The sequence below is a fragment of the Paenibacillus sp. J22FR21 genome, assembly GCF_056269135.1.
Window position 1 is genome coordinate 230,687 of record NZ_JBWDNJ010000007.1, and the last position, 115,343, is coordinate 346,029.

The 115,343-nt window shown below is 52.0% G+C and carries 98 protein-coding genes and 1 pseudogene (1 of these 99 cut by a window edge); 80 read left to right on the forward strand and 19 right to left on the reverse strand.

Translation table 11 applies throughout. From position 1 onward, the window contains the following. Positions 1 to 792, reverse strand: partial view of an NAD-dependent epimerase/dehydratase family protein gene (locus AC0YNS_RS24205; RefSeq protein ID WP_475783505.1) — the 5' portion only. It extends 210 nt beyond the left edge of the window; the window shows 792 of its 1,002 coding nt (coding positions 1-792); its start codon is at positions 790 to 792; its stop codon lies off the left edge, out of view. A 121-nt stretch (positions 793 to 913) separates the two neighbouring features. Next, a complete protein-coding gene (locus AC0YNS_RS24210) occupies positions 914 to 2,092 on the reverse strand; it encodes a ParB/RepB/Spo0J family partition protein (protein ID WP_475783506.1) in 1,179 nt (392 codons plus the stop codon). Positions 2,093 to 2,392: 300 nt separating this feature from the next. Between AC0YNS_RS24210 and AC0YNS_RS24215 the strand changes: the two genes are divergently transcribed. The 5 genes from AC0YNS_RS24215 (at position 2,393) to AC0YNS_RS24235 (ending at position 9,440) form a co-directional block, all read left to right on the forward strand. After that, positions 2,393 to 3,220, forward strand: coding sequence for a sugar phosphate isomerase/epimerase family protein (locus AC0YNS_RS24215; RefSeq protein WP_475783507.1), 828 nt, complete (start codon positions 2,393 to 2,395; stop codon positions 3,218 to 3,220). Positions 3,221 to 3,236: 16 nt separating this feature from the next. After that, positions 3,237 to 4,112 carry a VOC family protein gene (locus tag AC0YNS_RS24220; RefSeq protein WP_475783508.1) on the forward strand — a complete coding sequence of 292 codons (876 nt, stop codon included), beginning with the start codon at positions 3,237 to 3,239 and terminating at the stop codon, positions 4,110 to 4,112. Between the two features lie 201 nt (positions 4,113 to 4,313). Next, positions 4,314 to 6,062, forward strand: a complete 1,749-nt coding sequence (locus AC0YNS_RS24225; RefSeq protein ID WP_475783509.1) for an ABC transporter ATP-binding protein — start codon at positions 4,314 to 4,316, stop codon at positions 6,060 to 6,062. Further along, positions 6,055 to 7,944: an ABC transporter ATP-binding protein gene (locus tag AC0YNS_RS24230; RefSeq protein WP_475783510.1), complete on the forward strand. Its 1,890-nt coding sequence runs from the start codon at positions 6,055 to 6,057 to the stop codon at positions 7,942 to 7,944. The genes AC0YNS_RS24225 and AC0YNS_RS24230 overlap by 8 nt, the downstream gene beginning before the upstream one ends. Before the next feature lie 824 nt (positions 7,945 to 8,768). Further along, positions 8,769 to 9,440 carry a TerC family protein gene (locus AC0YNS_RS24235; RefSeq protein ID WP_475783511.1) on the forward strand — a complete coding sequence of 224 codons (672 nt, stop codon included), beginning with the start codon at positions 8,769 to 8,771 and terminating at the stop codon, positions 9,438 to 9,440. A 72-nt stretch (positions 9,441 to 9,512) separates the two neighbouring features. Here the strand turns inward: AC0YNS_RS24235 and AC0YNS_RS24240 are convergent, their stop codons facing one another. Next, positions 9,513 to 11,585, reverse strand: coding sequence for a beta-galactosidase (locus AC0YNS_RS24240; RefSeq protein ID WP_475783512.1), 2,073 nt, complete (start codon positions 11,583 to 11,585; stop codon positions 9,513 to 9,515). 156 nt (positions 11,586 to 11,741) lie between these two features. On the opposite strand from AC0YNS_RS24240, the gene AC0YNS_RS24245 reads away from it, so the two are divergent. The 4 genes from AC0YNS_RS24245 to AC0YNS_RS24260 all read left to right on the forward strand — a co-directional run bounded on the left by AC0YNS_RS24245 (position 11,742) and on the right by AC0YNS_RS24260 (position 15,575). Beyond that, positions 11,742 to 12,629, forward strand: coding sequence for an AraC family transcriptional regulator (locus tag AC0YNS_RS24245; protein ID WP_475783513.1), 888 nt, complete (start codon positions 11,742 to 11,744; stop codon positions 12,627 to 12,629). Between the two features lie 132 nt (positions 12,630 to 12,761). Next, the gene (locus tag AC0YNS_RS24250) at positions 12,762 to 13,790 is read left to right on the forward strand and encodes an ABC transporter substrate-binding protein (RefSeq protein WP_475783514.1); all 1,029 of its coding nucleotides are present in this window, start codon (positions 12,762 to 12,764) and stop codon (positions 13,788 to 13,790) included. Positions 13,791 to 13,855: 65 nt separating this feature from the next. After that, positions 13,856 to 14,779 carry an ABC transporter permease gene (locus AC0YNS_RS24255; RefSeq protein WP_475783515.1) on the forward strand — a complete coding sequence of 308 codons (924 nt, stop codon included), beginning with the start codon at positions 13,856 to 13,858 and terminating at the stop codon, positions 14,777 to 14,779. 1 nt (position 14,780) lies between these two features. Beyond that, complete coding sequence (locus tag AC0YNS_RS24260) at positions 14,781 to 15,575, forward strand: ABC transporter ATP-binding protein (RefSeq protein WP_475783516.1); 795 nt, start codon at positions 14,781 to 14,783, stop codon at positions 15,573 to 15,575. 251 nt (positions 15,576 to 15,826) lie between these two features. On the opposite strand, the gene AC0YNS_RS24265 is transcribed toward AC0YNS_RS24260, so the two are convergent. Then, entirely contained in the window at positions 15,827 to 16,672 is an 846-nt protein-coding gene (locus AC0YNS_RS24265; protein ID WP_475783517.1) for a lysophospholipase, read from the reverse strand. Positions 16,673 to 16,900: 228 nt separating this feature from the next. On the opposite strand from AC0YNS_RS24265, the gene AC0YNS_RS24270 reads away from it, so the two are divergent. The 6 genes from AC0YNS_RS24270 to AC0YNS_RS24295 all read left to right on the forward strand — a co-directional run bounded on the left by AC0YNS_RS24270 (position 16,901) and on the right by AC0YNS_RS24295 (position 22,242). Further along, positions 16,901 to 18,013: a Gfo/Idh/MocA family protein gene (locus tag AC0YNS_RS24270; RefSeq protein WP_475783518.1), complete on the forward strand. Its 1,113-nt coding sequence runs from the start codon at positions 16,901 to 16,903 to the stop codon at positions 18,011 to 18,013. 32 nt (positions 18,014 to 18,045) lie between these two features. Beyond that, entirely contained in the window at positions 18,046 to 19,101 is a 1,056-nt protein-coding gene (locus AC0YNS_RS24275) for an oxidoreductase (RefSeq protein WP_475783519.1), read from the forward strand. A gap of 38 nt (positions 19,102 to 19,139) precedes the next feature. Beyond that, entirely contained in the window at positions 19,140 to 19,970 is an 831-nt protein-coding gene (locus tag AC0YNS_RS24280; protein ID WP_475783520.1) for a sugar phosphate isomerase/epimerase family protein, read from the forward strand. Positions 19,971 to 20,110: 140 nt separating this feature from the next. Further along, complete coding sequence (locus AC0YNS_RS24285) at positions 20,111 to 20,869, forward strand: hydroxypyruvate isomerase family protein (RefSeq protein WP_475783521.1); 759 nt, start codon at positions 20,111 to 20,113, stop codon at positions 20,867 to 20,869. A 219-nt stretch (positions 20,870 to 21,088) separates the two neighbouring features. Then, on the forward strand, positions 21,089 to 21,904 hold the full coding sequence (locus AC0YNS_RS24290) for a phytanoyl-CoA dioxygenase family protein (protein ID WP_475783522.1): 816 nt from the start codon (positions 21,089 to 21,091) through the stop codon (positions 21,902 to 21,904). A 110-nt stretch (positions 21,905 to 22,014) separates the two neighbouring features. Beyond that, a complete protein-coding gene (locus AC0YNS_RS24295) occupies positions 22,015 to 22,242 on the forward strand; it encodes a hypothetical protein (protein ID WP_475783523.1) in 228 nt (75 codons plus the stop codon). 170 nt (positions 22,243 to 22,412) lie between these two features. Here AC0YNS_RS24295 and AC0YNS_RS24300 read toward each other — a convergent pair whose 3' ends face one another. After that, positions 22,413 to 23,072, reverse strand: a complete 660-nt coding sequence (locus AC0YNS_RS24300; RefSeq protein ID WP_475783524.1) for a GntR family transcriptional regulator — start codon at positions 23,070 to 23,072, stop codon at positions 22,413 to 22,415. Positions 23,073 to 23,385: 313 nt separating this feature from the next. Between AC0YNS_RS24300 and AC0YNS_RS24305 the strand changes: the two genes are divergently transcribed. The 33 genes from AC0YNS_RS24305 to uvrA all read left to right on the forward strand — a co-directional run bounded on the left by AC0YNS_RS24305 (position 23,386) and on the right by uvrA (position 69,050). Continuing rightward, complete coding sequence (locus AC0YNS_RS24305) at positions 23,386 to 24,504, forward strand: mandelate racemase/muconate lactonizing enzyme family protein (protein ID WP_475783525.1); 1,119 nt, start codon at positions 23,386 to 23,388, stop codon at positions 24,502 to 24,504. Positions 24,505 to 24,519: 15 nt separating this feature from the next. Beyond that, positions 24,520 to 25,305 carry an SDR family NAD(P)-dependent oxidoreductase gene (locus AC0YNS_RS24310; RefSeq protein WP_475783526.1) on the forward strand — a complete coding sequence of 262 codons (786 nt, stop codon included), beginning with the start codon at positions 24,520 to 24,522 and terminating at the stop codon, positions 25,303 to 25,305. A 66-nt stretch (positions 25,306 to 25,371) separates the two neighbouring features. Beyond that, on the forward strand, positions 25,372 to 26,409 hold the full coding sequence (locus tag AC0YNS_RS24315; RefSeq protein ID WP_475783527.1) for a zinc-dependent alcohol dehydrogenase: 1,038 nt from the start codon (positions 25,372 to 25,374) through the stop codon (positions 26,407 to 26,409). Then, positions 26,409 to 26,735, forward strand: a complete 327-nt coding sequence (locus AC0YNS_RS24320) for a cupin domain-containing protein (RefSeq protein ID WP_475783528.1) — start codon at positions 26,409 to 26,411, stop codon at positions 26,733 to 26,735. Before AC0YNS_RS24315 ends, AC0YNS_RS24320 begins: the two co-directional genes overlap by 1 nt. Positions 26,736 to 26,875: 140 nt before the next feature. Continuing rightward, complete coding sequence (locus AC0YNS_RS24325; RefSeq protein ID WP_475783529.1) at positions 26,876 to 27,880, forward strand: DUF4432 family protein; 1,005 nt, start codon at positions 26,876 to 26,878, stop codon at positions 27,878 to 27,880. A 333-nt stretch (positions 27,881 to 28,213) separates the two neighbouring features. Beyond that, entirely contained in the window at positions 28,214 to 29,923 is a 1,710-nt protein-coding gene (locus AC0YNS_RS24330) for a stalk domain-containing protein (protein WP_475783530.1), read from the forward strand. A 27-nt stretch (positions 29,924 to 29,950) separates the two neighbouring features. Next, positions 29,951 to 30,661, forward strand: coding sequence for a hypothetical protein (locus AC0YNS_RS24335; protein ID WP_475783531.1), 711 nt, complete (start codon positions 29,951 to 29,953; stop codon positions 30,659 to 30,661). A 136-nt stretch (positions 30,662 to 30,797) separates the two neighbouring features. Further along, on the forward strand, positions 30,798 to 31,856 hold the full coding sequence (locus AC0YNS_RS24340) for a zinc-dependent alcohol dehydrogenase (RefSeq protein WP_475783532.1): 1,059 nt from the start codon (positions 30,798 to 30,800) through the stop codon (positions 31,854 to 31,856). Between the two features lie 243 nt (positions 31,857 to 32,099). Beyond that, a complete protein-coding gene (locus AC0YNS_RS24345; RefSeq protein ID WP_475783533.1) occupies positions 32,100 to 32,951 on the forward strand; it encodes a helix-turn-helix transcriptional regulator in 852 nt (283 codons plus the stop codon). A 21-nt stretch (positions 32,952 to 32,972) separates the two neighbouring features. Beyond that, the gene (locus tag AC0YNS_RS24350) at positions 32,973 to 33,980 is read left to right on the forward strand and encodes a Gfo/Idh/MocA family protein (RefSeq protein ID WP_475783534.1); all 1,008 of its coding nucleotides are present in this window, start codon (positions 32,973 to 32,975) and stop codon (positions 33,978 to 33,980) included. A 37-nt stretch (positions 33,981 to 34,017) separates the two neighbouring features. Then, the gene (locus tag AC0YNS_RS24355; protein ID WP_475783535.1) at positions 34,018 to 36,810 is read left to right on the forward strand and encodes an alpha-L-rhamnosidase-related protein; all 2,793 of its coding nucleotides are present in this window, start codon (positions 34,018 to 34,020) and stop codon (positions 36,808 to 36,810) included. Between the two features lie 638 nt (positions 36,811 to 37,448). Further along, positions 37,449 to 39,104: a sensor histidine kinase gene (locus AC0YNS_RS24360; RefSeq protein ID WP_475783536.1), complete on the forward strand. Its 1,656-nt coding sequence runs from the start codon at positions 37,449 to 37,451 to the stop codon at positions 39,102 to 39,104. A gap of 3 nt (positions 39,105 to 39,107) precedes the next feature. Further along, positions 39,108 to 40,484 carry a response regulator transcription factor gene (locus AC0YNS_RS24365; protein WP_475783537.1) on the forward strand — a complete coding sequence of 459 codons (1,377 nt, stop codon included), beginning with the start codon at positions 39,108 to 39,110 and terminating at the stop codon, positions 40,482 to 40,484. A gap of 168 nt (positions 40,485 to 40,652) precedes the next feature. Then, a complete protein-coding gene (locus AC0YNS_RS24370) occupies positions 40,653 to 42,407 on the forward strand; it encodes an extracellular solute-binding protein (protein ID WP_475783538.1) in 1,755 nt (584 codons plus the stop codon). Positions 42,408 to 42,519: 112 nt separating this feature from the next. Continuing rightward, positions 42,520 to 43,413, forward strand: coding sequence for an ABC transporter permease (locus AC0YNS_RS24375; protein WP_475783539.1), 894 nt, complete (start codon positions 42,520 to 42,522; stop codon positions 43,411 to 43,413). 19 nt (positions 43,414 to 43,432) lie between these two features. Further along, positions 43,433 to 44,317, forward strand: a complete 885-nt coding sequence (locus AC0YNS_RS24380; RefSeq protein WP_475783638.1) for a carbohydrate ABC transporter permease — start codon at positions 43,433 to 43,435, stop codon at positions 44,315 to 44,317. 27 nt (positions 44,318 to 44,344) lie between these two features. Beyond that, positions 44,345 to 45,778, forward strand: coding sequence for an alpha-amylase family glycosyl hydrolase (locus AC0YNS_RS24385; protein WP_475783540.1), 1,434 nt, complete (start codon positions 44,345 to 44,347; stop codon positions 45,776 to 45,778). A 171-nt stretch (positions 45,779 to 45,949) separates the two neighbouring features. After that, positions 45,950 to 49,162: a CARDB domain-containing protein gene (locus tag AC0YNS_RS24390; protein ID WP_475783541.1), complete on the forward strand. Its 3,213-nt coding sequence runs from the start codon at positions 45,950 to 45,952 to the stop codon at positions 49,160 to 49,162. Positions 49,163 to 49,358: 196 nt separating this feature from the next. Beyond that, positions 49,359 to 52,217 carry an S-layer homology domain-containing protein gene (locus AC0YNS_RS24395; RefSeq protein ID WP_475783542.1) on the forward strand — a complete coding sequence of 953 codons (2,859 nt, stop codon included), beginning with the start codon at positions 49,359 to 49,361 and terminating at the stop codon, positions 52,215 to 52,217. A 240-nt stretch (positions 52,218 to 52,457) separates the two neighbouring features. After that, on the forward strand, positions 52,458 to 53,375 hold the full coding sequence (locus tag AC0YNS_RS24400; protein WP_475783543.1) for a sugar phosphate isomerase/epimerase family protein: 918 nt from the start codon (positions 52,458 to 52,460) through the stop codon (positions 53,373 to 53,375). Next, positions 53,372 to 54,448: a Gfo/Idh/MocA family protein gene (locus tag AC0YNS_RS24405; protein ID WP_475783544.1), complete on the forward strand. Its 1,077-nt coding sequence runs from the start codon at positions 53,372 to 53,374 to the stop codon at positions 54,446 to 54,448. Before AC0YNS_RS24400 ends, AC0YNS_RS24405 begins: the two co-directional genes overlap by 4 nt. Continuing rightward, on the forward strand, positions 54,445 to 55,269 hold the full coding sequence (locus tag AC0YNS_RS24410) for a sugar phosphate isomerase/epimerase family protein (protein ID WP_475783545.1): 825 nt from the start codon (positions 54,445 to 54,447) through the stop codon (positions 55,267 to 55,269). Before AC0YNS_RS24405 ends, AC0YNS_RS24410 begins: the two co-directional genes overlap by 4 nt. An 88-nt stretch (positions 55,270 to 55,357) precedes the next feature. Further along, complete coding sequence (locus AC0YNS_RS24415) at positions 55,358 to 55,570, forward strand: serine hydrolase (RefSeq protein ID WP_475783546.1); 213 nt, start codon at positions 55,358 to 55,360, stop codon at positions 55,568 to 55,570. A gap of 9 nt (positions 55,571 to 55,579) precedes the next feature. After that, a complete protein-coding gene (locus AC0YNS_RS24420; protein WP_475783547.1) occupies positions 55,580 to 56,035 on the forward strand; it encodes a serine hydrolase domain-containing protein in 456 nt (151 codons plus the stop codon). 49 nt (positions 56,036 to 56,084) lie between these two features. Further along, complete coding sequence (coaW, locus tag AC0YNS_RS24425; protein ID WP_475783548.1) at positions 56,085 to 56,915, forward strand: type II pantothenate kinase; 831 nt, start codon at positions 56,085 to 56,087, stop codon at positions 56,913 to 56,915. 442 nt (positions 56,916 to 57,357) lie between these two features. Continuing rightward, on the forward strand, positions 57,358 to 59,079 hold the full coding sequence (locus AC0YNS_RS24430) for a sensor histidine kinase (protein WP_475783549.1): 1,722 nt from the start codon (positions 57,358 to 57,360) through the stop codon (positions 59,077 to 59,079). Next, the gene (locus AC0YNS_RS24435) at positions 59,076 to 60,497 is read left to right on the forward strand and encodes a response regulator transcription factor (RefSeq protein WP_475783550.1); all 1,422 of its coding nucleotides are present in this window, start codon (positions 59,076 to 59,078) and stop codon (positions 60,495 to 60,497) included. Before AC0YNS_RS24430 ends, AC0YNS_RS24435 begins: the two co-directional genes overlap by 4 nt. A 177-nt stretch (positions 60,498 to 60,674) precedes the next feature. Beyond that, positions 60,675 to 62,417, forward strand: a complete 1,743-nt coding sequence (locus AC0YNS_RS24440) for a type 2 periplasmic-binding domain-containing protein (protein WP_475783551.1) — start codon at positions 60,675 to 60,677, stop codon at positions 62,415 to 62,417. An 81-nt stretch (positions 62,418 to 62,498) separates the two neighbouring features. Continuing rightward, positions 62,499 to 63,398: an ABC transporter permease gene (locus tag AC0YNS_RS24445; RefSeq protein WP_475783552.1), complete on the forward strand. Its 900-nt coding sequence runs from the start codon at positions 62,499 to 62,501 to the stop codon at positions 63,396 to 63,398. A gap of 18 nt (positions 63,399 to 63,416) precedes the next feature. Continuing rightward, on the forward strand, positions 63,417 to 64,304 hold the full coding sequence (locus AC0YNS_RS24450; protein WP_475783553.1) for a carbohydrate ABC transporter permease: 888 nt from the start codon (positions 63,417 to 63,419) through the stop codon (positions 64,302 to 64,304). Positions 64,305 to 64,342: 38 nt separating this feature from the next. Then, positions 64,343 to 65,011 carry a helix-turn-helix transcriptional regulator gene (locus AC0YNS_RS24455; protein WP_475783554.1) on the forward strand — a complete coding sequence of 223 codons (669 nt, stop codon included), beginning with the start codon at positions 64,343 to 64,345 and terminating at the stop codon, positions 65,009 to 65,011. Between the two features lie 176 nt (positions 65,012 to 65,187). Further along, positions 65,188 to 66,147, forward strand: coding sequence for a hypothetical protein (locus AC0YNS_RS24460; RefSeq protein WP_475783555.1), 960 nt, complete (start codon positions 65,188 to 65,190; stop codon positions 66,145 to 66,147). A gap of 5 nt (positions 66,148 to 66,152) precedes the next feature. Continuing rightward, positions 66,153 to 69,050 (forward strand): excinuclease ABC subunit UvrA, encoded by a 2,898-nt coding sequence (gene uvrA / locus AC0YNS_RS24465; RefSeq protein WP_475783556.1) that lies wholly within the window; start codon positions 66,153 to 66,155, stop codon positions 69,048 to 69,050. A 519-nt stretch (positions 69,051 to 69,569) separates the two neighbouring features. On the opposite strand, the gene AC0YNS_RS24470 is transcribed toward uvrA, so the two are convergent. From AC0YNS_RS24470 to AC0YNS_RS24480, 3 genes are all read right to left on the reverse strand, one after another. Then, entirely contained in the window at positions 69,570 to 69,887 is a 318-nt protein-coding gene (locus AC0YNS_RS24470) for a thioredoxin family protein (protein ID WP_475783557.1), read from the reverse strand. A 5-nt stretch (positions 69,888 to 69,892) separates the two neighbouring features. Next, entirely contained in the window at positions 69,893 to 70,267 is a 375-nt protein-coding gene (locus AC0YNS_RS24475) for a MerR family transcriptional regulator (RefSeq protein WP_475783558.1), read from the reverse strand. A gap of 92 nt (positions 70,268 to 70,359) precedes the next feature. Next, positions 70,360 to 71,010 (reverse strand): HAD family hydrolase, encoded by a 651-nt coding sequence (locus AC0YNS_RS24480; RefSeq protein ID WP_475783559.1) that lies wholly within the window; start codon positions 71,008 to 71,010, stop codon positions 70,360 to 70,362. Between the two features lie 180 nt (positions 71,011 to 71,190). Between AC0YNS_RS24480 and AC0YNS_RS24485 the strand changes: the two are divergent. The 13 genes and pseudogenes from AC0YNS_RS24485 to AC0YNS_RS24545 all read left to right on the forward strand — a co-directional run bounded on the left by AC0YNS_RS24485 (position 71,191) and on the right by AC0YNS_RS24545 (position 89,786). Then, a pseudogene (locus AC0YNS_RS24485) lies at positions 71,191 to 71,813 on the forward strand (UTP--glucose-1-phosphate uridylyltransferase). An 83-nt stretch (positions 71,814 to 71,896) separates the two neighbouring features. Next, a complete protein-coding gene (locus AC0YNS_RS24490) occupies positions 71,897 to 72,688 on the forward strand; it encodes a phytanoyl-CoA dioxygenase family protein (protein ID WP_475783560.1) in 792 nt (263 codons plus the stop codon). A 310-nt stretch (positions 72,689 to 72,998) separates the two neighbouring features. Beyond that, positions 72,999 to 73,934 carry an ArsR/SmtB family transcription factor gene (locus tag AC0YNS_RS24495; protein WP_475783561.1) on the forward strand — a complete coding sequence of 312 codons (936 nt, stop codon included), beginning with the start codon at positions 72,999 to 73,001 and terminating at the stop codon, positions 73,932 to 73,934. A 291-nt stretch (positions 73,935 to 74,225) separates the two neighbouring features. After that, entirely contained in the window at positions 74,226 to 75,242 is a 1,017-nt protein-coding gene (locus tag AC0YNS_RS24500; RefSeq protein ID WP_475783562.1) for a glycoside hydrolase family 43 protein, read from the forward strand. Beyond that, positions 75,235 to 77,013 carry a glycoside hydrolase family 2 protein gene (locus AC0YNS_RS24505; protein WP_475783563.1) on the forward strand — a complete coding sequence of 593 codons (1,779 nt, stop codon included), beginning with the start codon at positions 75,235 to 75,237 and terminating at the stop codon, positions 77,011 to 77,013. The genes AC0YNS_RS24500 and AC0YNS_RS24505 overlap by 8 nt, the downstream gene beginning before the upstream one ends. After that, the gene (locus AC0YNS_RS24510) at positions 77,010 to 78,773 is read left to right on the forward strand and encodes a glycoside hydrolase family 2 protein (protein WP_475783564.1); all 1,764 of its coding nucleotides are present in this window, start codon (positions 77,010 to 77,012) and stop codon (positions 78,771 to 78,773) included. The genes AC0YNS_RS24505 and AC0YNS_RS24510 overlap by 4 nt, the downstream gene beginning before the upstream one ends. 11 nt (positions 78,774 to 78,784) lie before the next feature. Beyond that, positions 78,785 to 80,194 (forward strand): glycoside hydrolase family 32 protein, encoded by a 1,410-nt coding sequence (locus AC0YNS_RS24515; protein WP_475783565.1) that lies wholly within the window; start codon positions 78,785 to 78,787, stop codon positions 80,192 to 80,194. Then, a complete protein-coding gene (locus AC0YNS_RS24520) occupies positions 80,191 to 83,058 on the forward strand; it encodes a hypothetical protein (protein ID WP_475783566.1) in 2,868 nt (955 codons plus the stop codon). Before AC0YNS_RS24515 ends, AC0YNS_RS24520 begins: the two co-directional genes overlap by 4 nt. Before the next feature lie 36 nt (positions 83,059 to 83,094). After that, entirely contained in the window at positions 83,095 to 84,885 is a 1,791-nt protein-coding gene (locus AC0YNS_RS24525; protein WP_475783567.1) for a sensor histidine kinase, read from the forward strand. After that, on the forward strand, positions 84,882 to 86,471 hold the full coding sequence (locus AC0YNS_RS24530) for a response regulator transcription factor (RefSeq protein ID WP_475783568.1): 1,590 nt from the start codon (positions 84,882 to 84,884) through the stop codon (positions 86,469 to 86,471). The genes AC0YNS_RS24525 and AC0YNS_RS24530 overlap by 4 nt, the downstream gene beginning before the upstream one ends. A gap of 149 nt (positions 86,472 to 86,620) precedes the next feature. Next, positions 86,621 to 88,012 carry an ABC transporter substrate-binding protein gene (locus tag AC0YNS_RS24535; protein ID WP_475783569.1) on the forward strand — a complete coding sequence of 464 codons (1,392 nt, stop codon included), beginning with the start codon at positions 86,621 to 86,623 and terminating at the stop codon, positions 88,010 to 88,012. An 88-nt stretch (positions 88,013 to 88,100) separates the two neighbouring features. Next, entirely contained in the window at positions 88,101 to 88,979 is an 879-nt protein-coding gene (locus AC0YNS_RS24540; protein ID WP_090984288.1) for a carbohydrate ABC transporter permease, read from the forward strand. Between the two features lie 15 nt (positions 88,980 to 88,994). Continuing rightward, positions 88,995 to 89,786 carry a carbohydrate ABC transporter permease gene (locus AC0YNS_RS24545; RefSeq protein WP_090984287.1) on the forward strand — a complete coding sequence of 264 codons (792 nt, stop codon included), beginning with the start codon at positions 88,995 to 88,997 and terminating at the stop codon, positions 89,784 to 89,786. A gap of 83 nt (positions 89,787 to 89,869) precedes the next feature. On the opposite strand, the gene AC0YNS_RS24550 is transcribed toward AC0YNS_RS24545, so the two are convergent. Beyond that, positions 89,870 to 90,091 carry an H-type small acid-soluble spore protein gene (locus AC0YNS_RS24550; protein WP_475783570.1) on the reverse strand — a complete coding sequence of 74 codons (222 nt, stop codon included), beginning with the start codon at positions 90,089 to 90,091 and terminating at the stop codon, positions 89,870 to 89,872. A gap of 62 nt (positions 90,092 to 90,153) precedes the next feature. Further along, entirely contained in the window at positions 90,154 to 91,035 is an 882-nt protein-coding gene (locus AC0YNS_RS24555) for a LysR family transcriptional regulator (protein WP_475783571.1), read from the reverse strand. A gap of 160 nt (positions 91,036 to 91,195) precedes the next feature. On the opposite strand from AC0YNS_RS24555, the gene AC0YNS_RS24560 reads away from it, so the two are divergent. Then, positions 91,196 to 92,146 (forward strand): NADP-dependent oxidoreductase, encoded by a 951-nt coding sequence (locus AC0YNS_RS24560; RefSeq protein ID WP_475783572.1) that lies wholly within the window; start codon positions 91,196 to 91,198, stop codon positions 92,144 to 92,146. Between the two features lie 278 nt (positions 92,147 to 92,424). On the opposite strand, the gene AC0YNS_RS24565 is transcribed toward AC0YNS_RS24560, so the two are convergent. Both AC0YNS_RS24565 and AC0YNS_RS24570 read right to left on the reverse strand, forming a co-directional pair. Further along, entirely contained in the window at positions 92,425 to 93,348 is a 924-nt protein-coding gene (locus AC0YNS_RS24565) for a GH25 family lysozyme (RefSeq protein WP_475783573.1), read from the reverse strand. Between the two features lie 142 nt (positions 93,349 to 93,490). After that, positions 93,491 to 94,063, reverse strand: coding sequence for a chromate transporter (locus tag AC0YNS_RS24570; protein ID WP_475783574.1), 573 nt, complete (start codon positions 94,061 to 94,063; stop codon positions 93,491 to 93,493). A gap of 187 nt (positions 94,064 to 94,250) precedes the next feature. On the opposite strand from AC0YNS_RS24570, the gene AC0YNS_RS24575 reads away from it, so the two are divergent. Continuing rightward, positions 94,251 to 95,183 carry a 5'-nucleotidase gene (locus AC0YNS_RS24575; RefSeq protein ID WP_475783575.1) on the forward strand — a complete coding sequence of 311 codons (933 nt, stop codon included), beginning with the start codon at positions 94,251 to 94,253 and terminating at the stop codon, positions 95,181 to 95,183. A gap of 15 nt (positions 95,184 to 95,198) precedes the next feature. Beyond that, positions 95,199 to 96,068 (forward strand): aminoglycoside 6-adenylyltransferase, encoded by an 870-nt coding sequence (locus AC0YNS_RS24580; RefSeq protein WP_475783576.1) that lies wholly within the window; start codon positions 95,199 to 95,201, stop codon positions 96,066 to 96,068. A gap of 24 nt (positions 96,069 to 96,092) precedes the next feature. Here AC0YNS_RS24580 and AC0YNS_RS24585 read toward each other — a convergent pair whose 3' ends face one another. Further along, a complete protein-coding gene (locus tag AC0YNS_RS24585; RefSeq protein WP_475783577.1) occupies positions 96,093 to 96,941 on the reverse strand; it encodes an EamA family transporter in 849 nt (282 codons plus the stop codon). Positions 96,942 to 97,071: 130 nt separating this feature from the next. Here AC0YNS_RS24585 and AC0YNS_RS24590 point away from each other — a divergent pair, with 130 nt between their 5' ends. The 10 genes from AC0YNS_RS24590 to AC0YNS_RS24635 all read left to right on the forward strand — a co-directional run bounded on the left by AC0YNS_RS24590 (position 97,072) and on the right by AC0YNS_RS24635 (position 105,419). After that, entirely contained in the window at positions 97,072 to 97,551 is a 480-nt protein-coding gene (locus AC0YNS_RS24590) for a DinB family protein (protein ID WP_475783578.1), read from the forward strand. Positions 97,552 to 97,692: 141 nt separating this feature from the next. Continuing rightward, entirely contained in the window at positions 97,693 to 98,793 is a 1,101-nt protein-coding gene (locus AC0YNS_RS24595) for an ABC transporter ATP-binding protein (protein ID WP_475783579.1), read from the forward strand. Further along, complete coding sequence (locus tag AC0YNS_RS24600; RefSeq protein WP_475783580.1) at positions 98,790 to 99,635, forward strand: ABC transporter permease; 846 nt, start codon at positions 98,790 to 98,792, stop codon at positions 99,633 to 99,635. The genes AC0YNS_RS24595 and AC0YNS_RS24600 overlap by 4 nt, the downstream gene beginning before the upstream one ends. Positions 99,636 to 99,643: 8 nt before the next feature. Further along, complete coding sequence (locus tag AC0YNS_RS24605) at positions 99,644 to 100,468, forward strand: ABC transporter permease (protein WP_475783581.1); 825 nt, start codon at positions 99,644 to 99,646, stop codon at positions 100,466 to 100,468. Further along, complete coding sequence (locus tag AC0YNS_RS24610) at positions 100,465 to 101,538, forward strand: ABC transporter substrate-binding protein (protein WP_475783582.1); 1,074 nt, start codon at positions 100,465 to 100,467, stop codon at positions 101,536 to 101,538. Before AC0YNS_RS24605 ends, AC0YNS_RS24610 begins: the two co-directional genes overlap by 4 nt. 87 nt (positions 101,539 to 101,625) lie before the next feature. Continuing rightward, entirely contained in the window at positions 101,626 to 102,105 is a 480-nt protein-coding gene (locus tag AC0YNS_RS24615; RefSeq protein WP_475783583.1) for a hypothetical protein, read from the forward strand. A gap of 61 nt (positions 102,106 to 102,166) precedes the next feature. Further along, positions 102,167 to 102,715, forward strand: coding sequence for a GNAT family N-acetyltransferase (locus AC0YNS_RS24620; protein ID WP_475783584.1), 549 nt, complete (start codon positions 102,167 to 102,169; stop codon positions 102,713 to 102,715). A 128-nt stretch (positions 102,716 to 102,843) separates the two neighbouring features. Then, entirely contained in the window at positions 102,844 to 103,821 is a 978-nt protein-coding gene (locus tag AC0YNS_RS24625) for an ABC transporter ATP-binding protein (RefSeq protein WP_475783585.1), read from the forward strand. Beyond that, positions 103,818 to 104,627, forward strand: a complete 810-nt coding sequence (locus AC0YNS_RS24630; RefSeq protein ID WP_475783586.1) for an ABC transporter permease — start codon at positions 103,818 to 103,820, stop codon at positions 104,625 to 104,627. Before AC0YNS_RS24625 ends, AC0YNS_RS24630 begins: the two co-directional genes overlap by 4 nt. Positions 104,628 to 104,636: 9 nt before the next feature. After that, positions 104,637 to 105,419: an ABC transporter permease gene (locus AC0YNS_RS24635; protein ID WP_475783587.1), complete on the forward strand. Its 783-nt coding sequence runs from the start codon at positions 104,637 to 104,639 to the stop codon at positions 105,417 to 105,419. 200 nt (positions 105,420 to 105,619) lie between these two features. On the opposite strand, the gene AC0YNS_RS24640 is transcribed toward AC0YNS_RS24635, so the two are convergent. The 3 genes from AC0YNS_RS24640 to AC0YNS_RS24650 all read right to left on the reverse strand — a co-directional run bounded on the left by AC0YNS_RS24640 (position 105,620) and on the right by AC0YNS_RS24650 (position 107,306). Further along, the gene (locus AC0YNS_RS24640) at positions 105,620 to 106,354 is read right to left on the reverse strand and encodes an MOSC domain-containing protein (protein ID WP_475783588.1); all 735 of its coding nucleotides are present in this window, start codon (positions 106,352 to 106,354) and stop codon (positions 105,620 to 105,622) included. Between the two features lie 170 nt (positions 106,355 to 106,524). After that, entirely contained in the window at positions 106,525 to 106,881 is a 357-nt protein-coding gene (locus tag AC0YNS_RS24645) for a YmaF family protein (protein WP_475783589.1), read from the reverse strand. A 101-nt stretch (positions 106,882 to 106,982) separates the two neighbouring features. Further along, the gene (locus tag AC0YNS_RS24650) at positions 106,983 to 107,306 is read right to left on the reverse strand and encodes a hypothetical protein (protein WP_475783590.1); all 324 of its coding nucleotides are present in this window, start codon (positions 107,304 to 107,306) and stop codon (positions 106,983 to 106,985) included. A gap of 99 nt (positions 107,307 to 107,405) precedes the next feature. Here AC0YNS_RS24650 and AC0YNS_RS24655 point away from each other — a divergent pair, with 99 nt between their 5' ends. The 4 genes from AC0YNS_RS24655 (at position 107,406) to AC0YNS_RS24670 (ending at position 111,271) form a co-directional block, all read left to right on the forward strand. Beyond that, on the forward strand, positions 107,406 to 108,317 hold the full coding sequence (locus AC0YNS_RS24655; RefSeq protein ID WP_475783591.1) for an apurinic/apyrimidinic endonuclease family protein: 912 nt from the start codon (positions 107,406 to 107,408) through the stop codon (positions 108,315 to 108,317). A gap of 150 nt (positions 108,318 to 108,467) precedes the next feature. Then, positions 108,468 to 109,964, forward strand: a complete 1,497-nt coding sequence (locus AC0YNS_RS24660) for an alpha-N-arabinofuranosidase (RefSeq protein ID WP_475783592.1) — start codon at positions 108,468 to 108,470, stop codon at positions 109,962 to 109,964. Between the two features lie 5 nt (positions 109,965 to 109,969). Further along, positions 109,970 to 110,242 (forward strand): DUF6171 family protein, encoded by a 273-nt coding sequence (locus tag AC0YNS_RS24665; protein WP_475783593.1) that lies wholly within the window; start codon positions 109,970 to 109,972, stop codon positions 110,240 to 110,242. A gap of 174 nt (positions 110,243 to 110,416) precedes the next feature. Next, positions 110,417 to 111,271, forward strand: coding sequence for a protein phosphatase 2C domain-containing protein (locus tag AC0YNS_RS24670; RefSeq protein WP_475783594.1), 855 nt, complete (start codon positions 110,417 to 110,419; stop codon positions 111,269 to 111,271). 27 nt (positions 111,272 to 111,298) lie between these two features. On the opposite strand, the gene AC0YNS_RS24675 is transcribed toward AC0YNS_RS24670, so the two are convergent. Continuing rightward, complete coding sequence (locus AC0YNS_RS24675; protein ID WP_475783595.1) at positions 111,299 to 112,171, reverse strand: SDR family oxidoreductase; 873 nt, start codon at positions 112,169 to 112,171, stop codon at positions 111,299 to 111,301. A 118-nt stretch (positions 112,172 to 112,289) separates the two neighbouring features. Between AC0YNS_RS24675 and AC0YNS_RS24680 the strand changes: the two genes are divergently transcribed. Together AC0YNS_RS24680 and AC0YNS_RS24685 are read left to right on the forward strand one after the other, a co-directional pair. Beyond that, a complete protein-coding gene (locus tag AC0YNS_RS24680) occupies positions 112,290 to 112,904 on the forward strand; it encodes a phosphatase PAP2 family protein (RefSeq protein WP_475783596.1) in 615 nt (204 codons plus the stop codon). A gap of 107 nt (positions 112,905 to 113,011) precedes the next feature. Continuing rightward, a complete protein-coding gene (locus AC0YNS_RS24685; protein WP_475783597.1) occupies positions 113,012 to 114,220 on the forward strand; it encodes a copper amine oxidase N-terminal domain-containing protein in 1,209 nt (402 codons plus the stop codon). Positions 114,221 to 114,251: 31 nt separating this feature from the next. Here the strand turns inward: AC0YNS_RS24685 and AC0YNS_RS24690 are convergent, their stop codons facing one another. Both AC0YNS_RS24690 and AC0YNS_RS24695 read right to left on the reverse strand, forming a co-directional pair. Next, complete coding sequence (locus tag AC0YNS_RS24690) at positions 114,252 to 114,539, reverse strand: hypothetical protein (protein ID WP_475783598.1); 288 nt, start codon at positions 114,537 to 114,539, stop codon at positions 114,252 to 114,254. An 80-nt stretch (positions 114,540 to 114,619) separates the two neighbouring features. Beyond that, positions 114,620 to 115,315: a Dph6-related ATP pyrophosphatase gene (locus AC0YNS_RS24695; protein WP_475783599.1), complete on the reverse strand. Its 696-nt coding sequence runs from the start codon at positions 115,313 to 115,315 to the stop codon at positions 114,620 to 114,622. Positions 115,316 to 115,343 lie beyond the last annotated feature (28 nt).

Genomic DNA, 115,343 nt, shown 5'->3' on the forward strand with positions numbered 1-115,343 from the left:
AATCTCTTCGCAAATGCCGAAACGGCCGGCATCGAAGGATTTGAGTGTTTGCAGCGGTACGCCTACCAGCTCAACTTCCTTGCCAAGGACCTTCATAGCAAGCTTATGCTGCTGCTCCCAAGTCGTAAAGCCGCGCGGTACCACGTTATACGTTTGGCCCAGACAGTGCTTCTTGCCGAGTACGCCTGCGAATGCTTTGGCAGCATCGTCGACATGCAGGAAGGAGTGAGGTGCTTTGCCGTCGCCGCAAATGAGAATCGGTTTGCCTTTGAGAATACGATCAATCCAAGAGAAGTCCCATGCCACTTGGCGAAGAACGCCGCTTTGCGGACCATAAGTAGTCGACGGCTTCAGAATCGTAACCGGGAAACCTTCGCGGTAGTAAGCTTCCATCAGCGCCGTATCGGCATCCACTTTACCTTGGCCGTAGCCGCTGATCGGACGCAGCTGGTGATCCTCGGTAACAGGCATCCACTCATACTCCACGCCATACGTACATACCGTCGAGCATTGAACAAATTGCTGCACGCCGCGGAAGGCACGAATGCTGCTCTCCGCGTCTTCACGATTAAAGCTGATCATATCGATTGCGGCATCGAACTTCTCCTGCTGCATCGTTTGCTCGAATTTCTCGCGCTCTTGACGATCTCCGTTGATGACGCGTACGCCGGCAGGCAGGTCGACGCTGCTTTGGCCGCGGTTATAACAAGTTACTTCGTGGCCTTGCGCGACCAGAAGACGAACAATGCTTGTACTGATATTGCCGGTACCGCCTAGGATAACAACTCTCATGTGGAAACATCCTCACTCTCTCGTCTTTAATCCTGTGAAGCAAAACCTCCTGCTAATAGTACCACAGGAGGCTGCTCGAATGGCAATCCTAATCTGGCCAAAGATTACTGAAATGACAGCGCTACCGTCCCCGAACAGCGGCGACCGCAAGCTCGCGAAGCGACTGCCAGGCTGCTGCGCGCTGAGCCAGAGCGGCCATAACTCCGTCGATGTCCGCGATCAAAGCTTGCAGCTCCTCGCCGGAGGCGGCCTCATCCGCCAAGCCGCTCGGCAATGGCAGCGCGGATAGAAGAAGCCGCGCTTCTTCGCGAGCCGCTGCTATTGCTGCAGCCGTGCCGCCCGCTGCCGTGCCGCCCGCTGCCGTGCCGCCCGCTGCCGTGGCAGCTTCGGCCGCCGCCGCAGCGAACAAATCGCCGCCGCCGAGCAGAGCTGCCGTCGGCATCGCCCCGCTCGCGGCTAGCGTCACCGCCGCAGCGGCCAGCGCTTCCGCTTCGGCCGCAGCCTCCGCCGCGCGCCGTGCTCGCTCGGCTTTCGCCTCGGCGGCGAGCTCGGCCTTCTCCGCCGCAAGCTCAGCTGCGCGTTCGCGCTCCGCCTTGTTCTGCTGCACAGTGGACCACGTCTGCAGCAGCTCATGTCCGTTCTTGTAGAGCAGCTTGTCCTTCGTGCCGGACGAAATTTCTTTGTCCTTGAACAGTTTAGCGATCTTCTTCACATCGCTGACAGGCAGCGCGTCACGGGCGATAATGAGTGCAAGCGGATCGCGATGCTCAATCGGAAGATCCTTGATCGGCAGCAACTGGTCTTCGGTCAGCTTGCCCTCCCGAATTTCCGTGCCGCTGACAATCAGCTTCCGCACGGAGTTGCCGAACTTCAGCAGCTCGCATTTGTTCTTGATATAGCTCTCGGGTTTGCCGAGTTTGCCGGCGAGGTACTTGATCGAGCTGTTGAATTTGGACTCGTTCATCAGCTTATGGAACGCTTCGGCTTCCTCGATCGGCGAGAAGCCCTCCCGCGTCAAATTCTCCGCGATTTGCTCCAAATAAATTTCCATTTCATCGGTCACATTCGAAACGATGCAGGGGATGGTTTCCTTGCCGAGCATCTTGCTGGCTTTGTAGCGTCTGTTGCCATAGATGATTTTGTAACGTCCGCCTGGGGTGGTACGCACTTTAATCGGGGAGAGCAGGCCGATCTCCTCGATGCTCTTCATTAGCTCCTGAAGCGCTTCTTCATCGAACTGATAGCGCGGCTGGTCGGTATCCTCATCGATTAGATGAGTCGCAATTTGAATGATATCCATATAATTTCTCCTATCTTCACAGTAAGAGTCCCCCGTATTATATACCAGGAACCATTCTGTGAAAAAGAGTTCACGCGGATTCGTGAGAAATCCAGTTGGGAATTCCGCGAATCGCTTAGCATGAAACGGAAATCGTTTGTCTATGTTCATGGCTATGATGAAAACAACTTCTTAGCCTGTTTTTTGCGTCCATAGTGCTGCTTTACACCATTTCCCTAAATTGGTTAATGATCTGGGATGTGATACGATGTAGACATTCTTTGTTTATTGTTGAATGGAGCTAAGAGGAGGTTATTCAAGTTGTCTTATTTATCGATTAGCACGTGGAGTTTGCATCGGCTGCTGGGGCCGCTTCGGTTTACGACGTGGAATGCGAAGGCCGGGCAGCATGAGCAAAGTGTTCAGGAACAGCCGCAAGCGTTGACCCTGCTGGAGCTCCCAGCCGAACTGGCGAGAAGAGGGTATCAAGCAGCAGAAGTATGTCACTTTCATTTTCCATCAACAGACCCTGATTATTTAGCACAGCTGCGGGAAGCATTCAGCGCTGCAGCATTGTCCTTCGATACGCTGCTGCTTGATTATGGCGACCTCACCTCCGAAGACGAAGAGAAGCGTGCAGCAGACATTCGTTTCATGCGGGAGTGGATTGATATCGCATCGCTGGCAGGCGCGAAGCAGATTCGCATCATTGCCGGAGAAGCGCAGCCGGATCAGGAAGAAGCGATCCGCAAGTCAGCTGATGGCCTTATCGAGCTTGGTCGTTATGCCTCTGAGAAAGGTGTGCGTGTTGTATCCGAGAACTTTAAGGCGCTCACTTCAACGGGCACATCGAGCGTGAAATTATTAGAGAGCATCGGCGACGCGGCTGATTTCATTACAGACTTCGGCAATTTCGCGTTTCCAACCAAATATGCAGAGTTTGCTATGACCTTGCATCGCAGCGTATCCGTTCATGCCAAAGCGCAGTATGACGGCGACGGATACCCTGATCGAGAAGAATTTCTCAAATGCTTAGAAACCGTGCGTGCGGCTGAGTTTAACGGCGCAATCGTACTTATTTATGATGGTCCCGGCGACATGTGGGCAGGGCTTGATCGGATTAAAGAGATTGTAGCGGAATATTTATAGAGAAGAGGTGATTGAAATGTCCTTTGTCATTGATGCCGCAACCCGAATCGGAAAGGTCCATTTGCGAGTTAGCCATTTGGAGCGTTCGCTTGCGTTCTACCGTGAAGTTGTAGGGCTGCAGGTTCTCTCTCAAGGAGAAGGCACAGCGGAGCTGGGTGCACAGGACAGCTCTGCACCTCTGCTGCATCTGCGAGAAATCCCGAATGCCGTGCCGCGTCCGCGCCGATCAGGAGCGGGTCTGTATCACTATGCTTTGCTGGTGCCGGACCGTAAGTCACTCGGCCTTGCGCTGCGCAACCTCGTTGCAAGCGGCATCCACATTGGGCAGGCTGATCACTTCGTGAGCGAAGCGTTATATATTGCAGATCCCGACAACAACGGGATCGAAATCTACCGAGACCGCCCTCGCGAAGAGTGGGAACGCGATGAGAAGGGGCAGTATGTGATGGGCCTCGATCCGATCGACTGGGAGGGCTTGTTGGCGGAAGCCGGCGATGCACCGTGGAGCGGACTGCCTGCAGGCACGACAGTGGGACACATTCATCTTCATGTCTCTGAACTGCCGACTACGGAACATTTCTACCATGATGTGCTCGGCTTCGCGCTTGTCGCTCAAATGGCGGATTCTGCGCTCTTCATCTCAGCAGGCGGTTATCACCACCACATCGGACTCAATGTGTGGGCAGGCATCGGCGCAGCGTTAACACCGGAGAACGCGCCGGGACTCGATTATTATGAAATCATACTTCCAAACGAATCCGCGCAAATGGCGCTCTTCGCACGTTTGCAGGCTGCAAGTGTACCTCTGCAAACCGACCGCGGAACGGTCATCGTACGCGACCCGTCCGGCATCGAGATTCGGCTTATCGTCCGATCGCAAGCGCCGCGCTAATAGAATGGTTATGACGCAAAGCCTCTATTATCCATCGACCTGGAAGAGGCTTTTTTGCTGAGTAAAATGTGTGATAATTGCAAATTCGGATGGACGCTACTATCATTGATTTGCTTGATTTATCTAGACGTACACCGCTTCATTGTGTAAACAATTTTGTGTGGAGATATGCAATTACTGGTAAGAGGGAGGAGCTGCTTCATGGCAAGTCAGCGAGGGTTGCTGGTAACGTATATTCGCAACAATTGGTATATCTACGCATCCGGCATTTCGTTTTCCATTGCGGCGAATGTATTTCAGGCTTATTTTCCGAAAGTGCTCGGCAGTTTCACGGATCAACTCCAGCAAGGTGGGCTTACCAAAGACGCAGTCTGGGATTCCAGCATGATCTTACTCTTAATTGGCGTTGCCTATGGCGTACTTGGCGGTATCGGACAGTTTCATATTATGTATGTGGGCCGCAAATTTGAATGGTATACGCGCAGGCGATTGTTTAGCCATTTCACCACGCTTGGCGAGCAGTACTATTCGAAGAACGGCGTCGGCAAACTGCTCAGTTATGTCATGAATGATGTAACGACTGTACGGGAGTCAATTGCGATGGGCGTCAATCAGACGGCGAACGCTGTGATGCTCATTATATCCGTTATCGTCATGATGATTCTGAGCGATATTCCGATTTATCTGATTCTGGTTTGTATTTCGCCGTTGCTGCTCATCCCATGGGTAGTCGTGCGAGTCGGACCTAACATTCGTAAGCGCTCTCTTGCTGTCCAGGAGTCGCTTGGCGCGATGACGGAATCTGCGGAAGAACAGTTCGGCGGCATTCGCGTGACGAAGAAATTTGCGGTAGAAGACATTATGAACGAGAAATTCGGCAAATCCGTTGACCGGATCAGGGATAATCAGCTGAAGCTGGTGCGCATCTCGTCTTATTTTCAAGCACTCATTCCTTTTCTCGGGGCACTATCCCTCATCATTACACTGGCTTATGGCGGGTATTTGGCACTTGGCGGCACGATTACGCTCGGTAACTTCGTTGCCCTTACGCTCTATGTTCGCATGATGGTCAACCCGCTGCAGGCGATCGGGAATGTGATCAATACGATTCAACGTTCTCGCGCGTCTGTCGAGCGATTGAATGATCTGCTGAACAAGCAGCCGGAAATTAAAGAAGAGCCTTCTGCGGTGGAGGTCGATTGGGAGCGCGAGACGCTGTCGATCAACGACTTGTCCTTCACGTATCCGGATTCGCCGGAAGAGGCGCTTAAGCATATTTCGCTTCAGGTAGCACCGGGTAAGACGATTGGCATCGTAGGGAAGACAGGTTCGGGCAAAACAACCCTCACCAAGCTGCTCCTTCGCGTTTACGATCCTCCACTCGGGGCAGTAACAGTCGGCGATAAGGATCTGCGCAGCTTGAAGCTTGAGAATTTGCGCGGTGGAATTGCTTATGTTCCGCAGGATGGGTTCCTGTTCAGCTCGACGATTCGGGATAATATTTCGTTCTACAAACGCGGTGCAGACCTTGCCCTAGTGGAGAAAGCAGCGCGGCATGCCAAGATTCACGAGAGTATCATGTCGTTTCCCGATGGCTTCGAGACGAAGCTAGGCGAGCGGGGCGTTACCCTCTCCGGCGGTCAGCGTCAGCGGACTGCGCTTGCACGCGGCATGATGATGGATGCGCCGATTCTCATTCTGGATGACAGCGTCAGCGCCGTCGATGCCGTTACGGAGACCGCTATTATTGATACGATTCGTAAGAAACGTCAGAACAAAACAACGATTATTATCGCTCATCGGATCAGCGCGCTCAAACATGCCGATGAAATCATCGTGCTGGACGAGGGCCGGATTGTGCAGCGGGGAACGCATGGATCACTGCTTGCGCAGGGCGGCATCTATGCCATGCTCCATGCCATTCAGGAGGAGGGAAGCGGCGTTGGCTAAAATCATCAACAACGGGCAGGTGGACGCGAGATTAGATAGTCCGGTTGCTCCCAGCAAAGAGAGTAATAAGGAGGCTTACAAGGGGCTTATCGCATATGCGAAGCCGTATCGATTGACCTTTCTGGCCGTGTTTGGCTGTATTATCGTTGCGATCGCCGCAGATTTGCTGCAGCCCTATCTGGTTAAGATTGCGATCGATGATCATTTGATGAAGGGCGATCGCAGCCCGAATACGCTTTTTCTCATTGCAGGCCTTTATCTTCTACTTTCAGTCGCAGGATTTGTATTTACGTTCTTGCAAAATAATCTGCTTCAGAAGGCCGCCCAAGGTATCGTTGCTGCGATTCGCAAGAAGCTGTTCCGCCATATCTCGAAGCAGTCGATGTCGTACTTCGACCGTGTGCCAAGCGGCAGTCTCATCACGCATGTGTCGAGCGATACGGAGTCGCTCAATCAGTTCTTCTCGCAAGTGCTGCTAAGCGTGCTGCGTGACGGCCTGACACTGGTGTTCATTATCGCGTTAATGTTTCAGCTTGATGTGAGGATGACGCTCTACTGCCTTATTTTGCTGCCGATCATTGCACTGAATGCTTTCGCATTCCGTTCCTATATGCACACGACCTACCAGATGGCGAGAACCAATTTGTCGAGAATGGTTGCTTTTGTTGCAGAGAATTTGGCCGGCATGCGCATCATTCAAGTGTTCCATCAAGAGAGAGAACAGCAGAAGCAGTTCGATGAGAAGAATCGCCTCTACTTCCGCTCCAATTTGCGGGAGATTCGGACGAACGTGCTGTTTAACCGCTCTTTTGAAATTATGGGCAACTTGTCCGTTGCATTCGTCACGTGGCTTGGCGGCAATGCGGTGCTGGGCGAAAGTCTTCCGTTTGGCGTACTCTTCGCGTTTATTACGTACATTCGTCAATTCTTCCAGCCAATCAATAATATCTCGCAGCAGTGGAATACCCTTCAATCCGCAACGGTATCGTTGAACCGGATTTGGGGAATATTCGGTACGGTGCCGGAAGTGCGGGATGCCGAGAATGTACGAAGCTTGGATGCTGCGGCTGTGAAAGGGAAGATTGATTTTGACGGCGTGAAATTCGGCTACAAGGATGGCTTGCCGGTTATTCATCATCTGGATCTGCATGTGAAGCCTGGCGAAATGATCGGAATCGTCGGGACAACCGGCGCAGGCAAAAGCTCACTCATCAGTCTGCTCTGCCGATTCTACGATGTGCAGGAAGGCCGCGTCACGATTGATGGCACCGATGTTCGCGATCTGCCGCAGGAGACGCTTCATCGGTTGATCGGCTTGGTGCAGCAGGAGCCCTACCTCTACTCCGGCAGCATCATCGATAACGTCCGATTGTTTGACGAGACGATTACGAGAGAGCAAGTCATGGAGGCGTGCAGACTGGTAGGCGTGGATACGCTCATCGGACGGATGAAGGACGGCTACGATACACGCTTGTCTGAGCGGGGGAGCGGGCTGTCTGCCGGCGAGCGTCAGTTGATTTCATTCGCGAGAATCATCGTGTTCAAGCCGAAGATCCTTATTCTCGATGAAGCGACAGCTAACTTGGATTCGCATTCCGAACAGCTCATTCAAGAGGCGCTGACGGTCGTCTCCCAAGGGCGGACGACGCTGGTTATCGCGCATCGGTTGTCCACCATTATGGGAGCGGACCGGATCCTCGTCATGAAACAAGGCGAGATCGTTGAGGAAGGCAACCATAGGGAGCTGCTCGCGCGCGGCGGATATTATGAGGAGCTGTACCGGCATTCGCAAGGGCGGAAAGCACAGCAGCTTGCCGCGGGAGCGGCTGGAGCAGCGACTGCAACAGCTGTTGGTGTGAAGAAGAGTTGCGGAGTGGGGTAGCGGGGATAGCGGGGATAGAGCGGGTGAACGGGGCATAAATGGGGATAACTATGGAAGTTATCCCCGGAAATTTGGTCAAATGTGGATGGTTTGTGAGTAAATCTGTGGATAGAGTGGTGAAACTCGCCTCGGTGCCGGGATTGTTAGTCCAAAGCGGACTATCCGCTCTCGGTTGCTCTCGAAGTAACTTGCTCTCGTTCGCTCGAAGCTACCTGTTTTCGTTCGCTCGAAGTAACTTGCTCTCGTTCGCTTGAAGCTGCCTGCTTTCGTTCGCTCGAAGTAACTTGCTCTCGGTCGCTCGAATTACCTACTCTCGTTTGCTCGAAGTAACTTGTTCTCGGTCTCTCAAACTGACCTACTCTTGGTCGCACGAAGTAATCTGCTCTCGGTCGATCTAATCTACACTAGGTCTCTCGCGTCAAAAATAGTGACTATTAGACAACATTTTTCTAATCTGGCTCACTAGACCAGCAAAATGTTGCGCTGTATGCAACATTCAAGATAAATCCGGGCCTTTTATCGTGATAATCAATGATAATGTTGCCTTTGCCGCAACATTATTGAAGCAGAGGGCAGATTTTCGGCGCAAATGTTGCCGAATGCGCAACATTTGCACTGTAGAGCAGATGCATCGGCCATGCAGCTGCTCTCGCGAGCGGCAAGAAGCGTACCAGGAAGTCTACATGGGAGCAAACGCGGCGAAATGAGTGGAAGAAGCGTACCAGGAGGTCTACATGAGAGCGAACGTCAATAGACAATTTGAAATGATCTGTGAGATAATCGACTACTAGATGATACTCAGTCTGACGTAAGGAGCTTGAGGAATGGAATACCTAGTATTGCTTGCAGAAATAATGCTGGTCAATCTCGTACTTAGCGGCGACAATGCTGTTGTTATCGCGCTCGCGAGCCGTAATTTGCCTTTGCAGCACCGGAAGAAAGCGGTTTGGTGGGGAGCGATGGCTGCTGTAGGGCTGCGGATTATTTTGACTGCGGTTGCCGTATATTTGCTCAAAATCCCGTTCATCCAAGTGGCCGGCGCATTGCTGCTGTTCTGGGTAGCGATACAGCTGCTTAAGGATGATGGTGACGGCAAGGACATCGAAGGTGCGCAATCTCTCGTGAAAGCGATCCGGATCATCGTGATGGCCGACTTTATTATGAGCTTGGACAATGTACTGGCGATTGCGGCCATTGCCAACAATAATATTTGGCTGATGTCGCTCGGGGTCGCGCTAAGCATCCCAATTATCGTATGGGGCAGTCAGTTGATCATGTCGCTGTTGCACAAATTCCCGATTTTTATTTATCTCGGTGCCGGCATTCTAGGTTACACGGCCGGTGAAATGCTGGAAGAGAGCGAAACCGTGAAATCGGGGCTGCACAAAGTTTCCGAGTATGCGGACAATATCTTCCCGTTCATCTGCGGACTGCTTGTCATCGCTATTGGTTACCTCTTACAGAAACGTGGGCGTTCCGAAGTACAGGGAGCTTAACATCCATCTTTGAATGTGATCAAAAGGCGAGCCGCAAGGGATTCAGAATCCCAAGCAGCCCGCCTTTTCTATTTACCCCCGTGATTTTCTCTTCAACAATGCAACCCCGTTCGCTTCAAGCTGAACAGACGAGCCAACCGCAGCTCCGCTCTCAAGCTCCTCGTAAGCACATTCATCCAGTGCAACGCTTTGCGCGGCACCGCTGAAATTCATCAAGAAGATATAATCATGCTCCCCATCTGAGCGCAGCTGCGCAGTCACGCCATCCGGCAGCTCCGTGTCCATCGTGCGGTTAACGCCTGTCTCTTCCACAATACGAGCGTAGAAGTCACGCAGAAAATCTCCCTTAAGCCGCGTCGCCATATGATAGGCGCGACCTGTACCAAGTCGATTCACGGTCAGCGCCGGCTGCCCCGCATAGAAGTCACTCTCATATACGCCGAGCACCTCCGCGCCTTCCGCATGGATGATCTCACAAATTTCGTGCGACTCATAGGTTCCGCTGAGCCCAAGGCGATTGCCCTCTGATAAAACCAATCCGTTGCGATCATGGTCATACAAGCCTTCGATTTCCTCCGCCCAGATCCCAAGCGTCTTACGCAGCGGCCCCGGGAAACCACCGAGATGGCAGAGATCGGTTGCGCCGACAATGCCTGACCAGTACGTGGTTACGAGCGTGCCGCCGTTCTCCACAAACTTCTCCAGCCGGCGTCCTGTCTCTTCGGTGCATAGGTACAGCATCGGAGCGACGATTAGGTTGTAGCAGGACCAGTCCTCCTCGGAACCGACCACATCAACGGGAACACCGAGATCCCAGAAGGCTTTATGATGCGCAATGACCGTTTCCTCATAACGCAGCCCGATGTTCCGCGGTCCTTGCGAGTCTTTGATCGCCCAGCGATTATCCCAATCGAAGAGTAGTGCTGATTGCGAAGGCGTCGAACTGCCCAGCACCTCTGTTAAACCGGATAATGTCTTTCCAAGCGAAGCAACATCCCGGAACACGCGTGTATGCTCCGTTCCGTCATGATCGACGACAGCGCCGTGAAACTTCTCGCTGGAGCCGCGGCTTTTGCGCCACTGGAAGTACTGTACCGAATCGGAGCCATGCGCCACCGCTTGCAGGGAAGAAAGGCGGTGCATGCCCGGACGCTTCAGCTTGCTGACAGGCTGCCAGTTCGTTAAGCTCGGTGTGCTTTCCATAAGCAGAAAAGGTTTCCGCTTCAAGGAACGGTACAAATCGTGGTAAAAGGCAAAGAAAGCAGCCTGCCCGATATCGTCGGCGGCAGAATGCCAGGTCGGATAAGCATCCCACGAAATGACATCGATTTCTTGGGCAAGCTTGCGGTAATCCAGCCCTTCGATCATATGCATATTGGTTGTAATCGGAAGCTGTGGGTTGAACGGTCGAACCGAAGCAACCTCATGTCTGCAGAAGTCCGCCGTTTGATCGCTGACAAAACGACGCCAATCCAAATTATGGGCATGCACCAGAAATTCACCGTGGAAAGCCGGAGACTCAATTTGCTCCCAATTCGTATAGGTATGTGCCCAGAACGTCGTCCACCATGCTGTGTTGAGCGCATCAAGTGAACCGTACTTCGCTTTCAGCCACTCGCGAAATGCATCCTGACAATAATCGCAATGACATTCGCCGTTATATTCATTTGAGATATGCCAACCTAGGACGGCAGGGTGATTGCCATACCGCTCGGCCAGCTTCGCATTCATAATGGCGGTTTTCTCGCGGTAAACAGGCGATGTAAAGCAGTGATTATGGCGCATGCCGAACAGGTTACGTACACGGTTGGCTTCTACGCGAAGCACTTCGGGATATTGCTGTCCCATCCATGCCGGACGCGCACCGCTTGGTGTAGCGAGCCAAGCGAAGATCCCATTGGCTGCGAATGTATCCAGCAAGCGGTCCATCCATTCGAAGGTGAACACGCCTTCCTCCGGCTCCAGTGCAGCCCATGCGAAGATCCCTACTGCCATCGTATTGCAGCCTGCGAGCTTCATCAGTCGAATATCTTCGGCAAGGACCTCCGGATATTGCTGCCACTGATCCGGATTGTAGTCGGCGCCGTGCATGAAAGCTGGGAGCTTGTCGCTGATCGGGGGAAACTTTTGGAGCTTTATCGTCATGGTTTGAAATCCTCCTCATTATTATCGTACAATTCTCGCATTGCGATTTATGATTTGCAGTCTATATGAACTCCATAATAGAATATTATTGCAGGATTCGCATCGAACGAAACGAATAATAAATCGGATAATTTGAACATAAAAGGAGAAGAGAGAATGCTCCCGTTTGTACTGGCAGAATTGCCCCAACGTCATAAACCTCTGCCGCTATCTATTTATTGCATAGGCAGCCATGAGCAGAAGCATTTGATAAGACCCGAGGGGTTTCCCACGCATCAGCTGTTTCTGACTCGGCAAGGGACAGGCCAATTCGTCATCAATGGCAGCGAGAATATTGTGCTCAAGCCCGGAAGCGCATTGCTGCTGAAGGAGCATGTGAGCCATGAATATTATCCTCACGATATGGACGATGGACAGTGGGAGCTTGGTTTTGTTGCGTTTCGAGGTGCAGCGGCAGAAACGATGCTGGATATGATCATGCGATCATCCGAAGCGGCAGCAGTGACAGCGACAGCGATGGCTGAGCAGAATATACACTATCTTTTCGAACCGACTAACTTCGATGAACTATGGGAGAAGCTCGAACTGCTGTGGCATATGATCAGCGTGAGTGGTGAAGACGGCTATTGGGAGGCCTCGCTGGGCGCCTATGATTTGCTATTGACTGTTATTAGGGGCTCAAGCGGGACGGAGCTGAAGCAATCCGTTACCCCGGGAGGCGACGGCAATGCCGCGCTGAAAGCAGGTGTTCAGCTAATGCATGACCATTATAATGAGCGATTGCTCCTTACGAATGTAGCCCGAGCGTCCGGCTACTCGGTGCAGCATTTTCATCGGTTGTTCGTCGGCAGCTATGGGATGACACCGAATCAGTATATAAATCGCATCCGAATGAAGCGGGCGGTGCAGCTGTTGGAGGAGCTTGGGCATGCGAGCGGCAGTGTCGAGAAGGTAGCCATGCAGCTTGGAATGGAGACGAGTTATTTTATCCGATTGTTCAAGAAAACGTACGGAACGACCCCCAAACAATGGAAAACCAATTAATTTGTTTAAAAAATTGACGAAATTGTGTACTCGCCGTTAAAATAAGGATTAACACTTTGGCACTTTTCCGAGTCAAAGCATATGTGCGTTAACGGGGTACTAGACAAACATTGATGAAAAGGGGTAATAATTGTGAAGAAAAAGATGATTGCTTCTCTCTTAATCTCAGCGGCTGCACTTGTGGCGGTAACTGGCTGCGGGGCCAAAAATGACAACACGTCAGGTTCCGGCAACAACGCGGACTCCAAAACGTATTCAATCGCGATCTCGCAGTATGTCGAGCATCCGTCGCTTGACGCAACACGCGAAGGTTTCCTGGCTGCACTTAAGGATGCCGGTATTACAGAAGGCGACAACCTGAAGGTTGATATGAATAACGCGCAAGCGGATGCCAGCAATAATCTATCTATCGCACAGAAGATTGCTTCCAAGGATTATGATCTCATTCTAGGTATCGCAACACCGTCGGCACTTGCTGTTGTGCAAGAAGAGAAAGAAAATCCGGTCTTGTTCGCGGCTGTAACAGACCCGCTGGCAGCGAAGATCGTCAGCAACCTGGATAAGCCGGGCGGTAACGTTTCAGGTGCATCGGATACGAATCCTGCAGCGATTACGCAGCTAATGGAATTTATCGCAAGCAAATTTACAAACGTGAAGACAGTGGGTATGGTCATCAACGAAGGCGAGCCGAATGCGGTTATTATGGCAGACCTGGCGGAGAAAGCACTTGGCGAGCACAACATCAAACTGCTTAAAGCGCCTGTAACGGCAACTTCCGAAGTAAGCCAAGCGGCTGAATCGCTGGTTGGTCGTGCGGATGCCCTGTACATCGCACTCGATAACACGGTTGTAAGCAGCGTTGACTCTATCATTAAAGTAGCTAACGATAACAAAATCCCGTTCTTCTCGAGCGATCGCGATACCGTTGAGAAGGGTGCTTTTGCAACGGTAGGCTTCAAATATTACGACCACGGCTACCAAGTCGGTCAAATGGCTGTTGAAATCCTGAAGGACGGCAAGAAACCGGCTGACATGAAAGTGACTGTGCCGGAGAAGCTGGATCTTATTCTTAACCTGAAAGCCGCTGAAGCGCAAGGCATCACGGTTACAGACGAGATGAAGAGCGAAGTGAAAGATCAAGACAACAACATCATTAAGTAGGGCAAATCGGAGTGGGCGGTTCCTGTCGCTCGCTCCTTTTTTATTTTATTAAGGAGGCTATTACGATGCTAGGATCAATGATCGGAGCGGTAGAGCTGGGTCTGCTGTATGCATTAATGGCGATCGGCGTCTACATCACGTTCCGCATACTCGATTTTCCCGATTTGACTGTTGACGGCAGTTACACGACAGGCGGCGCTGTTGCGGCGATCATGATTACGCATGGCTATGAGCCGTGGATTTCAACCATTTGTGCATTTATCTGCGGGTTGGCTGCGGGTGCGATTACAGGCCTGCTTCATACAAAAGGCAAAATCAACGGACTTCTCGCCGGTATTCTCATGATGATCGCGCTCTACTCCATTAATCTGCGGATTATGGGTAAGCCGAATATTTCGCTTGTGAATACAGACACGTTGTTCTCCGCTATTTCGGATAATAGCTGGGTGTACATCCCGGTTCTTGCCGTTCTTGTGCTGCTCGTTAAGTTGCTGCTGGATGGGTTTCTTCACACGGATGTGGGGCTTGCGCTTCGTGCGACCGGCGATAATGCCCGCATGATTCGCAGCCTTGGTGCCAACACGGATACGACCAAAATCATCGGCGTGAGTCTATCGAACGGACTCGTTGCGTTATCCGGTGCGTTAATCGCGCAGGAGTCGGGTTTTGCGGACATGTCCATGGGCGTCGGCACGATCGTTCTGGGACTCGCTTCGGTTATCATCGGGGAAGCGATCTTCGGCTTCCGCACTGTGTTTCAAGCGACATTGGCGGCCGTTCTCGGCTCCATCGTGTACCGGATTATCTACGCGCTTGCGCTGCGCGTCGAATTCTTCGATGCATCTGATTTGAAAATGATTACGGCGCTAATTGTAGTCGCTGCCCTGGTCATCCCGACCGTTCGGCGCTCGATGAAGCAGAAGGCTTTGGCCCGTAAACGAACCCAGGAGCTGCTCGTTGCGGCCGGCAGTAAGGGAGGTCGAGCTTAACATGCTGGAAATTGCGCAAGTATCTAAGCTATTTAATCCCGGAACGCCGGATGAGAAAATCGCGCTGATGAACATTCAGCTGAAGCTGAATCCCGGCGACTTCGTTACCGTTATCGGCAGCAACGGTGCGGGTAAATCAACGCTGATGAATATCATCTCCGGCGTCATGAAGCCGGATATCGGCGAGGTTCGCATTGATGGCAAAGTGATCCACCATCTGCCGGAACATGAACGCAGCCGCTGGATCGGGCGCGTCTTCCAAGACCCGATGGCAGGTACCGCTCCTACGATGTCGATCGAGGAGAACCTGTCGATGGCCTATATGCGCGGCAAGAAGCGGGGCCTCAGCTGGGGAGCGAGCAAGGCCAAGCGCAAGCTGTTCCACGAGCAGCTGCAGCGCTTAGGCATTCGGCTCGAGGAACGGATGAGCGCGAAGGTCGGCCTGCTGTCCGGCGGCGAGCGCCAGGCGCTGAGCCTGCTGATGGCGACGTTCACGAAGCCGCAAATTTTGCTGCTGGATGAACATACGGCAGCGCTTGACCCGGCTCGCGCGGAGCTCATCACGGTGCTGACCGAAGAGATCGTCCGCGAGATGAAGCTGACGACGCTCATGGTCACGCACAATATGGAGCAGGCGATTCGCCTCGGCAATCGCTTGATCATGATGGATAAAGGTCGCATCATTCTGGACATTCCGGAATCACGCAAACGCGACCTGACCGTTCCGCAGCTGCTCGGCGAATTCGAGCAGATCAGCGGCCGTCAGCTGGCGGACGATCGAATCGTCCTAGGATAGAGAGAAAGTCGAGAACAGGCTGCGCGGAGCGGCAGGTTCTCGACTTTTTTGTTGTTGTGCAGTACGCGAGGAGCGTGGTGAGCAGCGGCCAAACGGGAGCCGACGTTCTCCACCGCCACTCCCCGGCCAACCCAGCCTCCCGTGCATGATCTCCACCACCGAAAGAAGCCTGTTCGTTCTTCATGCTCACTAACCGACCAACCCAGCCGCCCGCGCATGATCGCGCCAAGCGCCACCGTCGCCCGCGCCAGCTACTCCCCAAGCTGCTTCGTCAGCCATTCCTTCACCGTGTCGAATACGTCATCGCGGTCGAGCTCGTTGTGGAGCTCGTGCTTGAGGCTGGGCCACTCGATGAAGGTGCATGGCGCACCGGCCAAGTCGGCGAACTGCCGGCTAGCTTTAATAGAGGTTACTTTGTCGCTCCCACCATGCATGAGCAGCAGCGGCAATCGCCACTCGGCAGCATGTTTTAATGCCCACACCCCTGCGGTTTGCACGCTGAGGAAGAAGCGAGCGGTGATGGAGCCATGGCCAAGCGGATCCTCCTGGTACCGTTTGATCATAATCGGATCAGAAGTCAAATGATCGCCGTTCATAGGTCTATTATTGGAATAGGACGGGAATAATCGATTCACCACCCGCGCGACCATAACTTGGAGCGGGGGCGGGTTGAAGGCAAGCATCAGCCATGGCCCCGTGACGATAACCCCGTTAACCTCCGGTTTCCGCCGGAGTACGTAGTTCAGCGTAACGTTGCCGCCCATGCTATGCCCGTATAGGAAAACCGGCGTATCCGGAAAGCTCTCTTGTGCCGCAATCAGCATCGAATCGACGCCGTCCAGCAGCGCATCATACGTTGGTGTGTGTCCGCGTTTGCCCTCGTTCTTCCCATGTCCTACCTGATCGAAGCCGAAGACCGCATACCCGGCTGCCGTAAACATTTCAGCAACATGCCGGTAACGACCGATATGCTCACCCATTCCGTGGATAAGACATACAACGGCTCGAATGAGCTGCCGATTCTCGGGCCTCCATTCACAAGCATGGCGAACGGTGCCATCCTCGCATTGCAGCTGAAAACTACGCTCAATCATCATTCTGCCTCCCGTAGGCGTTCATTCCGCCAGATGCGATTTTTCCGAATTGTTCTCTACATTGCTAATTCAAACTTTACCATAGTAGAACAGGGAAAATAAATGTGAACGCGAATCCCCTAAATTTTAGACTGGCAAGAAAGCAGGAGTTACGGCATTATAGAGAGAAGTTCAACGGTAGCAAGTTTATTCTAATAAACCCAATGGTGTTGTATCAGGAAAGGTGGACGTATGCGTAAAACGAAAGTAGGTATTATTGGCTGTGGCGCAATCAGCAGCATTTATCTGGAGAACTGCACAGGCAGCTTCAGCGGTGTACTTGAAGTTGTAGCCATCGCGGATCTGTTCGTAGAGTCAGCGCAGAAGCGAGCGGAAGAGTTCAACATTCCCAAGGCGTGCTCGGTTGCAGAACTGCTGGCAATGCCCGAGGTCGAAATCGTCATTAACTTAACATCCCCGACTGTTCATACGGAAGTAAACTTGCAAATCCTGCATGCCGGCAAGCATGTATACGCAGAGAAACCATTCGCGCTAACACGTGAAGATGCAGACCGTGTCCTTGACCTAGCTCGTGAAAAAGGTCTTCGTGTCGGCATCGCGCCGGATACATTCCTTGGTGCAGGCCTTCAAACCGCTCGCAAGCTGATCGAAGATGGCTGGATCGGTACGCCTTATGCGGCAAGCGGCTTGATTATTATGGGTAACGCTTACGATGCCATGCATCCACAGTTCCAAAACTTCCTGCAAACCGGCTGGGATCCGCTTTTTGATATGGCACCTTACTACTTGACGGCTTTCGTTAATTTGCTGGGTCCGGTTCGTAAAGTGTCCGGTTCCGTAGGTAACGTGAATCGTGAATTTACGGTGACGAATCCGAAATCGCCTCGTTTTGGCGAAACGGTGCCTGTTACAGCGCCTATGCATGTTTCGGCCTTGCTGGAGTTTGATAACGGGGTATCCGCAACGCTGCAAGTCGGCAAAGAGAGCTTCGGCTACACGCCGCGCCTGGAGATTTACGGTACGGAAGGCAATCTGGTAGTAAACGATCCGAACATGTTTGATGGGGCGATTACGCTGCAGCAAGCAAACGGTACAGTGAAAGAGTTCCCGTATTCCCACGGTTTCTCGAAGAACAGCCGCGGCATCGGCGTAGCCGACATGGCGTATGCGATTCAATCCGGCAGAGCACATCGTGCAAGCGGAGAGCTGTCCCGTCACGTGCTCGATATTACAATTGGCATACTCGACAGCGCTGAGAGCGGCAAACATATTGCGGTCACAGCACCATGCGAAGTTCCGGCTCCACTGCCACTTGGCTTGAAATACAATCAACTAGACGCATAGCACATTTGAAATAAGATGGGGGTCTTCATATCATGAGTGACAAAATTCGAGTTGGACTGATCGGTTACGGTTTTGCCGGCCGTATTTTTCATGCGCCTTTTGTAGATGCTGTTGAAGGATTGGAGCTGGCTGCCGTTGTTGAGCGCAGAACCGCCCATTCGAAGGAGAAATACCCTGGCGTGAAAGTCGTCAACGATGTCCGTTATTTGTACGAGGATCCAAGCATCGACCTCATTATCGTAACGACGCCAAGCACGGATCATTACGCATTCGTCAAAGAAGCGCTGCTCGCCGGCAAGCATGTGGTTGTAGAGAAGCCGTTCACGCCGACTTCCGCAGAAGCGGACGAGCTTATTGCCCTGGCCAAAGAGCAGGGCAAAGTACTGAGCGTCTATCATAACCGCAGATATGACGGCGATTACTTGACCATTCAGGAACTGCTTCGTCAAGGGATGATCGGCGAAGTGAGGGACTGCACGTTCTCGTGGGACGGCTTCGACCCCGTCATGAATTCCACGAACTGGCGTGAAGGAGCGCTGCCGGGTACAGGTGTTTTCTACGATCTAGGCGTTCATTTCTTCGACCAGGCGCTGACGCTCTTCGGCATACCGGATGCAATCAACGGCGATGTGCGTGTGCAGCGAGAAGGAGCAGAGGCTCATGATTTCTTTGATGTGACGCTGTTCTATGGTAATCAGCAGAAGGTGCGAGTGAAGTCCTCGAAGTTTGTACGTGAAGCCAGCCCGCGTTATGTACTGCATGGCACGGAAGGCTCTTTCGTCAAATACGGAACCGACCCGCAGGAGGAAGCCCTGATTGGCGGCGCGATGCCGAACGATCGTGGATTCGGTATTGAACCGAGAGAAAATTGGGGAAAGCTCAATTCTTCGATCGGCAGCATGCATTTTGAAGGCGTTGTTGAAACGTTTCACTCGTCTTACAAGGGATATTATGACAATATTTACAAACATATCATCGGACAAGCAGAACTGAATGTGAAGCCGGAAGAAGCGAGAAATGCGATCCGTTTGATCGAGCTGGCGCTTCAAAGCAGTGAGGAAGGCAGAACGCTGCCGGTTAAGCTGTAGGCTGAATCGCTCGTCTGCAAAATAGGAGGAACGAAGCTATGTTTCCATTCCAAGCGTCATTGAACGCGTCGACATTATTTCCTTTTAAGCTGAATGTGCTGGAGCAGATTAAGGTTGCTGCCGAAGCAGGTTATGAAGGTATTGAGCTGTGGGTTTCGGACATTGAAGCTTTTCTCGCAAGCGGCGGTACTGCTGAGCAAATCAGAGCGTGCCTGAGCGAGAATAACGTTGTATTCGCTAACGCGATTGCGTTCTTTAAATGGGCGGATGCGGATGCAGCTGTTCGCGCAGAGGGTTTTGCCCAAGCGGGGCGGGAACTGCGCATGCTGGCTGAGCTTGGCTGCCGCGCTGCGGCTGCGCCACCTTTTGGCGATGTGGCGAGCGTTTCGCTCAGCGACATGGGACAGTATTATGCGGAACTGACGGCGCTTGGCCGCGAGATCGGCATTGATGTTTATTTGGAGTTCTGGGGCAAGGCGAGCAAGCTTTCGACCGTTAACGAAGCGAAGGAAGTCGTTCTGGCTTCCGGGATCGAGCAAGCACAGGTACTGTTGGACCCGTTCCATATGTACACTGGCGGCAGTAGTGTTGAGGATTTGAAGCAGCTGCAAGGCCGTCAGATCGGCATCGTGCATGCCAATGACTATCCGGCTGCTCCTTCAAGAGAAGTCATTACGGATGCTGAGCGGGTATTTCCCGGCGAAGGCGTTGCTCCACTCAAAGAGATTGCCGAAGTGTTGTACGCTTCCGGCTACCGTGGTTTTCTATCGGTGGAATTGTTCATCGAAGACTTCGGCACCCTTACGGCTCTGGAAGTTGCGAGCAAAGGGATTACGACATTGAAGCAAGCTTTTCAGGTGGAAGGTTAAAACTTGAGTTACGTTAAGGGCTGGGCATTCGGATCAAATCCGGTGCGCAGCCCTTTTCCAATATCTTCTTTACAGCTAGCCGCTTGCAGGCCTATAATCGACTCGGGTAGCGCCAATTTAGGTTCTAAGGGGATGCTGTAATGAAACTGTCCGTATGTTTGGATGCTTTGTATCACGGGAAGGATTTTTTCGCCAGCCTAGAGGAAGTTCGCGCCATTGGGTATGACACGGTCGAGTTCTGGTCGTGGTGGGATAAGGATGTGGAACGTCTTGCACAACTTGCAAGCGATTACAACATGACGATTGCGTCCATGTGTGTGAAATCGGCGAACTTGGTTGATGAGTCATTGCGTGAGGCTTATCTGGATGGACTGCGAGAGTCCATTGCCGCTGCCAAGCAGCTGAACTGCCCCACATTGATACTAACGGTTGGGCAGGAATTAGCCGATGTATCGCGCGAGGTACAGCAGCAATCCATCATTGACGGGCTTCGTGCGAGCGCGCCGCTGGTAGAGGAAGCTGGCATCACCATTGTACTGGAACCGCTAAACACACTTGTTGATCATAAAGGCTATTATTTATCTTCATCGGAACAAGCTTTTGATATTATCCGTCAGGTTGGAAGTCCGAACGTGAAGCTGGTCTTCGACATCTATCATCAGCAAATTATGGAGGGCAATCTGCTTGCGAACATCCTTCCGAATTTGGAGCTGATTGGCCACTTCCATGCAGCGGGCAATCCGGGTCGTCATGAGCTGAGCTCGGGGGAGCTGCATTACGGACGGATTTTTGACGCAATTGATGCGGCTGGTTACGAGGGCTATATGGGGCTGGAATATTTCCCGATTGCCGCGCCGGAGGTTGGGCTCAAGGAACTGCTTGCTGAAGTGAAGGTTTAGAAAAGGTAGTAGGAGCAGTAGTGGTTGCAGGAGTAGAGCAGTAGCAAGAACAGTAGCAGGAACAGCAACAGTAGCAGGAATAGTAGCAAGAACAGTAGCGAGAACAGGCGCAGGCAGGCGGTAACAACAACAGCAACAACAACAACAACAGCAACAACAACAGCAGTTCTGCAGCTTAGGATAGAGTGTTGTGCATGAAAGACAATGGGAGGAGCATGAATGATGAAGTTGACGGATGAGCAGCTTGCGTTCTTTGACACCTATGGCTTTATTAAGTTTGCCGGACTCTTGAAGGCGGAGAACAGTTGGATTACGGAGGAATTCGAAGCGGTTTTTCCAATGCTTGAGGAGAAACATGACGGCTCTAAGCGTACGATGATCGTGCCATTCGCCGACCAGCGCGAGCGGTTGTGCTCGCTGATCGATGACCCGCGAATTGCCGGAATCGCGAAATCGCTGCTAGGTGAGGATTTCAATTACATGGGCAGTGACGGGAACTATTACACCGGCGACACGCCTTGGCACCGGGATGGAGAGAACCGTGCGCGTCGGCATATTAAGATGGCGCTGTACCTCGATGAGCTGGATGGTTCAAGCGGTGCGCTTCGTGTGATGCCGGGCACGCATCGGTTGGATGATCAGTACGGTCAGGATGCGGCAAAAGTTTGCCGGTCCATTGGCCAGCTTGGCATTCATGGCGCAGACCTGCCCGCACAAATACTCGATGTCGTGCCAGGCGATGTGCTGGTGTTCGACCACAATCTGTTTCACGCTTCCTTCGGAGGAAGTTCACAGCGCAGAATGTTCACCTTGAACTTGTGCCAGCGCTTCAAGGATGAAGAAATCGACGAGCTGCGCAGCTACATCCTGATGCATGCGCATTTCCGCCGCGACCACTATTATGGTCAAGCGATGCTAAGCAGCGCCACAGAAGAGCGCCGCGTCCACTTGGAGCAAGTCGACTCCCTCTGCGGCGACTACGCCAAACGGACCGAGCATCTCCCGCGCCTGCCGATGCGGATCGGAATGCCCTAATATGCTAAGCCCCACTGGGGAACGGTTTTCCGTTCTTTTGGTGGGGCTTTTATTGTTGTTGGTGAGGGAGAGCCGAGCTCACGGCGAAAGAAGTGAATGAGGGAGTCTACATGGGAGCAAATTCGGCGGAATGGACGAAAGAAGCGTACCAGGGAGTCTACATGGGAGCAAATTCGGCGGAATGGACGAAAGAAGCGTACCAGGGAGTCTACATGGGAGCGAATTCGGCGGAATGGGCGAAAGAAGCGTACCAGGGAGTCTACATGGGAGCAAATTCGGCGAAATGGGCGAAAGAAGGGTACCAGGGGATCTACATGGGAGCGGATTCAGCGGAATGAGCAGAAGCTGTGGTTCATTAAAGGTGGGCTTGATCATTATCCATCTAAACTATTAAAGAATTTTGGGGTAAGGCGGGGGAAAAGGATTAGGTTTTTGTTAGTTCTGTTAGAGCATGAGGAAGAAATTAAAAAAACGAGACCATAGCGGCCTCGTTTGATGAGATTAATCATTATTTGGTAAAGCAAAGCAGATTGTCGTCGCTGTGAAGATGGTTTAATATCGCTTGCTGGATCAGCTCCAGATCCTTGGTTCGAAACGCATTGAGCAAATCCTGATGATCCTTCTCCATGTGGTCCAAGTCGTAGAACGGCAGGTTTTTGGAGAAATGCAGGCGAATCTGGTTGACGATGCTTTGCCACGTGAGCATGACCGTGCGTTCAGCAGCCATCTCCAGAATGGATTGGTGAAACAGAATATCGAGGTCAACAAGGCGGCTCTTCGCCCCGCTCGTTACAGCTTCTCTCATCTCATCAATAATGCCCTGCTGCTTGCTGAAGAAGTGGTCATCCAGCTTGTCTAGATAGCGCTTCACAACGAACCATTCGATATGGAAACGGATCGGCATGAGAATGTTCTGCACTTCATCGGCATCCAGATCCGCGACGACGGTTTCTTTATAGGGAACGGAAAGCAGCAGACCTTCGCGTTCGAGCTGGCGGATCGCCTCACGAATGGGGCCGCGGCTGACTCCCATTTGCTCCGCAATTTCCATCTCTTTAATGCGCGCGCCGGGCTGCAGATGTCCGTGTAGGATAGCTTCTCGTAAATCATGCGTCACTTTCTCGCGAAGTGACGTATTGGCTTGCTGCTTGAATGTGAATTCAGCCATATCAGAATTGCTCCCTTATAAGAGTAAGACTCACAGAATGGTCCTAGGTAATCAGATAAATCTTAGTATACGTTGTAAATGTAGAAAATGCACTTTGTTTGTATTTTGTTAACAATCTACAATATACAATTAAGGCAAATATTGTTGACAATAATTCGAGCCCAGAACTACAATAAGCTTAATTAAATGTAAGCGCTATACTTATTTGAGGTAATATATCGCAGTCAGGATGCGCTATTTGAAGAATAGCAGTTCTGAATACGATGAACATTTTACGGCATGAAGATACTACACGAGCAAAGGGGAACCGGCTATGAGAATTACGGAAGTGGAATCGATTTATCTGCGTATTCCGGATTTGGATGCTGAGCGGTGTGATGGCACGCAGGATACGCTTATGATCCGCATTCATACGGATGAAGGGATTACAGGTTATGGTGAGGTTGACTCTGTTCCGCTCGTGGCGAAGGCAGCTATCGATGCACCGCCTTCCCATTCGATTGCTACGGGACTTCGCTCGCTTCTGATTGGCGAGAATCCGCTTGAAATCGACCGTCTGTGGGACAAAATGTACCGGGGCACGATCTACTTTGGCCGCGGCGGTCCGGTGATGCATGCGATGAGCGGCATCGATATGGCGCTGTGGGATATTGCCGGTAAGAAAGCAGGCCGTCCGGTGTCCGAGATGCTCGGCGGCACATACCGTTCCAAGCTCAAAGCCTATGCAAGCTCGCTTATGCCGGGCACGATTGAAGAAGCGGTTCGCCTGGCAGGGCAGTTCGCATCGGAAGGTTACAAGGCGATGAAGTTCGGCTGGGGGCCGATCGGCCGCGATCCGAAATTCGATGAGCAGCAAATTCGCGCGATTCGCGAAACCGTTGGCGAAGACATAGATGTGATGATCGACGGCGGTCTGGCCTGGGACCTGAAAGGCGCTCTCCGCATGGCGGAAGTGTATGAGAAATACGGTGTCTTCTGGCTCGAGGAGCCGCTTCATCCGGAGGATCTGATCGGCTATCAGGAGCTGTCGAGACGGACGACGCTTCGCATAGCAGGCGGAGAGCAGGAGAGCGGCGTGACCGCGTTCCGCCGGTTGATTGAGGATGGCGGACATGATATTGTCCAGCCGGATTTGGGCCGCTGCGGCGGACTGACCGAAGGGAAGCGCATCGCGTACATGGCGCATGAGCGTCATAAGCTTGTTGTCCCGCATGCGTTCAAGACCGGGATTCTGGTTGCGGCGAGCACGCATTTTGCTGCGGCAATCCCGAACGGATTCATGATCGAGCATACCGCTTCCACGTCGCCGCTTGCACGCGAATTGGTTTCGGAGGCGATTGAGTTTAAAGACGGCTACGTGCACGTACCGGATCGTCCGGGCCTTGGCGTTACGGTTGATGAAGCAGTTGTGGAACGATATCGCGTCAAATAGGAGGATTTATCTCACATGGCGAAAGCGGGCAGGTTTGACGGCAAGGTGGCGCTGATTACAGGCGGGGCAACAGGAGTCGGCTATGCAACGGCATGCCGCTTGGCCTCGGAAGGCGCAACGGTTGTTATTACGGGCCGCCGTGCGGATGTCGGAGCAGAGGCTGCTGCTGCGCTAATTGAGCAAGGCTATCGCGCTCAGTTCATTGCTTGCGACGTGTCGGACGAAGCAGCGGTTGCCGCAATGTTCGCGCAAGTGGAGAGCGTCTACGGGCAGCTGGATATTCTCGTGAACAATGCGGCGATGTTCGAGCCGATGCGATTTCTCGGTGCGGAGATGAAGAACTGGCGCAAGGTGTTCGATATAATCGTCGACGGTACCTTCCACTGCACGCAAGCCGCTGCGCGAATGATGACGGCCAAGGGTACTCGCGGTTCGATTATTAATGTGTCCTCGATTAACGGCAGCCGCGCGCTGGATGAATCATCGAGCTACAATGCGGCGAAAGGCGCGATGGACCAATTGACGCGCAATACGGCGCTGGAGCTGATCGACGTCGGTATCCGTGTTAACTCCGTCGCGCTCGGTTTTATCGAGACGCCGATGTCGGTGGTGGATGGCGTGAAGGAGCATGAGACGGAGTGGTTTCGAGATATATACGTCGCCCGCGGCAAAATCGCCCAAAGGCGTCAAGGCCAGCCGGAGGAAGTGGCCGGCGTCATTGCTTTCCTGGCATCGGAGGATGCCTCTTATATGTGCGGTGCAGTCATTCCGGTTGATGGTGGATTGTCGATGACCTTTTGATAAACGAGAGAGGTGCGGGAGAAAGGGCTCCTTGCACCTCTTCATCCTGAGAGGAGATTAGATGCTATGCAAGCACTTATCTATGAAGGTCCGAAGGAAATGAATGTAAGGGAAGTCGATGCGCCGGTTGCAGGGGAAGATGAAGTTGTTATTCAGGTGGCATACAGCGGGATTTGCGGTTCGGAGCTAAGCGGTTTTCTAGGCAAAAACTCGCTCCGCAAGCCTCCGATGATCTTCGGCCACGAGTTCTCCGGTATCATTGCGTCCATGGGCAGCCGGGTTGAAGCGTCCGGCGCTTGGTCGCTTGGGCAGCGCGTCACGGCGAATCCGCTTGTGACCTGCGGTCATTGCGACAAATGCGCGAGCGGCAGGCAGCAGCTATGCGTCTCGCGAAAGCTGCTTTCCGCGGCGCTGCCCGGCAGCAACGCGGAATATGTGAAGATTCCGGCAGCCTTCGTCTATGCGGTGCCGGATGGGATGACGCTGCAGACGGCAGCGTTGGCGGAGCCGACTGCGTGCGCAGTGCGTGTAGCCGAGCTCGCCGCTGCGAAGCCGACGGACAAGGTGCTCATTCTCGGCATGGGGCCGATTGGATTGCTGGCTCTGCAAGCCGTGCTGCAGTATGGTGTTAGTGATGTCATTGCCGTGGACATGAATGAGGATCGCCTAGCGATTGCGCGTCGTCTTGGCGCGAAGCATGTTATCTGTCCGGCAGGCGTGGATACGCTGGAGGAAGTGAAACGGCTAACCGGCGGCAGCGGCGTGAACATTGCCATTGATGCCGTTGGCGCAGGCTTGACGCGCAAGCAGTGCGTGCTGGCCTGTGGGACCGGCGGTCGTGTTGTTTTTACAGGGCTGCATGAGGAAGAGTCGGCCTTGCCGATTAATATTGCGATCCGCAGCGAGATTACGATGACGGGCTCTTTTGCCTATTCGGCTATGAATTTCCGGACTGCGCTTCAGTGGCTGGAAGAAGGCCGCATCGGACTTGATGAGGGCGTTGTAGAGGCGCCGCTTAGCGAAGGCGCGAAGTGGTTCGAGACGTTGCTCGGGTCACCGGGCAACGTGTCCAAAGTATTGCTGATTCCGGGAGGTGCATCGTAATGCCGCGATTTGAAGAATGGCATTCCCCGATTGCGGGCATCAGCCGCAAGATTTTCCGTCCCGGCCAATCGATTATGAGCATGATGCTTACGCTCGACTCGGGCTCCATTGGGCCGGCTCACTCACACCCGCATGAGCAGCTTACGTTTGTCATCAGCGGCCAAATCGCCATGACGATGAACGGCGAAACGACAATTGTCAGCGCAGGTGAGCAAATTCACGTGCCCGGCGATGCGGTGCATGAGGTGAAAGCGCTGGAGGATACGGTTATGATCGAGAACTTTACGCCGCTGCGCGAGGATTTGCTGGCCACGATTACGGAGTAGGGTGGCGCGAGGCAAGAGCTGAGGCAGGATGAAGAGATCGGATGGCGAGAACGGAATTCGAGATCGTATGACGAGAACAGAATTCGAGATCGTAGTGGAGATCCTCGCAGTAATCTGTGAGGCGAAGGGTGGTCGTTCTTGTGACAGTTACGGTGGATACCAATTGGACGTACAACGACATTCGAACGGTGCTTCTGGAGAATGAGCAGCTTCGTGTCATTATCATGCCGGACCTAGGCGCGAAAATATGGCAGATCACGTTCAAGCCGCGCGGTAAGGATCTGCTGTGGCATCATCCTCGCATGAAACCGCGGAAGCTTGCGCTGCATTCCGTCTATGACGATCATTTCTTCGGTGGCTGGGATGAGCTGTATCCGAATGATATCGCGGAGACGATCGATGGCGAGCCGTTCCCGGATCACGGGGAGATCTGGACGCTGCCGTGGCAGTATGCGCTGGAGCGGGTACACCCTGAAGAAGTCACGCTTCACATGTGGGTGGAAACGCCCATCAGCGCAACGCGACTGAGCAAGCGGGTTACGCTGCGCGCCGGTGAATCGAAGCTGCGTTTCGCGCACACGATTACCAATCTCGGCCGCAAACCGCAGCCGTATTTGTGGAAGCTGCATGCGGCAATGGCAGCCGATGAGCATTCGCGGATCGATTTGCCTGCCCGCAACATGGAGATGGAGGGCTTCGGCTCGCCGCGTACCGGCAAAACCTCGTACAGCTACCAGTGGCCCTATTCTCAGGATGACGCGGGTGAAGTACATGATATGCACTGGGGACTGCCGCATTCGTCAGGCGTCAGCGAATTCCAATATGCCACAGATATGCAGGCTGGATGGTGCGCTTTGACGCATACGCGAGAAGGCATCGGGTTTGGCCTGAGCTATGATAACCGTGTGCTGCCGACTTGCTGGCTGTTCGCTTCCTATGGCGGTTGGCGAGAGCTGCAAACCGTTGTACTGGAGCCATGTTCCGGCTATCCGGTCGGGCTGCAGGACGGACTGGATCGCGGAACGCACCAAGCCCTGCAGCCCGGGGAGACGGTGTCTTGTACCGTCATCGCTACGGTGTTTGAAGGATTGACAGCGGTGGATCACATTGATGCTGACGGTGAAGTGACGGGCACGGCAAGGTGAGCAACTGTTGAAGGAACAAATACCCGAGCGTCGTTCTGTGACGATGCTCGGGTATTTCTGTTGAAGTAGCCCGCCAGAGGCGGTGGAAGGCTGAGAGTAGGATTGTCGACTTCTCAGCGGCAGGCCCACGCGAGAAAGGAGCAAATTTGGAGCGATGAAGACACTATAAGCGGAATAGTCGCTTAAAGCGCAGAACCACATGAGAAGGGAGCGAATGCAGAGCGTTCGTGATAGTGCTGGCGAAACAGCCGCTGGAATGACATGTAACTTTTGCCTATGAGCGTCGTCTATAGAGATGAGTCGCAAACGAGAGTCGAGAGGAGCATGTCGCAAATGAAGTCATGGAAACATACCACGCTTGCGGTGGTAGCGGCCGGAATGTTATTGTCCGGTACCGCTGAAGCTAAAGCCTCTGCACAAACGAACCCGGATCCGAATAAGAGCTACGATGGCCAAACCATGCCGGCTGTGTCGAATAAGGTCCCTTTTGCTAAGCCGATTTGGACGATAGAACTGGACAAACCTACGATAGAGAACAGCTACCAAGCCCCGATTGTGATCGAGAACAGCGCATTTTTCACCATCAAAGGTGGCGTGCTGCAAGCGCGAGCGATACAAACCGGCAAGCTGCTCTGGTCCTACGGCACCAAACTGCAGGCAGGAGCCGTTCAACTACTAAACGGCAGCCTATACGTAAGCGGACAGGACGGCGCTGTCTATCAAGTGGCTGCCCAGACGGGTACAGCCAAGCGAATATATCAGGCGAACAAGAAGTCTACATTCAGCCAATTTAAGGTGGATGGGAATACGCTTTATTTTGCCTCCTCGCTGGGGCTCGTCTCGGTCAATCTCGCAACGGGTCATGAGAAATGGCGCAACACGGACGTGAACAGCATTCCTGAGAAAGTCGGCGGCAAGCTGCTCGTGCTGGCGATGGAATCCGGCGCGATCACGGTGACGACAACGTATGCCATCGACGAAGCTACCGGTAAAACCATGTGGCGGCTGGCCGGCAGCCACTCGCATGTGCTGAAGGTTGACGGAGAGAAGCTGTATTTTGAAAATGATTGGCCGAAGAGCGATACCACCAAATTTCTCGTCGATCTGGATGTCGTCGATCTGCAGACGGGCAGCGTCATCGAAACCAAATCTTTTGTCCCCGTCAAGCAAGGGGAAGACCCGATGTATCAGTACGCATCCAAGCTTGTGATAGAAGGTAACGATGTCTATGTATCCACCAAGGATCGTCAGCTCTACCACTATAACTTGAATGCCGATCCATCGGTTGTGAAACCGGAGATCATCCAAGATGACGGCACATGGATCGCTGGACCCTACAACGGCAAGCTGATTTATAAGAATGGAGACAACATCGGTCTGCACGCACGCAAAATAGTCGATCATACGCCGGTTTTCTATCAGGGGCTGGACAATCCGGTTAGCCGAGTAGATCTAATCGATTCGGGTCTGTACGTCGGGCAGACCGATGGAGAGGTGTATGCGCTGAATGTCGCGACAGGCAAAGCCCTTTCGCGCTTTCAAACTTCCGCTCGGAGCTATGGTCCATTCCAAGTGGCGGGAGATAAGCTGCTTGTGCAGGCAGAGGGTAAGCTCTATGCTTTTACGCTTCCGGCGGAATTGCGCAAGCCGATCAGCGGTAATGGACTGGCAACCGGTGCTTATGCGAAAACGGATGCCCGCCTCTCCATCGACGGCCAGCTCAAGAAATTCGAGCCGAGTATGATGACGACCGGTAATCGGATGCTTGTTCCGCTTCGTTTTCTCGTGAGCGAAATCGGGGCCAAAACCAGCTACAATACACAAACCAAACAAACCACCGTCACGCGCGGCGACCGCTCGATTATTTTGGCGGAGGGAACTCCTTTCGCAACCTTGGGAAGCGGGCAGACCCCGTTGTCTTTTGCGCCTGTTGTGCTCAGCGGCAGCCTATACATCCCAGTCAGCGATATCGGCAAGCTGCTCGGAGTCGAGGTGAAGTGGAACGGGGGAACGAGAACGGTTGAAGTAAACACGAAGGGTTAGCGATGCAATTATGCTGGAGATGATGATATGAAGAAAATGATATTTTCGCTCCTGCTGCTTGTTTGCCTGTCTGGGTGCAAGAACGAAGAGACTTCCATTTCGCTGGCTGATGTCAAAGAAATCGCTGGCCATTATGGGATCCCCCTCGTGCCGATGCAGGACGGTAATCCGGGGGCTGTATTTTCCAGGAAGTACAATGGCGTCACTCCGAGCCGTTTCGTGGTGGATGCGAAGCAGTCGATTAGTATCTATATTTACCCCTCCAAGGGGGAGGCTGTTAAGGGGATAAAGGATTTCGAAGATAAGACGGCGATTGCCGATGTGACTCCGCATACCCGCTATCAGATCAACAATGTCGTGCTCTATGACATCACGGATTTCAAGTCGAACAGGGATCGTATAGCGAAGGTGGTTCAGGGTTTACGTGGTTATGCTGCTGTGCCCGATCAACTGTTGGAACTGACGGAAGCGAGCAAAGCGAAGTATCGTGAAATCGCTTGGGCAACGGTTGAAGAGGGGCAGCGCAAGCATGTGACGGGACGCAGCACAGATGCCGTAGTGACAACGATCATTTTGAACAATCAGTGGATTGTGCCGAATAAGGATCGTACGAAGCTCCACTTCCATAGGCTTGTTACCGTGACGTTCAATACCGATCAAGACGGGCTGCTCGGTCCTATTGTTGTGGTTATTAATCCTGCTAATGATGAGGTGGAAGGTTATTACCCAAGGTTGTAATTGTCGCTTATAAACTCTTCTTAACGACCTGTAAAAATGACAAAAACCGCTGGCGTTCGGAGATGGAGCGTTCAAACGGTGAATGCTACGATAGCTTCAGGTTCAGGTTCGACTGGTGAAAGTTGAGGAGAGAGGGATGACAATCATGACGGCACAACGTTTGGACTTCATTGCTCCGAAGGAAGTTGCTTTTGTAGAGGTTGAGAATAGTCAGCTGGGAGCGAAGGAAGTCAGACTTACGACGCTGTACTCCGGCATTAGCGCCGGAACGCAATTGACGGCCTATCGCGGTATTAATCCTTTTGTGAAGAAACAGTTCAATCAAGAGCAGCGGATCTTCACGGAACGAGTCGAGGAAGAATCATCCTTGTATCCGGTGCGGGGATGCTGGGGATATGAAGAAGTCGGCGTCGTATCGGAAATCGGCTCGGCCGTTAGCGGCATTAAAGAAGGCGATGTCGTCTATGGCACATGGGGACATAAGAGTTCGCATGTTGTGAGTGAGGACTTCGCGCGCGATCATCTGCTGCCGCAAGGACTTGATCCATTGGCAGGCATTTATTCGCAAATGGGTGCAATTGCGCTGAATGCGATTCTGGACGCGGATATTCACGTCGGGGAAACGGTGGTCGTGTTCGGACAAGGCGTGCCCGGACAGCTTGTTGCTCAGCTGGCAAGGCTGAACGGAGCGGAAGTGATCGCGATCGATCTCGACGATTATCGGCTGGGGTTCTCCGAGCAATTCGGAGCCGCGCATACGATTAATTCGCGGAATTGCAGTGACGTTGCCAGCCGAGTTAAGGAGCTGACAGGCAGCAGAGGAGCAGATATCGCGATTGAAATTTCCGGCGCTTCCGGTGCGCTGCATGAAGCGATTCGCTCGGTCGTCTACAACGGCCGAGTGGTGACTGCCGGCTTCTATCAAGGCGGAGCGAAGGATCTCTACCTCGGAGAGGAGTTCCATCATAACCGCGTGCAGCTCATTGGCTCGCAGATCAGCGGCATCAACCTGCAGCTGACGAATCGCTGGGATCGGCTGCGGATGGAACGGACGATTATGGAGCTGGCATTATCCGGCCGCTTGAAGCTGGCGGAGCTTGTCACCCACCAAGTTCCGTTCGAACAAGCAGCAGATGCTTACCGAATGCTCGATGCCAACACGGAGAAGTCCTTGCAGGTGGTACTGAAGTTTTAAGGTTGTACTGAGAGAACTCCGGCGAGGTTGCCGGAGTTTTTGTTTAGGTGGGTGCTGGAGGGGGAGCTCTTGGTACCGATTCAAAACCAAACCCCCGGAAAAAACTCCCGTGGTTTTGAATCACCAGTGGACGGAAATCCCCCCGCAGCAGACAGTTTTCCCTCACGAGGTTAAGCCAGCTGTTTGTATAATAGAAGGACAACAGCCCATGCCTCATCCGGTGGGGCAGTGAGGAGTCTGACTATGAAGAACAATCATCCGTGGCTTCCGCTTATTGAGAAAGCATCGCTTCATATGCTGGAGCATGATTTGCACAGACGAACCGAGCTGCGGCAAGTGAACCGCAAGCTCCCTTTCTATATTGCTTCGTACATTAAAGAAGGCTCATGCAGGCTTCATATTGCGGGCCGCGATTATTTTGCCGGCCCCGGGGATGTCGTGCTGATTCCCCCATACGAGCTGCATGATCATGTGAAAGACACGAACGAGGAAACGGAATTTCTCTGGTGGCATTTTACGCTCCAGGTTGCGGGCTGCATCGATGCTTTGCAGGCTTTCCGTTTTCCGGTTATTTTTCGATTGCCGAAGCCGGAGCAGTTTGAATCCGTGTTCCACGAATACAGCCGAATCGCGGACGGGATGAGCTCGCTGTCAGGCAGTCTAATGAAGAAGGCCAAAGCGCTCGAGCTTGTCGCCATCCTAATCGACGCGGCCATTCATCATCCGGAAGTGCTGCTGAAAGCGGAGCATTCCGATCCGTTCATGAGCATGATGACGGAGCTGCTCGACAATCCGGAGCGCCGTATCGATCTTGCGGAGCTTGGCAAGCGTTACTATATGCATCCCACCTACATCGCGGAACGCTTCAAGAAGCTGTTCGGCATAACGCCGACAAGGCTTCAGCTGCAGCTCCGACTTCGCAGAGCGAAGCAGCTCCTGGAAACCGAGAGCCGTCCGATCACAGAAATCGCGAGGCTGACCGGTTATGAGGACATTGACGACTTCTCGCGCTTTTTCAAGAGCAAAACAGGCCTCTCCCCGCTCAAATACCGGACAAGCCGACTAGCGGGAGGGGCAGGCAGCCAATTCAACTAATTCATTGGAGGAATTATTAATATGCTTAAATCAATTCGAGTCGGTATTGCAGGCCTTGGCATGATGGGACAGAAGCACGCGATAAATTTGCTCAACATCCCCGGTGTTGAAGTGACCGCGGTTTGCGGAACAACGCTTGAGAAAGCGGAAGCTTTCGGGGAAGCACACACAGGTGGTGTGGCTAACGCGTATGCGGATTTCAACACCATGCTGGAGAAGGAACAGCTCGATGCTGTATATATCTGCCTCCCGCCTTATGCGCATCAGGGTCAAGTGGAAGCGGCGGCGAGCAAAGGCATCGCCGTATTCCTTGAGAAGCCCATTGCGCTTAATACTGAAATTGCCGAGCGAATGACTGCGGCTGTCGAGGGAGCAGGCGTCGTGTCACAGGTTGGCTACCACAACCGCTTCGGCGCTGCAGTTAAAGAACTGAAACGATTGATCGAAGACGGTACAGCCGGCATCCCAACGCTTTTCGATGGCCGTTACGATTGCAACTCACTGCACTCGTCTTGGTGGAGTGATCGTAATCTCTCGGGTGGACAGGTTTTCGAGCAGGTGATTCATACGTATGATTTGGCCATGTATTTCTTGGGTACGCCCGATAAAATCAGCGGTTTTACCGCGAATTTAAACCATCGCGAAGCTGAAGGTTATACGGTTGAGGATACGAGCGCTGCCGTTATTCGATTCCGCTCCGGAGCAATGGCATCCATAACGGCTTCCAATTGTGCCGTGCCGGGAGAATGGAACTGCAGCTTTACGGTCATTTGCAGCAACTTGACCGCTTATTTCACAAGCGCGAACGATGCGGAGTTTGTGTTTACCGGCGAATCAGAAATCTCGCGCCAAACCTTCGCTTCCGAGCTCGACGTTTATGAGGAGGAGACGGTTGCTTTCATAGCAGCGCTGCGCGGCGAAGGACCAGAGGTTTGTCCGATCCGAGAAGGGCTGCGAAGCTTACGACTCGTTGAGAATGTCATGCAGTCGGCCGATGATGACGGCAGACAAATCGCATACGTCGAATAAGAACGAATAATTAAGGGAAAAAGGTGTGTGTACACTCATGCAGGCAAAAGCGATTTGGTACGATGAGTCCGGACAAGGACGCAATCTCTATGCAAGGTTCAGACTGACACTGGATTTGAAAAGCAAACCGGAGAACGCGATTCTTCATTTATTCGCCGATACGACTTACCAGCTGTACATTAATGGTAAGTATGTCCGTTTGGGTTCGCTGCGATTCGATCCTCAGCATCCGGTGTACGATTCCCATGACTTAAGCAGCTTGCTTCATGAAGGTCGCAATGTGATTGCGGTCCAGGTCAATTATGTGGGGCACAAAACATTCATCACGATGCTGTCGCAAGCCGGTCTCACAGCTTGGGGTGAAGTTACCGTTGCAGGCGGCGAACGAATTGATCTTGCTACAGGAAGCGCAGCATGGCGAGCGTCCTCGGCTCCGGCTTATCGGTACGCGGCTAAATCGAGCCTGTTCTTGAAGGCCGGCGATCTCTACGATCAGCGTCTGGAGGAAGCAGGCGAGTGGAGCGGGATCGAATTCGACGACAGCAGCTGGCTGAGCGGCGTAGAGCTTGCGAATCAACAAGCTTGGGGAGAGCCCGAGGCACGGGGAATCCCGTATATGTCCGGAGAGCCGGTTCCGGTAGAACGCGTGCTGCATCTGATGCCGCTTGAGCCGCAGGAATTGCTCTGTTCGTTCAGCGTGCCGATGCCGCATGTGAATGAAATTCATGAGCCGGAGTTGACCAGCCGATTTATGGCGGTGAGGACGTGGATTTATTCGCCGGAGGACGTCTTCATTACGATGGGACTGTTCTATCAGAACAGCTGGATCAATGGGGAGGCGATTGCCAAAGGACTGTATGCCGATGACAAAAGCATGCGTCTGAATCACCGCGTAAGTCTGCGCAAAGGATGGAATGCTTATTTTGCCAAATGCGATTCGCTTCAAGATATGTATCACCATTACCTCGCGCTGCCCGAAGGCTTCGGGCTAGTCGTATCAGCGGATCGCGATCCGGAAGGTACGGTGCAGTTCCACCGTTCGCCGGTTGTCTCGCACGACCTGTACGCGTCTGCGTTGAGCGTCCGCGAGCTGCCTTTTGCGGCCAATGATGAGCTCACGGATGTTGGTGGCTGGATTGAAGTCACGGTACATGAGCATGGCGAAAGTCCGACGATGTCCACTGGATGGGACATTTACGGCAATGCTTTCGAATCGATCGAAGTCGACCAGTTGACCGATCGTGTCTTCTCCTTGGCTGACTACCCGAACGGCTTCTCTCTGCTGCTCGACTTAGGTCTGACTCGTCTTGTTCTTCCACGTGTTGTGCTTGAAGGCGCAGGAGGTGCGACGATAGACTTGACCTATGGCGAGCACTTGAACGCGGACGGTAAGCATCTGCGTCATTATCATTGGTATGGGCTTGGGGACAGGGCTTATGGGGATAAACGCTGCGCGCAATTGGATTGGCGGTTAACGCAGCCGCGGGGCTTCCGCTATGTGCAATTGACGGTGCGGAGTCCGAAGCAAGATGTGCTGCTGCGAGGTTTGGAGCTTGCTTCTGCCAGCTATCCGGTAGATACCAAAGGGACTTTCCGCTGCTCCGACCCGCTGCTTGAGCAGATCTGGGAGATGGGTGTTCGGACAGAAGCGGTTAATATGGAGGATGCTTATACAGACTGCGTGACGCGTGAGCGTGGGCAGTACATCCGCGATACGATTATCCAGTACCACAACAATTTAGCTGTTTTCGGTGATCATGCGCTTATGCGGCGCAGCCTTCAGCTTATGGGACAATCGCCCGATGCTACGGGCAAATTCAGAGCGGTTTACCCGAATACGGGCGACTATACGATTTCGGATTTTGCACTTAATGCACTGGAAGGTTTCTGGGCGTACTATGAGCAAACCGGCGATGGGGAGCTAGTAGAGACGTACTGGGCTGCCATTCAGCATAACTTGGCGTGGTTCCATGAGCTGGCCGATGAGCGTGAAGATCTGCTGCTCGATTCGGAGTGGGATGTGAAGCGCGGCATTAATGCGCATTACGGCGGCTTCCATGGCGACCTTGCTATTGTGAAAGGATACATGGAAATCACCGGTATTCACTGCGTGTTCAGCTGTACGTATTTGATCGCGCTGCGCGCCGCGGCGAAACTGGCCGGAGCTATTGGTCGCCAGGCGGAAGTAGGAGAACTGGAGCGCAGAATTGCGGTTGTAGAGCGAGCAATCCGCGATACATTCTGGGACGAGGAACGCGGCTGCTTCAGCGATAACGAGCAGAAGCTGTCTCATTCGGCGCATGCAAGCTTGTTCGCTGCACGGGCCGGCGTGCTGACGGCTGAGCAGCTGGAGCCGGTGCGAGCGCATGTACGCCGCGATCTCAAATCGCTGTTCGTGAACGGATATGGACCGGAGGATGGCGTGTATGTATCGCCGAGCTTCTCTTTTTATATTTTCGAAGGGCTGTATTTGATTGGTCTGACGGATACGGCGGAACGGATGATGCGTCAAGGTTGGGGCTGGTTCCTGCAGAAGGGGCTGAAGCAGACGCCGGAGTATTACGATCTGGGCCAAAGTCTATGCCACGCATGGTCGGCATGCCCAACTTACTTCATGTCCACGCATGTGCTGGGTGTTCATCTGCCGACGATCGAGAAGCCGAATGAGGTTGTCATTCATGTGCAGACTTCAGAGGTAACGGCAGCAGAAGGCGCTGTACCTCACGCGCTCGGACTGATAGAAGTAAAGTGGCATACCGACGAGCATGGAGCGCGCGTCTTCGACTATGTTCGTGTTCCGGAAGGTTTGCGAGCTACGATTGTGGAGTAGCGCGTTGAATATGTGATTGAGCGTATCTAACCGCATCTCAATTCATCTCATTTCACCTCAGCCGGGGACGGCTGGGGTGTTTTTGCGTACGAATCAGCTCGAACAAAAATGAAATGCTGCTCAAACTGCAACATTTGCCCAGCAAATCACACTCGGAAGCGGAGAATGTTGCTTGAAATGCAGCATTTTGCCGTCAAAGTGGCTCTTGGTGCCCAATATGAGTGGAATGTTGCATATTCAGCAGCATTTTGCCAGAAGTCTCGCACGCAAGCCGAAAATGTTGCATGAAACGCAGCATTTTGGCCGTCCACCGCCCTGCGGTTCGTTAGATTTTAAGGTGGGGAATCAGCCCCAATTGACCCCTACGGTTTGTTAGATTTTTAACGCCCCGCCGGTTCGTTAGCACATCTACCGTTACTCGCCGCCGATCTCCACTAAAATTTCTCCCCCTGTTTCAAGCGAAATGTCTCATACACATTTTGTCGTTTCAGGGTATGATAATAAGTTGGGAAGCAATTTTCCCATCAACGGGCTACACAGAGGCGAGAGAGGGATGATGGCTTACGAAGACGGACTTCTTACGACTTAGAAACGTAACGTTCAAGAACAGAATTATTATCATCTTCCTAATTAGCAGCTTGACCCCTTTTATTTGCTTGGGGTTTATTTCCTTCTACACGATAGATTCCATTATCAGCAATAAGGTAGAGAGTGCGCTTCAAAGCAATTTGAAGCAGGACTTGATGACGCTGGAGAATGCGATCAACAACTTAAACCATGTCTCTCAGCAGCTGGCATACGGCGGGGGCACGAACAGGCTTATTGAACAGCTCGCTGTCGAGAAAGAGCCATACGAACGGCTGAAGCTGATGAATGATATTAAGACGGAGCTGAATGTCATCTCCTTCTCCAATCCGAATGTCGGGTTAATGATGTTTTACGATCCCAAGAAGGACACGCATGATTTTGAAAATTTCAGAGTTCGCGGAACCTTCGCGCCGAAGCAGCTCCCGGTATTAGCCGAATTCCCGGAGATTACCTACTACGGGCCTTACAAAAGCTACAATGGCTCTATTAATCAATATGTGTTCAGTATCATGAGAAAAGTCAATTTGCTGGATCAGAACCTTTACTTATACATAGAGACAGGCCGGAGTGCCATCGAGTCGTTATTCGCCCCTCAGAATCGCAAAGAAAGCTCGCGCCGCCTGCTCATTCTCGATGATCAGCGCCGGATTGCATTCAGCGAGGTGCAGAACGCTTTTCCGGAGAATACGGTGTTTCCGGCGACGAATTCGGAGAAAATATCGGGATATCACGGTGATTATTTCTGGAATCGGGAGATCAGCAATCAAGGCTGGAGCATCGTCTCGGTTACACCGAGGAGTGAGCTGACGCAGGAGCGGAACCGGTGGTTGGTTCAGATTACAGGTATTTTCCTAGCCTTCTTTGTGGGTGCGGTCTTCTTCTCCTGGCTGCTCTGGAAGATGGTCTACCGACCGCTGGATAAGTTTAATATGGAGATTAAGTCCTTGATCCACTCCAATGTGAAGGAGCATACGGAGGTCACGCATATCCCGGAATTCGATTATTTGCTCTATCAGACGCGAAGCATGAAGGGGAAGATATGGGCCTTATATGAAGAAATCGAAGTGAAGGAGAAGCGGAGGGCGGATTTGGAGGTAGAGAAGCTGCTGTACCAGATCAATCCTCATTTTCTCATGAATACGCTGGATACCGTGCACTGGCTGGCCTTAATGAACGGACAGCATGAAATCGACAAGCTGGTGCTTTCCTTAAATAAATTGCTCTATTATAATCTTGGCAAAATGGGCGAGGTTTCCACGATCGGCGATGAGATTGACGCGCTGAAGGAATATTTGCAGCTGCAGCAAATTCGGTACGACTTCCAATTCGACGTCGATCTGGACGTGGACGAGAAGGCGCTGACGATTCCTTGCCCTCGGTTTCTCATGCAGCCATTAGTCGAGAATGCGCTCTATCATGGCGTAAGCGACGACGGTTATATCTATGTAGGCGTGGAATGGAATGAGCAAGCGCTGCAAATTACGATTCAAGATAATGGAGCGGGCATGCCGCAGGAAACGATCGATCGGCTGCTTGATGATGAGGCCAAAGACAGCCATAAGGTCGGCATGGGCATCGGCATGAGATATGTGAAGCGAATTCTGCAAGCCACTTACGGCGAGACGGCAGTGCTGGAAATCAGAAGCGAGATTGGGAAAGGGACGATTGTATCGCTTCGCCTCCCCATCTTAAGGAGTGGAATATAACGGATGATTCGCGTGTTGATCGTAGATGATGACAAGCTGGTACGCAAAGGTCTTGCTTCGGCCATGCCCTGGAAGGAGTTCGGGATGGAGGTCATAGGCGAGGCGAATAACGGTGAGAATGCGCTCAAAGTCATGGAAGAGAGCAAGGTCGATCTTCTGATTACGGACTTGTCTATGCCTGTCATGTCCGGCATCGAGCTGATGAGAATCGTTCGGCAGCAATATCCGCAAGTTCAGATTGTGGTGCTGACGCTTCATCAGGATTTCGAATATGTGCAGGAGGCCTTAAGGCTCGGAGCCATTGATTATATCGCGAAGGTGCAGCTGGAGAGAGAGCAGTTCGAGGAAGTATTGGGCAGAATCAAATCACTTATGGAGCAAAAGGAAGTCTCAAAGGCGGCAGCTGTACCGGATGAGGAAGCGGAACAAGCCGATGAATGGTTCGTGCTGTACTCGCTGCATCCGATGAACGATGATTCCAAGTCGGCGGCGGCGACTTATATCCTTCCTGATCAGGCGGTGGAAGCGGAGGCCGGCATCTGGTATTGGACCGGTAATCCGCCGGTGTCCTATCCGCCCGATCCCAATGCTGCACTGGTATGCTTTCAGAACTTAGCAGGCATCGACAAGAAGACGGTGCTGCAGCTCATTCGAGGGTATAGGAAGAGCGATTTGTTCTATGATTTTGACCCCACCGAATCTGTTCAGTTCGTGAACGCTGCCGAACTGTTGCATCGGGAGAAAGCGGACAGAAGCTTCGGTGTCGATCAGATTAAAGGAAAATGGTTATCTGCGGACTGGATCTATGAAGCAAGCGTATTTGAGTCGATGATTCAAGAGCTGAAGGGCTGCAAGATGCCGCCAATTCGGCTGGCCCGCATCTTCTTCTCGCTGTCTGACGAGTGGAACAGGCTGTATCAGCAGATTCTGTCTGAACCGATCTTGATCGAGGATTTCTTCTCCAGCTGGTTCCGGTTCGAGGAGTGGCTCACGGAAGTACGAGAACGGATTAGTGCCGCTAATACGAAGCCGCTGTTCTCCAAGGAGATCCAGAACAGCATCGTGAAAGCGATGAATTTGGCGCAGATGAACATCAGCGAGCCGATTGCGGCCGCTGATATTGCCGGGCAAGTTAACATGAGCAGCAGTTATTTCAGCCAATGCTTCAAGCAATACGTCGGTCAGACTTATTCGGACTATGTGCGTGATATCCGAATGGAGCGGGCTAAGGAGTATTTGCGCAACACGACCAAGACAATTCAGTGGGTCGCGGAGCAAATCGGCTATAACGACGAGAAATATTTCAGCCGGTTATTCCGGGAGCAGGTGGGGGTTCTGCCAAGCGAGTTCAGGCAGCTCTCGGAAGGCCGCACCAAATAGGGTAGAATGCGTACGAAAGATGGGTAGACATTTTTCGCACGCATTCTTTATTTTGCGAAGAATCGTCTACCTACTCGGGAATAGACCTCTAACTCAGGGAATGAAAGACCCATGCTATAGTGAATTTGTCAGAAACAAACAAATGAAATGTCCATGAGGGGGAGCAATATGAGAAAGGGTATCTTATCGACCATGGCTGTTCTGCTTGTAACGGCAAGTCTGGCCGCTTGCGGCAGCAACAACGATGGCAGCAACAATGATGCGCAGAGCAATAACAAGGCGCAGAACAACAAAGAAACGACAAACGCCAGCAACAACACACAAGCCAGCAATAATGCAGCCGCCAACACGGCAACCGACGAAGTGATCGATCCGTTCGCGAAATTCGCGGAGCCTACCGAGGTATCCATTGGCAGAGCCATTGACCCGAATTATAAGTTCGACGGCACGGATACAGCAGAAGACAATGTGTACACGCGCTGGCTGAAAGATAAATTCAACATCGTAACCAAGCATGCATGGGAAGCGGCTCAAGGCCCTGACTATCAGCAGAAGGTGAGTCTGGCGATCTCGAGTAATGACTTGCCGGATGCGATGGTCGTCAACGAAACGCAGCTGAGACAAATGGTTAAAGCCGGTCAGCTGGCAGATTTGAACGAAGTCTATGACAAATACGCAAGTCCGGAATTGAAGGCGGTTTACGATTCCAACCCGGGTCTGCTCGATGGCGTTACTTTTGACGGTAAGCTGTATGCCCTTCCGGAAACGACGCTTCCTTCCGCACCGCTGACTTGGATTCGCAAAGATTGGCTCGACAAGCTGGGACTGCAGCCGCCAAAATCATTGCAGGATCTGGAGACTATCGCCAAAGCGTTCATCGATAACAAGATGGGCGGAGACAAGACAGTTGGGATCGTAGGTACGCAGCAAGGCGGCACGCTTTACTCCACATTCCTGAATTCCACGGATCACTGGTATAACTTCTCTTCCTTATTCTTCGCTAACGATGCTTATCCGGGCATTTGGGTGAAAGACAAGGACGGCAATGCGGTATATGGTTCCACTACACCGGAGACGAAGCAAGCACTTGCCATGATGAAAGACTGGTACGCGAAGGGAATTCTGGACAAGGAATTAGGCGTTCGCAAGAGCACAGCCGAAGTTGTTGCAGCCGGACAAACGGGTATTTTCTTCGGACCATGGTGGTCTGCGTATAACAACATTCCGGACAACATTAAGAACGATCCGAAAGCAAACTGGAGACCGTATGCGGCGCCGCTTGATGCTGCAGGCAAATTCAACTCCAACCAGGCTACAGGAAGCAGCTATATCGTAATAAGCAAGAACGCAAAACACCCGGAAGCCATCGTGAAGATGACTTCGATTCACAAATGGGGCAAGGACGAGGAATTCAACAAGCTGACAGCAGGCAAGCAAATGACATCGCAAGAGGTACCTTTGTTCCTGATTCTTGGTGCCGGTGACCAGCTTGAGTATGCGGTAAACTCCCTGCGCAAACATTTGAAGGGTGAAATGAAGCTGGAAGATTTCGATCAAGTCAACTACGGCTGGGCTTATGAAATGGCGAAGCATGTGGATGCCATCAAGAAAGAACCATTCGACAGCTATGACATCGGCACATTCGACCAAGCAGCGGATCCTGGATTCTTCACTCATATCTATGCCCATCTGAACGGCGGTTCTACTTTCGTTGATGCGGATATCAACTGGGTACGAAGCATTGCTACGGCTCAAACGAAAACAATGGAATCGAGATGGACGAACCTCAAGAAAATGGAAGACGAAACCTTCCTCAAAATCATCATGGGCAGCGAAGAATTGGATGCCTTCGATACGTTCGTGACCAAATGGAAGGATCAAGGCGGCGACAAAATTACTGAAGAGGTTAACGAACTTAAATAGTTCGGAAGAAACGGCTGGCGCCGATCTGAATGGCGCAGTAAGTCTCTTTCAGAAAAAGGTCAAGACGGGTACTCGCTACTCGTCTTGACTTCCTAATAAGGGGAAATCAAGGATGCAGACCAACAAAGGATTCGCGAAACATTATTATCTCATGCTACTGCCCGGACTGGTTTGGTTGTTCTTCTATAATCTGTTTCCTATGTACGGCATCATGACGGCTTTCAAAGATTTCAATCCGGGTATGGGCATCTTAAAGTCTCCCTGGATCGGTTTAGAGAATTTTCAATATATGTTCGAGCTTGATGACAGCAAGATTATTTTCCGGAATACGATCTTCATTGCACTAGCCAAAATGGTAGGAAATCTCGTTGTTCCGCTGGCATTTGCGCTGATGCTGAATGAAGTAAAGAATAGAGTGTTTACCCGTGCGGTGCAAACGGTTGTGTATTTGCCGCATTTTCTGTCCTGGGTTATTGTTGCGGGCATGATGCTGGATATTTTCTCCTATTCGGGTCCCGTGAATCAGGTTTTAGCCAGCTTTGGGCTGGAAAAGGGGTTGTTTTTCGCAGATGCGCAGATTTTCCCGGTTCTCATTGTCGGAAGTGATGTGTGGAAGGAATTCGGCTTCAATGCCATTATTTTCTTCGCGGCGTTAACATCCATTAACCCCGAGATGTACGAGGCTGCTGCAATTGACGGAGCGTCCCAGTGGAAACGATTGACACGCATCACCCTTCCGAGCATTATACCGGTTGCTGTGCTTCTCGCAACGCTGAGCATGGGAAACATTCTAAATGCAGGCTTCGATCAAATCTTTAACTTATATAATCCAACGGTCTATTCATCCGGCGACATTATCGATACTTGGGTGTACCGGGCAGGACTCATTGATATGCAGTATGGCTTAGCAACGGCGGTGGGGCTATTGAAATCGGTTGTCGGATTCGTCTTAATTGCGGCTTCATACAGCTTGGCTTACCGGTTTGCCAACTACCGAATTTTCTAAGGTAAAGGATGAAAGCATGATGATTACCGAACGTTCAGCGGTTTCCAGACTTTTCAACGGATTGAATATCATACTCCTCTTGGCGATTATGCTCTTGTGCTTGTTGCCGGTCTGGTATACCTTATCCATTTCATTAAGCGATAAAGCTGCGGCGTCGGCTGGGCAAGTGTTCTTGTGGCCGAAAGGCTTCACGTTTGGTTCTTATGAGACGATCATGCAGGACGACCAATTTTTCAAATCGTTCTTTATTTCCGTGCAGCGCGTCCTCTACGGATCTGCCATCTCCTTCTTCGTTGTTCTCTTAATGGCCTATCCGCTTTCGAAGAACGGGAAGGAATTTAAATCCAGAAACGTGATCATGTGGCTTCTGGTCTTCGCGATGCTCTTCAACGGCGGCTTGGTGCCGTGGTATCTGACGATGAAATCGCTCGGCATGATCAACAGCATCTGGGGGTTGGTGCTTGGCGGGGGATTGCCGGTATTTAACGTCATTCTCGTCATGAACTACTTCCGGAACATGCCGAAGGAAGTGGAAGAATCCGCTTTAATGGACGGAGCGGGACCGTGGCGAATCCTGTTCAGCATCTTCTTGCCGCTCGCTATGCCGGTGCTTGCAACGGTGCTCGTTTTTACGATCGTGTACCATTGGAACGAGTTCTTCCAAGCGCTCGTGCTGATGAATAAATCGGTTCACTATCCGCTGCAATCCTACATCCGGCAGGTCGCGGTTGTAATCGATCCGACCAAGATGGATGAGGAATCGGTCAAACGAATGTCGGAGTTATCGAACCAGACGCTCAATGCGGCCAAAATCTTCATTTCCATGTTGCCGCTGCTCGTCATTTACCCGTTCTTGCAAAAGTATTTCGTCAAAGGGATCACCCTTGGCTCCGTAAAAGGTTAATCAATGAACGGATGGTGAGTCATAGTCATGAAGCGCTTTGTTGCTCTGCCTCTGGCGGTCTGTCTTCTTAGCTTGGTTTGCCTGGTTTCCGCCTGCAGCAGCTCGAATCGCGAAGCGGATAAACCGGTGGTGAAAGCTGTGGCTGATCAGAAGCAGGATAAGGACGAGAAACAAGAGCAGAAGAATCAAGGAACGGCGGTTCCCGACTGGTCAGAGAAGGCCGTGATGTACGAGGTTAACGTCAGACAGTACACGAAGGAAGGCACGTTCAAGGCATTCGAAGCCCATTTGCCGCGGCTCAAGGAGCTTGGCGTCGATATCTTATGGTTCATGCCCATTCACCCGATCTCCAAGAAGAACCGTAACGGAACGTTGGGATCCTATTATGCGGTCGATGATTATAAAGCGGTTAATCCCGAGTTCGGGACGGAGGCGGATTTCCGGGCACTGGTGAACAAGGCCCATGAAATGGGCTTCAAGGTCATGCTGGATTGGGTGGCTAATCATACGGGCTGGGACAATCCATGGACGGCGAATCCGGGCTGGTATTCGACGGATGAGAATGGCCATATCGTGCAGCCTGCTGGCACGAATTGGACGGATGTAGCGGATCTGAATTATGACAATGCGGATATGCAGACGGCCATGATCGATGCTCTGAAGTATTGGGTTGCCGAGTTCGATATCGACGGCTACCGCTGCGATTATGCCGGAGGCGTGCCAACGGCCTTCTGGGAGAAAGCGAAGGTGGAGCTGGAGCAGATCAAGCCGGTCTACATGCTGGCGGAGGATGATCAGCAGATTGGTCTGTTGAAGCATGCGTTCAATTCCAATTACGGCTGGCAGCTGTACAGCATGATGAACCGGATTGCCAAGGGACTTGGCAATGCGGAGCAAGTGAAGAAGTACGGGGAGCGGCTGGCGAAGACCTATCCGAGCGGTACCTATCCGCTGAACTTCACATCCAATCATGACGAGAATTCCTGGACGGGAACGGAATATGAACGGCTGAAGGATGCGGTGAAACCGATGGCGGCCCTCAGCTTCACCATGCCGGGCATGCCGTTGATCTACTCGGGACAGGAAGCCGGATTGAACAAGCGGCTCCAGTTCTTCGAGAAGGATGAAATTGCGTGGAACGATCTATCTATGTCGACGTTATACACGGAGCTTATTCGACTCAAGCATGACAATCCGGCGCTGTGGAACGGCACAGCAGGAGGAGCCTATAACAACTTAGCGGTTGGTGACAACGGTGATATTCTTGCTTTCGAGAGAACGAAAGACGCCAATACGGTCATCGTCGTTATGAATTTATCGGACGAAAGCGTGAAGAGCACGATCCAGGCGGGTGGAGTCGCTGGGAGTTATAAAGTGTTTCCTTCCGGGACAGCGGTGGATGTCCAATCAGAGCAGCCAGTCGAGTTAGCGCCATGGGAGTACCTGATCTACACGCGTTGAATGAATCGGAGTCCGGGGCTGCTCGGGCTCCGAGCTTTAGGAAGTTATGAATGCGGTTACATTTCGGATAAGGAGGTGGGGCCAGCAAGGTGAGAATGACGGCTAAGGTACTGCATTACATAGTTAGATGTGTTCCGCGGCTTGGATTGAAAACAATGAGGAGGCTTGTTAATGCGTAGTCGAAGCAAAATCTCTGTATATTTAATGGTTATGGCCCTTATCTTTTCCCAATTGGTTATCTTCCCGCATACGGCGAAAGCGGCCGGTGGACCTGACTTGGTGGTAACGGGCATCACATGGACGCCGGCCAACCCTGCCATTGGCAGCGAGGTGACTTTCAGCGCTACGATTAAGAATCAAGGTGCTGATCCGAGTCCGGCAGGCGTTGTGCATGGCGTGTTATTCGCCATTGACGGTACGTCCGTAAGCTGGAGCGACAATTATACCTCGTCCATCGCGGCGGGGGCATCCGTAACCGTAACGGCTACAGGAGGTCCGAGCGCTAAAGCCTCATGGACGGCTACATCCGGAACCCATACTGTAAGCGCGTATGTGGATGATGTGAACCGAATTACGGAATCGAATGAAAGCAACAATACATGGAGTCAAAGCATAACTTTATCCGGTTCGGGAACGCCTGACTTGGTCGTAACCGATGTTACTTGGTCGCCGGCTTCTCCTCAGACTGGAAACGAAGTGACATTCAGTGCTGTCATTAAGAACCAAGGAACAGCAGCAACATCAGCGGGTACGATTCACGGCGTATTGTTTACCGTAGATGGGACATCCGTGAACTGGAGCGATAATTATACCTCTTCCTTAGCAGTAGGTGCGTCCGTTACGGTAACGGCCACGGGAGGTCCAAGCAGCAAGGCTTCGTGGACTGCGGCATCCGGTACTCATACCGTGAGAGCTTTTATTGATGACGTGAACCGAATTGCGGAATCCAATGAGTCGAACAATACGTTTGACAAAATCATTACAACCGGAGCTGGCGCAGGGACAGCGGACCTCGTCGTAACGGATGTTTCCTGGTCACCGGCTTCCCCTCTGACAGGCAATGAAGTGACGTTCAGCGCGGTTATTAAGAACCAAGGAACCGCTGCTACGCCTGCAGGTACGATTCACGGCGTCGTTTTCTCCATTAACGGTACATCCGTAAACTGGAGTGACAACTACACTTCCTCGATACCGGCGGGCAGCTCCGTCACGGTAACGGCTACAGGAGGACCGAATACCAAAGCTACTTGGACGGCAGTGGCCGGCACGCAGACTGTTAGAGCTTTTGTGGATGATATCAACCGAATAACGGAATCAAATGATAACAATAACACCCTCGATGAAAGCATCCTAGTGAGCGTACCTAGCAAGCCTGACCTCGTCGTAACGGATGTTACGTGGTCGCCGGCCGCTCCTGCTGCAGGGAATGCCGTAACATTCAGCGCAGTCGTGAAGAATCAGGGGACAGCTGCTACAGCTGCCGGAACGGCGAGCAATGTGTCTTTCTTTGTAAACGGTACCAAAGTGAGCTCGGTCATTAACTACACTACATCCATTGCAGCAGGCGCTTCCGTAACCCTCACGCAAAACTCCGGATCATGGGCAGCCGTAAACGGCATTCATACCGTAAACGCTGTCGTTGACGAGACGTCGCTGATCAGCGAGCTGGATGAGAACAACAACAGCTACAGCAAGAGTCTCACAATCGGCGTCGTTCAGAACTATGGCGCAACCGTGCCTTACGACAGCTATGAAGCGGAGAACTTAACGATCGTCGGCGGATCCGTGACAGGTCCAAGCACAACATGGACGACGGCAGAATCGGAAGCATCGGGCAGAAAAGCAGTACGCCTGGCTCAAGGGCAATCCGTTGAACTAACGCTGAGTAATCCTGCACAAGGCATTGTAGTGCGATACTCGATGCCGGATAGTGCAACGGGTTCGGATATTTCTCAAAATATCAGCCTCTATGCGGGCACTGCCCATGCTGCGGATATTTCGTTAACAAACCGATACGCCCACCAGTATGGACAATATGGCTCTGACGGCGCTGAAATGCAGTGGTCGAATACGCCGGGCATCAACCACCATCGCTATTTTGACGAAAGTCGCGTGCTTCTGGGTCAGCAATATGCAGCAGGTACGAAGATCAAGCTGCAGTGGGATGCGAATGATTCCAATCCTTCCGGAAACACCTATGTACTGATTGATTTCATTGAAACAGAAGCAGTTCCAGCGGCACTTACAAAGCCTTCGGATTATGTGTCGATTACGAATTATGGGGCAACGGCCAATGACGGCGTAGACGATACGGCAGCTATGACCTCGGCGATTGCGGCTGTGAACGGAACTTCCATTAAAGGCGTATGGATCCCTGAGGGTACCTTCGACTTCAAAACAGGAACAAGAGGCACGACCAAAATCAAACTGCCAAGCGGCGTGTCCGTTAAGGGTGCAGGTATGTGGCGCTCGACGCTGCAAGGCGCGTATGCGGGGATTCTTCTGCAAGGTGGGAATGTAACGCTCGCTGACTTCATGATCAAGGCGGAGGAAACCTATCGCTCGAACGCTACTGGTATTGCCGGTATTGAAGGAAATGCACTCAACTCTACGATTATGAATATCTGGATGGAGCACACGAAGGTCGGTCTTTGGTTGAACGAAGGCACGGCAAATGCGTTGGTTTCCAAACTAAGGGTACGGGACACTTGGGCGGATGGAATCAACATCAACGGAGGCACGATCAATACGATTGTGGAACAAAGCAACTTCCGTAACAATGGCGACGACGGTATGGCCATGTGGTCCAAATCGCTTAATGGCGGCACGGGAACCGTTGAAAGCAGCACATTCCGCTATAACACGGTGCAGATCCCGAACCTTGCGAACGGCATCGGCATCTATGGCGGCAAGAACAACACGGTAAGCAATAATCTCATCCTCGATACGATTGATAACGGTTCAGGCATCCAGTTTGGTACGAATCATAGTCCAACAGCGTTCACTGGCACGCTTACGATTACGAATAACAAGCTTGTTCGCAGCGGCTCCTATCATCATGATTATGGCTACCAAATCGGAGCAATCTGGGGGTACTGGGTCAATAATAATGGTCTTGCTTCTGGATTGACCGTCAATGTAAGCAGCAATGTGATCGACAGCAGCACGTATTCAGGTGTATTCATCGAGGAACCAAGCGGGGGCGCAGTCGTGAATTACACGTCCAATACGATCAACAATTCGGGCACTTATGGAGTTTATGTAAGAGGCTCCGCGAATGGATCGGCAGCGTTCAACACGAATACGGTTAATGTCGCTCCATCCGGTAAGTTCAAGAATGATTCGGCGAGCTTTACAGCAACGGGCTCGGGGAACAATTGGTAGGCTTCTTGGCAGATTAGAGTGATGGAACAGGCCGGCGCCTTTAGGGTGTCGGCTTGTTTTATTTTGTTGAGGGAGAAGAGGTTAATGGATAGCAAGGAAAGTCAATAGGATGCAATAGTATCGCTCATGCGGCGATTGTACAATTAGTAGGAAATGTAAGCTTTAGGAGAAAACTTAATCAGAGAGGAAAGATGACATGAAGAAGCGAATAGGCGCCTTTGCAATGGCGATGATGATGCTTGCACCTATGAATACATTCGCGGCCGATGCTGTGGCTGCCTCATCGGAGGGTGTAGTTTACGGTAACAATCTTGTTCCTAACGGCGATTTTGAAAGCGGTGCCATTGATTGGCCGAACTGGGTCAATATTAATATCGGCAAGGAAGCTCCACACGGGAAAGAGCAGGCGTTGAAGATCCCAGCCGGCTTTGGCATCACTGGGCTCGATTTCGGTGCGCTTGAACCGAACCGGACGTATCGTTTCGGTGCCTGGTACAAGTTCGTGAATGGGGATGCTGGCGGTAATTTGAAGCTGACGCTTGGCAAGAGCTTCTCGAAGCAGCTTGATTTTACGGAGAATGACGGGGAGTATCACTATATTGAAACGATCTTTACCGCACCGGCTGAGCTGATGCCAACCTCGAATTCGAATCTAACGCTCGTGAAGTGGTCGGGCGCGGATTTCTATCTCGATGATGTGGTGCTGGAGAAGGTTTCGAGCGCGGAGGATGTGAAGAAAGAGGCCATTGCGCCTTCCTTCCTGCATGCGACGGACAATTCGGAAACCGCGGTTGATCTGGTGTGGGAGAAGCCTCAAGGGAATCCGGCCGTGAAGTATACCGTTTATCAGGATGATAAGGCAGTCGGCGATACGGCGAATACATCGTTTACGGTGAAGGGGCTAGAGGCTGGCGGCGTCTATAACTTTAAGGTTGTTGCGGCAAAGGAGAGCCTGACTTCTTTTGCAACGAATACGCTTAATGTGCATACGGTAACTCCCCTACCTGCGCTGACGAAAGAGCTGTATCCGGGCCAAATCGGTGTCGGTCTGGAAGGGCTCGGCGGGCGTGGATATGAGTTCGCGGATGCGGCCAAAACGCTGCGGCAATGGGTGAAAGCGGACGGCAGCGAAGGCGTGAAGGTGGATGCGAATGGCTGGCCGAAGGAGGATGCGGCGACCGTATTCTTCGACCATCGTCCGGTTGCGGCGTGGTTGAATGATATTGATGACCCAACGAAGCAATTCCCGGATATCAGCGGCGTGTACAAGCTGTCTTTCAAAGGACAAGCGGTGCTGGGCAATGTGGATGCTTCGAGTCCGTTTGCTGTCGAGAATCAGAAGTATGACAAGAAGACGAACACGACGACGGCAGATATCGTACTGGCCAAAGGCAGCGGCCTGCTGTTTATGAGCTTCACGAAGACAAGCGGCGGCGTGAGTGATTTGAAGTTAATGCGTCCGGGTTATTCTGCCGACGCTACGTTCACGAAGGAGTTTCTGCAGGCGCTTCAGCCGTTCGGCACGCTTCGTTTCATGGATTGGCTGAGCACCAACAATAACAATCCGGCTTATCCGGCGGTTACGGAGTGGAGCGATCGCAAGCTGACGACAGACGCGACGCAGCTGCTTCAAGATGGGACGCATGGTGTGGCATGGGAGTACGTGATTGCGCTAGCTAACCAAACTGGGAAGGACATTTGGATCAACATCCCGGTTGCGGCAAGCGATGACTATGTGAAATCGCTGGCGACGCTGCTCAAAGCGAAGCTGAACCCGGGCATCAAAATCTATTTGGAGTACTCCAATGAAGTGTGGAACGATCTGTTCACGCAGCAGGCTTACAACAAAGCCGCGGCTATCGCTGAAGGGGCGAAAGAGGGATCGGTGCTGAGTCAGTATACGATGCAATCGTATTTTGACGACCCGAATGATGGCGATTATACGCCGCAGAAGCGTTCATGGACGCGCCACCGGATTGCGCAGCGCTTGATTGAGATCGGGCAGCAATTCCAGACCGTCTTCGGCGAAGACTCGCTGAACACGCGGGTTAGACCGGTACTTAGCTGGTTTGCGATTATTCCGGATCAGTATGAGGATATGCTGAACTGGGTCAGCAAAGTTTACGGCGATCCGAAGAACTATTTCTACGCGATTGCCAGCGCCCCGTACTTTAACTCAAGCGCGGCAAGCGACGCGGCATCGACAACCGAGGTACTGACGGCGATGCAGGAAGACAGCAAACGGTTCAGCAGTCCGGATGGAACGAAGCAGGAACTGATTAGCTTGGCGGACCAGTATGGCCTCAAATCGTACACGTATGAAGGCGGCCCGGACTCGGGAGGCGGAAGTACGATTAATGTGGAGAATCGTATCGCTGCACATCGTTCGGAGCGCATGGGCGATCTCGTGAGGTATGATGTCGGCAACAACTTCTTGGATAAGAACGGCGACATGTTCATGTACTTCACGTTGACGAGCGGCTATAACCGTTACGGTATGTGGGGCGCGTCCGAGGATATCCTCGACAATCTGGACACGCCTAAATATGAGGCGCTGACTTCGCTGCTTGGCACTGATGTACAGCCGTTCAGCGACGTGGCGAAATCTCACTTTGCTTATGAGTCTGTGAAATCGCTGTTTGCTGCTCATATCGTGACAGGTGAGAATGAAAGCTTCCTTCCGAAGCGCGTGCTGACGGGCGGCGAGCTGGAAACGATGCTGAATCGCTTAGGGACGTATGTGCAGTCGCGTTCGGTCGCAGCGCTTGCCGATTATACGGCTGCGAATTTGGACGACGGCACTGTAACTCGCGGGCAGCTGGCCGTGCTGCTGGTGCAGGCTTATGAGGCAGGCACGGGTAGGAAGGTGAAGCATCCTGAAGCGGTGGTGCTGAAGGATGCGAAGCAAGTGAAGGTTGACGCGCTGCCTTCGGTTGAGGCGGCAGTCGCAACCGGCCTCATGTCGGCAGACGGCGGCAAGTTTAAGCCGCAGGCGAAAGTTACCCGCGCGGAAGCGGCAGTCGCGCTTGCGAGATTGCTCGAATACGTGCGTTAAGGCGAGGTAGTCTGAGGGAACGGAATGGGATGACGGAACGGACAAGTTAACCGGTAACGGTTGGCTTGTCCGTTTTTCTTTGGTGAGCGGATATATCGCCTACAGGGAAGAAAACAAATGTAAATGGAATGCAACGGATGTCAATATTGACGCATAGTACCGCGGCGGGGCAGTTGCTACAATCAAGTTAAAGCTACACGTTAGTGTGAAGTTCAGGGATGGAAGGGATGAGAGGCTACAATGGTTTTGGCTAATGACAGCAGTTCGGATTGGTCGAACGGGAGAGGGGCACGCCGTCCGTTAACATGGGGGTATGCGCTCGTGTGGTATCACGGATTTAGTCGGCAGGGAGACGACTCGGTGCTGGGGAAGCTCGATTTCTTGAAGCGGCATGGGCTTGTCACGACCGGCATAGACTTGAGTGAAATGGCAAATATGGACGAGGCACGCCGCGATTACATAGGGGAAGAGCTGGTGAAACACGGGCTTCAGCTGACGCCGCACATCGGTTTTAACTACTTAAACGCCGGCAGAGAAGAGCGAGAACGGGAGACGGAGCGCATCGCGGAGCAGCTCCGACTCTACTTGCCACTTATGAGAGGTCAAATCGCAACGACAGGGATGCGAGCCGGGCATCGGTTTGACCGTGTAATGCCGCTCGAGGACAAGCTGGCTCGTATATCGGAAGCGATGGCGCCACTCGCGGTTATTTGCTCGGAGCTGGGTGCACCGCTAAGCGTGGAAAATCATGGCGACTACTACATCGCCGACTTGGTGAAGCTGTGCCAAGCGACCAAACAGCTCTACATTTACTTGGATACCGGCAACACCTACTTAATCGGGGAACGTCCGCTTCCTGCTTTTGAACTGGCAGCACCTTACACAATCGGCACGCATTTCAAGGATCATATCGTAAGACCGCGTCCGGACGTTTATCCGCTTCAATTCGAAGTGAAAGGCGCAGCGCTTGGCGACGGCGACGTTCCCCTGCGCGAGTGCTACGAGCTGCTTATGAAGCACGCACCGCTAAAAGATAAGCTGGTCATGGAAGTCGAGATGATTAGCCCAATGGATATGGATCCCCAGCTGTGTCTGGAGCGCTCCCTTCGATTCATTCAATCGCTTGAACCTATTGCCAAAGGAGAGATTATGCCATGAGTGAAGCTAAGTTACGCGCAGTCGTTATCGGCTGCCGAATGGGGTTAAACCATGCGAAAGCTGTCGCCTCGCTGTCCGAGTTTGAGCTTGCCGGCTTATGCGATCTGAGTGCGGACACGGCTCGTGATGCCGCTGCCCAAACAGGCGGCTCCGCAGCCATTTATACCGATTTCACACTTATGCTGCAAGAATTACAGCCGGATGTTGTCATCATCGCAACACCAACAGGCTCTCACGCCCGTCTGACTATCATGGCCGCGGAAGCGGGTGTGAAAGCCGTTTACTGCGAGAAACCGATGGCCGTTAATATGGGGGATGCCCGCAAAATGATGGAAGTGTGTAATGCTAACGATACTCTGCTCATTATCGGCCACCAAAGACGTATGTCCGCGCCGTTCATGACTATGCGCAGATTAATTCAAGAAGGTGCAATCGGTAAGCCGCGCCTTCTGCGTGCAACTTGCGCGGGTGATTTCTTAAGCGATGGCACGCATAGCGTAGATATCCTGCTCAGTCTCACAGGCGACGAGAAAGTGAAATGGGTGCTTGCCGCCATGTTCAGACAAGACGTAGAGCCGGGTTTGCCGGATCAGTACGATTATGCCATCTTTACTGGCCGACGGTACGGACATGCGGTAGAAAGCGGCATGATGGTGACGCTCGAATTCGAAAGCGGCATCCGCGCGGAATTTCTAACAGGCGATGCGAGACTGCCGGGCAGCGACTACCAAGACATTGAGGCTATCGGCGATCAAGGTCGCCTGTGGCGTGCCGGGGATAGCGCAAGCCCGCAGGTGCAAATTCAAGATGCACAGGCCGGAGGTTTCCGCGCTGCCGAACTGGACGCGCCGGATGACTTCAACGATGGACTCCCAGGCGTGTTCCGTCAGTTGGCCATCTCCATGCAAACCGGCGCTCCTCATCCGCTCGCAGCATCGACTGCGCTTAATGTAATGGAGGTCGTGATGGCCGCATACGAATCGGCAAGACTTGGACGCAGAATCGAGCTGCCGCTGAACCAGGACCGATTCCCGCTAGATATTATGCTGGAAAGTACGGTGACGGCGCCATGAGCATCATTGCATGCTCCACCTCCGTTCGCTGCGGTTCCGGCTTTGAAGAAGCACTGGCATCCATTTCTTCAGCAGGCTTCCAATACGTGGACATTCTCACCATCGACGGCTGGGTTCATGTCCATACGAGCGAACTTATAACCGAACACAGCCTGGCCCAGCAAATTAACCGCACTAAGCAGCTGCTAGCTCAATATAACCTGCAGCCTGTGGCTGCCAACAGCGGCGTATCCCCGCAGCTTCATGACCGTTCGCCCGAAGCCATAACACGCAGAAAGGCGGAAACGGCCGGCCTAATGCAGTGGATGAAGGCGCTGGGCATCAACATCGCAGCGATCCAGCCGCGGCAGCCCGATCGTTCCCGTCCTTGGGAAGTGGTGCTTAGCGATTGCATCGCATCGCTCCGAGAGCAGCTGCAAATTGCAAATGCAGAAGGCATCCAGATGGCGCTGGAGTTCCACGTAAACAGTCCATTCGAGACGATGGAGCAGTGCTTGCGTTTGATGGAGTTGATGCCAGAGCTGCCGATCGTTTATGATCCGACCCATTTTGTCATGCAGGGGGTACCGCTCGAAGAGACGTTTGTATTCCTTAATCGGGCAGCTCATGTCCATCTGCGGGATGCGGCTAAGGATCAGATGCAGGTTCGTTTTGGCGCTGGTGATGTCGATTTCGAGCGGATCCTAAGTGAGCTGAAGCAGCGCGGTTATCAAGGCGGATTCTCCATCGAATACTTACAGACGGATCAATTTGACGTGATGGAAGATGCCGTTCAGCTTTATGCTCGCATTAAAGAAGCTTTTCCGGCGGTAACGATGTAGCAATAGCAAGGGCAAACCCATGGACGATGTTCATGGGTTTTTCGATGTAGAGGAAATTACATAATGCTACCGAATGTATGGGGATAGAATGGGAATAGCTGGATGGAGGCGAGATTATAATGGCAGAGGCCCGAACAGACCGGTACAACTCAGACGTTATTCATTCGTTGAAGGAGCATCGGACAAGGTCGCCGAATATTTTCTCGAGTTTGCAACGGAGGGCTTCAACCAGATCACGCTGCATCATTTGCTGACGCATCGCTCGGGTTTGCAGGCGGACGATATCTTCAGCAACAATTAACGAATCCTTATGCCGCTTGGGATGACGATGACTGCATTCAAGCTTCCGCCAGAGCATGAACCGCTTGTTTCGCTAGTATTTCCTCGGGAAGCAGACTGGCTGGATTCGCCGCTTTTTCGCAGTGGGACTATACCTATGGCTTGCGGCGGGTTATTATCTACTTTGGACGATATATTGAAGATGGGCGAGATGCTCCTGAACAATGGCGTATTTGACGGAAAACATATCCTGAGCGAGCAGCTCGTTCGGCAAATGACAGCGGAAGGACTCGGCCTGTTCTTGGACGGCGAGCGCATCGGCACGATGTCGGCGCGTACTTTCTCTCACCACGGATACGGCTGGTCGATGTTCACTGTCGATCATGAGCAGAAGTTGGTTGCGGTCGTATTCGTTCCGGGCATTGAGAACTTTGTAGCGGAGTCGCTGCGTCCGACCATGACCATTATCGGGTCCGGGGTCCAGTAGTATACAGCAATATCGTAAGTCTGATCGAAGAAAGCGAAGTGTCAGTCACATGGTAAAAATCGGCGTCGATGCCGGCGGCACATTAATTAAACTGGCTTATACGCATAAACAAGGCGAGTCTATCTCGTTTAGGACATTTTCGGCATTGCAGCCAGAGCAAGTTGTGGAGTGGATTCAAGCTTTCGAAGACGAGGTGCAGATCAGCATCACAGGCGGAAAAGCAAGCCTGCTGCAGTCCATGCTTGGCTTGCCTTCGATTGGCATGGTTGAGTTTGAAGCCACCTGCAGTGGTGTTCGTTATTTGCTCCGGCAATCAGGTGTAACCGAGGAGGCGCACATCCTGACCAATGTTGGGACAGGCACGTCGATTCACTATTTTGACCATAGCGCCCAGAAGCGGCTTGGCGGAACCGGTGTCGGCGGCGGAACCCTGATGGGGCTGTCGCAAGTGTTAACCGGGATTACGGATTATCACGAGCTCATACAGCTTGCAGCAGCGGGCGATCGTGACCGAATCGACTTGAAGGTCAAACATATTTATCAGGGTGCGGAGCCTCCAATTCCAGGGGATTTAACGGCTAGTAATTTCGGGAGAGTATTCGCATTAGCAGCTACAGATACGTTGATTAAGGAAGAGCTGCTAGCTTCCGTAGTGGGGTTAGTCGGGGAGACAGTGGCGACAGCCAGCGTACTGGCGGCTGCGCAATATGATATCGCGTCTATTATTTTCGTAGGTTCATCGTTTATTCAGAACGACCTTCTTAAAGAGGTCGTCGAAGGGTACACGAGGCTGCGCGGTGCCACGCCGCTATTCATCGAGAATGGCGAGTTTAGTGGAGCCATTGGTGCGCTTCTGCAACTAAGTGTTTCGAGCCGGTAGCAGGCGGCGCTGTGATTTTCCGACTCTCAGCCCTCGGCGGAGGCAGTTTGGGCTAATACATGAAGCTGAGAGACGGAATATCGAACTCTCAGCTTCTTTATTGAGCGTTTTCGCCGCTGAGAGTCGGATTTTCCGACGCTCATCCCTCGGCGCGAGCAGGTTAGGGGTAGTAACTGAAGCTGAGAGAGGGAATATCGAACTCTCAGCTTCTTTATTGTGCAGTTTCACCGCTGAGAGTCGGATTTTCCGACTCTCAGCCCTCGGCGCAGGCAGGTTAAGGTGGGTTGGCGCCAACTAATTTCAGCGGCGGAGCAGCCGATTCGGGTTAGGTAATTCCACAACAGGAAAAAAAAGTGCTTACAAAAAAGCCGATTTCTCTGATAAACTGAAATACAACTTCACCTACAAGCGCCATTCACTATAGAAAACGAGGTCATTCATAATGTTGTCGATGTTGCGAGATTCCATTAAAGGCCGCATGATTGTCATCCTGCTGCTTAGCTCCGTTGTGCCCCTAGCATTGATCGGGGGAATGTCGTACTTTTCGTTTCATTCCTTTATGGAAAACAAGCTGAAGAACGGCATCAACGAGAATGTGAAGAAGGAGCTTGTCAGCCTCGATAATATTTTGAAAAACATGAATTTCGCCTCTCAGCAGCTCGCATTGGATAAAACGATAACCTCGCGCATCCAAGAATATCTGACGACCGACGATCAGATTCGCAAAACGGACATTCTGCTGCTCGTGCAGGATCGGATGTCGCTTATTAATTATACAAGCCCTTACGCCGGAGCTCTGGCTTTAGTAGATGCCAAGGACAACCATGCGTTTATTCAGAGCTATCCGATTATGGACAAGATCACGATGTTTGACAATCCGCTGCTGCTGGAAGCGAACGGAGTGTCGTACTTCGCGCCGCATCGCTCGACAGACAAGTATAACACCGACAATACGCAGGTTTTCTCCCTTGTCCGCAAAGTGAATGATTTCGATACGAACTCCTCGTTCTATGTCTATACGGAAAGTAACTTTAATACCTTGAAGCGTTTGTTCGACGATGTCCAATATGGCGAGCCGGTTAAGCATCTGCTGCTCGATGCGAAGAATCGGATCGTGTTTAGCGAAGACCGCACCAAGTTCCCGTTGTTTGCCAAATTTAGCATGAAAGATAAAGCTTCCGATGATCTGCGTTTCATCGCTGCCAGCGAGCAAGGCTGGAAGATTGCCGTTATTATGAAGGGCGATGCCTTTCAGAAGGAAATTGATTCGTGGCTTGGCAAATTCGCGACCGTCGGCTTGTTCACGCTGCTCCTCAGCTTGCTGCTTGCCTATATCTGTTGGCGGACTGTGTATCGACCGCTTCATGTATTCCGCAGAGAGATAGAATGGGTGGGCGACAATCCGTCGTATCGTCCGCAGAAATGGCTGAGGCTTCGCGAATTTGACGAGGTGTTAGGCAGATTCTACGCGATGAAAGAGCGTGTATTCGATTTGCTCAAGGAAATCGAGCGCCGGGAGAAGGCTAGGAGCAATGTGGAGGTCGAGAAGCTGCGACATCAGATCAACCCGCATTTTATCCATAATACGCTCAATACCGTACAAGTCATTGCCAAGATGAATAAGCAAAATGAAATTGTAAAGCTGATCACTCATTTCACCCGTATTCTGCACTACAACTTGGGCAAGGAAGGGACGCATGTGCGCGTACAGGAGGAAGTCGCTAATATCAACGACTATATGGCGCTGCAGAGCATCCGTTACAGCCATCAATTTGAAGTGCAAATGGATGTGAATCCCTCGACGCTGGATGTTCAGATCCCGCGGTTTGTCCTGCAGCCGCTTGTCGAGAATGCGATTTATCATGGTTTCCGCAATCAGGACGGCACCATTAGCGTTCGCATCGAGCCTCATCAGGGGGGCGGGATCACGATGTGCGTATCCGATAACGGAGAAGGCATGTCGGAGGAACGGCTGCAATCGCTGCTTGAAGAGAAGCATCCGGACTCACGCTCTGTCGGCATGGGTATCGGTCTAAGTTTCGTGCACCGATTAATTCAAGCCTACTATGGAGAGAGCTCCGGACTGCGAATTGAAAGCAAGCTGGGCGAAGGTACGGCGATTACGATCGAAATATTGACGGGGAAAGGAGGCGAGCAGCCATGATCCGAGCCATACTGGTCGATGACGAGCATATCGTACGCAAAGGATTAATTCATATTCTTCCATGGCAGAAGCATGGGATGGAGGTTGCCGCCGACTTTGAAGGCGGGGAGAAGGCGCTTGCTTGGATGGAGCAGGAGCAGGTCGATTTGCTCGTCACCGATTTGTCGATGCCGGGGATGTCGGGCTTTGAGCTGATGCGAATCGTGAAGGAGCGGTTTCCGCATACGGAAACGGCGATTCTCACCTGCCATCAGGATTTTCAATATGTACAGGATGCGCTGCGGCTGGGCGCGATTGATTATATCGTGAAGACCGAGCTTGACGATGAGAAGCTCGACCGGTTGTTCGGTCGCATTGCCGAGCGGCTGCTTGCGGACCGGGAAGAGAGGTCCTCCCGCACGCAGCCGCCGGCACCGGCTTCGGCGCAGTCGTCGGTTACGCTGCTGCTCGCGCTCAAGACCGACTGCAAAGTACAGGAGCTGTACGCGCAGCCCGGCTTGAATGACAAACCGCTTGTCGCGCTGCAAGGCAATGCCTGGTTTACGGAGGAGCTTGCTTTTCAACCGGAAGGGGAGGCGCAGGCGGGATTGTCCAATCGCTGGGCGGTATTTTGCCTGCATCAGGTTGGCGTTAAGGATCGAAGCCGGCTCAAGTCGGTGCTGGATACTTACATCAAACGTCACTCCTTCTACGTGATGGAGACGACCCAGTCGGCCGCAGCCGTGCATGATTCCATGCAGGATGTGCTGCTTTGGGAAACGAAGCCGGTTCGTGAGGATTGGATGAAAGGCTGGCGGAACTTCGATTGGCTGTTTCAGGATGAGGCGTTCCAAACCTTCCTCGAGCAAATTGCCGAGCAAAGGCCGGATCCGAACAAGCTGTGCGGCATCATTCACCAGACGGTCTGGGCGTGGAGAAGCATGCTGAGATGGACGGAACGGGATGAGCTGCTGCAGGAGCTTGGCGGTCTGCAAACCTGGACGCAGTGGCAGAGCTTCCTGCAGCGTCTTCGCCGTTCGCTTCGAGCCATTCTGGAACAGAGCGGCATAGATAAGGATATTACTACACGAATGATTCAATCCATTGAATGGTCCTTGCTGCGATTGGATGAAGGAATTACGCAGGAGGAAGCTGCTGCGGAGGTACACCTCAGCCGCGGATATTTCAGCGACTGCTTCAAGCGGACGACCGGCGCTACGTATAACGATTTCATGCGAATGCTTCGGATGGATCAGGCTAAGCGGCTGCTGCTTCACAGCAGTCAAGCCATTCAGGAGATCGCGGCCAAATGCGGGTTCGCCGACGAATCGTATTTCCGCAAGCTGTTCCGTCAGGAGACAGGCCGATCACCGCGTGCTTATCGCGAAGAGGAAGCGGCGTTTGATGCGTTTATGCACTGGCCGCCGGTGGGCAAGTAAGCGGGTGAAGTGAAAAATGTCTGCCGACCAGCGAAAATTGTACGATGAAAGACGCATGTTCTGACAAAGTTCAGTCAGGAGATGCGTTTTTTCCATCTAATCCCCAAACGAAAACGCGTTATGATTGGAATCGAATCAACACCATATTCGTTGTCATAGAGAGGGGCTTTTGACAGAATGGTCAAAAAGTGGGCAAGCTTGAGTTTGCTTGGGCTTATGGTTTTTGCAAGCGCATGCAGCAATAATGGCGGTAACAACAACAACACTACAACCGGCAATACAGAAACGAACAAAACGAATACGACGACGGAAACAACAACAGAAACAACAGAACCGGCAGCTGAACCAGAGGTTGCGGCTGATCCATTCGGCAAGTATCCGGAGTTAATTGAGTTTACAACGATCAGACCGACAATGAACAATCCAAAGTTCCCTGAGGGCGAATCGTATGAAGAGAACGTATTCAACAAGTTCATGGAAGAGAAGCTGAATGTGAAGCCTAAATTCGTATGGATGGCGCCGCAAGATGGTGACGCTTACAAGAAGAAGCTTGATCTCTCCATCGGCGGAAACGACATCCCGGATGTGTTCCAAATCGTCGGCAAAAACATCACTGAAGTACAATCTACTGTGAAACGTCTCGTTGAGGCAGACATGATCGAGGATCTGTCGACCGTGTATGAGCAATACGCTTCCCCGGCAATCAAAGAAGCCTACGCTTCTGCAGACAACCGCGGGCTTGACCTGTACAAAGTCGATGGCAAGCTCTACGGCATTCCGAGCCAAGGCGGTTTGGAGAACTTCAACTTTGTCTGGGTTCGCGACGACTGGCGCAAGAAGCTGAACCTGGCTGAGCCGAAGACGATTGAAGACATTGAAGCACTCGCTAAAGCGTTCAAAGAAAAAGATCCGGCAGGTAACGGCACAACGGTACCGCTGGCGATGCAGATGCAAACAGAAACAGACGGATTGTTCGGTCCCGGCTATATTTTCGACCAATTCGAAGCGTTCCCTCGCCTGTTCTATAAGGATGCATCGGACTCTGTCGTGTACGGCGGTATCCAACCGCAAATTAAAGACAGCTTGAAGCTGATCGCGAACTTCTACAAAGAAGGTCTGATCGAGAAAGACTTCGCGCTTAAAGATACAGGTCAACTGCAAGAGGTTCTGGCAAGCGGACGCGCAGGCATCGTCGGCCAAGCATGGTGGGGCGTATGGTACCCGCTGTTCATGACACTGCAGAACGTTCCTGATGCAGATTGGAAGCCATATGCAATCCCTGCCAAAACAAACGGCAAGCTGAACATGGGCGCTATGAACACATCCGGTTCCGTCATGGTCGTGAAGAAAGGCTTCAAATACCCAGAGCTGCCAATGAAATGGCTGAATGTCGTCAACGAAAACGACGATACAGAATGGTGGATCAAAACATCGCAAGAAAAGTATAAAGACGCCAACGAAAAAGCAACGGTATGGGGCGGCATGACGATCATTCCTACGGACGATATCCTTAAACAAGCGAAAGACATCGTAGCTGCCGTAAACGGCGAGAAGGATCCGGCATCACTTCCGTTCAAGAACAACGATGCGTTCCAGAACATCAAGAAGTTCATTGACGAGCTGCAAACGCAGCCGGCAAGCAAAAATGTCCTGCAATGGCAAAACACGCGCAGCTGGTATGATGCAATGGGTTCCGCAGCCAAATTAGAATCCAACATCGTCTACTCCGCATTCGACGGTCAAACACCGACGATGGAGAAGAAGCTGACGGCGCTAAACGAGCTGCAAATGAAGGCCTACCACCGCATCATTATGGGTAAAGCCGATGCAGATGCGGAGTTCGATCAATTCGTAGCGGATTGGAAAGCACAAGGCGGAGACGATATCTTGAAAGAAATCAACGAGGCAATAAGCAAATAAGTCGTAGTTTAATTCCGGAAGGACGCGAGGCAGTGTCTTGCGTCCTTCTATTCATTACGAATGATATCTGAAGCGGAGGTAATGCGAGTGCGCCGCAAATGGTCTGAGCAAATCCATTTTAATCTGATGCTGCTCCCCGGCATGTTACTTGTCTTATTATTTACAATTTGGCCAATGGGCGGTATTGTGCTGGCGTTCAAACATTTTATTCCGACTAAAGGAATTTGGGGTTCGCCATGGACAGGCTGGGAGAATTACTCCTTTGTCTTTGATACGCCTGTAGCATTACGCGTTTTCAAGAATACGGTTATCATCGCACTGATGAAAATTGCTTTCGGATTCTTTATTCCAATCGTATTTGCACTCATGCTCAACGAACTGCGCATCCATTGGTTTAAGCGTGCGGTTCAAACCATCGTTTATTTACCGCACTTCCTGTCATGGGTTCTGCTTGCAGGTATTCTAAGAGATTTCTTCGCCGTAGACGGCATTGTTAACCAGCTGCTTGGCAAGTTTGGCATTAACGAGATTATGTTCTTGGGTGACAACTTCTGGTTCCGTACCATCATTGTCGGCTCCGATATATGGAAAGAGTTCGGCTTTGGTACCATTATCTATTTGGCAGCATTGACAGGTATTAATCCTTCGCTTTACGAGGCGGCCGACATCGACGGCGCAACCCGGATGCAGAAGCTGAAATACGTCACACTGCCTGGCATCGCAACTACGATCGTTCTGGTCGGCACGCTCAGTTTGCAAAACGTACTGAATGCCGGCTTTGATCAAATATTCAATCTGTACAACACGCTCGTTTACGATTCCTCGGACATCATCGACACGTACGTGTTTAGGGCCGGTATCGAAGAAGGGCACTATGAGGTCGGAACAGCCATTGGTTTGTTGAAATCAGGTGTCAGCTTCATACTGATCATCATCTCATACGGTCTGGCAAGTCGATTAGCCAACTATCGCATTTTCTAGCAAAAGGAGGAATTCCGCATGGTCCGCAGTCAAACGATGGGCACAAAAGTGGCAGAAGCTGTTCTGATTCTCATTCTTGCGCTCGTTTCGTTCTCATCTTTGTTCCCGATCATTCATAACTTGGCGATTTCCTTCAGCTCACCAGCGAAAGCGATGGCCGGCTTTGTCACTGTCTTTCCGAAGGGCGTCACCTTTGAATCGTATAAGAAGCTGTTTGAAGACAGCGTCTTCTTCCAATCGTTCTGGATTTCGGTCAAACGGGTCGGTGTCACGTGCTTGATCAGCTTCTTCATTTCCTTGCTGATGGCTTACCCGCTGTCCCGCTCGAAGAGAGAGTTCAGGCTCCGCGACGTGTATATGTGGCTGCTGATCTTCTCGATGATGTTTAATGGCGGATTGATTCCGTTCTATCTCGTTATTCGCCAAATGGGACTGATGAACTCGTTCTGGGTGCTCGTGCTCCCGATGTTGGTAAACGTATTTAACGTCATTCTGATCGTCAACTATTTCCGCAGTATTCCAAAAGAGCTCGATGAGTCGGCTTCGATGGACGGCGCCGGTCCTTGGTTCAAGGTGTTCCGCATCTACATGCCGCTATCGATGCCCGTGCTTGCGACAACGACGCTGTTCCTCATCGTAACCGTGTGGAATGAATTTATGCTCGGTCTCATCTTCATCAACCATGAGGACAGTATCCCTCTCCAGACTTATATGCAGCAGATTGTGGTGCGGATCGATCCGACGTTGATCAAATCAATCGATGACGTAAAGCGCCTCGCATCTGTATCCGACAAGACATTGGGAGCGGCCAAAATCTTCGCTTCCATGCTGCCGATCATGCTCGTCTATCCGTTCCTGCAGCGGTTCTTCATCTCCGGTATTATGCTGGGTTCCGTTAAGGAATAAGCGAGGTACCGGCTGGCAAAGGAGGTTTGCAGCTAGCTATGCGACAAACAAACTCGATTAGCTTCGGGGATTTATTGAAACAGGGAGAATGCCTTCGGGCCTCCCTGGAGGGCGGCGAGCGGAGCGCCTATTTCAAGCAGTTCGATTCGCTGTTCGCCGCGATTCCGGAAACGGAGAAAGAGGTCTGGCTGGAAGCGTATATGATTCTGGCCGCTCAGTTTCTGGCGTTCATGCATAAGAACGGCATCTCCTTCGCGGAGCTTGAGCCGCTGGACGCGGATGCGCTTCTGCGCTGGGATGCCCACAGCTCGGCGAGGCAGGCTGCCGATTACTTGCGAGCTTTTGCAGACGCGTTGCTTCAATGTCCCGGCTACCGGGATGAGGACGGCTGGCTGGAAAGCCTGCACGCTTACATTGAGAAGCATCTCGATGAGGATCTGTCGTTAACGCGGCTCGCCGAGACGGTGTATTTCAATCCGAGCTATCTATGCCGATTGTATAAGCAGACGACCGGGCGCGCATTGTTCGATTACGTCGCCGAGGCGAAGCTGACGAGAGCCAAACGATACTTGAAAGAATCGCCGCGTCTCAAGGTTCACGAAATCGCGCGCAAAGTAGGGTTCGGCTCGCCTGCGCATTTCACGCGCGTCTTCAAGAAGCATTCGCTGCTTACGCCTGCACAGTATCGTGAGGCGTATGCGCGGTAGAATAGGATGGTGTATAGGCCGCCGTAGCAGGGGAATCTGCTGCGGCGGTTTTTCTCGCGCAACTCTAGCAAATGAATAAATAATGCTATATTGACAACTATGAATCTAAGGGATATTTTGTATATCTATGGAAGATTTAGGAGTGACTCTAGCACTGACTTTGGAGGAGGACGAACGTGGGCTTACAGAAATTCGGCGAGCAAACGACTACGCTGTTTCGGGAAGCATTGAACCAGTTCATCGAGAAGGTCAAGAAGGATGATCAAGTGATTGCAGCTGTGCTGCTTGGCAGCTTATCGTACGACCAAGTATGGGAGAAATCGGACATTGATTTGAAGCTGATCGTGCATGATCAGAAGCTGGGTACGGGCTATATGTGTTTCGTGGAGAATGATGTTCCGATTAACGCCAGCATTCAGACTCGCAATGAATTTAAGCGGTGGATCGAACGATCCGTGGGCGGCTCTATCCAGCAGTCGATGCTATATCGCAGTACGCTGCTATTCACGAAGGATGCTTCCATCACGGACTATTTTGAGCAAATTCGGATCGTTGGCGAGCGTGACAGGCAACTTCAGCTGCAGCAGCTTGGGGGGTATTCGCTCGGACTTCTGGCTAAGGCGGAGAAGTGGCTGTATGTGAAGCAAGACGCGGTTTACAGTGCCTTCTGGATTATTAAGATGGTCGATGTGTTGTCGCAGATCGAGGTGCTGCTCAATGAGGATGTGCCCATGCGGGAGTCGGTCAAACAGGCGCTCACCTATAACCCGGACTTCTTCCGTGTCATCTATTCGGAGATGGTCTTCGGGACCGTTTCGGAAGCTGGTGTTCAATCGGCTATTAATCAGATTAACGAGTATCTGAATGCCGGGGCAGAGAAACTCTTTCAGCCGATGCTGGCTTATTTGAAGGAAGAAGCGGATGTTCGCACCGTCACGGATATCGTCTTGAAGTTTAAGCCGGTCATCGATACCGATACGGGTTCCGCAACAACGATATGTGATTGGCTCGCAGATCGAGGGCTTCTGATGAAGATGGAATCGGAGACGAAGGCCACGCCGAAGAGCCGGATTATGCTGCTTGAACCAGCTTACTTGTACGAGAGCGACGAGTTTCCAGAGTGGGAGAGGGGCTAGCGCGGATGAAGAAGTATATCGAGGTACGGGGTGCCAGGCAGAATAATCTGAAGAATATTGACGTCGATATTCCGCGGGACAAGCTCACGGTCATTACGGGGGTCAGCGGTTCGGGCAAATCTTCACTGGCCTTCGATGTCATCTATGGGGAAGGACAGCGCCGATTCCTAGAGTCGCTCTCCACCTTCGCCAAGAGTCGAATGAATCAATTGAAGAAGCCGGATGTCGATTTTGTATTCGGCTTGTCCCCGGTAATTGCCATCGAGCAGAAGAAAGGGATCGTCAATCCGAGATCCACTGTCGGCACCATGACGGATATCTATGATTTCATGCGGCTGCTCTTTGCTTCGGTTGGCGAAGCCTGCTGTCCATTCTGCGAGCATCCTGTACCGATTCGGTCGGCAGAGCAGATGATCGATCATATTAAGCAGCTGCCAAGAGGGACGGAGCTTGAGGTGCTGGCCCCGGTATACAAAATCTTCGGCGAGAACTACGAAACGACGCTGGATGAGATTCGCTCGAAAGGGTTCCGGACGGTTCGCGTAGAAGGTGCCCGGCATAGCCTCGGTGATCCGATTGAGCTTGAAGAGGAAGCGGAGTACAGAATCGAGGTCGTCGTCGACAAAGTCATCGTTCAACCGGATGCTTTCAAGGCGCTTGCCAAAACAATCGAGAACAGCTTGAAGCTGGTGGGTGAAGGGTTCATTCGCTTTGAGGTCGTTCATGTGCCGGAAGGCGCGGCGGCTGATGAAGATAAGTTCTATCGCGGTTTCGCTTGCCCGGAGCATCATCTGACGATGGGGGAGCTGCAGTCGAGTTATTTCTCCTTCAATGATCCCGCCAGTGCTTGCCGGACCTGCGGCGGACTCGGCACATTCATGCGCGCCGAGGCGAAGTTTCTGGTGAAGTATCCGGAGAAGAGCATCAATAAAGGAGCCATTGATCAGAAGCTCCTCGGCACAAGCACCGGAACCTGGCATTGGTCCATCCTTCGCAGTGCGGCGATACACTACGGGTTCAGTCTGGATACACCTTATAGGGAGTTGTCTGAAGCGGCTAAGAACATCGTGATGTATGGATCCAAGGGGGAGAAGTTTCCTTTCATTCCGGGCGAAGAAGCGACCAAGTCGCAAGAGCGCAGCGCTGGCAAAATGATGACTTTCGGCGGGTTGGTTCATACGATAAATTGGTGGTACAAGCTTTACTTGAAGCGCAAAACGCAGTCCGTCGGCGATGATGAGTTCTATAAACGCGTAATGGTCGAGCATACCTGCCCGGATTGTGACGGACGGAAGCTGCGGCCGCAGCGGTTCTCCGTGAAGGTAGGCGAGGCTGATCTTCATCAGCTCTGCAATAGCTCTTTGCTTGAGTTGAGCGTTTTCTTAAAGCACATCACGTTCGCGCCACGGCATGCGGTTGTGGGTAAGCAGATTGTTGCAGAGATCGAATCTAGGATTGATCTGCTGCTTGATATTGGCCTTGATTATCTCAGTCTTGGTCGCCGCTCCGACACGATATCGGGCGGTGAAGCGCAGCGCATCCGGCTCTCTACGCAGATCAGCTCGGGGCTGATGGGGATGCTGTACGTGCTGGACGAGCCGAGCATCGGGCTGCATGCCAGAGATAGCATTCGCATCATCGACACGCTCAAGAAACTCCGCGATATCGGCAATACAATTATCGTAGTCGAACATGATCTGGATACGATCATTAGCGCCGACCATATTATTGAGGTCGGACCGGAGCCGGGACTGCACGGCGGCCGCATTACCGCTGAGGGCACAGCGGAGCAGCTGCGGTCTAATCCCAATTCCATTACGGGCTCCTTCTTAGCAGGGGTGCGGAGAATCGAGGTACCGGCAGTGCGTCGTCAGTCGGACGGACGGATGCTGTCCCTTCGAGGTGCAAGAGCGAACAATCTGCGCAACGTAGATATCGATCTGCCGCTAGGTGTGCTGGTCTGCATCACAGGTGTCTCGGGTTCAGGCAAAAGCACGTTGATTAATGAGGTCATCTGCAAGCAGCTCTATGCGACCTTCCAGGATGCGCGCATTGTTCCCGGCGAGCACGACGAGTTGACCGGACATGAGCATTTGACAGGTATCATCAATATCGACCAGTCTCCGATCGGGCGCAGCTCGCGCTCAAACCCGGCGACGTACGTCGGGTTCTTCGATAAGATTCGCGAGCTCTATGCAGCTGCTGCCAGTGCAGCGGGGAAGTCGCTCGCGAAGAACGATTTCAGCTTCAACCAGAAGAATGGCGGACGCTGCGAGAACTGCCAAGGTGAAGGCGTTGTCACGACGGCGCTCCAGTTCATGCCGGATGTAGAAGCGGTCTGTCCTGTTTGCAAGGGAGCACGTTTCAACGAGGAAGTGCTCGATGTTCGTATTCGGGAGAAGAATATCGCGCAGGTGCTGGAGATGAGCATTGAGGAAGCTGTTCAATTCTTTGACGATCAGTCTTACATTCAGCATAAATTGAAGGTGCTGCATCAGCTGGGACTTGGCTATCTGCGTCTTGGTCAATCGTCGACCACACTGTCCGGCGGGGAAGCGCAGCGGATTAAGCTGGCGACGGAGCTAAGTAAGATTATTCGCGGCTCGCATAATCTGTACGTGCTTGATGAGCCGACAACCGGCCTGCATCTGAGAGATATTCAGAAGCTTATCGATTGTCTCCATCAGTTGGTAGAAGCGGGGCATTCTGTCGTAGTGATCGAGCATCATATGGATTTGATCAAAGTGGCTGATCATGTCATCGACATGGGGCCGGAGGGCGGCAAGAAAGGCGGCATGGTCGTCGCATCCGGCACACCTGAGGAAGTAGCGCGCACGGAAGATTCGCTGACCGGTAAGTTTCTGCGGGGGATGTTGGCGGTGGAGTCACAGGCGCTGGCTTGAGTGGATGGGAGTGGCGCAGACTCATAGGTCCGCGCCACCTCTATGATGAGAAACCCAACGTTTATGATAACGTCGGGTTTCTTTCATTTTCGGGTTGTCTGAGAGCTGTTTTGCACAGTCGCGTCCATGAGCTGCTGTTACGTTCGTACTTCCGTAATCGCTTTGCCTTGCCTGTTCACGCTCTAACGGTTGTCAGCGTGGCTATTTCATGCAAATAAGCCCTTTTATAAATCTAACGGTTGTGCCAGACGTTATTTGCTGCAAATGGGGCGATTCCTAATGGGAAATGCCCAAATAAGCACGCTGGCAACCGTTAGAAAATAAAGAAGGGCTTTTAAGGCCAAATAACCACTCTCACAACCGTTACAGGTTGGAAGATGGCTCGTAAGCAGTGCCGGAAACGAAACTACCAACTTTTCGGCAGCCTGGGGGCTCTCAGTGTCGAGCAAGCATGAAAATGGGCTGTCCACAAGTAGATTGATCTACTTATGGGACAGCCCTTATTCACTTTGGAAACAGCTAGAACTGTTTCTCGGCCGCCAGACGATAGGCTGCTTTGGAGCGCAGACCAACCAGTTTATCCATGGGCTGGCCGTCCTTGAAGACAATAACCGTCGGCGTGCCCATAACACCAGCTGAAGCTGCGGCGTCAGGCAGCTTATCGCAGTCGACGTACGCGATGCGAAGCTGATGCCCCAGCTCAACGCTTAGTTCTTCCAGAACGGGCAGCAGCGTATGGCATGGCGGACAGTGAGGCGCACCGTAGTCTACCAGCACGACCCCCTCCTTAACGAGATGCCGGAGATGCTCCTGACTTTCAACTTGTTCGATTCCCACTAGATTCACTCCTTGCTTAGATTCTCGGCGATTGCTTCCGATTGAACGGCTGCGATCCGATCTACTAAATTCGTTCGGATTTGATTCAGCTGCATAATCTGTGCTTCAATATCTGCCAGCTTCCGCTCATAAACCGGCATGATTTCACTGCAAAAGGCTTCCTTGTTCCGCAAGACACAAGTAAGAAACCCGGCAATTTGCTCCGTCGTCAGGCCCAAGTTCAGATAGAGCTTGATAGTCTCCACCGTGTGAACGGTTAAAGGCGAATATTCGCGATAGCCGTTGGCTTGACGCAAGGGGGCGATTAAGCCTTGCTGTTCATAGTAACGGAGCGAACGGATGCTCACGCCTGTTTCTTTGGCTAATTGACCGATCTTCATGGGCAGCCTCTCTTCGCAATACCTGGTTTCCAGCTCATTATAAAGTCTGACATTAATGTCAGAGTCAAGTCCGAATTTATGTAAGCCCAACTTTACAGATAACGCAGGAGCTGATGGAGTTCGTCTATATGTGCGACCGGAACGATGCCTCTTCGTTCCATCTCCGGTTGATTGCCCTGATAGGCAATGAATCGCACGCCTGCTTCCATGGCGGCCTTGCCGTCAATCCAGGCATCGCCTACGGACAGCCAATTCTCCTTAGTGAGATGAGGGTAATGCCCGAGAATATGATGGATGCCCGCCGGTGAAGGTTTCATTGATACTGCCTGTTCTCTGCCAATAACATGCTCAAAATACATCTCAATTCCCGTTGATCGCAACGCTTGAATGGCTGCAGCATACGAATTATTAGTAAGAATCGTGAGGTGGAAGTCTCCTTGCAGCTGATGTAGAAGGTCTACGACACCCGGTTCAAGCCCTGCATCCTTCATCCCTGCTTGCTCGATCTCGGCCACAATGCTCCAAACCGCCTGCTCTGCTTCTCCTGTGAACTTCGCCGATAGCCGGGCATGTTCAATAAGGGTGGAGACCGTATATTCATGCAGCGGGAAATCCGCCCCGATAATGCCCTCTCTGACTAACAACGTGTGAACCTCGTTCTTCATCTGCTTGAAATCGATACGCGAACGGAGAATGGTGTTATCCATATCCAGAATCAGACCTTGTCGCTTTAATGGAACCATGGGAGCAGCCCCTTCTCTGGGTTTGTGTTAACGAATTCTAACATGCTTAATGGCAAGAAAAAAAGCCCCCTCTATGAACGAAGCATAGAGAAAGGCCAATCTCCTAACCAAAGCTCACTCTTACACCGAGCCGGTCTTGGTACTCGATTCTTGCCTGCAACTAAAGCGCAGCCCAAAGAAATGCTGCCGATCGTCGATAAGCCGGCCATTCAATACATCGTCGAAGAAGCGGTTCAAGCCGGTATCGAAAGTATCATTATCGTGACGGGGCGCGGCAAGAAGTCGATCGAGGATCATTTTGACAAATCCATTGAGCTGGAGCAGCTGCTGGAAGAGAAGGGCAACGAGGAGATACTGCGCGAAGTCCGGTCGATCAGCAACATGGCGAGCATTCATTTTATCGGCAAAAGGAACCGCTTGGACTTGGACATGCCATCCTATGCGCGAAGCAGTTCATCGGGGAAGAGCCGTTCGCGGTACTGCTTGGCGACGACATTATGGTTTCCGAGCCTCCGGCACTGTCGCAGCTTATTGAAGTGTATCAGCAGACAGGGAAGCAAGTCATTGGGGTACGTTCAGTGAAACCATCTATATTTTCAGTGTTGGAGACGATTGATCGAGGAGCCGGCGGCGAATACCAGCTGACCGATGCGCTGCATGCCATGTGCAAGAAGGCAATTATCGAGATGGGGCTGCAGCGCAAGGAGCTGCGTGCAGTTCTGCTGCCCTATTTGCAAGAGCTGCTAGCTTGGGAGAAAGCGGAGACTTCGAGTGAATCGCTCTATTCTGGCAGATCGTCTTAGTTTTATCCCATATCCTCCAAGATGATCGGACGTTTCGGGTGTAAATTGAAGATATATCCGATTCATAAAGGGGACTTGAGCGCATGTTGAATTCGAAGATCCAATTACCTGAAGAAAAAGTGCAATTTTATCGTGAAAATGGTTTCGTTCAGATCGATAATATTTTATCGCCTGAGGAGCTGGCTGAGTTTCAAGCATATATGGATGAGACGATGAACAGCCAAGGTGCGCGCGGGCTGCAAACGGATCAGGCCGGCGGCGCGTATTACAAGGTGCTGAACCAGCGCGTCAATACTTGGAGGGATCACGGGGGGATGGCACGCTTCGTGCTTGGCGAGCGTTTCGCGGATATGGGCAAGCAGTTGACGGGGTTCGAGGGCATCCGCCTCTTTCACGATCATGCTTTGCTGAAGATGCCCGGCGATTCCAAAGTAACGCCTTGGCATCAAGACCGTCCCTATTGGCCGGTTAAGGATACAGAGCCGATGGTCGCATTCTCGATCTGGATTGCGCTCGACGATGTTGACGAGAATAATGGCTGCATGATGTTCGTGCCGAAGTCGCAGAAAATCCGCAATTTGAAAGGCGTTGACCTTGTGACGCCGGAGGATATTTTCGAGCAGGAAGGCGCAAGTGAGCTTGATCGCAACACGGCCGTCATCTGCCGTATGAAGGCGGGAAGCTGCACGTTCCACGATGGGATGACGTTCCATTTTGCTCATGCGAATAATTCGGATAAGCCGCGCCGCGCGATGGCGATTGTCTTCTTCAAGGATGGCACGACCTACAGCGGAGCAGGTCATGTGTGCACAGACGGCCTTGGCTTTGAAGTCGGCGACAAGATTCAAGGCGGCTTAATGCCGAAGCTTGCGTAAGCTGCATTTATCCAACTACTGGTTAATTATTGCAACGCAATTGTAATGTAACTGAAATGCCAAATTCATCTGGTTTTAATCTTCAGCGCCTATAATAAGACTCAACCCCCTATTATATATATACTTTTAAGACCCGCGGCCCGTTGCTGCGGGTCTCCTTTTTTGTGCTTTGTCTACTTCAACGGCAATCGGTTAATACTGCGCAGTAAGAAGATTAATAGACTTTACAAACGATTTTTGCGGGTGGTATGCTGAAAGCACTCAGTTTATGCTAAGAAACATAAGACATATTATAAATGGGGAACACTCGATGCTCGAACTCTCTATCAACGAACCGGATCAATTAGTAAAGGTCGCACATGCGCTGTCATCGCATACCAGGCTGAAGATTATCAAGCTGCTCCTGAATCATAACAACATGAATATAAATGAGATCGGCGAGAAATTGGGCATTCCGGTGTCCACGGCCGGCGTGAACGTGAAGGTGCTGGAAGAGGCGGGGCTTATTCTGACCGAGATTTTGCCTGCAAGCCGCGGCGCTATGAAAGTATGCAAGCGGAATTTCGACGATGTCAGAATGATCCTGAATCCGATCAAAGGGTACATCAAGAAGGAGCAAATTTTCGAAATCGAAATGCCGATCGGCCATTACGTCGATGTGGAAGTGCATCCGACTTGCGGCATCGCCAACACGGAGACCATGGTCATTCCGGAGGACGATCCTGCCAGCTTCTTTCATCCGGATTGCCGAACAGCGCAGATCGTCTGGCTAAGGCAGGGCTGGATCGAATACCGTTTCCCTCGTTCGCTGCCGCGGAACATCGATATGAAAGCAATCGAATTTTCGCTGGAGCTTTGTTCGGAGGCCCCTAATTTCAATAACGACTGGCCATCGGACATTACGGTTTGGATTAATGACATCGAAGTGGGAACGTGGACATCTCCCGGGGATTTCGGCGATAAGCGAGGCAAGAATAATCCGGAATGGTGGCATGACAGCAGCACGCAATACGGGCTGTTAAAGACGTTTCGGGTCGACAAGGATAAGAGCACGGTCGATAATCACAAGGTTTCCGATGTGACGCTGCAAGATCTGCACATCGATGCTCAGCCGAATATTCGGTTTAAGGTCGGCGTGAAACCGGATGCCGTTCATAAAGGCGGGGTGAATTTGTTCGGCCGCGGATTCGGAAACTATGATCAGGACATTATTATGAAGGTGCATTATGAGCCTACTATAGAATGATTCAAACAAAACAACATAGTTGTTTATAACGGCGCTTTTGCGCTTGTTTTTTTGTTATTAATAACAATAATTTTGTTAGAAAGCGTTGACATTAGCGCTGAAGCGAACATATAATTTGTTTTATATTGTGATGGATGTTTTAGTTGGTTAAGCAATTCGCCATCGGATCGGGGGAATGGCATCGTTTCATGCAAATTTGAAATGAGATCATGCAAATTTATTATAATGGCTACTCTAAAATTCTAATTGAAACATAAAAGTTGTTTATAACTCGATAAGGAGTACAAATAGATGACGAATCCAACTAAAACCTTTCAGAATCCCATTATGAAGAGCGGAGCGGATCCTTGGATGTATCGGCATTCCGACGGCTTCTACTATTACATGGTGACCCGTGGCAACCGCTTGGAACTGCATCGGTCACGATCCATGAGCGGGATTGCCCAATCGCCTCCGACCACGATATGGCTTCCTCCTACAGAAGGTCCGGGCAGCAGGGAATTATGGGCACCGGAAATTCATTTCATTAATGAGAAGTGGTATGTCTACTTTACGGCGAGCGATGGCAGCGGAGATAACGGACGTAACGTTTATGTTCTGGAGAATGAAAGCGCGAACCCACTGGATGGAGCTTGGACGGAGAAGGGAGCGATCAATGCGGCGCTGCCCGGACTGGACGGAACGATATTAGAACATGACGGCAAGCTGTACTTTATGTATGCCGGTTACGGTCATTTCCCCGAATACGGCTCGGCGATTTACGCGGCTCGGATGGCAAACCCATGGACGTTGACAGGGCCGGAAGTGCTGCTTACGAAACCGGAATTCGAATGGGAGAAGCAAGGCGGAATGGCGATCAATGAAGGACCGTGTTTCCTTGTCCGATACGGCAAGGTGTTCCTCATTTACTCGGCCAGCACGACTTGGTCGGATGATTATTCATTAGGCATGCTTGCAGCGGATGAAAGTAGCGATCTCTTAGACCCGGATTCGTGGACCAAAAGCGACCGACCGGTATTCGTGAAATGTACGGAAAACGGTGTATATGCTCCGGGTCATAACAGCTTTACGCAATCGCCGGACGGCCTTGAGGATTGGATCGTCTATCATGCGATTCCTCAGTCAGAGGGCGGCGCCGGCATGAGGCAGCCTCGGATGCAGAAGTTCAGCTTTACAGCAGCAGGATACCCAGACTTCGGTAAACCGCTGGCCTCGGGCATCGACTATCCTGTTCCGTCTGGAGAGTGCTCGGAGGAAATGGACCATTTACAAACAAACCAACCGGGAGGAAATGTACAACATGATTAAAGGAACTGACATCAGACCTGAATATCCAAGACCGAGTCAGAAGCGCGAGCAATGGCTGAGCTTGAACGGAGAATGGGACTTCGCTTTCGACGACGAGAGAAAGGGCGAAAGCGACAAATGGTATACGAACGCAGCGTCATTTTATCTGAAGATTCAAGTGCCGTTCGCTTACCAAAGCGCGCTTAGCGGTATCGGCGATTCTTCCTTTCACGACGTGGTCTGGTACCGCAAAATGATTCACGTGCCAAGCGAATGGAGCGGACAGCGGATTATCCTTCATTTCGGCGCGGTCGATTATAAGGCAAAGGTTTGGGTGAACGAGCAGCTGGCTGTTACCCACGAAGGCGGCCATACGCCATTCCGGCAGGATATTACCGACCTGTTGAAGGACGGCGGGAACGTTATCACGGTAAGAGCGGAAGATGACAGCTTGGATTTGACGCAGCCAAGGGGCAAGCAGTATTGGGAAGAGCAATCGGCCAGCATTTTCTATACGCGTACGACGGGGATTTGGCAAAGTGTGTGGCTGGAGCCTGTGCATGCCGTACATATCGATAAATTGAAGTTTAAGCCGGATATCGACCGGAACGAAATCGAGATTCGCACCTTTGTGTCGGAAGCAGCAGCGCGGCAAGAGGTTTGGGTGGAAGCGGCCGTCAGCTTCGAAGGCGAGACGGTAGCGGAAGAAAGATTCAAAGTGAACGGCAGAGAAGAGTCGAGAACGATTCGCCTTCATGATTTTAACGATCATGGACTGGGACGCTGGTGGTCGCCGGAGAAACCGAACCTGTACGATGTCCGTTTCCGCCTTAGTGTAGACGGCAATGTCGTGGATGAATGCGACAGCTACTTCGGCATGCGTAAAGTATCCATTGAGAACGGCAAATTCAACTTGAACAACCGTCCGTACTTCATGCGTTTGGTGCTCGATCAAGGCTACTTCCCGGATGGTATCCTGACCCCGCCTTCGGAAGAGGCGATCTTGAAGGATATCAAACTGACCCAAGCGATGGGGTTCAATGGCGTGCGCAAGCATCAGAAAACGGAAGATCCCCTGTTCCTCTATCATTGCGACCGCAATGGCCTCCTCGTATGGGGAGAATGCGCGAACGCTTATCAATATTCGGAAACCTACGTCGGTCGTTTTACCCGCGAGTGGCACGAGATTGTGGAGCGAGACTACAACCATCCTTGCATTGTGGCTTGGGTTCCGATTAACGAGAGCTGGGGCGTGCCGAACATTCAAATCGATGTCAGGCAGCAGCAGCATGCACTTGCGATGTATCATTTGGTCAAATCCTTGGATGATACAAGGCCCGTTATCGGCAACGACGGCTGGGAGATGCTTGAGACGGACTTCGTAGCGATTCATGATTACGAGTGGCGCGAAGAAGTGCTGGCCGAGAGATATGTTTCTTCAAACAGCGCAATCGAAGCGATGCCGGCCAATCGCAGAATCTTCGTAGGCGATGCATCGTATAAGGGGCAGCCCATTATGGTCACGGAATTCGGAGGCATTTCGTTCCGCAAAAGCGACTGGGAAGGCTGGGGTTATTCCGGCGCAACTGACGATGAGGATTTCCTCAAGCGGTTGAACGCCGTGTTTCGCCCGCTGCTCTTGTCTCCGGTCGTACAAGCGGTTTGTTATACGCAATTAACGGACGTAGAGCAAGAAATCAACGGACTGCTCACGTACGATCGCGTTCCTAAAGTTCCGCTTGAGGCGATTCGTCGAATCGTGACCGGACAGAGCGCAGGAGAATCGAGATGACGACGAAAATGTATATTCCGAGCTACCCGAGACCTCAATTCGTGCGCGAGCAGTGGGTGGATTTGAACGGGGAATGGCGCTTCGGCTTCGACGACGAGAATCGAGGCGAGGCGGAAGGCTGGCCGCGCGGCTTCGGCGGTGACCGAACAATCGTCGTTCCGTTCTCTTACGAGACCCAAGCGAGCGGCATCGGCGACGAAGCTCACCATCCGAACGTCTGGTACAACCGTTCGTTCGATGTGCCGGCAAGTTGGGAAGGCAAGCGAATATTGCTTCATTTTCAGGCAGTCGATTATACAGCGAAAGTATGGATAAACGGCGAATACGTCGGCCGTCACGACGGAGGGTATACGGCATTCTCGTTTGACATTACACGGTACGTCAAGATAGGCGGCGTGAACGAGCTGACCGTGAAGGCTGAGGACAGCATGGACGCGACGCAGCCGCGGGGCAAGCAAAGATGGGTTGCCGAGAACTTCGAATGCTTCTATGTGCAGACAACCGGCATCTGGCAATCCGTATGGCTGGAATTCGTCTCGCCGGTGCATGTCGACTCTGTCAAAATAACGCCTGACATTGATGCCCGTTCCGTACGATTCGAGTATCAGGTTAAAGGCGGGGAGTGTGCAGGCGGAGGTTACCGAATCGAGACGCTTGTTACGCTGAAGGGCCGGCAGGTTAAGCAGGTAAGTCTCACGATCGACCGTCCGTGGCTGCAGCTCGACGTTGATCTTGTACACGAGATGAACGGTCCTTGGAAACATTGCCACTGGGCGCCGGAGCATCCTAATTTATATGATGTGGAGTTCGTGCTTTATCAAGGTGACAAAGTGATCGATCATGTGTACGCCTACTTCGGCATGCGCAAGATTTCGATCGAGAAAGGCAAAGTGCTGCTCAATAACGTACCGATCTACCAGCGGCTCGTACTCGACCAGGGCTACTGGCCGGAAAGCCATCTGACGCCTCCGTCGGAAGCGGCACTCATCAAGGATATCGACAAATTGCTGGAGATGGGCTATAACGGCGTTCGCAAGCATATGAAGGTGGAGGACGCGCGATTCCTATACTGGTGCGACGTGAAAGGCGTGCTCGTCTGGTCGGAAATGGCGGCGACGTTCGAGTTTAACGACAATGCCATCCAGAAGTTTACGACAGAGTGGATGGAGGTCGTTCGGCAGCAGTACAACCATCCGAGCATCATTACTTGGGTTCCTTTTAATGAGTCGTGGGGGGTAATGAACATCCTGCACGACCGGCGGCAGCAGAAGCTGACGGAAGCGATCTACCACCTCACCAAGGCATTCGATCCGAATCGTCCGGTCATTACGAATGACGGATGGGAGCATACCATATCCGATATCTTGACCTTGCACGACTATGTGGAGACCAAAGAAGAGTTTCTGCAGCGTTACGCGAGCAAGGATGAAATCGTTCATAATGAAAAATCGTTCAATCAACGGAAGTACGCATTCGCGAACGGCTACTCGTACACCGGGCAGCCGATTATCGTCAGCGAGTTCGGCGGTATCGCTTTGCGCTCCGATAAAGGCTGGGGCTACGGCAACCAGGTGGAGTCGAAGGAAGCTTACTTGGACCGCTTCCGCGGCATACATGAAGCAATCAAGGCTACCGATTATATCGTGGGGTACTGCTATACCCAAATTACGGACGTTCAGCAGGAAGTGAACGGTTTGCTGACCGAGAATCGGGAGTCGAAGGTACCGCTGGAGAAGTTACGTGAAATCAATTTGGCTTAGGAGCGATGATCATGACCATGGACCGATATAGACCGAGCTATCATTTTACGCCGCCGCATAATTGGATGAATGATCCTAACGGGCCTTTTCAATTAGGCGGAGAATATCATTTGTTCTACCAGCATAACCCTTCGGCTCCGCAGTGGGGCACGATTCACTGGGGACATGCCAAGAGCACGGACTTAGTGAACTGGACGCATTTGCCGGTTGCGCTGGCTCCATCGAACGAGCTTGGTGAATCCCATTGTTACTCGGGCTGTTCGGTCGTTAACGGCGACGAGGTGAAATTGTTCTATACGAGCATCGGCGAGGGCGAACGGAATGCGACAAGCGGGGCGCAGCAATGGACAGCCGGCGCCGGAGCGGGAGATTTGCTCACTTGGCGTAAGCCTGGGGACGCCAACCCCGCGTTGACCTCCGAATTACATGGGGAAACGCACATCACGGAGTGGAGAGATCCTTACGTGTGGAAACAGCAGGACGGCTGGCGGATGCTGCTTGGAGGCATAGAGGGCGAGAAAGGCTGCGGCATGATCTACAGCTCCGACGATTTGGAGAATTGGAGCTACAAGGGGATCTTCTATAAAGGCGAGGAATGGATATGGGAATGTCCGCATCTGTTCCGTTTCGACGATGATAAGGCTGTCTTGTTCTACTCCCCGAGCGGGCCGGTTCGCTATGTTTCCGGAACGATTCGCGAAGATAGGCTGACGGATGTTAGGAAGCACGGCACGGTCGACGGCGGAGGCTGGGAAGGGTACTATGCTTCGACCGGCTTTGTGGATGAGAACGGCCGCCGCATTATGCTGGGCTGGGCTCCGGAAGGAAGAGGAGACAACTTCCCGGTAAGCTTGGATTGGGCTGGGACGCTGGCGCTGCCGCGAGTCGTCGAGCTGAAGCCGAACGGAGCGCTCGCGATGGCTCCTGTTCCGGAGCTGGAGAAGCTGAGAGGCGATAGCCGGAGCTTCGCCAAGCTGAACATCGGACAAACGCCCAAGGATATGGGCTTTCGTTCGACGGCTTTCGAAATTGTGGTGGATGTGGATAGACGGACATTGGAAGACGGGGATTTGGTTGTCACTTTGTTTGCCTCTTCATGCGGCCGCGAGCGGACGGATGTACGCCTCGATTTGGCAGCGAATACGGTTGTCATCGACCGCTTGCAATCGAGCTTATTCCCGAACGTGAATAAGTCTTCGATTGAGGCTAAGCTGCCTGCGGCGGATGGTGCTGAGACGCTGAGGCTGCGTATTTTCGCGGATCAATCGATCGTCGAAGTATTCGCGGATGATGAAACCTGCCTGACGGCAAGGGTTTACCCTTCCTTGGAGGACAGTAACGGCATCGAGCTGCGTTCGAGCGGCGGCTTGGCTGTCTGTGATGTGAAGGTCTGGGAGATGAAGGCGGCGGAACTCCAATGACGACAAGTAGTGCAGTGAAGGTTACGAAGCAATATCTGAACATTGCGATTCACAACGATGCTCCGCTCAGCGTCATCACATTGATTCAGGGCGGAGTCGTAACGAAGCGATTGGAATTGAAACTAGCTACGCATAAGGTTCAATCGTGGTTCACATGGGATGCGAACGCGTATAAAGGCTGTGACTTGGAAGTGAAATCCGGAAACGACGAAGTGCTCCGCGTGGAGCACTTCGTTTTTCAAAGCGAGCAGTCGGCGGAAGAACGGCACTTATATGGAGAGAAGATTCGTCCCCAGTTCCATTACACAGCTAGGAAGGGTTGGATCGGGGAACCGGTCGACTTCTACCTTGAACAAGGCCAGTGGCACGTACGGTATGAACATAAATTTTATGAAAATAGCGAAGTTGCGTTATCGGGGTATGCGGTGAGTAAGGATCTTATCCACTGGCATGAAGCGGAAGTGGACTATGATACGCTGATGGCAGCTAACGACGAGGAAAGACAAACGCTGCCGACTCGTTTAGTGGAATTGCCAGTCAATGGTGATGTAACACAAATGAAATGGCTGTATCTTCATGAGGACAACATGTATTCGGTCGGCACTATGGTGGAAGAGCGTTTCGTGGCTGAGAGCGAACCCGCAGCCTTGCGGTATGGAAACCACTCCAATGGGCTGGTATATCAGGCTGAGGATGGCCGTTGTATCTTAGTTGGTTTCAGCCGGGGATTGCAGTATCCGGAGATGCCGTTTCATCAACAGATGCTTATTCCTGCCGAGTTGAAATTACTGCAGACCGAGCAAGGAGTAATGGTTCAAGCTGAGCCGGTTGCAGAGCTGCAGAACCTGCGGGTCTGGCAGAGAACGTGGTCGGACATCGCGTTGCAGGAGGGGTCAAGCTTCTCAGAGAGCTTGCATTTTCGCATAGCTCCGGCGGATTGGCCGGATGTTCGCATTTTGCCGCCTGAGAATAAGCCCGACGATATTACCGCCGATGCACTGGATGTTGACTTGGAAGTCGACTTGGATACGGATGCTGTGCTGGAGATTAGGCTATACGGGATCCGGATTTTATTAGATACTGGGAAGAAAACGATTGCATGTCAGGGCATCGTTGCTCCTTTAGCGCAAACAGCAGGAAAGATGAAGCTGCGACTGCTGCTGGATCGAGCATCGTTGGACATATTCGCATGCGATGGCGCAGTAGGGATGACGGTTGCCGCGGAACCAAACTATTCGGAGCGAAGGATTCAGTTGTCGTGCCCTAGCGGCGAAAGTGCAACGGTGAATGCGTTGGCGGTGTATGGACTTCGGAGCATTTGGCCGAGTCCGGATGAAAGGCGGCTCATTCAAGAGGCGGTTAAGGACAACACGGTTGTCTATCAATCGGATAGCTATACGGTATATAGCAATCGAGTAGAGGACTCGGTCTATGGAGAGCCGCCTGCCTACGTGCCCGACCGCAATACAATCGTATCGCCTACCCGCGCTATCGAAGAATTCGTTTGGCGCAAGAATTGGGCGAACGATATGAACCGTGTCATTGATCGCGGCAATGTCTGGCATCCGAAACCGGAGATTTCAAGGCTGCCCATAATCTTAACGAGGTACGCAACGATCGATGCCGCTTACCGCCTCGCAGCCGATATTTTCTACCGATGCGGCTCCGCCGAGTTTGCCCGCAAGGGCGAGGAAGGCATGTGGACCGCAGGACAATTCCAAGGTCCGGGAGATGGCTTCGGTGTGTGGGTGCGTGATACCGCGCACATCGCGATGCGCTCGGGGAGCATCCTTGATCCTGAAGGTGCCAGAGAATCGCTGCTCTTTACGACGAAGGGCGGATTAGACAACGGCGTAGACGGTATGGCAATGCCTATCGTCGGAATATGGGATTATTATTTGGCAACGGGCGATCTGACGCTCATTAAAGAATCCTGGCAAGGCCTGAAGGAGCGGATTACCAAGCTTGATGGATTGTTTGATTCAGAGCGCGGGTTAATTCCTGCCGATCAAGCGACCTCCAATGATGCTTTTCCGGAGCCGGAATGTGCCGGATTCAGCCTTGCGACGGAGATCTATTTCATGGAGGCTTTCCGCGCAATGTCACGAATGGGAGCCCATGTGGGAGAGCCGGAGAGCACGCTTCAAGCATGGGCTGACAGAGGTGAGCTTCTCCTTCGCAATATTCAAAGCCAATATTGGAACGAGGAAGCGGGCTTCTACACGAGCGGCCCTGTCGGCAGTGAGAGCTATGAGCAGGGGTATTGGGAGTCTGCCGGACAAGAAATCGCGATGTGGCCGAGATACGGCGTAGCCAGCGAGGAGCAAAGGCGATCCATGCTGAGCCGGCTTCCTGAAGTGGCGATGAATGAATTCGGCGTCAACGTATTCCCGTATCGCCCGGAAACGAACCATTTCTGCAATGCGGCTTGGGTAGTCTGGACGAGCGGCATGGCGGCTGCGGCGGGACGAGAAGGCAGATTGGATCTGCTTACGACTTTTATCGCGCAGCAGGTGCGCAATAGTGTAATGAATAAGACCTTCTATGAAGTGATCGATTATCAAACGGGCAAGGCTTGGCGTTGGCCGGGTCAGCTCTGGCATGCAGCCGGCTTTATCTCTTATTTCCTCCTTGGCGTCTTGGGCTTGGAGTATGACGAGCAAGGCGCTACCTTCACGCCGGCCGTGCCTGAGATGCTGCGCGATCTGAAGGTGGAGAATCTTCGCTATCGCAAGGCCGTGTTCGATATTGTCGTGCATGGCTGGGGAACGAATTTCGCGATGCATTGCGATGGACAAGCAATCAAGCAAATTCCAGCCGATCTAACAGGCAAACATTATCTTGAATTTTGGGCGACTACCTAATCGCAGCTCACTCGCTGTTAAGGAGGACGGAATGGAATGAAGACTATCATGAACAATTTACTGCTGCTATTTTCCGTTCGCCGTACGATTCAAGCCCAAATTTTCGTTTCGTTCCTGGTTCTATCCATGCTTACCTTATCCGGCGTCACCTGGATCTGGTATGCAAGTACGGCAGAGACGATCAAACGCAACGCGATTCAGGATGCTCGAAGCAACATCGTCCAGTCGCATAACAATCTTGAGATTGTCCTCAAAGATTTCGTCAGCATCATTACGCTGGTGTCAATCGATCGTACCAATGTGGTGGAGGTGCTTAATCGGAAGAAAGGGCTGAGCCCTTATATCGATTTCCTGCTGCAGAAGAAACTAGAGGATTTCGTCGGAAGCTTGTACTCGTACAAACCTTATATTTCAGCCGTTACGATCGTTGGATTCAACGGAGAGCAGTATTATTCGGGAAGCCCGTATCGTTACATTTCATATACGGATAAGCCTTGGTTCCGCGAAATCATGAAGGCGAATGGAAAACCAGTTTTCCTGAAAATCGATCGCGACGACTATACGCCAAGCGGCACGACGCTCAAGCCCATGCTGGTCATTGGCCGGGCAATCAAATCCAACGACAAGACGATTGGTGTCGCTCTCTTATATGCCCCTTACGATATCATTCGCAAGGTGTACGATAACGGACCGTTATCGACGACTAGATTTATCGTCATGGATAAGCACAATCAGACCTTATTCGAATCGCGTGCCGGGGACAAGCCTCCCGAATTTCAGGACGTCCTAGAGAAGGACGGACAATTGTACGTCAAACAAAACTCCACATTCTCGGGCTGGACCACGATCGGCGCTGTTTCGGTCGATTCCCTCATTCACGATACGGTCACGCTTCGCAACCGCATGTTCGGGGTCATTGGGCTGACACTGGTTGCCGTGCTGGTCGTGTCCATCGTTATTTCGCGGCGCATCACTAATAATTTGCGTCGTCTGCGCGATCGGATGTTCAAGATCGACGAGGGGAATCTCAACTACGTGACCCCGCTGCAATCGAAGGATGAGGTCGGCCATTTGAGCCAAGCCTTCAGCCAGCAGATGGGTCAAATCCACAGTCTGCTGGAGGAAGTCAAGCGGCGGGAGCAGCAGAAGCGGAAGGCCGAGATGAAGGCGCTGCAAGCGCAGATCGATCCGCATTTTCTCTACAACACGCTCAATACCATCCAGTTCTTGGCGCAGCTGCAGCAAGTTCCGAACATTAAGGAAGTGACGACTTCTCTGATCGAACTGCTTCGGGACATTACGAAGAACGACAGCGAGTTTACGACGTTGCAGGATGAAATCACCAACTTGCAAAGGTATGTAAACATTCAGAGTTACCGGTTGGTCCATCCGGTTAACGTTCATTATGAAGTCGAAGATGCAGCGCAGCATTGCCTCATTCCAAGGATGCTGATCCAGCCGCTGTTAGAAAATGCGCTCATACATGGGGTAGAGCCTGCCAATCGCAAAGGTATCGTCAGCATTAAGATACAAGCTGACGAGAATCGGCTCACCATCGTTGTAACGGATAATGGGGCAGGCATAGCTGAGGATAAAATGGCTCGTTTGGACAGTTTATTGCAGGAGCCGCTCGATTCCGCTCATGACAACGCGAACGAAGCTTCGAAGAACCGATTCTCCGGCTTAGGCGTGATCAACGTCGCCCAGAGAATCCGGCTGCTCTTCGGAAACGAATACAGTCTGAAGCTGTATAGTCAGCAGGGACTCTTCACGACGGTGGAAATGACTTTACCTATATTGCTGGACAATAGGGAGGATGCCTCATGATACAGGTTCTGCTGGTCGAAGACGAATTGATTGCTCGTACACACATCCGTTCAATGGCTGTTTGGGAAGGGCACGGTTACCGATTATGCGGTGAAGCGACGAATGGGGAGGCCGCGATCCGAATGATCGGCGAGCTCGAGCCGGATGTGATTCTATCCGATGTAGCGATGCCGTTAATGGATGGTGTCGCTCTATCTAATTATTTGGTAGAGCAGAATCTAGGCATTCCAATCATTATGCTCAGCAGCTACGACAGTTACGATTACGTGCGTATGACGCTCAACAACGGTGCAGTTGACTATCTGCTGAAGCATAGACTGGACGAAGCTTCCTTGCTGAGTGTGCTGGAGAAAGCCAAACATGAAAGGCTTCATGAACAGAAAACCGTCGGCGCCGAGAACCTCAAGTCTTCCGGAATGATTGATCTACAGGCCAAGCAACAGATTGTCAAAGATTTGGCATTGGGGCACATGAGCGATATGCAGGAATCCGAGGCCAATGCGCGTATCAACGAAGCGGGCTTCAGCACGAGAAACTTGGTAGTGGGCGCGATATCGATTGTCCATTATCATATGATGGATTGGCGGCAGCAGGATAAGGATCGCAATTTGTTCATTCGATCGGTGCTTGAATTATGCCAAAGCCAGTCGGAAGGAATCGTCACGCATATCGGCGAAGATCAATTCGCTTTGCTGTTCAGCTTCGAGCGGATACGAAGCGAATCGCAGATTGCTTCTCTCCTCCAAGAAGAGAAAGAGAAGCTGAGGGGAATGTTCTCCAAGTTCATGAATGTCCAAATGAAGATTGAATTCAGTCGGTGCGGCCTGCGGTTATCCGATATAGCGGACGGTTATCGACAGGCCAAAGGCAAGCTGCAGTCCATGAATGATGCCGTGCTTGGGCAGGATCATCACTCGCCCGCAGCCGGTCTCAGCATCAAGATGGAGAAGCTGCTTCTTGGCGCGTTCGATCAGAAGGACGAGTTCGATATGGTCGCGTTAATTGAACGGATCTTCACAGAGCTTGCGCAACAAGGCGCTTCCCATGAATCGGTTCGGTTAACGCTTGTCGAGATGGTGCAGCTTGCGACCAAAGTGGGACAGAAGCATGGCATAGCTTCTCAGACACTCGACCGGCTGACCGTGCCGATGCAGACAGGCTTGCGGGATACCGCCGGACCATTAGGATTGAAGGACCAAATCATCCAGATGTACAGCGAGCTCGTCGAGACGCTCCGTACCCAGGGGCAGTCTGCTTTCAGCGGTTACGTAGGGAAGGCAGTGCGCTTCATCGACTCGCGATTCCGGGACAACATCTCGCTGCAGCTTACCGCGGAACACGTCGGCATCAACACCTCCTATCTGAGTCATTTGTTTAAGAAGGAAACCGGCATGTCTTTCGTGGAGTTCTTGAACCGCAAGCGGATTTCCCGCGCGCAGCAGCTTCTTGAGGAAGGCGTTTCGGTCAAAGCGATCTACGAGCAGGTTGGGTTTAATACGTACAATTATTTCTTCAAAGTGTTCAAAGATATGACCGGTACGACTCCGCTTGATTACGAGAAGAGGTCTTCTGAGCAGAGCGGATAGGAGCCCGGGAAGATCGCTGTAAGCCCTTTCAAAGATATTGGAGTTTGATTCAAAAATATTGAAATTTTCAGCGGTGTTATGGGTGATACAATCGATTTGTAAGGGTTTTCAACACTTCAAATTGCACTCATAAACGGGGAGGTACACAGATGAAAAAGACAAAGGTTACCGCTACACTACTCTCGATGACAATGGTCGGCGCCATGCTTGCCGGCTGCGGCAGCAACAATGAAGGCGCTGCTTCTAACGCGAACGAAAGTGCTGACAGCACGAACAATGAAAGCAGCACGAACACTTCGAGCGCGCCTACAGAAAAAACAAAAATATCATTTTGGAAATGGATTCCGACGGAAGGTCAGATGCCGGAACTGGAAGCAGCATTCGAGAAAGAAAACCCGGACATCGACTTGGAAGTTACGCATGTCGGCGAATCCGGCGCTTATTTCCAGAAGCTCTCCGCAGGCCTCGCAGGCGGAGAAGGTCCGGACGTCATTGCCATGCAAGTCGGCGCCAACGCCAATCAATATAAAGAGTTTCTTGAACCGCTGGCACCTTATGCAGAGCAGGAGTGGGGCGGCGATTGGAAAAGCAATTTCCTAGATGTCGCACTGGAGCAGGCGGCTTACTCCGGCGATGATTTCCGCGTATTGCCGGGCGGTATGACGGCAACTCCGGTCATCATGTATAACGCAACGATGTTCCAGAAGCACGGATTGCAAGTTCCGAAGACGCTGGATGAGTTGAATAACGTGATCAAGGTGCTCAAAGAGAAAGAGCCGGGTAACATCGCCGGAGTCGGTATCGGCGCTAAAGACGGTTGGACGGACCGCGACGTTTTCATGGGAATCGTGAATGAAATCGCACCGGGTAAAGTCTATGAAGCGCAAGAAGGCAAGCTTGCTTGGACGGATCCGGGCATCGTAGAGGCGCTCAAAGTGTGGGGCGACCTGTTCAAGAACGGTGTGTTCTCCGAAGGATCGATGGGGCAGTCCCCGTATCCGAACGTAAACGATAACTTCACCAAAGGTAAGCTCGGTTTGTTCTCCATCGGTACATGGCACTTGAGCGGTTTGACGAAGGTTGCTCATGACCAAATGGTGAAAGACGGCGTCATTACCGAAGATACACACTGGGGTATGTTCCCGTTCCCTCCACTTGCGGGCGGCGAACAGAACATGGTAGCTACAGTTGACATCGCTTGGGGTATGAACGCAGAATCCAAGCACAAAGACGCTGTATGGAAGTTTATTAAGTTCATGTCTGCGGGAGAAGGTCAGAAGCTGTGGACAAACACGCTGCAAGTGCTTCCTTCCCAGAAAGGCGTAGAAGTAACAGCCGAAATGGCGGGCGATACGGAGAAGGAGTCACTGAAAACCGTTTCCGAGTTCATGTCCAGTCACATCAGCGGAGCACGTGAATTGAAATATCCTGAGCTTCAGAATGGCCTCTTCGATGCCCTGCAAGCGGTCGCGCTTGGCGGCAAGACACCGGAGAAAGCGGCTGAAGACTTAGAAGCGATATCCAAAACCGTACAACGCTAATAAGCGATTGATGGAAAAAGAGGAGGATGCCTCCTCTTTTTTCATCCATAGTTCAAGAGTGGGCAGTAGGAGGTAGGAGGAGGTCACCATGATTTCAAAGAGAAAATACGATTATGACGCGTATCTGTATTTGATTCCGGCCGTACTGTTCATCGGCGTATTTATCTATTACGGCGCGTACTTCAACATCTATCACAGCTTCTTTAAATGGAACGGCATATCGAAGAATATGACGTTTATCGGCTTCGACAACTATGTCACGCTGATGAAAGACCCTAAATTTCTCAAAGCGGTGACCAATACGCTTACCTACATGGTCGTCACGGTAATTGTGCAAGCGATCATCGGTTTGTTCGTATCCGTTGTCAATGATTCGTTATTTTTCGGCAAGCGATTATTTAAATCGTTATTCTTCCTGCCGAACATTATGAGCCTCGTCGTTGTGGCGCTTATCTTCACCGAGCTATACAGCTTCAATACCGGTGCGGTTAATGAAGCGCTTAGAGCCATTGGATTGGACAACCTTGTTCGGGATTGGACCGGCGATCCTAAATTAGCTTTGTACGCCGTTATGTTCACGAACATTTTCACTTATATGGGCTTCAGTATGATTATCTATTTCACGGCTATTACCCAATTCAATCAGGAAGTCATCGAATCGGCGAAGATTGACGGCGCCGGATTCCTGCAATTGTTCACGCGTATGATCTTTCCGATGTTGAAGAGCACGCATTCCTTGCTGATCATTCTTGGCATTATCGGATCGCTCAAGACGTTCGACCTCGTCTGGCTGATTACCGGTGGAGGGCCGGCTCGCTCCAGTGAGGTGGTGTCGTCTTACCTGTACCGCAGCTACGTTCTCGAATATAAGGGCGGCTACAGCGCGGCGATCTCGAACCTGATCATGATCATAGCCCTTATACTGACTTGGGTTCAAAGCCAAATTCAGAAGAGATGGGATGTTTAAGAGGGGAGCTCTACGATGATATTCGATAGAAAAGATCTATTTGGCCGTACGGTTGTGCAAGTTGTCATTGTCATTATGGGCATTCTCTGGCTCTACCCGCTCGTTCGAATGGTGTTGAAATCATTTGAGGGCGGCTTCGTTAACAACTATTCGGCGGTGTTCCTGGATGCAGGTGTGTATCGCTACTTCTGGAACAGCATTGTCGTGGCGGCAATGGATATCGCGCTTACGATTACCTGCGTGACGCTTGCGGCGTATGCGTTCTCGCGTCTGCGGTTTCCGCTGCGGACTCCTTTGTTTCTCATCCTTATCGTCGGGATGATGATTCCCGGCGCAGGGTTTATCATCCCTTGGTTTCTGACGATCAAGCAGCTGGGGCTGGTGGATAACCCGCTCAGTCTTGTCGGACCGCATGTCGCTGGTGGCATTCCGTTTGGCCTCATGCTGATTCGCACCTTCTTCGATGGCATTCCGAAGGAAATCAACGAAGCGGCGACGATCGACGGAGCCAGCAAGCATACGATATTCCGGAGCATTTATTTGCCACTGGGCATGCCGGCCATCGCGACCGTTACGATCTACACGTTCCTCGGATCGTGGAACGATTACTTGCTTCCATTGATCTTCCTGCAGGACCCGGCTTCGATGACAGTGACGCTGCTCCCGCAGAAATTCGTCGTATTCGCAGGCTCAAACTATGGCAAAATCTCTGCTGCGCTCATGGCGATCAGTATCCCGATTTTCCTCGTTTATTTCTTCTGCCAGCGGTTCCTGGAGAAGGGTCTTACTGCCGGCAGCGTGAAGTAATTTTAAGCAACCCGATTGGATAAAAGAAGGCCATACCCATGAACCCATGAGTATGGCCTTTAAGTATGCGCGGGCGAACTCGTTCAGTCCGGACAATGCATCTGGATGCCGTCGGATTGGAATGGCGAGCTCTCCGTTAAGCTGTTCAGCGACACCGTCTCTTCGTTGTCCGGTTGATTGAGCGGATAAATCCGCGCTGTGTTGTTGTCGGTGTCGACATGTTGAATATAGATCGGAACTCCGTTGCACGTAACCTCGACCATGGTGGAGGATTCGGCGATTTCTTGTGCGCGCTGCGCGTTCATACGGTGCGGCCCCCTTGGCTGTAAATGTCTGTTACATTGTTCGCGAAGGGCAGGCGGACTATTCAGCTTTTGGCATCTTTGGCAAAATAATGCGTGACATACTCCCTAAACGAGTGCGCCGCCTGCGATTGATAACGCTTCTCCAGCCAAGCAAGCTGGATGGTCCGGCGGCAGTTGGGATCATTGATTGGCAGCAGAACGAGCGGTGAAGCTTCTTCTTTCTTGCAGGCGGATAGGAGCGCGATCCCAAGGCCGGCACCGACGAAGCTCCGCAGCGCTGAGGGTTCGTCCACTTCGCATACGATGTTAGGCTTCATGCCGCGTGAGCTGAAGAACTGATCCATCATGCCGCGCAGACGAGTACCCTCTTTCATGCCTATGAAGGGCTCGTCTGCGATCTCGCTGAGGTTGATCAACGTATGGCTCGCAAGTCGGTGATGAGGAGGGACCGCGATGAAGATCTCTTCACGCAGCAGCGGAACATTGCCGATGCCCGGCTTGTCGATGGGGGGTGTCGTGTAGCAGAAATCGATCTCCCCGGCCTCGATCAACGGAGCTGCCTCCTCCGCCGACACCTGAGAGATACGCAAATTAATCTCCGGATGTTCCTCCATATAGGCGCGAATCATCTCAGAGAAACGAGCCAAGGTCGTTGTCGCGATATGAAGATGTCCCCGCTCCGTACCGTTCATATCATGGATTTCACGCCTTCCTTCCTCCAGGGCATGCAGGGCAATATCGACTTTGGCCAGAAAAGCTTGCCCGTAGCTGTTCAGCCGAATTTGCCGGCCTTGACGGTGGAAGAGCGGGACACCGAGGTCCTCCTCTAACCGGGCAATGCTTTGACTAAGCGCAGGCTGCGCGATGTGCAGCTCTTGCGCGGCTCTCGTCATATGTTGGAGTCTGGCGACTTTTTGAAAATAGTGCAGCTGCAGCAGTTCCATGCTTATTTTGCTCCAATCACTCATAATGTTGATGTTATGAAGACATAATTTAATATGTATTATACATTATTAACGTCAGTGGATAAACTGAGGAAAGAAGCACAGCGTATAGAGTTGAAATTGTTGCGATATAGCGTGTTTGTGAGAGGGGTTTTGAAGAATGAGTAATGGATTTAGCGATCAAACGATAAAGGCGATACGCGTTCACCAATATGGCGGTTCTGAAGAACTGCAGCTCGAAGAAATTCCACGTCCGCAGCCGAGTGAGGGAGAAGTGCTTGTGCGTGTCCATGCCGCAGGCGTGCTGCCGATTGAATGGAAAGTTAGAGAAGGGATGTTTAAGAAGTTCAGGCCGCTCACTTTTCCTTATATACCGGGATCTTCACTCGCGGGAATTGTGGAGGAAGTGGGTCCGGGAGTGACCGCGTTTATGAAAGGACAGGCTGTTTTCGGAAGAACCACGTATGGGTCCTATATGGAATATGCCCTTGCGTCAGCGGATTTCCTGGTGCCGAAACCAGTTGAACTTACCTTCGATGAGGCTGCTACAATCTCCGGTGGTGCTACGACCGCCTGGTCAGCGCTGTTTGAGGTCGGTGGACTTGAAGCGGGAGAGCGGGTGCTGATTCACGGTGCGGCCGGTGGTGTCGGTTTGTTCGCGGTGCAGTTAGCCAAATGGAGAGGCGCCGAAGTGATCGCCACCTGTGGAACGGACAATGTCGACTATGCAGCCTCGCTCGGCGCAGACGTTGTCGTGGATTACAAGCAGGCGCGTTTCGAGGATGCGGCGGCTGATGTAGATTTGGTGCTGGATACGGTCGGCGGCGAGACGCAGAACCGGTCTTTCGAGGTGCTCAAGCCGGGCGGCCGGCTGATCTCGCTGGTGAGTCAGCCATCGGCTGAGCGCGCGCAGGAACGCGGCGTTAAAGCGATGTTCTCGAACAAGCTGCCCGCGGCGGATGCGCTGAGTAAGATTGCGGCGCTGATGGCTGACGGCCTCGTGAAGACGCATGTCGGCGCGCACTTTCCCCTAGCGGAGGCTGCCAAGGCGCAAGACCTGAGCCAGTCCGGCCATGGCCGGGGGCGAATTGTTCTGCATCTCGCGGATTAAGCCGCTGCAAAGCTTCTCATACAGACACAATGACCGCCTCTTCGGGGCGGTCATTGTGCGTTCTTCGCAAGTATAAACCGACCAACCTCGGCCCTTTCCGACCCCTTCGCTGTGGTCTTGGAATTCTAACGAATCGTACAGGCACTCAGAAATGGCGCTGCCCCGAGGCAGCGCTAATAGGTATCGGCGCTTAGAGTTCCGTTTCCGCACTATCTGCATCCATCGCGGGAGAGCGGGAGCAGTTTGTTTGCTGAGTAGGACGGGGGAGACGCGATCTGCTACATATAGATATAAACCTTCTTGTTCACCGCGTCCCACGAAACTTTGGCGCCGAGCAGTTCGGCTGTAGAACGAATGCCGATGTACGTTCTGTCGTCGAACAGTTTATAGTTCGTGACCGGCTGCCCATTCACATAAGGGGTTGAAGTGGCAGAGTCCCAGTAGACCGGAACGCCCAGCGATTCGCCGAGCTGGCGCAAGGGCACGTAGGTGCTGCCATCGACAATCCGGCCATAAGCGGCTAATCTATCGTTCACGACGATTTTGATCGTATCTTCCGGACTTTGCGGCTGAGGCTGGCCCGGATTGGCATATTGGTTGTAGAATGCCTGCTCCATCGCATTCATGTCCACGACATTGCCGCCGATACCATCGACACTCCCGTTATCGGAATATTGGAATACGGCCCACTCGCTCCATGTCGGGTTACCCATCGGTTGATCTACGCCGTAGTGAGCGACCCACAGCGGCCATTGACCGAGCGGTTGAGTTAGATTGGTTTCGGCGAAGCTTGCCCCTGTGTAGAGCAGCGTCGGATGCCCCGTAAGCCGTTCGACTTCGGTCAGCCAATCGACGCACCATTGTGTCAGCTTGGATACGGACACTTGACCCGCATCTCCCTCCACATCGAGCACATGAGGAAAGTCTGATTTGAACCCTTTGATTGTATTGGCAAAATGAGCCGCCTCCGACTTCGCGTCATTCGATTCCGGATGCACGTAGTGGTAGAATCCGGTCTTGATGCCGGCTGCAGCAGCAGCGTTTGCATTCGTCGCGAATTTATCATCCTTGAACGAGGTACCCTCTGACGCCTTTATGAAAGCCGCGAGCACGTCGGCCGCTCGCACCTTTTTCCAATCGATAACGCCTTGATGGTGCGAGACATCAATGGCTTTAATATTGCTTGGGCTCTTTGCTTGCATCACTTCAGCTCCATTCTAGTAGATGTCGTTGTACTAGCTTATGAGAATTAGAGGCTGAATGCACCCGTACAGCCGCCTAAATATGGAAAAACATCCCCAGCTCGCCTCAGCCTAAGGATGTCCTATGATTTCAATATCGCTGCTATCCCCGCAGGAACAACGCCCCGATTGCAAGCGCTCCAATGATGCCCCATACCGCATTCAGGTTCAAGTAATACACCATGATGAAGAATGCAACCGCGAGCAGGAAGGGGATGAAGGTGATCACACCCGGTGTCGTCTTCATGGCATACTTGGCAAAATCATACGCCAGCATCGCCATCATCACGAAGATGACAGGCTGGATGCCGCGAATCATGCCTTTGATGATGGTGTTATTTTGCAGCTTCGACATGACGCCCACGAGCACGATCATCAGCAAAGCCGTTGGCATTACTACGGCAGTGAGGGCAACCGCAGCGCCTGCCCAACCGGCTACTTTGAAGCCAATATAGGCTGCAAGCTTCGTCGCGATCGGACCCGGCAGCGAGTTGCCGAAAGCAAGCGCATGACCGAAATCCTCTGTCGTCATCCACTTCATACGGCTCACAACCTCATTCTCGTACAGCGGGATAATGGACGGTCCGCCTCCATAGCCCAGCATTGTCGCTCTGCCGAACGAAATAAACAATCTCCACAGCTCACTCCACATGGCTGATCCGTCCTTTCTTCTCATAGCTGAATGCTGCATGTCCGATCTTTGGATCGTACACGCAAGCCAATCAGCATCGTTGGACTAATTATAAACATCATGCGTGCTGGGATACAATGTTATATTGCGCTGTACGGATATTCGAGCAAATTGGTAAGATGGAGGGGACAACGTTACGGACAATAAGGAATAAGGAGGTCCAACCCCCACTATGCCCTATCCCATCGAAAATAAATTCGTGATCGCCGTTGCTTCCAGCGCCTTATTCGACCTCGAAGAATCGGATCGTGTCTTCCGCGAACGCGGAGAGGACGAGTATCGCAAGTTCCAACGCGAGAACGAGAATCATATCTTGGCGACAGGCGTCGCCTTCCCGCTGATCTCAAGATTGCTTCGCATCCATGCTTCGGGCGAGGAACAACTCGTGGAAGTGGTGCTGCTCTCGCGCAATGATCCCGATACGGGACTTCGCGTGTTCAAGTCGATTGAGCATTACAAGTTGCCGATCAGCCGAGCCGTCTTCGTAGCAGGCAGCAATCCGTTCCTGTACTTGGACGCCTTCAATGCGTCGCTCTTCCTCTCCGGAAACCCGGAGGACGTGAAGGAAGCCGTCGAGCACGGCTACCCTGCAGGCTGCATCTATCCGACCGATTACGTGGATGATGATGAAGACGAGGAGCTGCGCATCGCCTTTGACTTTGACGGCATCATCGCCGACGACTCGGCGGAGACCATATTTCAACGGGGCGGCGCACTGCATTCGTTTCACGATCATGAGCGGAGCAAGGCAGGAGAGCCGCTGCCGGGCGGACCGCTGTTCCGTTTCTTCGGCGAAATTGCCAAGCTGCAGAAGCGAGAAAGCGAGAAGAAGCTGCTTGATCCGGCCTATAAGCCGAAGATCCGTGTCGCCATTGCGACCGCTCGCAATGCACCTGCGCATGAACGGGTCATCACGACGCTGCGGGAGCAGGATATTCGCGTCGATGAGGCCTTTTTTCTGGGCGGCATCGATAAAGGTCGGGTGCTTGGCATCTTTAAGCCTCATATCTTCTTTGACGATCAGGTGGGTCATATCGAAGGCGTCGCGCGCAGCGTACCTTCTGTGCATGTGCCCTTTGGCATCACGAATACAATGAAACGATAAGGAGTTCATCATACAATGCGCAATATGGAGGAAGTTCTCGGCAAACTGGTGGCGTGGACACAGAAAAACAGCATGATTCGGGCCGTTATCATGACGAGCTCGCGTGCAAACCCAAATGCCCCGGTCGATTTGCTGTCGGACTATGATATCGAGCTTATGGTGACGGACATGACTCCGTTTCGCGGGAGTGATGCGTGGATTACGCAGTTCGGCGGAATTATGACGGAGTACCGGGAAGATCATGAACGCTCGATTACGCGGCTGGTTCTGTTCGAGGATGGCGTACGGATCGATTTTCAAGTATACCTTGTCGCTCACTTAGAGGAATTGATGAGAATGCCTCTGCTGCCGGAGGAGCTCGATATCGGGTACCGTGTGCTGCTGGACAAAGACGGCGTGACAGCGAGCTTGAAACAGCCGCAGCATACCGGTTATATCACCGATAAGCCCTCTCGCGAAGACTATCATTCGCTGGTGACAGCCTTTTGGTGGGATATCACGTACGTGGCGAAGAGCTTATGGCGAGACGAGTTATTTTACGCCAAATACATGCTGGACAGTGTTATTCGAGTCGAAATGTTCATGCCGATGATCGAATGGCATATCGGGGTTAACCGGGATTGGATTGTGAATCCGGGCAAGAATGGACGTTGGTTCAAGCGTTACTTGGACGAGCAGACGTGGTATGAGCTGGAACAAACCTATGCTGGCGCAAGCGCTGAAGACAATTGGCGGGCACTCTTCGCGATGACGGATTTGTTCCGTAAGCTGGCAGTCGAGCTCGGCGAGAAGCTGGGCTACGATTACCCTCATGCACGTGACCGCAGGGTCATCGCGTATATGGAGAAGATACAGCAGCTTGAGCCGGATGCGCAGCAGTTCTAAGCCAACAGAGGCGGCAAACTAAGCTTAGCCCCACAGACCAAGCACAATTACGCCGCAAGTGATGAACACGGAGGACCAAATCCGCTGCTTGCCCTGCTTCTCGTGGAGAATCAGTATGCCCATCAAGGTGCCGAATACGGTGCCGATTTCGCGCATCGGCGCCAGTAGCGAGACAGGGCCAAGCGACAACGCGGATAAGAAAATCAGATAGCCGCCGGGCGCGATAATCCCGCATAGCAGCATGATTTTGCCATTATGACGGAGTTCTCGTTTGATGCCTTTAGAACGGATAACGGCTGGCGTCAAAGCGAGCAGATTGCCTACTGTTGTCAGCGTGTTCAGCACGATTGCGGGCACATAATCGAGCGCGAGTTTGTCCACGATGATATAGCTGGCTATGCAGAGCCCGACTGTCAGAGCGAGCAGCGGTGCACGCAGCGAGGTTCGATCACCTCCGCCAAATTTAATGTTGCTGAGCGCAACAATCCCGATCACGATGCATGCAACGCCAAGATAACCAGCCAAGGTTAGCTGTTCACCGAGTAGCGTGACGCCGATTAGAGGAACGAGCAATGGGCTGGTGCCCCGCATGATCGGATACACCTGGGACAAGTCACCCACGGAGTACGCCGCCGCCAGCAAGATGGTATAAAGACCATGAAGGGCAGCGGCGGCAGCAATGATCCACCATCCGCTGCTGCTGAGGTGTGAGCCATCCCACAGTGCGATTGCCCAAGGCAGCATTAGCGCAAGACCAACGAGCTGACACAACCAGAGGAATACGTTTTTGTCGAGGCTGCGTTTGGTGAATAAGTTCCATACGGAGTGCAGAAATCCTGAACCAAGTACGAGTAAGAAAGCCGTGCTTAGCATGGTGTGATCATCCTTTTTCCGGAAGTACGTATGTGGGACAATTCGCCTTCCTAGGTTTAATTCCTGCCCCCTCTGTCACTTAACATGATATAGTGGAACACATAGTCAATCGATTGGAGTGAAGGTGACCATGGATCAGTTTCTATTCACGCAGCTCAAATTTGTGCGAAATCAGACCTTAAAGCTAGTGGAAGGCGTTACGGAGGAGCAGGCAGATCTGGTGCCGGACGGGTTCCGCAATACGATTCGTTGGCAGCTGGGGCATATCTACGTCGTGCAGGAACGCTTTGCTTTTCAATACCTGGAGCTTCCGCTTCATCGCCCTGAAGGCTTCAAGGAATGGTTTGAATTCGGCACTTCACCGCTTCAGTGGCCGGCAGAGACAATACCCCCTACACTGGATGAATTGAAGCAGCTCCTCGGCAGCCAGGTGGAACGCATTCAAGAAACGATTGCGCATCGCTTGGAGGAGAAGGTTCCGCAGCCGTATAAGACTTCTACAGGGATAACACTATCATCGCCGCAAGAGTTTCTCAGCTTGAATCTCTATCACGAAGGCATGCATATGAGCATGATCAAAGTATATAAAACACTGCTGGCTCGGACTTAAGAGCTTGTGGAAAATGACCGAACGGGATGCAGGTCCTGGACGGTCATTTTTGTGCTTCATGTGCTGGCTGCAATTGGTTATACTAACCAGTAGAAGATTATTCGTTATATCTATTTATTTACATAAGGAGGCAGCGCCACGATGAATGTACAACCTGCCAGCGAAGCCATCATTTCATTCCAAGGCGTAACCAAACAGTACGAGGGCGATCCCGCCGTGCTGAAGGACGTCAGCTTCGAGATCGAGCGCGGGAAATTTTATACGCTGCTCGGTCCCTCGGGCTGCGGCAAAACGACGATTCTGCGACTGATCGCCGGATTCACGGAGCCTACGAAAGGCAATATTTATTTTAACGGGAACGTCATTAATCATATCCCTGCGAACAAACGCCAAGTAAACACCGTATTTCAGGATTACGCGCTGTTTCCGCATCTGAATGTGTTCGAGAACATTGCATTTGGCCTGCGCATTAAGAAAATGAAACAATCCGAAATCAAGGAGAAGGTGCTTGAAGCACTCCGTTTCGTCAATTTGGCCGGCTACGAGAACCGTGAAATCACGGAGATGTCGGGCGGTCAGCGTCAGCGGGTAGCCATTGCACGAGCCATTGTGAATCGGCCTGAAATCATCTTGCTGGACGAGCCGCTCTCTGCGCTTGATCTTAAGCTGCGTACCGAGATGCAAGTCGAGCTGCGCGAGCTGCAGCGACGCCTTGGCATTACGTTCATATTCGTGACCCATGATCAAGAGGAAGCGCTCGCGATGTCAGATGAGATCTTCGTGCTTAGTGAAGGGGTCATCCAGCAAAGCGGTACGCCAATGGACATCTACGATGAGCCGATCAACCGCTTCGTTGCTGATTTTATCGGGGAATCGAACATTGTGGCAGGCAGGATGAAGCAGGATTTTCAAGTCGAGTTTGCGGGGAAATCCTTCGAATGCGTCGATCAGGGGCTGCAGCCGAATGAACCGGTAGACATTGTCATCCGACCGGAGGACTTAGAGATTACACGTCCGGAGGACGGCAAGCTGCAGGTTAAAGTAGAGGCGCAGCTGTTCCGCGGGGTTCATTTTGAAATTCAGTGCATCGATGCTGCCGGCAATAAGTGGCTCGTTCACTCCACGCGCAAAGCACAAGTTGGAGAGGCGATCGGATTGACCTTCGACCCGGAAGCCATTCATGTCATGCGCTTCAATGAGACCGAGGAAGAGTTCGATAGAAGGCTGGAAGCCTACTCATGAGGAACGAAGCGCACGCCCAATTAAACGCTCCTATCCAAGCGCAGTCGCGCTCTCGTAATTTGTATCTCGTACCTTACATGCTGTGGATGCTGCTGTTCGTAGTTGCGCCGATCGTGCTCATTGTCTACGACTCGCTCTTTGACGTTGAAGGCAATTTCACCTTCTCCAACTATGCTCATTTCTTCACGCCGGTCTATATGAAGATGACGTTCAGCTCGTTCTGGTACGCCTTCTTAATTACGTTCTTCTCTTTGCTGATTGGTTATCCGGCTGCTTATCTGCTTACCCGGACCAAACATAAACAGCTGTGGCTGCTGCTGATCATCTTGCCAAGCTGGATTAATCTACTGCTTAAGACGTACGCGTTTATTGGGCTGTTCGGTACATATGGGGCCGTCAATTCCATTCTTGAGTTGATTGGCATCGGGAATCAGCAAATTTTGTTTACGGATTTCAGCTTTATATTCGTATCGGTTTATATCTTCATTCCGTTCATGATTCTGCCTGTATTCAATGCGCTTGAGGAGTTGAACCCCTCGCTCGTGGATGCATCTCGAGATCTGGGCGCATCGACGTGGACGACCTTCCGCCGGGTCATCTTCCCGCTTACATTAAGCGGTGTGAAATCCGGCTGCCAGGCTGTGTTTATTCCAGCGCTGTCGCTCTTTATGATTACGCGGCTTATTGCGGGCAACCGGGTCATTACGCTCGGAACGGCTATTGAACAGCATTTTCTCGTAACGCAGGATTGGGGCATGGGTGCCACCATTGCTGTATTTCTCATCCTTGCGATGGCGGTCATTATGATCTTAACCGGCAATCGCAATAGAAGCAGGAGGTAGGACAAACGATGAACCGTAAACTGAAGCTGTCGAATGTCTATCTCTGGCTCATCTTCATCATCTTATATGCGCCGATCATCTACTTGTCCTATTACTCGTTTAACAGCGGGGGGACGATGCACGGGTTTGATGGCTTTACGCTGGAATGGTATAAGGAAGTGTTTGCCGATACCCGCCTGCTGATCATCTTGCTCAATACGCTTGTCATTGCGCTGCTTAGCGCTGTTATTTCAACGATTCTCGGCGTGATTGGCGCCATTGCCATACATCGGCTGCGCAAGCGGCAAAATCAGAATGCGCTGTTATCGCTCAACAATGTGCTCATCGTCAGTCCTGACGTTATTATCGGGGCATCCTTCTTGATCCTGTTTACAATACTCGGAATTCAGCTCGGATTTGCCTCTGTGCTGATTTCCCATATCGCGTTCAGCGTACCGATCGTCGTTATCATGGTGCTGCCGAAGCTGGAGGAAATGAGCTCTTCGCTGCTCGACGCCGCTCGGGACCTTGGCGCAACGGAATGGGATGTGCTGTCCAAGGTTATATTGCCGTTCATCAAGTCCGGTATATTCGCAGGGTTCTTCATGGCCTTAACGTACTCGCTCGACGATTTCGCCGTTACGTTCTTCGTCACGGGCAATGGTTTTACGACATTGTCAGTCGAGATCTATTCAAGGGCGCGACAAGGTGTCTCGTTGTCTATTAATGCGCTGTCGACGCTCATCTTTGTCTTCACGATGCTGCTTGTCGTCGGCTACTACTTCATCAATCGCCGCGGACAAGTTTCGGGACGTGGCGACCGCCGCACGGATTGGGGGCTTCCTAACAAATGAAATCGCTCGTTCGGATGATGCTCGTCGTGCTTGTGCTTGCTTTCGCCTTAATGTATGGCGCTTCGGCGCTCAATTCGTCGCAGGGCTACTCCGGCGACAATACGCTTACGATCTACAACTGGGGCGATTACATCGACCCGGATTTGGTGGCTGCTTTTGAAGAGGAGACCGGCATTAAAGTCATTTACCAAACCTTCGATTCCAACGAAGCGATGATGACCAAGATCGAACAAGGCGGCACGACCTTCGACATCAGCGTCCCCTCCGAATATGCCATCAGCAAGATGAAAGAGGAAGAGCTGCTGCTTCCGATCGACAAGTCGAAGCTGCCGAATTTGAAGTATATCAACCCGCGGTTCATGAATCTCTCTTTTGATCCGGACAACGCCTACTCGATCCCGTATTTCTGGGGAACGGTAGGGATCGTGTATAACACGGAGCTGCTGAAGGGGCTGGAATTCAAGAGCTGGGATGACCTCTGGGACCCTAGCTTGCGCAATCAAATTCTGCTCGTGGACGGGGCGCGTGAAGTCATTGGCTTCGGGCTGAACAGTCTGCACTATTCGCTTAACGATACGAATGAGGGCCATCTCCAGGAAGCGAAAGCGAAGCTGGAGGAACTGACGCCGAATGTGAAGGCCATCGTAGGTGACGAAATCAAGCTGCTGCTGGCCAATGAAGAAGCGGCGGTTGGTGTCGTGTGGTCGGGCGATGCTTCGGAAATCATCGGTGAGAACGAGAAGCTGACTTATGTCGTGCCGGAGGAAGGCTCCAACCTATGGTTCGATAACATGGTCATTCCGAAGACGGCGAGGAATATCGAGGGTGCTCATCAGTTTATTAACTTTATGCTGGACCCCGAGCATGCCGCGCAGAATGCGGAGTATGTCGGCTATTCGACGCCAAACGAGAAGGCGATGGAATTCCTGCCGGAGGAGATTTCCTCGGATGAGCGGTTCTACCCGAAACCGGAGCTGACTGCGAAGCTGGAGGTCTATAAGAATCTGGGGAAGAGGATGCTCTCCCATTACAATGAGCTGTTCCTGGAGTTTAAGATGCACCGGAAATAACGGTAAAAATCAGCAGAAGTCCCGCTTCTTCTAACGGCTCGTCCACATATTCTATTGTGTACGAGCTGTAAGAAGGAGGAGTCACCTATGAGTGTGCAGGTGCTTGACATGAAAGTAAGTGTGCCCAGATACGGACAAGGCCCCGGCGTGCCGATTCCCGTTGGACTTATCTCGACCGCGCCGACTGACAACAAGTATGATATTGCGCCCGGTTTTTTTCAAGCGGATGTCGGTATATACGCGGATCCGCTGCCGCCGAATAATAGAATCGTATTGAATGCTGTTATTGGCGTAATCGGGACATCCGCTAACGGCCAGATTATCGTGAAGCTGTTCAAATCGCTTGATCCCGTCGAAATCGGCGTGGAAATCGCGGATACACGGATCGGTTTTGAAACAAATGCGGAGGCTTATTATACGATCGAGCTTCAAATCGCAGATTTCAATACGACCAGCCAGTTCAACGTGTACAATCTTACCGCGGAGCTGGAGCCGATCGAGAAAGCCGGCGCGTCTGTGATCGGACCGGTCTCTCTTACAGGCGTTGCGTATGGGCCGGTGCTTTAAAACATGATAGAGGTCCGTTCGCTGCCGCGAGCGGGCTTTCTTGCGAAGGAGGAGATGCAGCATGATTTATTTGGAGTCAGCGAGATTGCGACTGCGCGACTGGGTAGAGGCGGATCTAGCGCCTTTCGCCGGGCTGAATGCGGACGAAGAGGTGATGAGGTATTTTCCAAAAACCTTGTCAGCGGATGAAACGAAGGCGTTCTACAACACCATAGTGTCTGAGTTTAAGGAAAGTGGATTTGGGTTATACGCAGTGGAAGTTAAGGAAAACAACGAGTTTATCGGATTTATTGGCTTTCATCATGCGACATTTGAGTCGGATTTCACACCGTGCATTGAAATTGGTTGGCGGCTTAAGAAGGAGGCTTGGGGTAAGGGGTATGCGACCGAGGGAGCGAAGGCTTGCTTGGAATACGGATTTAACCAATTGGGTTTCCGTAACGTGTACAGCTTTACAGCCGATATTAATACGCCTTCGAGTCATGTCATGCGGAAAATCGGCATGCAGTTTGTTACTACTTTTGACCACCCGAAAGTTGATCCAAGCAGCCCTGTACATAAGCATGTTCTCTATCACATCCATGCAGGTTCTGTTAATGAAATAGGATGACGATTTGGCCGCCTAAGCTCATCTAGGCGGTCTTTTCTAAAGTTTGGGTTGACAGATTTATCCACGTAATGATACTATCTTCTCCCTGTCGCTTTTCAAAAATTTTCAATTTCTGGAGGTATCGGTACGTGATAACCGTAGACGGAATCAGTAAGACATTCCTGGTCGCCAAACGGCAATCAGGTGTTGGTCATGCGCTCAAATCGTTGTTCCATCGGGAATACACGGCCATTGAAGCGTTGCAAAATATTTCGTTCCATATTCCTCCGGGCGAAATCGTCGGCTATATCGGACCGAACGGTGCCGGCAAATCGACTACGATCAAGATCATGAGCGGCATTCTCGTACCTGACCGAGGCTCCTGCGTGATTAAGGGTTTCACCCCGTGGGAGGATCGGGTCAAGTATGTGAAGAACATCGGCGTCGTATTCGGACAGCGCTCCCAGCTGTGGTGGGATGTCCCCGTCATCGAGTCGTTTGATCTGCTGCGCGACATCTACAACGTCCCGCAAGCGCAGTACCGGGAGACACTCTCGCTGCTCACTGAAACGCTAGACCTGGGAAGCATTATGTATACGCCGGTACGGCAGCTCAGCTTGGGGCAGCGAATGCGCTGCGAAATAGCCGCCTCGCTGCTGCACAGTCCGAGCATCCTGTTCTTGGATGAACCGACCATCGGGCTCGATGCCGTCTCCAAGATCGCGGTGCGTCAATTTATTAAGACGATCAACAAAGAGAAAGGCGTTACCGTCATTCTGACCACGCACGACATGAACGATATCGAAGCGCTGGCCAGTCGGATCCTGCTGATTGGAAAAGGGACGCTGCTCTACGATGGCAATGTACAGGGACTTCGCAGCCGATTCGGCACGAAACGAACGATAACGGCCGATTATCAGGAGAACAGCCGCCCGGTTGCAATTCCCGGCGTATCGCTTCTATCGTGGACAACCGAGAGGGCCATCCTTAGCGTAGATACGGAGCAGGTGATGATCTCGGAAGCCATCGCGCAGCTGTCCGCACAGGTCGAACTGCTGGATGTGGCTATCGAGACACAGCCGATTGAAGACATCATTGTGCAGATGTATAAGGAGTATCAGCTATGATGAGGGCGTACATGTCCGTATTCAAGCTGCGAATCAGCACCGGGCTGCAATATCGCGCGGCAGCGCTGGCCGGCATCGGCACGCAATTTTTCTTCGGGTTTATGTTCATTATGATTTTTGAAGCATTCTACGCGCATTCCACTGGGCAAGAACCTCCAATGACACTGTCCCAAGTGATCACCTACACCTGGCTGAGGCAAGCTTTTCTCGCTCTGGTGATGTTATGGCTGCGAGACAACGAGCTGTTCTCGCTCATCAAGAGCGGCAACATTGCTTATGAAATGTGCAGGCCTACTAGTATTTACAACTTCTGGTATGCCAAGCTGCTTGCACAACGCTTGTCGAGTGCGCTGTTAAGATGTTCTCCTATTCTGTTAGTCACGGTCTTCTTGCCTAGGCCTTATCGGCTTGAGCTTCCTCCAGATTGGCTTACCTTCTTTATCTTCCTTGCGGTTTTGGTTGTTAGCATGCTGATGGTCGTGGCCATTTCGATGCTCATTTACATATCGGTGTTTGTCACGATGTCACCGGGCGGTTCTCTGTTGATTTTTAGTGTGTTTGGGGATTTTCTGGCGGGGATGCTTGTGCCTGTTCCGCTTATGCCGGGGTGGATGCAAGAGATCATCTATTTGCTGCCGTTCCACTATACTGTGGATTTTCCGTTCCGTGTATTTACGGGTGATATCGCGAAGTTAGATGCTTTGCAGGGGCTCGCGGCACAAACGGCATGGCTGATCGCGTTAGTCGCATTCGGCAAATTCACCATGAACCGCTCGCTTCGGCGCGTCGTTGTGCAGGGAGGGTGAGGAGGCGCCATGAGCTTATATTTGAAATATATGAAAATCATTCTTAAATCGGAGATGCAGTACCGGGTATCCTTCCTGCTGCTGACGCTGGGGCAATGTCTAACCCCGTTTACAACGTTTGCCGGGGTGTACTTTATGTTCGAACAGTTCGGCCAGCTCAAAGGGTGGAGTTTCTACGAGGTCGTGCTTTGTTTTGCCGTGACACAGATGGCCTTCTCGTTTACGGAATGCTTCGGCCGAGGGTTCGATACGTTCTCAAGCCTTGTCGTGAGTGGAGACTTCGACCGATTACTCGTTCGTCCCCGGGGCACGGTCATTCAAGTATTCGGCTCCAAATTCGAATTCGCCCGGATCGGTCGACTGCTGCTGAGCGCTGCCATATTAGTTTGGTCCGCAGGGAATCTTGACGTTGACTGGACGCTGCTTAAGGTGACTACGCTGGTGTTGATGGTGATAAGCGGAATCGTGATCTTTACGGGCATCTTTATCCTCGCTGCCTCCGTTAGCTTCTGGACGGTGCAGGGGCTGGAGATCGCCAATATCTTCACGGACGGCGGACGCGAAATGACGCAGTACCCGCTGAACATCTATCACAAGTGGGTGAAGCGGCTGTTCACCTTCGTCATCCCATTCGGCTGCGTGAACTATCTGCCGCTGCTGTACATTCTAGGCAGGGAGGGCGGAAACCATACGTTCTACGCGATGGTACCGCTGGCGGGGTTCTTATTCCTCGTGCCTTGCCTGCTCGTATGGCGAGTTGGCGTAAGGCATTACCGGTCGACGGGGTCGTAGGTAAGGGAGAACGCACAAGGTAACAGATATCGCACACATAAGTCGGATTAAACGCAAAATAAGCTCATGAACGGGTAACTGCTACTGTTACCGCTCATGGGCTTATTTTAAAAGTGAATAGGTGCAAGACGGCGCAATAGAGGTACCCAGTACCACACATGAGCCGAATTTAGCGGAAGGTAGCGCAAGAGAGTAACGAGTTACACTTCCAAATAAACTGCATCCCCAAGCTGCACCTGTCCGGTTTGCTTTACGGATGCATAGACGCCGAAATTGAGCTTCAATTGCTCATTCACGGTTCGCAGCAGCGAGGCATCGCGTTCAAGCGTTTCGGGGTCAATCGTAATTAAAGAGCAGCGATCGCAGAATACATCCACCTGCAGCCGCGCGCTTCCGACCGACAGCTGCTTACTCAGCCATTCGTACTCATCCGGCGCATCGTCATCCAAGGTCACGAGCAGATTCGCACGGAAGCGGAGCGGGTCGAGCGGCTTCCCCCACATCGCTTCGAGCTTGCGAAGCGAAGCATTCGTAATGATGAGGATGCTGGCCGCATCCACGGCAAGCAGATCCGGCGACTGCGGCGTATGGGCGAGCAAGCTCAGCTTCTGCTTCGAATACGGTTGAATCTCCTGCAGCAGGGCAGCATCCCATTGCAGGGAACGGCCATCCGGTGCCGTAATGCGCAATCCGGCAAAATGATCCGCTGCCTCCGCGCCGTCCTCCAATGCAGCCATATAGTGCAGCATGTCAGGTGCGGTTCTGGCCGTGAAATATCGATCCCAACCTTCCTTCGTCTCATCGATGAAGGCATGCGAACGATCCCCGTACAAGCCGTAGTTCTCAATACGGCTGCTTTGGAGTGCTTCTCCCCCTAAGGATTTAACGGGAAAGCGATTAATTGCGGTAATGGTTCCAATACGAGTTTGCGTCACAGAAGGAGCCTCTTTTCATCAAGCGTTAGTTAGGTATGCCATATGTATTCCCAATTGTCTTCATTATAGACGGGGACGATCAATCTGTCACAAAACCTGCAACGCTGCGGGCAAAACAAAAAGCTGTCCCAGCAGTCAAAGGCAGACATGCGGGACAGCGACGAACTTCATTATTTGAGTGGCGCATCAATTAAAGTAGCAAAATTAAACCGATGGACGTGGCCATCAGCCAAGGTCGTTTTACCCATGACAAAATGAACATGTTTGCCGTTCCCGACGGGAATTGCAGGGCCTGTCGTGATCTTCTTTAGCTTGTGAAAATGACCGAAGAAATCGGTTCTGGTCAGGTCAATCTCATGAACATGACTGTCTCCGGATTTGATCGCTTGGCCGGATACGCCCGCGAATCGATGGTTGTGGCGATCGTCGCCTTCCTCGGCTAATTTGGTGCTGCCCTCGAATTCATGGTCATGCCGTTGTACACGTCTACAGGTCGTTGCCCTCTTAAACGTTCGTTTCCTCTGCATGTGTTCCGCCTCCCTTGCTAAGGTGACTTCTCCATATGCTATTAATTTAGGCGAGAGGAGGTGTTGGGCAACTAGCTGTTATACAGCTGGCATCGCAAAGGTTACCCAAACGGAGGGAAGACAGGGAAATCAGGAGCAACGTTAAACGTAACATTGTATTCTTCTTCTATTCCTAACGTTGTCAGCGTACCGGTCATAACGTCAAAGTCTGCGAAAATATTAGCAAATGTGAAAAGCTGACCGGCAGCGAGCTCAACGGTGCGAAGCACGTAGACCACCAGCACGGAAGGACCATCTGCCGAATTCAGCGCGTACGATACTTCAAGCTGCAAAATAACAGGATCCGTGCCATAGTTGAATACGCGAACGTCAAAGGTTTGAAAGGTCCTATCCTCATTTTCAACAATAAACGGAATGATAGCCATGTTCATCACCTACTTACTTGTTTAATAGAATAGTATATGAGCGTAGACTGCGAAAAGTTCGGACAAGAGTTCGAATGATAGGCGGGAGAGGGGAAGAAGATGCGGCACAATTTCATCATCGGGCAATATGGAGGCTTTCACGAAGCGAAATATCGGAGAGATTTCAGAGAAGGATTCTACGGAATCGAGGCATGCTTATTTCAAAATGAATCCGATATCGAGAGACTCCACCAACAGTCCAAACAAGACCACTTTCGGATTGGTGTTCATTTCCCGCTGCGGGCAGGCAGTTCACACGTACGGGACGCACTGTTCCTTGCAAAAGATGAAGCAGTAAGGCAGCAAGCCTTAGCGCGTGTTCAACAAGAGCTCGATTACCTGGCAACCGCGATTCAGCCGAGCTATGTGTTATTCCATTATCCCAAGCCCGTTATCCTGGATGATCGGGTGGACTGGGGGCGTTGGCATTTCGAGGATCGTAGTGAATATGTTTTCGAATCCGAGTACGCCTTCGAGCTGTTTCAGGAGAGAAGCGAGACTCTATTCGAGTGGTTGACTCGTAAGGGGCAGGAGTATGATTTCGTTCCGGTCTTGGAGCTTGATGCGTTGAACAGGTATGTGACGGAGACAGGATTGTTGGAACAGTTGCTTGCGAAGTACAGCTCCATCAAGCTTTGTCTGGATACAGCGAGGCTGTACATACAGGAGAGAATGGACCCTTTCTTCGATGCCAGAGCAGTCATTGAGCGGTATGCCCGCTATGCGGAGATCATCCATTTGTCCACATTGCGAATAACGGAGGGCGGTGAGCGCAAGCAAACACGCTACCCGGTCTTGCCTCATCTGGATCCAAGCGAGGACTGGGCACCGATCGAGGACTATATGCGAATCATCGGCAGGCACAATCCGAATGTGAAAATCATGTTCGAGCATCGATCGGAACAGGTGAGCGATGAGGAACTGTCAGCTTGTTACAGCTGGGTAGAGGAGCTGCTGCGAGCCTCCGTCTAATCGGATATAAAAATAGATTGAAATGCGGAGCGTCTTATTGTTTAATGGAAATGAGTGAATTGTTATTTTATTACTTGATTAATATATATATTAATCATACCAGTGACCACAATTACAATCCAAATCCATATCAAGGAGATGTCTATCCGCATGACGAATCGCACTGTTATCAACGCAGACCGCAGCAAGGGCAGCATTAACCGCAATATTTACGGCCATTTCTCCGAGCATCTGGGCCGCTGTATTTATGAAGGGATTTGGGTTGGCGAGGATTCGGAAATTCCCAATACGCATGGGATTCGCAATGATGTCTTGGAAGCGCTTCGCAAATTAAACCTGCCTGTGCTGCGCTGGCCGGGCGGTTGTTTTGCCGATGAATACCACTGGAGAGACGGAATCGGCCCGCGGGAGACGCGTAAACGGATGATCAACACGCACTGGGGCGGCGTCGTGGAGAACAACCATTTCGGCACGCATGAGTTTCTGCTCCTCTGCGAGCTGCTTGGCTGCGAGCCTTATATCAATGGCAATGTAGGCAGCGGAACGGTCCAAGAGATGCAGGAATGGGTCGAATATATGACTTTCGATGGGGAATCGCCAATGGCGAATGAGCGGCAAGCTAATGGACGCGAGGAGCCTTGGAAGGTCAGCTATTTTGGCGTCGGCAACGAGAACTGGGGCTGCGGCGGCAACATGCGGCCGGAATATTATGCGGATCTCTACAGACGTTATCAGACATATGTGCGCAACTACGGAGATAACAAAATCTTCCGCATCGCGTGCGGCGCCAGCGATTTCGATTACAATTGGACGGAAGTGCTGATGCGGGATGCGGCTCGTTTCATGGATGGCCTTACGCTACACTATTATACAATTCCACATAATTGGCAGCAGAAAGGTTCAGCCACCGATTTTGAAACATCGGAATGGTTCGAGACGCTGCGCAAAGCGCTTGTCATGGACGAGCTCGTTCAGAAGCACAGCACCATTATGGATAAATACGACCCGCAGAAACGAATCAGTCTCATCGTGGATGAGTGGGGCACTTGGTACGATGTGGAGCCGGGCACGAACCCGGGCTTCCTCTATCAGCAGAATACGATGCGCGACGCGCTTGTGGCCGCGGCCACGCTGCATATTTTCCACAATCACTGCGACCGGGTGCGGATGGCGAACATCGCTCAGACGGTCAATGTGCTGCAGGCCGTCATTCTGACGGAAGGCGCACAGATGACGGTTACGCCGACTTACCATGTCTTCGACATGTTCCAAGTCCACCATGATGCGGAAGCACTCGATATCCATCATGAAGCTGCTTCTTACACCTTTAACGGTGCTTCGATTCCGCAGACGAGTATATCGGCTTCGCGCAGCAAGGAAGGCATTATCCACGTCAGCCTATGTAATCTAAGCCATGATGAGCCGGCGGAAATTACTTTAGAGCTGAGAGGCCTGACTGAGCAAGCGATCGGCGCTCTGTCGCTCAGCGGAACCGTGCTGCAGGGCAGTGCGTTAAACGCACATAACACCGTGGAGCAGCCGGGTGAGGTAACGCCTACGGAGCTGACGTCTATCGAGCAGCATGAGGACGGCACGATTCGCGTAACCTTGCCTCCTGCATCGGTAGCGGTGCTTCGTGCAGGCTAATGCGTATGGAGACTGAATCGCAGAGACAAGAAGGCTGCAAAGGATGCAGTGCATCCGTGCATGTGGAAGAAGCGCAGCTGCAGCGAATTCTAAGCAAACTGGCGCTGCATCCCGGCGACTGTGTCTCGGATACGCAGTACGAAGAGAGACTCTCCAATTGCGAAGGGTGCTCGTCGCTTCAATATGGCACAACCTGCGCACACTGCGGCTGTTTCGTGAAGGTTCGCGCGAAGCTTGCGGTCAAAGGATGTCCGCATCCAAGCGGCTCGAGATGGTAATGAAATAAGAAGACCCGAGTCGGCTCGAACAGAGCCGGTTCGGGTCTTCTTATTTACCTTAGCCCCCTAGGAGGAATTCGGATTGCCTTTATCGGGAGACTATCTTATGCTAAAATCTACTGCCTGCAAATAGGAACGAAACATAAATCATATCAAAGGAGAGGTGGAACGGTCATGGAACTCACTTCAGTATCGGTAAAAGGGGTTAGCCCCTGGAATGAGGACGCTATAATTCACAATGATGAGCTCCGTCTGTTTGGGGTTATTGATGGAGCAACTTCATTAGTGTCCTACCAAGGGCCGGGCGGAGAAAGCGGCGGCTACTTAGCTGCGCAGCTGGTAGCTCGGACATGCAATGAAGCTACGGCTGCAGACGCTGCTTCGGATATGTTGATGAGCCTGCTCTCCCGCGCAAACACGGCACTGCGAGCAGCTATGGTAGAAGCGGGAATATCGCCGGAGCAGAAGGAAGCCGTGTGGAATGCATGTGCGGCATTGGTACGCGTTCAGCCGAAATGGATTGATTTTGCTCAATTAGGCGATTGTATGCTGGCTGTTTATTACACAGACGGAACGATACGTATCGTGACGAATGATCAATTGGCGCATGTGGATGATCGGACCAAAGCGGTTTGGGCACAAGGCGTCGCAGCGGGACTAACGACTCGTGAGGCACTGTGGGAGTACAGCAAGCCGGTTATTATACAAGGTCGTGAAGTCGCCAACACGATTGAAGGCTACGGCGTTATTAACGGTGATCCGACGTTCAGTGATTATGCGGAATTCGGCCGTATCAGCCGCACGAATGTGAAATCGCTGCTGCTCTTTACCGACGGGCTCTATATTCCGAAGCCGCCGGGAGAGCCGGACAAGGACAGCACCATTGAGATTGCTTCGCTTGTCCGAGAGATGGGGCTGCCTCGTTATATCGAGTGGCTGACGGAGCTCGAAGAGTCCGATCCGGATTGTACTCGTTTCCCGCGCGTGAAGAAATCCGATGATAAAACCGCGCTCTGGATCGAATTGTAGCGGCTTCGACTACGGCTTCTACTTCGACTAGAAGCCGTGCTCGGCGGCATAGCGGCCCCAGTGCGGCCGGCTGCCATCCGCATCTGCGAAGCCGTACTCCTCGGACAAGTCCCACGAGGTCAAAGCCTGGCCGCTGCGCTCAAGCACATTCGGATCGGATGCGAGTGCAGCGGCAGCTTGGCCGACGAGCGCGGGCGTTTCCGATTGCAGAAAATGGGGGTCCTGCGCAGCAGCGTCCCGCCAATTGCTCTCCTGCACGCCGAAGTGATCCAGCATCGCCTCTGAACGAAGGAAGCCCGGCGTTAAGGCGACCGCCGCTATGTTATGCGGGCGGAGGTCTGCTGCCATCGCTTGCGCCAGATGGATGACGGAAACTTTAGCTAAACTATAGTAGAGATTGCCGCGGTAACGATAATCGTAGCCGTCGGTAATTTCAATGAACAGCCCTCCGGAGCCATGAGCAATCATTAGCGGCGCGGCATAATAGCTGGCCATCATGTGGGTATGGACACCGCGCTGCTGAATGAGCAGGCCGTTGTGCAGGGAATGCTCCCAGAACTTCTCATGCCATACCGTTAAGGGATCGCCGCCCCATATATCATTCACTTGAATGTCGAGTCGGCCTTGCTGCTCCTCGGCTACACGGGCATATAAAGCACGGACATCGTCCTCTACGGTGTAATCGCAGCGGACGGGAATGCCTTTGCCGCCGACAGCGGTGACAAGCTCTGCCGTTTCTTCAATGGTTTCGCTGCGGCCCATATCGGACAAGCTTCCTCGAACGCTGCGGCCGGTGACATAAACAGTCGCGCCTGCACGACCGAGCGCAATTGCGATGCCGCGTCCTGCGCCTCGTGTCGCACCTGCGACAACGGCTATTTTTCCATCAAGTGGTCTCATTCGGTTATCTTCTCCTTTAATAGGTTGTATTGTTGTTGCGTCTTTCTATTCAGTCTACCCCGTCTTGACTGACAAAGACGGTCAGTTTCATATCGTAAATGTGGAGGTTAATTTCGTTATGTGGTTAATTTTGTTTATTCTCGCGATTGCAGGGTTTCAGGGGCTGTCGATGCTTGTATCCCGGGACAAGCTGAAGCAGTTCGATGAAACGATTATTGCCGCGGTGCAAGGGCAGGAGAACGATGCACTGACCTCCATTGCCAAAGTATTCAACAAAATCGGTTCAACCTCAACGATGATACCGATCGTTCTCATCGTTGCAGTGCTCTTATTCCTTGTATTCAAACATCGGAAGGAGCTTGTATTGCTCCTCGGCGGCATGCTGGGCTCCACGCTGCTAAACGAGCTGTTGAAGCCTATTTATAAGCGTGATCGTCCGGATATTCACCGTCTCGTTGAACAGCACGGGTTCAGTTATCCGAGCGGCAATGCGATGGCAGCGTTCACGTTATATGTTCTCATTACTTATTTACTGTGGCGTCACATCCGCCTGCGAAGCTGGCGCATCGCACTATTATGCTTAAGTGCAGCAATGATCATGATTATGGGGGTATCCCGCATTTATCTCGGCGTTCATTATCCGTCAGATATTCTGGCGGGCTTCTGGCTAAGCGCATGCTGGGTTGCATTATGCATCCGATTGTTCCGGAGCTGGACACGTACGAATAAGTAGTCTGCCAGGCACTACAGTTAACATTTGGAGCGTTGTCAGTTGATAGACTCTCGTATACTATAATTAGGTATGTCATCCAATAAGAGAGAATGAAAGTGAGGTTTCATATGAAACGTTTGTTAAGCGTGGTACTTGCAATTATCGTAGTATTCGCAGCTTTGGCGGGGACGGCTTCCGCGGCAAGTGGCGGTACCGACATTAAAGTTAAACTAAATGGCGAATGGGTCATTTTCCCTACACCACCTGTGCTTCAGAATGGCAAAACCTATGTGGAATTCCGTACATTGTTTACACAACTGGGCTATTCCATCGATTACAATGCTTCCACGAAGCTGATTAAAGCAAAGTCGGCTGTGCGCAGCATTGAGATGAAACCGAGCGGCAAGACGGCTTTGGTTGATGGTAAGAATGTTCCCGTTAACGGTGAAATGAAGCTGCTGAACGGCCGTACAATGGTAGGCGTTCGCTTCATCGCAACACTGTCGGATAAAACGGTCAATTGGGACGGCGTGAAGAAAATCGTTACGATCGCGGATAAAGGACCTACGGCACAGCAGCAGGCAGAAGTGTTCGGCGTGCTGGACAAGCTGACTGCGGCAGAGGATGCACAGGACGCGGCAGCTTATATGGCGGTCTTCCATTCTGAATCCCCGGTACGAGATTTAATCCGTGATTCGGTACAGGAAACGTTCGCGAAAGTACACACCAAGACGACATTCAGCGAGAAAACAATCGATTCCTATTCGTCGGTTGAAGCGGTTGTGTACACGGTAGAGCAATCGGTGAAAGTAGGCGGAGACGGCTTCTTTGCGGATGTGGAGAACGAAATGCTGTACACGCTTCACAAAGAGAACGGCAAATGGGCGATCTACGATGCCGAGCAGCTTTCCCATCAATTGCTGGATCTCGATGGCATATGGAATGAAGCTATTGCAGCTCCTGAAGCAGATAAGACAGCGATTTCGGCACTGATTGCTGCTAACGCCGCTGCTGTAAATGCAAAGGATCTGAACGCATACAGGGCTACACTTGTTGCCGGAGCGGAAGGCTTCGATGAAGATGTGAATTCCATGGATGAATTGTTCAAGGACACCGAAACCAGCTTGAAAATGAATCTGGAGAAGAACGCCATCGTGGAACTAAACGGTGACAAGGCGCTCCTTCTGACGCTGCACACATTTGAAGTGACGATTGGCGGCGAGATGATGCCAGTCAAATCGATCAACTTATACAACCTGAAGAAGGTAGACAATAAGTGGCTGCTCATGCCGGGCAGCAACGAGCTGTATAACGATATGGACGAATCGGAAGAGTAGACGAAGAAAGGAGCTAGGCACTTGAATGTGCTTAGCTCCTTTTTGCTGCAGTAACCATGAGGAAAATTCCGCTTAATAAGTGAAGGATCCAACCGACGAAAGGAATCCAAGCTAATAGAGAGGTTACGATACCAAGCACCGAACCATAAATCGGTTCTCGGTCTTTCTTCGAGAGGATCAGGGTTACGAGGTGAATAATCAACATGAACCCTAAAGCAGAATAGGAGGTTCCGATGACTACAAGTGCCCCCAATATTGGAATGGCTAGAAATATTTCTAAAGAACCCGATATCCACTTCATGACTTTCGAACCTGACATCTGCGCTGCCCCCCCGGTCTAATATACCTATATTTAGATGCTTTGGATATTATATCAAACGCCTTCATCATTGGATAGCATTACCTGGTACTTAGCTCCAGAGGCAGAAAGGCGTAATCACCATGCCGCACCGGTTCACAACTGCGAACCGAAATCGGAGACTTGAAAATCGGTCCGTCCAGCACAGTCGTATGAAACTCGCCGCCTTCTCCGCAAGGGTCGATACCGCGATCAAGGAGCTCTTGAACAAATGCATGGTCCAGCATGCGTCCAAGATCTGATTCTCGCATGCCGAGCGATAAGTTGACGGTCACAACGACCGATAGAAAACCGAGATTGATGAAGGTTTCTACGGTTTCGAGATGATCCATTTGCCACAGCGGCATGCCAAGCTTCAAGCCTGCCTTCTTCGATACCTCATCCTGCCAGCAGCCATAATCCGTCAGTTCCAAGTCGCCTGTTACGAGCACTTCGGCTCCGCGCTCTCTCGCTTGTACCAATTGGCCGATAAAAGCTTGCTCATAATCAGCCCAGCTCGCAGCGGCTGTATAGAGCGGCAGTCCGATCGCATCCGCTTGAGCGCGAATAAGCTCAGGTGGCATGCCGTGGGATCTGGAACGTTTTCCTTCCTCTTCCAGCATAACGATGAGGCCGATCGCTTCTCCAACCTGCATGGCTTTATATAGAGCGAGTGCACTATCCTTGCCGCCGCTGAAGGAGGCGATAAATCGACGTCCGACGATTGTTCCATTCTTCCAATCCATCGTTTCTTCCATGATGATCATTCCCCGTTATGAATTGTAG

Excerpts from the sequence above, each read along its gene's own strand:
- AC0YNS_RS24210 (WP_475783506.1), bottom strand. The coding sequence starts at position 2,092 with ATGGATATCATTCAAATTGCGACTCATCTAATCGATGAGGATACCGAC.
- AC0YNS_RS24220 (WP_475783508.1), top strand. The coding sequence starts at position 3,237 with ATGTCCTTTGTCATTGATGCCGCAACCCGAATCGGAAAGGTCCATTTG.
- AC0YNS_RS24225 (WP_475783509.1), top strand. The coding sequence starts at position 4,314 with ATGGCAAGTCAGCGAGGGTTGCTGGTAACGTATATTCGCAACAATTGG.
- AC0YNS_RS24235 (WP_475783511.1), top strand. The coding sequence starts at position 8,769 with ATGGAATACCTAGTATTGCTTGCAGAAATAATGCTGGTCAATCTCGTA.
- AC0YNS_RS24240 (WP_475783512.1), bottom strand. The coding sequence starts at position 11,585 with ATGACGATAAAGCTCCAAAAGTTTCCCCCGATCAGCGACAAGCTCCCA.
- AC0YNS_RS24245 (WP_475783513.1), top strand. The coding sequence starts at position 11,742 with ATGCTCCCGTTTGTACTGGCAGAATTGCCCCAACGTCATAAACCTCTG.
- AC0YNS_RS24255 (WP_475783515.1), top strand. The coding sequence starts at position 13,856 with ATGCTAGGATCAATGATCGGAGCGGTAGAGCTGGGTCTGCTGTATGCA.
- AC0YNS_RS24260 (WP_475783516.1), top strand. The coding sequence starts at position 14,781 with ATGCTGGAAATTGCGCAAGTATCTAAGCTATTTAATCCCGGAACGCCG.
- AC0YNS_RS24265 (WP_475783517.1), bottom strand. The coding sequence starts at position 16,672 with ATGATGATTGAGCGTAGTTTTCAGCTGCAATGCGAGGATGGCACCGTT.
- AC0YNS_RS24270 (WP_475783518.1), top strand. The coding sequence starts at position 16,901 with ATGCGTAAAACGAAAGTAGGTATTATTGGCTGTGGCGCAATCAGCAGC.
- AC0YNS_RS24275 (WP_475783519.1), top strand. The coding sequence starts at position 18,046 with ATGAGTGACAAAATTCGAGTTGGACTGATCGGTTACGGTTTTGCCGGC.
- AC0YNS_RS24280 (WP_475783520.1), top strand. The coding sequence starts at position 19,140 with ATGTTTCCATTCCAAGCGTCATTGAACGCGTCGACATTATTTCCTTTT.
- AC0YNS_RS24285 (WP_475783521.1), top strand. The coding sequence starts at position 20,111 with ATGAAACTGTCCGTATGTTTGGATGCTTTGTATCACGGGAAGGATTTT.
- AC0YNS_RS24290 (WP_475783522.1), top strand. The coding sequence starts at position 21,089 with ATGATGAAGTTGACGGATGAGCAGCTTGCGTTCTTTGACACCTATGGC.
- AC0YNS_RS24295 (WP_475783523.1), top strand. The coding sequence starts at position 22,015 with ATGGGAGCAAATTCGGCGGAATGGACGAAAGAAGCGTACCAGGGAGTC.
- AC0YNS_RS24300 (WP_475783524.1), bottom strand. The coding sequence starts at position 23,072 with ATGGCTGAATTCACATTCAAGCAGCAAGCCAATACGTCACTTCGCGAG.
- AC0YNS_RS24305 (WP_475783525.1), top strand. The coding sequence starts at position 23,386 with ATGAGAATTACGGAAGTGGAATCGATTTATCTGCGTATTCCGGATTTG.
- AC0YNS_RS24310 (WP_475783526.1), top strand. The coding sequence starts at position 24,520 with ATGGCGAAAGCGGGCAGGTTTGACGGCAAGGTGGCGCTGATTACAGGC.
- AC0YNS_RS24315 (WP_475783527.1), top strand. The coding sequence starts at position 25,372 with ATGCAAGCACTTATCTATGAAGGTCCGAAGGAAATGAATGTAAGGGAA.
- AC0YNS_RS24320 (WP_475783528.1), top strand. The coding sequence starts at position 26,409 with ATGCCGCGATTTGAAGAATGGCATTCCCCGATTGCGGGCATCAGCCGC.
- AC0YNS_RS24330 (WP_475783530.1), top strand. The coding sequence starts at position 28,214 with ATGAAGTCATGGAAACATACCACGCTTGCGGTGGTAGCGGCCGGAATG.
- AC0YNS_RS24335 (WP_475783531.1), top strand. The coding sequence starts at position 29,951 with ATGAAGAAAATGATATTTTCGCTCCTGCTGCTTGTTTGCCTGTCTGGG.
- AC0YNS_RS24340 (WP_475783532.1), top strand. The coding sequence starts at position 30,798 with ATGACAATCATGACGGCACAACGTTTGGACTTCATTGCTCCGAAGGAA.
- AC0YNS_RS24345 (WP_475783533.1), top strand. The coding sequence starts at position 32,100 with ATGAAGAACAATCATCCGTGGCTTCCGCTTATTGAGAAAGCATCGCTT.
- AC0YNS_RS24350 (WP_475783534.1), top strand. The coding sequence starts at position 32,973 with ATGCTTAAATCAATTCGAGTCGGTATTGCAGGCCTTGGCATGATGGGA.
- AC0YNS_RS24355 (WP_475783535.1), top strand. The coding sequence starts at position 34,018 with ATGCAGGCAAAAGCGATTTGGTACGATGAGTCCGGACAAGGACGCAAT.
- AC0YNS_RS24365 (WP_475783537.1), top strand. The coding sequence starts at position 39,108 with ATGATTCGCGTGTTGATCGTAGATGATGACAAGCTGGTACGCAAAGGT.
- AC0YNS_RS24370 (WP_475783538.1), top strand. The coding sequence starts at position 40,653 with ATGAGAAAGGGTATCTTATCGACCATGGCTGTTCTGCTTGTAACGGCA.
- AC0YNS_RS24375 (WP_475783539.1), top strand. The coding sequence starts at position 42,520 with ATGCAGACCAACAAAGGATTCGCGAAACATTATTATCTCATGCTACTG.
- AC0YNS_RS24380 (WP_475783638.1), top strand. The coding sequence starts at position 43,433 with ATGATTACCGAACGTTCAGCGGTTTCCAGACTTTTCAACGGATTGAAT.
- AC0YNS_RS24385 (WP_475783540.1), top strand. The coding sequence starts at position 44,345 with ATGAAGCGCTTTGTTGCTCTGCCTCTGGCGGTCTGTCTTCTTAGCTTG.
- AC0YNS_RS24390 (WP_475783541.1), top strand. The coding sequence starts at position 45,950 with ATGCGTAGTCGAAGCAAAATCTCTGTATATTTAATGGTTATGGCCCTT.
- AC0YNS_RS24395 (WP_475783542.1), top strand. The coding sequence starts at position 49,359 with ATGAAGAAGCGAATAGGCGCCTTTGCAATGGCGATGATGATGCTTGCA.
- AC0YNS_RS24400 (WP_475783543.1), top strand. The coding sequence starts at position 52,458 with ATGGTTTTGGCTAATGACAGCAGTTCGGATTGGTCGAACGGGAGAGGG.
- AC0YNS_RS24405 (WP_475783544.1), top strand. The coding sequence starts at position 53,372 with ATGAGTGAAGCTAAGTTACGCGCAGTCGTTATCGGCTGCCGAATGGGG.
- AC0YNS_RS24410 (WP_475783545.1), top strand. The coding sequence starts at position 54,445 with ATGAGCATCATTGCATGCTCCACCTCCGTTCGCTGCGGTTCCGGCTTT.
- AC0YNS_RS24415 (WP_475783546.1), top strand. The coding sequence starts at position 55,358 with ATGGGAATAGCTGGATGGAGGCGAGATTATAATGGCAGAGGCCCGAAC.
- AC0YNS_RS24420 (WP_475783547.1), top strand. The coding sequence starts at position 55,580 with ATGCCGCTTGGGATGACGATGACTGCATTCAAGCTTCCGCCAGAGCAT.
- coaW (WP_475783548.1), top strand. The coding sequence starts at position 56,085 with ATGGTAAAAATCGGCGTCGATGCCGGCGGCACATTAATTAAACTGGCT.
- AC0YNS_RS24430 (WP_475783549.1), top strand. The coding sequence starts at position 57,358 with ATGTTGTCGATGTTGCGAGATTCCATTAAAGGCCGCATGATTGTCATC.
- AC0YNS_RS24435 (WP_475783550.1), top strand. The coding sequence starts at position 59,076 with ATGATCCGAGCCATACTGGTCGATGACGAGCATATCGTACGCAAAGGA.
- AC0YNS_RS24440 (WP_475783551.1), top strand. The coding sequence starts at position 60,675 with ATGGTCAAAAAGTGGGCAAGCTTGAGTTTGCTTGGGCTTATGGTTTTT.
- AC0YNS_RS24445 (WP_475783552.1), top strand. The coding sequence starts at position 62,499 with ATGCGAGTGCGCCGCAAATGGTCTGAGCAAATCCATTTTAATCTGATG.
- AC0YNS_RS24450 (WP_475783553.1), top strand. The coding sequence starts at position 63,417 with ATGGTCCGCAGTCAAACGATGGGCACAAAAGTGGCAGAAGCTGTTCTG.
- AC0YNS_RS24455 (WP_475783554.1), top strand. The coding sequence starts at position 64,343 with ATGCGACAAACAAACTCGATTAGCTTCGGGGATTTATTGAAACAGGGA.
- uvrA (WP_475783556.1), top strand. The coding sequence starts at position 66,153 with ATGAAGAAGTATATCGAGGTACGGGGTGCCAGGCAGAATAATCTGAAG.
- AC0YNS_RS24475 (WP_475783558.1), bottom strand. The coding sequence starts at position 70,267 with ATGAAGATCGGTCAATTAGCCAAAGAAACAGGCGTGAGCATCCGTTCG.
- AC0YNS_RS24480 (WP_475783559.1), bottom strand. The coding sequence starts at position 71,010 with ATGGTTCCATTAAAGCGACAAGGTCTGATTCTGGATATGGATAACACC.
- AC0YNS_RS24490 (WP_475783560.1), top strand. The coding sequence starts at position 71,897 with ATGTTGAATTCGAAGATCCAATTACCTGAAGAAAAAGTGCAATTTTAT.
- AC0YNS_RS24495 (WP_475783561.1), top strand. The coding sequence starts at position 72,999 with ATGCTCGAACTCTCTATCAACGAACCGGATCAATTAGTAAAGGTCGCA.
- AC0YNS_RS24500 (WP_475783562.1), top strand. The coding sequence starts at position 74,226 with ATGACGAATCCAACTAAAACCTTTCAGAATCCCATTATGAAGAGCGGA.
- AC0YNS_RS24505 (WP_475783563.1), top strand. The coding sequence starts at position 75,235 with ATGATTAAAGGAACTGACATCAGACCTGAATATCCAAGACCGAGTCAG.
- AC0YNS_RS24510 (WP_475783564.1), top strand. The coding sequence starts at position 77,010 with ATGACGACGAAAATGTATATTCCGAGCTACCCGAGACCTCAATTCGTG.
- AC0YNS_RS24515 (WP_475783565.1), top strand. The coding sequence starts at position 78,785 with ATGACCATGGACCGATATAGACCGAGCTATCATTTTACGCCGCCGCAT.
- AC0YNS_RS24520 (WP_475783566.1), top strand. The coding sequence starts at position 80,191 with ATGACGACAAGTAGTGCAGTGAAGGTTACGAAGCAATATCTGAACATT.
- AC0YNS_RS24525 (WP_475783567.1), top strand. The coding sequence starts at position 83,095 with ATGAAGACTATCATGAACAATTTACTGCTGCTATTTTCCGTTCGCCGT.
- AC0YNS_RS24530 (WP_475783568.1), top strand. The coding sequence starts at position 84,882 with ATGATACAGGTTCTGCTGGTCGAAGACGAATTGATTGCTCGTACACAC.
- AC0YNS_RS24535 (WP_475783569.1), top strand. The coding sequence starts at position 86,621 with ATGAAAAAGACAAAGGTTACCGCTACACTACTCTCGATGACAATGGTC.
- AC0YNS_RS24540 (WP_090984288.1), top strand. The coding sequence starts at position 88,101 with ATGATTTCAAAGAGAAAATACGATTATGACGCGTATCTGTATTTGATT.
- AC0YNS_RS24545 (WP_090984287.1), top strand. The coding sequence starts at position 88,995 with ATGATATTCGATAGAAAAGATCTATTTGGCCGTACGGTTGTGCAAGTT.
- AC0YNS_RS24550 (WP_475783570.1), bottom strand. The coding sequence starts at position 90,091 with ATGAACGCGCAGCGCGCACAAGAAATCGCCGAATCCTCCACCATGGTC.
- AC0YNS_RS24555 (WP_475783571.1), bottom strand. The coding sequence starts at position 91,035 with ATGGAACTGCTGCAGCTGCACTATTTTCAAAAAGTCGCCAGACTCCAA.
- AC0YNS_RS24560 (WP_475783572.1), top strand. The coding sequence starts at position 91,196 with ATGAGTAATGGATTTAGCGATCAAACGATAAAGGCGATACGCGTTCAC.
- AC0YNS_RS24565 (WP_475783573.1), bottom strand. The coding sequence starts at position 93,348 with ATGCAAGCAAAGAGCCCAAGCAATATTAAAGCCATTGATGTCTCGCAC.
- AC0YNS_RS24570 (WP_475783574.1), bottom strand. The coding sequence starts at position 94,063 with ATGAGAAGAAAGGACGGATCAGCCATGTGGAGTGAGCTGTGGAGATTG.
- AC0YNS_RS24575 (WP_475783575.1), top strand. The coding sequence starts at position 94,251 with ATGCCCTATCCCATCGAAAATAAATTCGTGATCGCCGTTGCTTCCAGC.
- AC0YNS_RS24580 (WP_475783576.1), top strand. The coding sequence starts at position 95,199 with ATGCGCAATATGGAGGAAGTTCTCGGCAAACTGGTGGCGTGGACACAG.
- AC0YNS_RS24585 (WP_475783577.1), bottom strand. The coding sequence starts at position 96,941 with ATGCTAAGCACGGCTTTCTTACTCGTACTTGGTTCAGGATTTCTGCAC.
- AC0YNS_RS24590 (WP_475783578.1), top strand. The coding sequence starts at position 97,072 with ATGGATCAGTTTCTATTCACGCAGCTCAAATTTGTGCGAAATCAGACC.
- AC0YNS_RS24595 (WP_475783579.1), top strand. The coding sequence starts at position 97,693 with ATGAATGTACAACCTGCCAGCGAAGCCATCATTTCATTCCAAGGCGTA.
- AC0YNS_RS24600 (WP_475783580.1), top strand. The coding sequence starts at position 98,790 with ATGAGGAACGAAGCGCACGCCCAATTAAACGCTCCTATCCAAGCGCAG.
- AC0YNS_RS24605 (WP_475783581.1), top strand. The coding sequence starts at position 99,644 with ATGAACCGTAAACTGAAGCTGTCGAATGTCTATCTCTGGCTCATCTTC.
- AC0YNS_RS24610 (WP_475783582.1), top strand. The coding sequence starts at position 100,465 with ATGAAATCGCTCGTTCGGATGATGCTCGTCGTGCTTGTGCTTGCTTTC.
- AC0YNS_RS24615 (WP_475783583.1), top strand. The coding sequence starts at position 101,626 with ATGAGTGTGCAGGTGCTTGACATGAAAGTAAGTGTGCCCAGATACGGA.
- AC0YNS_RS24620 (WP_475783584.1), top strand. The coding sequence starts at position 102,167 with ATGATTTATTTGGAGTCAGCGAGATTGCGACTGCGCGACTGGGTAGAG.
- AC0YNS_RS24630 (WP_475783586.1), top strand. The coding sequence starts at position 103,818 with ATGATGAGGGCGTACATGTCCGTATTCAAGCTGCGAATCAGCACCGGG.
- AC0YNS_RS24635 (WP_475783587.1), top strand. The coding sequence starts at position 104,637 with ATGAGCTTATATTTGAAATATATGAAAATCATTCTTAAATCGGAGATG.
- AC0YNS_RS24645 (WP_475783589.1), bottom strand. The coding sequence starts at position 106,881 with ATGCAGAGGAAACGAACGTTTAAGAGGGCAACGACCTGTAGACGTGTA.
- AC0YNS_RS24650 (WP_475783590.1), bottom strand. The coding sequence starts at position 107,306 with ATGGCTATCATTCCGTTTATTGTTGAAAATGAGGATAGGACCTTTCAA.
- AC0YNS_RS24655 (WP_475783591.1), top strand. The coding sequence starts at position 107,406 with ATGCGGCACAATTTCATCATCGGGCAATATGGAGGCTTTCACGAAGCG.
- AC0YNS_RS24660 (WP_475783592.1), top strand. The coding sequence starts at position 108,468 with ATGACGAATCGCACTGTTATCAACGCAGACCGCAGCAAGGGCAGCATT.
- AC0YNS_RS24665 (WP_475783593.1), top strand. The coding sequence starts at position 109,970 with ATGGAGACTGAATCGCAGAGACAAGAAGGCTGCAAAGGATGCAGTGCA.
- AC0YNS_RS24670 (WP_475783594.1), top strand. The coding sequence starts at position 110,417 with ATGGAACTCACTTCAGTATCGGTAAAAGGGGTTAGCCCCTGGAATGAG.
- AC0YNS_RS24675 (WP_475783595.1), bottom strand. The coding sequence starts at position 112,171 with ATGAGACCACTTGATGGAAAAATAGCCGTTGTCGCAGGTGCGACACGA.
- AC0YNS_RS24680 (WP_475783596.1), top strand. The coding sequence starts at position 112,290 with ATGTGGTTAATTTTGTTTATTCTCGCGATTGCAGGGTTTCAGGGGCTG.
- AC0YNS_RS24685 (WP_475783597.1), top strand. The coding sequence starts at position 113,012 with ATGAAACGTTTGTTAAGCGTGGTACTTGCAATTATCGTAGTATTCGCA.
- AC0YNS_RS24690 (WP_475783598.1), bottom strand. The coding sequence starts at position 114,539 with ATGTCAGGTTCGAAAGTCATGAAGTGGATATCGGGTTCTTTAGAAATA.
- AC0YNS_RS24695 (WP_475783599.1), bottom strand. The coding sequence starts at position 115,315 with ATGGAAGAAACGATGGATTGGAAGAATGGAACAATCGTCGGACGTCGA.